At 65.0% G+C, this 107,356-nt stretch carries 96 protein-coding genes, 1 tRNA gene and 1 riboswitch; of the genes, 47 read left to right on the forward strand and 50 right to left on the reverse strand.

The window, feature by feature from the left end; translation table 11 throughout:
• Positions 1-107: 107 nt before the first annotated feature.
• From K408_RS0130565 to K408_RS42960, 3 genes are all read left to right on the forward strand, one after another.
• Positions 108-1,223 (forward strand): hypothetical protein, encoded by a 1,116-nt coding sequence (locus K408_RS0130565; protein WP_024342179.1) that lies wholly within the window; start codon positions 108-110, stop codon positions 1,221-1,223.
• A 436-nt stretch (positions 1,224-1,659) separates the two neighbouring features.
• Positions 1,660-1,833: an NERD domain-containing protein gene (locus K408_RS42955; RefSeq protein ID WP_162250064.1), complete on the forward strand. Its 174-nt coding sequence runs from the start codon at positions 1,660-1,662 to the stop codon at positions 1,831-1,833.
• Between the two features lie 58 nt (positions 1,834-1,891).
• Positions 1,892-2,137 carry an ATP-binding domain-containing protein gene (locus K408_RS42960; RefSeq protein ID WP_024342180.1) on the forward strand — a complete coding sequence of 82 codons (246 nt, stop codon included), beginning with the start codon at positions 1,892-1,894 and terminating at the stop codon, positions 2,135-2,137.
• A 24-nt stretch (positions 2,138-2,161) separates the two neighbouring features.
• Here K408_RS42960 and K408_RS0130580 read toward each other — a convergent pair whose 3' ends face one another.
• The 3 genes from K408_RS0130580 to K408_RS0130590 form a co-directional block, all read right to left on the reverse strand.
• Entirely contained in the window at positions 2,162-3,187 is a 1,026-nt protein-coding gene (locus K408_RS0130580) for an alpha/beta hydrolase (protein WP_024342181.1), read from the reverse strand.
• 193 nt (positions 3,188-3,380) lie between these two features.
• Positions 3,381-4,826 carry a PepSY domain-containing protein gene (locus tag K408_RS0130585; RefSeq protein WP_024342182.1) on the reverse strand — a complete coding sequence of 482 codons (1,446 nt, stop codon included), beginning with the start codon at positions 4,824-4,826 and terminating at the stop codon, positions 3,381-3,383.
• 2 nt (positions 4,827-4,828) lie between these two features.
• Positions 4,829-7,033 (reverse strand): TonB-dependent receptor, encoded by a 2,205-nt coding sequence (locus K408_RS0130590; RefSeq protein ID WP_230646676.1) that lies wholly within the window; start codon positions 7,031-7,033, stop codon positions 4,829-4,831.
• Between the two features lie 179 nt (positions 7,034-7,212).
• Positions 7,213-7,407, reverse strand: a riboswitch (cobalamin riboswitch).
• Positions 7,408-7,843: 436 nt separating this feature from the next.
• Here K408_RS0130590 and K408_RS0130595 point away from each other — a divergent pair.
• The 3 genes from K408_RS0130595 (at position 7,844) to K408_RS0130605 (ending at position 11,705) form a co-directional block, all read left to right on the forward strand.
• Entirely contained in the window at positions 7,844-9,052 is a 1,209-nt protein-coding gene (locus K408_RS0130595; RefSeq protein ID WP_024342184.1) for an alpha/beta hydrolase family protein, read from the forward strand.
• 232 nt (positions 9,053-9,284) lie between these two features.
• Positions 9,285-10,775, forward strand: coding sequence for an amidohydrolase family protein (locus tag K408_RS0130600; RefSeq protein WP_024342185.1), 1,491 nt, complete (start codon positions 9,285-9,287; stop codon positions 10,773-10,775).
• A gap of 3 nt (positions 10,776-10,778) precedes the next feature.
• Positions 10,779-11,705 carry a CobW family GTP-binding protein gene (locus K408_RS0130605; protein ID WP_024342186.1) on the forward strand — a complete coding sequence of 309 codons (927 nt, stop codon included), beginning with the start codon at positions 10,779-10,781 and terminating at the stop codon, positions 11,703-11,705.
• Between the two features lie 129 nt (positions 11,706-11,834).
• On the opposite strand, the gene K408_RS0130610 is transcribed toward K408_RS0130605, so the two are convergent.
• From K408_RS0130610 to K408_RS0130640, 7 genes are all read right to left on the reverse strand, one after another.
• Positions 11,835-12,302, reverse strand: coding sequence for a hypothetical protein (locus tag K408_RS0130610; RefSeq protein ID WP_155248704.1), 468 nt, complete (start codon positions 12,300-12,302; stop codon positions 11,835-11,837).
• A 15-nt stretch (positions 12,303-12,317) separates the two neighbouring features.
• The gene (locus K408_RS0130615) at positions 12,318-12,818 is read right to left on the reverse strand and encodes a hypothetical protein (RefSeq protein WP_024342188.1); all 501 of its coding nucleotides are present in this window, start codon (positions 12,816-12,818) and stop codon (positions 12,318-12,320) included.
• A 206-nt stretch (positions 12,819-13,024) separates the two neighbouring features.
• On the reverse strand, positions 13,025-13,924 hold the full coding sequence (locus tag K408_RS0130620; RefSeq protein WP_024342189.1) for a polysaccharide deacetylase family protein: 900 nt from the start codon (positions 13,922-13,924) through the stop codon (positions 13,025-13,027).
• Between the two features lie 2 nt (positions 13,925-13,926).
• Entirely contained in the window at positions 13,927-14,736 is an 810-nt protein-coding gene (locus tag K408_RS0130625) for an ABC transporter permease (RefSeq protein ID WP_024342190.1), read from the reverse strand.
• A complete protein-coding gene (locus K408_RS0130630) occupies positions 14,726-15,550 on the reverse strand; it encodes an ABC transporter permease (RefSeq protein ID WP_024342191.1) in 825 nt (274 codons plus the stop codon). Before K408_RS0130630 ends, K408_RS0130625 begins: the two co-directional genes overlap by 11 nt.
• 33 nt (positions 15,551-15,583) lie before the next feature.
• A complete protein-coding gene (locus tag K408_RS0130635; RefSeq protein ID WP_024342192.1) occupies positions 15,584-16,633 on the reverse strand; it encodes an extracellular solute-binding protein in 1,050 nt (349 codons plus the stop codon).
• Position 16,634: 1 nt separating this feature from the next.
• On the reverse strand, positions 16,635-17,756 hold the full coding sequence (locus K408_RS0130640) for an ABC transporter ATP-binding protein (RefSeq protein ID WP_024342193.1): 1,122 nt from the start codon (positions 17,754-17,756) through the stop codon (positions 16,635-16,637).
• 196 nt (positions 17,757-17,952) lie between these two features.
• On the opposite strand from K408_RS0130640, the gene K408_RS0130645 reads away from it, so the two are divergent.
• The 7 genes from K408_RS0130645 (at position 17,953) to K408_RS39290 (ending at position 29,163) form a co-directional block, all read left to right on the forward strand.
• Complete coding sequence (locus tag K408_RS0130645) at positions 17,953-18,723, forward strand: GntR family transcriptional regulator (protein WP_024342194.1); 771 nt, start codon at positions 17,953-17,955, stop codon at positions 18,721-18,723.
• Between the two features lies 1 nt (position 18,724).
• Complete coding sequence (locus tag K408_RS0130650; RefSeq protein WP_024342195.1) at positions 18,725-19,381, forward strand: aspartate/glutamate racemase family protein; 657 nt, start codon at positions 18,725-18,727, stop codon at positions 19,379-19,381.
• A 159-nt stretch (positions 19,382-19,540) separates the two neighbouring features.
• Positions 19,541-21,262: an AMP-binding protein gene (locus K408_RS0130655; protein ID WP_024342196.1), complete on the forward strand. Its 1,722-nt coding sequence runs from the start codon at positions 19,541-19,543 to the stop codon at positions 21,260-21,262.
• Between the two features lie 12 nt (positions 21,263-21,274).
• Positions 21,275-24,580 (forward strand): acetyl-CoA carboxylase family protein, encoded by a 3,306-nt coding sequence (locus tag K408_RS0130660; protein WP_024342197.1) that lies wholly within the window; start codon positions 21,275-21,277, stop codon positions 24,578-24,580.
• A 96-nt stretch (positions 24,581-24,676) separates the two neighbouring features.
• Positions 24,677-26,548, forward strand: a complete 1,872-nt coding sequence (locus tag K408_RS0130665) for a sigma-54-dependent Fis family transcriptional regulator (RefSeq protein WP_024342198.1) — start codon at positions 24,677-24,679, stop codon at positions 26,546-26,548.
• 121 nt (positions 26,549-26,669) lie between these two features.
• Complete coding sequence (locus tag K408_RS0130670; RefSeq protein ID WP_230646678.1) at positions 26,670-27,557, forward strand: LysR family transcriptional regulator; 888 nt, start codon at positions 26,670-26,672, stop codon at positions 27,555-27,557.
• Between the two features lie 175 nt (positions 27,558-27,732).
• Entirely contained in the window at positions 27,733-29,163 is a 1,431-nt protein-coding gene (locus K408_RS39290; protein WP_035698696.1) for an FAD-binding protein, read from the forward strand.
• Between the two features lie 32 nt (positions 29,164-29,195).
• Here the strand turns inward: K408_RS39290 and K408_RS0130680 are convergent, their stop codons facing one another.
• The gene (locus tag K408_RS0130680; protein ID WP_024342201.1) at positions 29,196-29,750 is read right to left on the reverse strand and encodes a flavin reductase family protein; all 555 of its coding nucleotides are present in this window, start codon (positions 29,748-29,750) and stop codon (positions 29,196-29,198) included.
• Between the two features lie 59 nt (positions 29,751-29,809).
• On the reverse strand, positions 29,810-30,907 hold the full coding sequence (locus K408_RS0130685; protein ID WP_024342202.1) for an LLM class flavin-dependent oxidoreductase: 1,098 nt from the start codon (positions 30,905-30,907) through the stop codon (positions 29,810-29,812).
• 216 nt (positions 30,908-31,123) lie between these two features.
• Between K408_RS0130685 and K408_RS0130690 the strand changes: the two genes are divergently transcribed.
• From K408_RS0130690 to poxB, 3 genes are all read left to right on the forward strand, one after another.
• Entirely contained in the window at positions 31,124-32,038 is a 915-nt protein-coding gene (locus K408_RS0130690; RefSeq protein ID WP_024342203.1) for a 2-dehydro-3-deoxygalactonokinase, read from the forward strand.
• 13 nt (positions 32,039-32,051) lie between these two features.
• Entirely contained in the window at positions 32,052-32,696 is a 645-nt protein-coding gene (locus K408_RS0130695) for a 2-dehydro-3-deoxy-6-phosphogalactonate aldolase (protein ID WP_024342204.1), read from the forward strand.
• A 96-nt stretch (positions 32,697-32,792) separates the two neighbouring features.
• Positions 32,793-34,529 carry a ubiquinone-dependent pyruvate dehydrogenase gene (gene poxB / locus K408_RS0130700; protein WP_024342205.1) on the forward strand — a complete coding sequence of 579 codons (1,737 nt, stop codon included), beginning with the start codon at positions 32,793-32,795 and terminating at the stop codon, positions 34,527-34,529.
• Positions 34,530-34,609: 80 nt separating this feature from the next.
• On the opposite strand, the gene K408_RS39295 is transcribed toward poxB, so the two are convergent.
• Together K408_RS39295 and K408_RS0130710 are read right to left on the reverse strand one after the other, a co-directional pair.
• Complete coding sequence (locus K408_RS39295; protein WP_024342206.1) at positions 34,610-35,002, reverse strand: hypothetical protein; 393 nt, start codon at positions 35,000-35,002, stop codon at positions 34,610-34,612.
• Positions 35,003-35,071: 69 nt separating this feature from the next.
• The gene (locus K408_RS0130710) at positions 35,072-35,980 is read right to left on the reverse strand and encodes a PaaI family thioesterase (RefSeq protein ID WP_024342207.1); all 909 of its coding nucleotides are present in this window, start codon (positions 35,978-35,980) and stop codon (positions 35,072-35,074) included.
• A gap of 135 nt (positions 35,981-36,115) precedes the next feature.
• Here K408_RS0130710 and K408_RS0130715 point away from each other — a divergent pair, with 135 nt between their 5' ends.
• Positions 36,116-36,433 (forward strand): hypothetical protein, encoded by a 318-nt coding sequence (locus tag K408_RS0130715; RefSeq protein ID WP_024342208.1) that lies wholly within the window; start codon positions 36,116-36,118, stop codon positions 36,431-36,433.
• Positions 36,434-36,472: 39 nt separating this feature from the next.
• Here K408_RS0130715 and K408_RS0130720 read toward each other — a convergent pair whose 3' ends face one another.
• A complete protein-coding gene (locus K408_RS0130720; protein ID WP_024342209.1) occupies positions 36,473-37,942 on the reverse strand; it encodes an amidase in 1,470 nt (489 codons plus the stop codon).
• Positions 37,943-38,523: 581 nt separating this feature from the next.
• Here K408_RS0130720 and K408_RS0130725 point away from each other — a divergent pair.
• Positions 38,524-40,860: a Tex family protein gene (locus tag K408_RS0130725; protein WP_024342210.1), complete on the forward strand. Its 2,337-nt coding sequence runs from the start codon at positions 38,524-38,526 to the stop codon at positions 40,858-40,860.
• Between the two features lie 175 nt (positions 40,861-41,035).
• Here the strand turns inward: K408_RS0130725 and K408_RS0130730 are convergent, their stop codons facing one another.
• Both K408_RS0130730 and K408_RS0130735 read right to left on the reverse strand, forming a co-directional pair.
• Positions 41,036-41,407 (reverse strand): response regulator transcription factor, encoded by a 372-nt coding sequence (locus K408_RS0130730; protein WP_024342211.1) that lies wholly within the window; start codon positions 41,405-41,407, stop codon positions 41,036-41,038.
• Positions 41,404-42,270, reverse strand: a complete 867-nt coding sequence (locus tag K408_RS0130735; protein ID WP_024342212.1) for a S1C family serine protease — start codon at positions 42,268-42,270, stop codon at positions 41,404-41,406. The genes K408_RS0130730 and K408_RS0130735 overlap by 4 nt, the downstream gene beginning before the upstream one ends.
• Before the next feature lie 192 nt (positions 42,271-42,462).
• Here K408_RS0130735 and K408_RS0130740 point away from each other — a divergent pair, with 192 nt between their 5' ends.
• Positions 42,463-43,428, forward strand: coding sequence for a VOC family protein (locus tag K408_RS0130740; RefSeq protein WP_024342213.1), 966 nt, complete (start codon positions 42,463-42,465; stop codon positions 43,426-43,428).
• On the opposite strand, the gene K408_RS0130745 is transcribed toward K408_RS0130740, so the two are convergent.
• Positions 43,418-44,578, reverse strand: a complete 1,161-nt coding sequence (locus K408_RS0130745) for a GGDEF domain-containing protein (RefSeq protein ID WP_024342214.1) — start codon at positions 44,576-44,578, stop codon at positions 43,418-43,420. The genes K408_RS0130740 and K408_RS0130745 overlap by 11 nt on opposite strands.
• Before the next feature lie 178 nt (positions 44,579-44,756).
• Between K408_RS0130745 and K408_RS0130750 the strand changes: the two genes are divergently transcribed.
• The 3 genes from K408_RS0130750 to K408_RS0130760 all read left to right on the forward strand — a co-directional run bounded on the left by K408_RS0130750 (position 44,757) and on the right by K408_RS0130760 (position 49,354).
• On the forward strand, positions 44,757-45,632 hold the full coding sequence (locus K408_RS0130750; RefSeq protein WP_024342215.1) for a dihydrodipicolinate synthase family protein: 876 nt from the start codon (positions 44,757-44,759) through the stop codon (positions 45,630-45,632).
• 166 nt (positions 45,633-45,798) lie between these two features.
• Positions 45,799-46,905 (forward strand): S1C family serine protease, encoded by a 1,107-nt coding sequence (locus K408_RS0130755; protein ID WP_024342216.1) that lies wholly within the window; start codon positions 45,799-45,801, stop codon positions 46,903-46,905.
• A 124-nt stretch (positions 46,906-47,029) separates the two neighbouring features.
• Positions 47,030-49,354, forward strand: a complete 2,325-nt coding sequence (locus K408_RS0130760) for a xanthine dehydrogenase family protein molybdopterin-binding subunit (RefSeq protein ID WP_024342217.1) — start codon at positions 47,030-47,032, stop codon at positions 49,352-49,354.
• Between the two features lie 88 nt (positions 49,355-49,442).
• Here K408_RS0130760 and K408_RS0130765 read toward each other — a convergent pair whose 3' ends face one another.
• Genes K408_RS0130765 through K408_RS0130775 form a run of 3 tightly spaced genes read right to left on the reverse strand, consistent with a single transcriptional unit; the run spans position 49,443 to position 52,662 of the window.
• On the reverse strand, positions 49,443-50,639 hold the full coding sequence (locus tag K408_RS0130765; protein WP_024342218.1) for an acyl-CoA dehydrogenase family protein: 1,197 nt from the start codon (positions 50,637-50,639) through the stop codon (positions 49,443-49,445).
• A gap of 15 nt (positions 50,640-50,654) precedes the next feature.
• On the reverse strand, positions 50,655-51,803 hold the full coding sequence (locus tag K408_RS0130770; RefSeq protein WP_024342219.1) for an acyl-CoA dehydrogenase family protein: 1,149 nt from the start codon (positions 51,801-51,803) through the stop codon (positions 50,655-50,657).
• Positions 51,804-51,807: 4 nt separating this feature from the next.
• Entirely contained in the window at positions 51,808-52,662 is an 855-nt protein-coding gene (locus tag K408_RS0130775) for an enoyl-CoA hydratase (RefSeq protein ID WP_024342220.1), read from the reverse strand.
• A gap of 260 nt (positions 52,663-52,922) precedes the next feature.
• Here K408_RS0130775 and K408_RS0130780 point away from each other — a divergent pair, with 260 nt between their 5' ends.
• From K408_RS0130780 to K408_RS42965, 6 genes are all read left to right on the forward strand, one after another.
• Positions 52,923-53,531 carry a LemA family protein gene (locus K408_RS0130780; protein WP_024342221.1) on the forward strand — a complete coding sequence of 203 codons (609 nt, stop codon included), beginning with the start codon at positions 52,923-52,925 and terminating at the stop codon, positions 53,529-53,531.
• Positions 53,532-53,663: 132 nt separating this feature from the next.
• Positions 53,664-54,581, forward strand: coding sequence for a TPM domain-containing protein (locus K408_RS0130785; RefSeq protein WP_024342222.1), 918 nt, complete (start codon positions 53,664-53,666; stop codon positions 54,579-54,581).
• A gap of 5 nt (positions 54,582-54,586) precedes the next feature.
• Positions 54,587-55,084 (forward strand): TPM domain-containing protein, encoded by a 498-nt coding sequence (locus tag K408_RS0130790; protein ID WP_024342223.1) that lies wholly within the window; start codon positions 54,587-54,589, stop codon positions 55,082-55,084.
• A gap of 310 nt (positions 55,085-55,394) precedes the next feature.
• Positions 55,395-56,381 carry a hypothetical protein gene (locus K408_RS0130795; protein WP_024342224.1) on the forward strand — a complete coding sequence of 329 codons (987 nt, stop codon included), beginning with the start codon at positions 55,395-55,397 and terminating at the stop codon, positions 56,379-56,381.
• A 93-nt stretch (positions 56,382-56,474) separates the two neighbouring features.
• Positions 56,475-58,025, forward strand: a complete 1,551-nt coding sequence (locus K408_RS0130800) for a hypothetical protein (RefSeq protein ID WP_024342225.1) — start codon at positions 56,475-56,477, stop codon at positions 58,023-58,025.
• Between the two features lie 23 nt (positions 58,026-58,048).
• Entirely contained in the window at positions 58,049-58,210 is a 162-nt protein-coding gene (locus K408_RS42965) for a hypothetical protein (protein WP_196232428.1), read from the forward strand.
• Positions 58,211-58,219: 9 nt separating this feature from the next.
• Here K408_RS42965 and K408_RS0130810 read toward each other — a convergent pair whose 3' ends face one another.
• Positions 58,220-58,867 (reverse strand): glutathione S-transferase family protein, encoded by a 648-nt coding sequence (locus K408_RS0130810; RefSeq protein WP_024342226.1) that lies wholly within the window; start codon positions 58,865-58,867, stop codon positions 58,220-58,222.
• 102 nt (positions 58,868-58,969) lie between these two features.
• Between K408_RS0130810 and K408_RS0130815 the strand changes: the two genes are divergently transcribed.
• Positions 58,970-59,566: a TetR/AcrR family transcriptional regulator gene (locus K408_RS0130815; RefSeq protein ID WP_028146077.1), complete on the forward strand. Its 597-nt coding sequence runs from the start codon at positions 58,970-58,972 to the stop codon at positions 59,564-59,566.
• A 15-nt stretch (positions 59,567-59,581) separates the two neighbouring features.
• On the opposite strand, the gene K408_RS0130820 is transcribed toward K408_RS0130815, so the two are convergent.
• A complete protein-coding gene (locus tag K408_RS0130820) occupies positions 59,582-60,787 on the reverse strand; it encodes a CaiB/BaiF CoA transferase family protein (RefSeq protein ID WP_024342228.1) in 1,206 nt (401 codons plus the stop codon).
• Between the two features lie 115 nt (positions 60,788-60,902).
• Positions 60,903-63,902: a bifunctional proline dehydrogenase/L-glutamate gamma-semialdehyde dehydrogenase PutA gene (gene putA / locus K408_RS0130825; protein WP_024342229.1), complete on the reverse strand. Its 3,000-nt coding sequence runs from the start codon at positions 63,900-63,902 to the stop codon at positions 60,903-60,905.
• Between the two features lie 114 nt (positions 63,903-64,016).
• Between putA and K408_RS0130830 the strand changes: the two genes are divergently transcribed.
• A complete protein-coding gene (locus K408_RS0130830; protein ID WP_024342230.1) occupies positions 64,017-64,478 on the forward strand; it encodes an Lrp/AsnC ligand binding domain-containing protein in 462 nt (153 codons plus the stop codon).
• Between the two features lie 173 nt (positions 64,479-64,651).
• On the opposite strand, the gene K408_RS0130835 is transcribed toward K408_RS0130830, so the two are convergent.
• The 4 genes from K408_RS0130835 to K408_RS0130850 form a co-directional block, all read right to left on the reverse strand.
• Positions 64,652-64,852, reverse strand: coding sequence for a cold-shock protein (locus K408_RS0130835; protein ID WP_008563500.1), 201 nt, complete (start codon positions 64,850-64,852; stop codon positions 64,652-64,654).
• A 207-nt stretch (positions 64,853-65,059) separates the two neighbouring features.
• Positions 65,060-65,368, reverse strand: coding sequence for a SorB family sulfite dehydrogenase c-type cytochrome subunit (sorB, locus tag K408_RS0130840; protein ID WP_024342231.1), 309 nt, complete (start codon positions 65,366-65,368; stop codon positions 65,060-65,062).
• 11 nt (positions 65,369-65,379) lie between these two features.
• Complete coding sequence (gene sorA, locus K408_RS0130845) at positions 65,380-66,579, reverse strand: SorA family sulfite dehydrogenase catalytic subunit (RefSeq protein WP_024342232.1); 1,200 nt, start codon at positions 66,577-66,579, stop codon at positions 65,380-65,382.
• A gap of 229 nt (positions 66,580-66,808) precedes the next feature.
• Positions 66,809-68,539 (reverse strand): adenylate/guanylate cyclase domain-containing protein, encoded by a 1,731-nt coding sequence (locus tag K408_RS0130850; RefSeq protein WP_024342233.1) that lies wholly within the window; start codon positions 68,537-68,539, stop codon positions 66,809-66,811.
• Positions 68,540-68,825: 286 nt separating this feature from the next.
• On the opposite strand from K408_RS0130850, the gene K408_RS39300 reads away from it, so the two are divergent.
• Positions 68,826-70,439, forward strand: coding sequence for a glycosyltransferase family 39 protein (locus K408_RS39300; protein WP_024342234.1), 1,614 nt, complete (start codon positions 68,826-68,828; stop codon positions 70,437-70,439).
• A 10-nt stretch (positions 70,440-70,449) separates the two neighbouring features.
• Here K408_RS39300 and K408_RS0130860 read toward each other — a convergent pair whose 3' ends face one another.
• Positions 70,450-71,478, reverse strand: a complete 1,029-nt coding sequence (locus tag K408_RS0130860) for a YcjF family protein (RefSeq protein WP_024342235.1) — start codon at positions 71,476-71,478, stop codon at positions 70,450-70,452.
• Positions 71,475-72,944 carry a YcjX family GTP-binding protein gene (locus K408_RS0130865; protein ID WP_024342236.1) on the reverse strand — a complete coding sequence of 490 codons (1,470 nt, stop codon included), beginning with the start codon at positions 72,942-72,944 and terminating at the stop codon, positions 71,475-71,477. The genes K408_RS0130860 and K408_RS0130865 overlap by 4 nt, the downstream gene beginning before the upstream one ends.
• Before the next feature lie 177 nt (positions 72,945-73,121).
• Here K408_RS0130865 and trhA point away from each other — a divergent pair, with 177 nt between their 5' ends.
• Both trhA and K408_RS0130875 read left to right on the forward strand, forming a co-directional pair.
• Positions 73,122-73,817, forward strand: coding sequence for a PAQR family membrane homeostasis protein TrhA (trhA, locus tag K408_RS0130870; RefSeq protein ID WP_024342237.1), 696 nt, complete (start codon positions 73,122-73,124; stop codon positions 73,815-73,817).
• Positions 73,818-73,875: 58 nt separating this feature from the next.
• Positions 73,876-74,670 (forward strand): SDR family oxidoreductase, encoded by a 795-nt coding sequence (locus K408_RS0130875; protein ID WP_024342238.1) that lies wholly within the window; start codon positions 73,876-73,878, stop codon positions 74,668-74,670.
• Positions 74,671-74,754: 84 nt separating this feature from the next.
• On the opposite strand, the gene K408_RS39305 is transcribed toward K408_RS0130875, so the two are convergent.
• Positions 74,755-75,210 carry a MarR family winged helix-turn-helix transcriptional regulator gene (locus K408_RS39305; protein WP_029674498.1) on the reverse strand — a complete coding sequence of 152 codons (456 nt, stop codon included), beginning with the start codon at positions 75,208-75,210 and terminating at the stop codon, positions 74,755-74,757.
• A 75-nt stretch (positions 75,211-75,285) separates the two neighbouring features.
• Here K408_RS39305 and K408_RS0130885 point away from each other — a divergent pair, with 75 nt between their 5' ends.
• Positions 75,286-76,062, forward strand: coding sequence for an SDR family NAD(P)-dependent oxidoreductase (locus K408_RS0130885; RefSeq protein WP_024342239.1), 777 nt, complete (start codon positions 75,286-75,288; stop codon positions 76,060-76,062).
• A gap of 106 nt (positions 76,063-76,168) precedes the next feature.
• Here the strand turns inward: K408_RS0130885 and mdlC are convergent, their stop codons facing one another.
• From mdlC to K408_RS0130905, 4 genes are all read right to left on the reverse strand, one after another.
• Positions 76,169-77,791 carry a benzoylformate decarboxylase gene (mdlC, locus tag K408_RS0130890; RefSeq protein ID WP_024342240.1) on the reverse strand — a complete coding sequence of 541 codons (1,623 nt, stop codon included), beginning with the start codon at positions 77,789-77,791 and terminating at the stop codon, positions 76,169-76,171.
• 138 nt (positions 77,792-77,929) lie between these two features.
• Entirely contained in the window at positions 77,930-78,781 is an 852-nt protein-coding gene (locus tag K408_RS0130895) for an HTD2 family dehydratase (protein ID WP_024342241.1), read from the reverse strand.
• A 15-nt stretch (positions 78,782-78,796) separates the two neighbouring features.
• Positions 78,797-79,900: a CaiB/BaiF CoA transferase family protein gene (locus K408_RS0130900; RefSeq protein ID WP_024342242.1), complete on the reverse strand. Its 1,104-nt coding sequence runs from the start codon at positions 79,898-79,900 to the stop codon at positions 78,797-78,799.
• A 9-nt stretch (positions 79,901-79,909) separates the two neighbouring features.
• Positions 79,910-81,079, reverse strand: a complete 1,170-nt coding sequence (locus tag K408_RS0130905) for an acyl-CoA dehydrogenase family protein (protein ID WP_024342243.1) — start codon at positions 81,077-81,079, stop codon at positions 79,910-79,912.
• A gap of 125 nt (positions 81,080-81,204) precedes the next feature.
• Here K408_RS0130905 and K408_RS0130910 point away from each other — a divergent pair, with 125 nt between their 5' ends.
• Complete coding sequence (locus K408_RS0130910; RefSeq protein ID WP_024342244.1) at positions 81,205-82,125, forward strand: LysR substrate-binding domain-containing protein; 921 nt, start codon at positions 81,205-81,207, stop codon at positions 82,123-82,125.
• A gap of 223 nt (positions 82,126-82,348) precedes the next feature.
• On the opposite strand, the gene K408_RS0130915 is transcribed toward K408_RS0130910, so the two are convergent.
• Both K408_RS0130915 and K408_RS0130920 read right to left on the reverse strand, forming a co-directional pair.
• Positions 82,349-83,623 (reverse strand): cytochrome P450, encoded by a 1,275-nt coding sequence (locus K408_RS0130915; RefSeq protein ID WP_024342245.1) that lies wholly within the window; start codon positions 83,621-83,623, stop codon positions 82,349-82,351.
• A 125-nt stretch (positions 83,624-83,748) separates the two neighbouring features.
• Positions 83,749-85,014, reverse strand: coding sequence for a cytochrome P450 (locus tag K408_RS0130920; protein ID WP_024342246.1), 1,266 nt, complete (start codon positions 85,012-85,014; stop codon positions 83,749-83,751).
• 383 nt (positions 85,015-85,397) lie between these two features.
• Here K408_RS0130920 and K408_RS0130925 point away from each other — a divergent pair, with 383 nt between their 5' ends.
• The 3 genes from K408_RS0130925 (at position 85,398) to K408_RS0130935 (ending at position 88,232) form a co-directional block, all read left to right on the forward strand.
• Entirely contained in the window at positions 85,398-86,543 is a 1,146-nt protein-coding gene (locus K408_RS0130925; RefSeq protein WP_024342247.1) for a DUF898 family protein, read from the forward strand.
• Positions 86,544-86,546: 3 nt separating this feature from the next.
• Positions 86,547-87,656, forward strand: coding sequence for a M48 family metallopeptidase (locus K408_RS0130930; protein ID WP_024342248.1), 1,110 nt, complete (start codon positions 86,547-86,549; stop codon positions 87,654-87,656).
• Between the two features lie 84 nt (positions 87,657-87,740).
• Positions 87,741-88,232 carry a DUF305 domain-containing protein gene (locus K408_RS0130935; RefSeq protein WP_024342249.1) on the forward strand — a complete coding sequence of 164 codons (492 nt, stop codon included), beginning with the start codon at positions 87,741-87,743 and terminating at the stop codon, positions 88,230-88,232.
• A 15-nt stretch (positions 88,233-88,247) separates the two neighbouring features.
• Here the strand turns inward: K408_RS0130935 and K408_RS0130940 are convergent, their stop codons facing one another.
• The 4 genes from K408_RS0130940 to K408_RS0130955 all read right to left on the reverse strand — a co-directional run bounded on the left by K408_RS0130940 (position 88,248) and on the right by K408_RS0130955 (position 91,823).
• Positions 88,248-88,460 carry a hypothetical protein gene (locus K408_RS0130940; protein ID WP_024342250.1) on the reverse strand — a complete coding sequence of 71 codons (213 nt, stop codon included), beginning with the start codon at positions 88,458-88,460 and terminating at the stop codon, positions 88,248-88,250.
• Positions 88,461-88,559: 99 nt separating this feature from the next.
• Entirely contained in the window at positions 88,560-89,189 is a 630-nt protein-coding gene (gene upp, locus K408_RS0130945) for a uracil phosphoribosyltransferase (protein WP_024342251.1), read from the reverse strand.
• Positions 89,190-89,323: 134 nt separating this feature from the next.
• Positions 89,324-90,559: a URC4/urg3 family protein gene (locus tag K408_RS0130950; protein WP_024342252.1), complete on the reverse strand. Its 1,236-nt coding sequence runs from the start codon at positions 90,557-90,559 to the stop codon at positions 89,324-89,326.
• A 7-nt stretch (positions 90,560-90,566) separates the two neighbouring features.
• Complete coding sequence (locus tag K408_RS0130955; protein ID WP_024342253.1) at positions 90,567-91,823, reverse strand: GTP cyclohydrolase II; 1,257 nt, start codon at positions 91,821-91,823, stop codon at positions 90,567-90,569.
• A gap of 308 nt (positions 91,824-92,131) precedes the next feature.
• Between K408_RS0130955 and K408_RS0130960 the strand changes: the two genes are divergently transcribed.
• A complete protein-coding gene (locus K408_RS0130960) occupies positions 92,132-93,259 on the forward strand; it encodes a threonine synthase (protein WP_024342254.1) in 1,128 nt (375 codons plus the stop codon).
• Positions 93,260-93,288: 29 nt separating this feature from the next.
• Here the strand turns inward: K408_RS0130960 and K408_RS0130965 are convergent, their stop codons facing one another.
• On the reverse strand, positions 93,289-94,095 hold the full coding sequence (locus K408_RS0130965; protein WP_433994156.1) for a DUF2927 domain-containing protein: 807 nt from the start codon (positions 94,093-94,095) through the stop codon (positions 93,289-93,291).
• A gap of 97 nt (positions 94,096-94,192) precedes the next feature.
• Entirely contained in the window at positions 94,193-94,771 is a 579-nt protein-coding gene (locus tag K408_RS0130970) for a L,D-transpeptidase (RefSeq protein WP_024342256.1), read from the reverse strand.
• A gap of 258 nt (positions 94,772-95,029) precedes the next feature.
• On the opposite strand from K408_RS0130970, the gene K408_RS0130975 reads away from it, so the two are divergent.
• Both K408_RS0130975 and K408_RS0130980 read left to right on the forward strand, forming a co-directional pair.
• On the forward strand, positions 95,030-96,577 hold the full coding sequence (locus K408_RS0130975; RefSeq protein WP_024342257.1) for an acetolactate synthase large subunit: 1,548 nt from the start codon (positions 95,030-95,032) through the stop codon (positions 96,575-96,577).
• A 189-nt stretch (positions 96,578-96,766) separates the two neighbouring features.
• A complete protein-coding gene (locus tag K408_RS0130980) occupies positions 96,767-97,285 on the forward strand; it encodes a hypothetical protein (RefSeq protein WP_024342258.1) in 519 nt (172 codons plus the stop codon).
• Between the two features lie 59 nt (positions 97,286-97,344).
• On the opposite strand, the gene K408_RS39310 is transcribed toward K408_RS0130980, so the two are convergent.
• Together K408_RS39310 and K408_RS0130990 are read right to left on the reverse strand one after the other, a co-directional pair.
• The gene (locus tag K408_RS39310) at positions 97,345-98,289 is read right to left on the reverse strand and encodes a hypothetical protein (protein ID WP_155248711.1); all 945 of its coding nucleotides are present in this window, start codon (positions 98,287-98,289) and stop codon (positions 97,345-97,347) included.
• Between the two features lie 279 nt (positions 98,290-98,568).
• On the reverse strand, positions 98,569-98,802 hold the full coding sequence (locus K408_RS0130990; protein ID WP_024342260.1) for a DUF3551 domain-containing protein: 234 nt from the start codon (positions 98,800-98,802) through the stop codon (positions 98,569-98,571).
• A 260-nt stretch (positions 98,803-99,062) separates the two neighbouring features.
• Between K408_RS0130990 and K408_RS0130995 the strand changes: the two genes are divergently transcribed.
• The 4 genes from K408_RS0130995 to K408_RS0131010 all read left to right on the forward strand — a co-directional run bounded on the left by K408_RS0130995 (position 99,063) and on the right by K408_RS0131010 (position 101,395).
• Positions 99,063-99,401, forward strand: coding sequence for a hypothetical protein (locus K408_RS0130995; protein ID WP_024342261.1), 339 nt, complete (start codon positions 99,063-99,065; stop codon positions 99,399-99,401).
• Between the two features lie 160 nt (positions 99,402-99,561).
• Entirely contained in the window at positions 99,562-100,044 is a 483-nt protein-coding gene (locus tag K408_RS0131000; RefSeq protein ID WP_024342262.1) for a hypothetical protein, read from the forward strand.
• A gap of 56 nt (positions 100,045-100,100) precedes the next feature.
• Complete coding sequence (gene greA, locus K408_RS0131005) at positions 100,101-100,583, forward strand: transcription elongation factor GreA (RefSeq protein WP_024342263.1); 483 nt, start codon at positions 100,101-100,103, stop codon at positions 100,581-100,583.
• A 134-nt stretch (positions 100,584-100,717) separates the two neighbouring features.
• A complete protein-coding gene (locus K408_RS0131010) occupies positions 100,718-101,395 on the forward strand; it encodes a membrane protein (RefSeq protein ID WP_024342264.1) in 678 nt (225 codons plus the stop codon).
• A gap of 38 nt (positions 101,396-101,433) precedes the next feature.
• Here the strand turns inward: K408_RS0131010 and K408_RS0131015 are convergent, their stop codons facing one another.
• The 4 genes from K408_RS0131015 to K408_RS0131030 all read right to left on the reverse strand — a co-directional run bounded on the left by K408_RS0131015 (position 101,434) and on the right by K408_RS0131030 (position 104,768).
• Complete coding sequence (locus tag K408_RS0131015) at positions 101,434-102,207, reverse strand: SDR family NAD(P)-dependent oxidoreductase (RefSeq protein WP_024342265.1); 774 nt, start codon at positions 102,205-102,207, stop codon at positions 101,434-101,436.
• Between the two features lie 303 nt (positions 102,208-102,510).
• Positions 102,511-102,585, reverse strand: a tRNA-Val gene (locus K408_RS0131020).
• Positions 102,586-102,744: 159 nt separating this feature from the next.
• The gene (locus K408_RS0131025) at positions 102,745-104,043 is read right to left on the reverse strand and encodes a coiled-coil domain-containing protein (RefSeq protein ID WP_024342266.1); all 1,299 of its coding nucleotides are present in this window, start codon (positions 104,041-104,043) and stop codon (positions 102,745-102,747) included.
• A 119-nt stretch (positions 104,044-104,162) separates the two neighbouring features.
• Entirely contained in the window at positions 104,163-104,768 is a 606-nt protein-coding gene (locus K408_RS0131030; RefSeq protein WP_024342267.1) for a DUF1134 domain-containing protein, read from the reverse strand.
• A gap of 138 nt (positions 104,769-104,906) precedes the next feature.
• Between K408_RS0131030 and K408_RS0131035 the strand changes: the two genes are divergently transcribed.
• Positions 104,907-105,392 carry a YHS domain-containing (seleno)protein gene (locus tag K408_RS0131035; protein WP_024342268.1) on the forward strand — a complete coding sequence of 162 codons (486 nt, stop codon included), beginning with the start codon at positions 104,907-104,909 and terminating at the stop codon, positions 105,390-105,392.
• Here K408_RS0131035 and K408_RS0131040 read toward each other — a convergent pair.
• Positions 105,386-106,216: a 3'(2'),5'-bisphosphate nucleotidase CysQ family protein gene (locus K408_RS0131040; protein ID WP_028146079.1), complete on the reverse strand. Its 831-nt coding sequence runs from the start codon at positions 106,214-106,216 to the stop codon at positions 105,386-105,388. The genes K408_RS0131035 and K408_RS0131040 overlap by 7 nt on opposite strands.
• Before the next feature lie 198 nt (positions 106,217-106,414).
• Here K408_RS0131040 and chpT point away from each other — a divergent pair, with 198 nt between their 5' ends.
• Entirely contained in the window at positions 106,415-107,068 is a 654-nt protein-coding gene (gene chpT, locus K408_RS0131045) for a histidine phosphotransferase ChpT (protein ID WP_024342270.1), read from the forward strand.
• Positions 107,069-107,356: the final 288 nt, after the last annotated feature.

Here is a 107,356-nt window from a genome sequence, read left to right on the forward strand (position 1 = left end):
TTCACAGGCCGAACATATGACCGCACCGTCATCCCTTGTTCAACCAGAGAAAGACCTTGCAGCCCGGGCCGTTCCACATATGAGTCAGAGCCAATATTGCAAGCCGAATGACAGCTGATGTGCTGAACGAAATCATTCCACATGTATTGCAGCGAGAATGGGATGTTGTCGCGCATCTGAGTCTGCAAATTAAAACACATCGCAGCTTGCGACGGCAGAACCAGGCCACTGATGCGTTAATCGCATTGTTACGCGAAACACGGCCGATTGATGAGCAGAAGGCGCTGAGCCTTTTTGCCGCCCGGTCACTTGAGTACCTCGTCGCTTCGGAAGCGCAGGTTAAGGCTCTTGTAGAAATCGTCTTCGCCGAGGCCACAACGAATGGAAGCGACGAGCAGTATATGAGGGCGATGCAATACTGTGCTCAGTGCTCAGCTGAACGCCGTTCGTTTGTACGGAAATTGCTCTTGGAGTTGATAGTGAAGACCTTTCGGAAGGTCGAGCAACCGGCTGCCGAGAACCTTTTTCGCGCGATGTCGGACTACTCGTATGGGCGGAGAGGGCCCTCATCGTTGCTCCCAGAAGACCTCCGCGCTGAGGCGCAGAGTGCGCTAAGAAAGATGGTCGTAGATGGCGCGCCGACGAATAGTTTTTTCGCAACCGTGGCTTGGTCTTGGTACGGTGTAATTTCAGAGGAGCTGATAAGGCGGCACGGAATAGCGACATACTTCAACGTCTCTCTGGAAGGCATGTATTTCGGAGTAGATGGTCTGACGAGCCTCGTGTTGCTTGCTAATGACGGATACTTGCGCCCGGAAGGGTTTAGTGAGGAGCAGGCAGTAAACGCGTTAGCAGCTGTCGGGCGCTATGGATTTACGAACGGCTCCCTCGCCAAGGTCGATTTCAACCCCTTATTCGCGGGAGAATCAGCGCCACTGCCAGTATGGAAGCGCTTACTCACCCAGCTGCGCAAAGCGCCAGAGGCTTGTGCAGGGGCGTTTTTTGCGTTCTTGCTTGTCAGGTCGCTAATTTCGAAAAAGCAGTCCGACAATGATCAATCGGGTGAGGGAGACCAGTTGGCTCTCCTAGATGAAGTGAAGCATCTCGTGCTACACATGCGGGCTATAAAGAAGCTGGAGTACTATCCTCGCATGGTGGAATTGGCTGCGGGATCGTTATTCGGAGAGCATAAGCGTGACCAAAATGGTGATCATGCAATTTGAGTAGGCTTGGGGCAAGGATGCAAGTACGGCAGGCGAGATAGAGCGCCGATCCATGGCGAAAAGTACCGTCTGGCGACACCTTGGCCCAATTTGATCTGGTTTCTAGCAAGGTCATCCCACATCCCGCGCCAGTGGGTGCCCGAATCAACCCGGTCCACTGCCCCATTTCCCCGTGGCGCGCGCGTGTCCATTGCTGCGGGAGAGGCACTGCGTTGCAGGTGGTAGTAGATGGTGGTAGCAATGCACACGCAGCCAAGCTGATTTGCGCTTGTTTTTCAGTGATTTTCTGAATTGCCCTTCGTCTCCCCTAGGGAGCGCCATTCAATCCTAAGCCATTGAAAAGCTGCACCCTCTGGGCAACCATGTGGGCCTGGAGAGGCCGCCCTGCTACACACGTAGCTCATTCGGCGGTCCACTGCGCGCTTGCGGTCGTCACATGGCAATCCTCATCCCAAGTCTGGGCTTCGCGCGCTTCGACAGCCGCGGAGAGTTACGACTCGCGGAGCGGCTCAAGGATTTTCTCGAAGAGGTTGTCGTCTGGCACAACCTTCCTGTTGGTCCGCTCGACCGGCATCCCGACTTCATCATGCTCCGCGTGTCTCTACCCTGAGCACTGGATCGGCGGGCGGGTCGCGCAGATCCTCGCCAGGCATGACGTGCCGATCGATATGGCCAAGGACAATCGCAACAGGGTTTCGATTAGGCGGGTGGCGGTGCGATTCTTGAGCATGCACAATCCGAAAGGGCTGGAGTTTCCCTGCGTCGCCATCGCCGGCTTGGGCTTGCTCGGCCGCCACGGCAAGACGATCGAGGAATGTGTCCGGCTGACGTATGCTGGAGTGACACGGGCAACTCACGAGGCGCTCCTGACCTACTCGAGTGAGTCCGCCTTGGTGCAACGCTTGATCGCCTAGACGGACGCCGCGCCGGGCGCTCTCTCACGCCATCGTGCCGTCGATCGAGCGGCGGATCACCTTCTGTACCTCCGAGTTAGACAGGAACAGATCGTGGTTGATGATGCCCCAGCCTTCCTGGGAGGCATCGACCACGCGCACGCCGAGCCGCGCGATCACGGCTTTCTCGGCCGCGCCGACCCGCGTCATTCCGCCTGCGAGCTGCCCCGACAATGCCAGGGCGCGATCGTTCGTCGAGGCGATCACGGTGATCTTGCCGGCCAGCGGCCCAATGCGCTGAACCGCAGACGAGAACACGTCCATGTCGATGTCCGGCGCGGCAAACACAACGGCGCCGATCTTGCTCGTGACCGTATCGCCGTATCGCCCATAAAGCTGACGCAGGCTCTCCAGCGTCAGCATGGTTCCCATGCTGTGAGCAACGATGTGCACGCGGCCGCCGCCTGGCGACGACACGAGCGACGAGAGCACGCGTTCGAAAGCATCGCGGGACCACATCGCGCTGTCGCGGTCATAAGCGTAGTCGAACAATCCTGCCCTTGAAGGCCAGGAAAACGCCATGGTCCGACCGCGGAACCTGATCCCGTCGGAGAGCTGGGCGGCATCCAGCACCGCAGTCTCGAATGTCTGCTTGAAGCCGTGCACATAGATCAGCACGTCCCCTCCGCCCGCCTGCGCGGCGAGATCGCCCACGTCCGCCGGCACCGGTTCGACCCGATCGAGACGCCAGGTGCCAAGTCCGACCGAGGCGAGAGAAAGGCGGCTCTCGTCCGGCGCCGACAGCTTCACCTGCGCGACAGTCATGCTGGTCGCGCGCTCCGGACCGAACCAGGGTTTCGTGCGACCGCCGTTGACGGGCTTGCGCGTGGTCGTGACGAGCAATGTGGGCTCAACGGAGAGCGATGAGGCGTCGAAGCGCGCACCGGTCGCCCCCAAGCCGGCACATCCGCCGAGCGCGAGGGCACTTCCGGCCGACAGAAATCCGCCGAGGAACGCGCGGCGCGAAACAGGATGATTGGAGTCGCGTTGCAGAAAATGTCGGACGATCAAACGGAACCCTCGGGAACTTTGCCCACCATAACGCCGCCCCGCCTAGCTCCCTGAATGACAATGGGGGCGAGAAGACGGCGGAGTTGCTTTGCGGTCGGTTTGCATGATCACGGCGCCGGCGTTCGCCTCCTGAACTGCGGCGAACGGTTAATCGGCCCGCGTCGCTCTCATACTCGTTCGAAGTGGGTTTGCTTCAACGGCGCAGATAGCGCCAGCCGACGACGACGCCGCTCACCGAGACGATGACGCCAAGGATCGACAGCAGCCACACCACGATGTCCCAGGCCGGGCGATGCATCAGCAGCAGGCAGAAATCGAAACTGTGCAGCGCGTTGAACAGCCATCGATAGGTGCGTCGGCTGCCGTCTACGTGGCCAAGGATGTCGCCGGTGACAGGGCTGATGTGAAACCATGTCTTCGCGTCATCATCGAACACAGCGCGCAGCACCGGCAACTCGCGGTCGTGATGATGCGCATACCAGTAGGAGTCGTATTCTTCGAGGACCATCCGTTCCGCCACGCGGGCTTGCGGCAGCAGCTTCTCTGCGGCAGTCCAAAGGCGATGTTGCGGGATTGCCGTAGTCCGGCCCGACGTCACATCCAGCGGCCTCTGCGTGCCATCACGCGATGCGACGACAATCATCGGGCTGCCATCAAGCCAGATAAAGCGCGCTTCGACCGCGCCGGATTGCGGCGCTGGCAGCTTCGTCGCAATCGTAGGCGCCTCATGGCCGGCGTAGCGCTGCAGCACCTCGCGCGTCGTGCTGCGGCTTGCGAAGTATTCGCCGGGATTGAGCGAAAGCCAACCGGAGAACGTCCACGTCAGCACGAAGATGCCCGCGATCAGGCCGGTGACGTGGTGCCACGCCATCCAGCCACGATACGGCGTGATCCTGCCGCTCGCATAGCGCCGCTTCAGCCGCACGCGAAGGATGCCGATCCAGATGCCGCTGGCGCCGACGATCAGGCAGATACCGGAGATCCAAAGCACGACGAGCCGCCACAACGGCCCGTCCTTGCGCAGCACGGTCGGGTAGATCCAGTGCGGGATCGAGCCGAGCCAGTTCCAGACGCGTTCGGTTTGATTGGTGTCGAGCGCGATCTCGCCGGAGCGCGAGGAGACATAGAGCCTGGTGCCGGCATTATCGCCGAGCCCGATGAGGTAAAGCGGTCGCAGCGGATCGTACCGGGCCGTTACGCTCCATTGATCGCGATCGATGATGGCTTCGAGTTGCGGTGATCTGCTCGCGGGATGATGTTGCGCGACCGCGAGCGCCTGCTGTTCGGAAACGCCCGCGATGACGCGGCCGTCGGCTGCGGAGATCGTCTGCCGCCTGCCATCCCAGCCGGTGATCCGATACACCGGCTCGTCGGCCAGCATGGAAAGGCGGAGATCGCGCGGATAGCGGGTGGCGCCTGCCGTCTTCATCACGTCGTCCGGCGACAGCGCCAGCTTCTCCCATTGAATGTCGGGAAGCGCTGCCAGCCTTTCCTTGTCGGAAAGGCCGGGAAAGGCGACATACATCATCACCACGCCGGAAATGAACCACATGGCGAAAAACAGGCAGGTGGTGATGCCGATCCACCGGTGGACGATATACAGCCACCGCCGGAGCGTGCGTTTCAGGGGCCGTGCCACGCTCAAAACTTCACGTTGACACCCAGTTGCGCCGTGCGGGGCATGCTGAGCAGCCACTGGGTCGTGCCGCCCGAGGTCGTGTACACCTCGTCGAAGAGATTGTAGATGCGGAACGACACGGTGGTGTGGAGATCGGGCTTCCACTGCACACCGGCATTGACGATGTTGTAGGCCGGGCGCGTCACCGTGTTGGCATTGTCCGCATAGGTCTTTCCGACGATCTGCACGCCCGCGTTGGCCGACCAGTTGGGTGCAAAGGCCCACGTCGCCCAGATATTGGATACGTTCTGCGGTATGTTGACCGGCACGTTGCCGGCATAGTTCACGGCTACGCCGCCAACCGACTGCACGAAGTCGTCATACTTCGCGCGCAGGAAAGCGGTGTTGGCATCGATTCGCCAGCCGTAGTCGAGCAGGAAACCGACCGATGCTTCGACGCCGCGCGATGATTGCCGACCGACCTGAACGGTCAGGGAAGGAATGTTCGGATCGCGCGCCAGCAGGTTGTTCTTGACGATCTCGTAGCCGGCCAGGGTCCATTCGCCGCGGCCTCCCCAGAACGATTGCTTGACGCCGATCTCGATCTGTCTGCCGGTGGCCAGATCGAAATTCTTGTTGGCCGAGGACAGCGAGATGATCCCTCCGACCGGATCGACGGCCGTGGCATACTGCCCATAGAAAGCGAGGTCCTTCACCGGAGTGTAGACCGCACCGGCGCGCCATGTCGTCGAGGAGAACGACTTCTCGAAGCTGTTTGCGGGCACGACATAGTCGGTGCGCGTGATGGTCGGTTGATCCTGGCGGACGCCGGCAATCAAGGAGAACTGCTCGGTCACCGACAGCCTGTTTTCGGCAAACAGCGCATATTGGTTCGTCACGCTGCCGTAACCGGGAATCGTGGCGTTCGGACTGCTGAACGAGCCTGGGCTAAAGACGTAGGGGTTGACGGACGAAGCGCCGCCATAAGGAGAGTTGTTGGTGTGCGTGAAATTGATGCTGTTGACGTCGAAGCCCGCCAGGAATTCGTTGGCCATGCCAAGCACATGCCCGCGGAATTTCGTATCCATGCGATTGCCGACCTGCTGCTGATCGTGAAAGATCTCGATATAGCTGGCTCGGTCGATCAGGCCGGTGGCAGGGTTGTAGGCGTAGCTTTCGACGTCCTTCCAGTGCCGCTTGGAGTTCAAGTAGTAGAGAGTGTTCTGGATCGAGATGCCGTCGGCGGCTTGCCAGTCGGTCTTCACCTGGTTCCAGCTATCCTGGTAGCGGATGTGGCTGTCGCTGACGTTGTAGTTCTTGAAGCGAAGCGCTTCTTCGAGCTTGCCGTTGATCAACGGCGTGCCGAAGTACCGCGATGGATGGCGATCACCGTAGTCCGTGGACAGCGTCCAGGTGACGTCTTCGTTCTGCCGGACCTGGACCGCGGCATGAAGTGCAACGTTTGATGTGTTGTCGCGATCGACCCAGCCGTCCGACATGTTGCCGATGGCGGTGATCCGATAGGCGACGTTCTTGCTCACGGGACCGCCGCTGTCCACGGCAATCCGCCGCGTCATGTTGCTGTCCAGCGAGACCTCCGCCTCGTTGCGAGGGACCCACAAGGGCAGTTTCGAAACGATGTTGATGGCGCCGCCGACCGCACCTGCGCCGTACATCACCGACGCAGGGCCGCGTAGCACCTCGATGCGCTCGGTCGACCATGTGTCGAACGGAAAGGTCACCGTTCCCGCGCCGATATAGAGCTGTGTGCCGTCATAGAGCGTCATGACGGAGCCAAGGCCCGTGAAGCCGCGGGTGTTGAAGGAGACGCCGCCATTGCCCGGTGCCGGGCTCGCAGTGAAGCCGGTGGCGTTCTGCGTCACCGCGTCGAGAACGTTCTGCTGGCCGCGTTCGGAAAGCGTCTCGGCCGAAATCACCTCCACGCTGGCCGGCGTCTGCAATCGCGTCAGGCCCAGCCGGCTGCCGGCCGTGCTCGCGCCGGTGAGATTGAGCGTCGGTGCGGCGAATGCCGATCCCGCCGGGCTGGCTGTCGGAGCACGCGTTTCGGCGGCAGCCAGGTTTCGCTGTTGTCGTGAGCGCGCGAGACGCGCAGCCTCGCTGCGTCGGGTACTCCTGACATTCGGTGGCTTCGCCGATGGTGCCACCACGACCGGATCGAGCGTCTGGGCCGGGCCTGCGGATTGTGCCCAGCCATCGGTCGAAACCATGAGGCAGGAGAAAGCCGCTAAACAGAGCAACGCCCGCCGATGTCGTGGCGCAAATATTGTGCGGGAGGTCATCAATGGACTCGCGATAACGTGGCACGTCACCGCGAACGCAGCTTGGCCGCTGCCTCAAGAGCAAGGCAGCTCAACACTCACCAGGACACCCCGCCCAATGTGCTCGCGTGTGACCACGACTGACGGCAGGTCTCCTGGCTCGCGGGTCGCTACCTTGCGCCGCCTTCCCAAGCTCGCGAGCTCAGTGGCGTTTGGCGAAGGCTCGCCGCTTACAGTTGCGGGGGCAGCCACGGCGTTGGGGAAATCCCGCACCGTATTCCCTATTGATCTCCCGAAGGAGAACCGTCGCAGTCACCCTAGTTTTATTTTCAAAGGGCTGTCAACTGGCTGTTCCCGACACGGTTCAGCGCGTCGCACCTTCATCGGCGACGCACGGATCGTCCACCGGGCGGTGTCGGGCGAAACACGAATCCGCTCTCAACTCTCCCCCCGAACATTATTCCATTCTACCTAATTCGGATCCAGCGTATTCGGCCAAGGGGGCGGTCGTACGTCGTCACGAGCGCTGGCTTGGTCGCGGTGGACGCGGCGGCATTGACGGCGGTTTGTTGCGTGCAAGGCGAGAGCGCGCTCGGATCGCGAGGGCGGACGGCGCCCATATCCGGCGAAGCCTCTTGGCGAAGCCGATAGCCTGCGTACGGCGAAACCGGCGGATTCCCAACGGCACAAGGCGTTGCGAAACACAATCTCAACGCAAATTGTCTAGGACCGGCCCATCCTCTCTCAATGGGTCCCTGCATGGCATTGCTCCCGCGCTTCTTCCTTCTCGTTCTGCTTCACGTCATCACCATTTGGCCGGCGGCGGCACAGGATGGTGAGCCCGTCAGATTGTCTGCTGCGATACAGTATCAGTTCATTGCGCGCTGGGATGTCGATCGGCTGAACAGGATTTTGCAAGCCGATACGCCCGCCTTCGCCGGTATCACCGTAACCTACAGTCCGGCGCGCAATCCCGTCCGGCTCTATCGCGTGACCTATTCGTCGGTGGTGCCCGAGCGCGGCAACAAGCCGACGGTCGCATCCGGACTGATTGCGATCCCGGAAGGACAGGCCACGTCGTTTCCGCTGTTGTCCTACGAGCACGGCACGGTCTACGGCAAGCAGCAGGTGCCTTCATTTCCCGACCAGTCACCCGAAACCCAGCTGATGATCGCGCAGTTCGCGGGGCAGGGATATGTCGTGATCGGAGCCGACTATTTCGGGATGGGCACGTCGGCAGAGACGGAAGGCTACATGGTGAAGGGAAGCCACCAGCAGGCGACCTACGACATGCTCGTGGCCAGCCGCGCCGTGTTGGATCATCTCAAACTCGCCACGACCAAGCTGTTTCTCGCCGGCTGGTCGCAGGGCGGATTCGTCACCATGGCGATGCTGGAGAAGCTCGAGCAAGCCGGCATCAAGGTTGACGCCGCGGCGACCGCCAGCGCGCCGGTCGACGTATTCGTGGCGCTGAACGGCTTTCTCAATTTTCCCCGCAAGAACGATGCGAGCTGGGTCAACTCGCTGTTCATCCTGTCGGCGTTCTCGTTCGAAAACTATTATGGCGTGCCCGGGCTGGCCCGCTCGCTGATCGCGGATGCCTATTACGACGTGGCACGCAAGGCTTATTTGCGTGAACCCTACGACGCCGCCGCCGTGCCGACGGACCTGCACAAGCTGCTCCGTCCCGACTATTTCGATCCGCAGTTCTTCGCAGCTTCGGCCTACGGCCGGCTCGTCGCGCAGACACAGGCCTATCGCTGGATCATCAAGAGCCCAGTGCGCAATTATTACGGCGAGACCGACGAGGCCATCAGTGTCGGCCTCGGCCGGCTCGCCATGACCTATCAGCAGGCGATCGGCAACGGCAATCCCGCGGTCGAAGCCGTCTCCACCGGTCCGACCACCCATCGCGGCACTTTTGCGACGGCTGTGCCGAAGTGGAAGGCATGGTTCGACGGGCTTTGATGCGGCCGTCATGGCCGGGCTCGCCCCGGGCATCCACGTTCTTCGCACTCAGCGGATGGCGGGGACGAGCCCGGCCGTGGCGCTGTGTATCCATTGCTCATATCCGAAGGGCATGCATCGCTCTGCATGCCGCCTTGGCGTCGCCGGAGGTGGTCGTTGCAGTGAAAATCTGTCTTGATGGGGGCCGGGATGAGGCCGGCAGATGCGACGGCCTTCGTGGTGGAGTGACGACATGAGCGGGTTGGTGATCTCTGGCGGCCGGGTGGTGGATCCCGCGAGCGGGATGGATGCCATCGGCGATGTAGCGGTGGTGGACGGCAGGATCGCCGCCGTCGGCACTGGCCTCGGCGGCGCCGAGCGGGTGATCGATGCGACCGGGCTCGTGGTCGCGCCGGGCTTCATCGACCTGCACGCGCATGGCCAGTCGATTCCGGCCGACCGCATGCAGGCGTTCGACGGCATTACGACCACCCTCGACCTCGAAGCCGGCGTGCTGCCCGTCGGGTCCTGGTATGAGAGCCAGGCCAGGAAGGGGCGCGTGCTGAACTACGGCGCTGCCACCAATTGGGCCTTTGCCCGCATCGGCGCGATGACCGGCTCAAACGCGGAGAGTTCGCTGGAGGCGTTCGGCAATGCCATGCGGGATCGCCGCTGGATCGACAATGTTGCAACGGATGCGGAGGTCTCAGGCATCCTGGAGCGTCTCGCACGCGGCCTGAACGAAGGCGGCATCGGCATCGGCATTCTGAACGCTTACGCGCCGGGAGCCGGCGTGCAGGAGCTGACCGCGGTGTGCCAGCTCGCAGCCGCGCAGAACGTGCCGACCTTCACGCACGTGGCCTTCATGTCGCGCATCGATCCCGAAAGCGCGGTGGAAGCCTATATCCGCCTGATCGGCTATGCCGGCGCTACCGGCGCCCACATGCACATCTGCCATTTCAATTCGTCGAGCAAGACCGACGTCGAACGCTGCCGCGTGCTGATCGCGAAAGCACAGGCGCAGGGGCTGCCGATCACCGTCGAGGCCTACCCCTACGGCACCGGCTCGACCGTGCTGGCGGCCGCCTTCTTCAGCGATCCCGAGTTCGTCGAGCGCAACGGCACCGGCTATGATTCCGTGCAGCGCGTCACCGATGGCTATCGCTTCCACGATCGCGAGGAGCTGCTCAAGGCGCAGGCCGAGGAGCCGTCCTCGCTGGTGCTCTGGCACATCCTCGACACCGAGAACAATGCGCATCACCGCGACCTGCTCGACATGTCGGTGCTGTATCCCGGCGGAGCGATTGCCTCCGACGCGATGCCCTGGACGCTCTCCGATGGCACCACCTACACCGGCGATGCCTGGCCGCTGCCCGACGACGCCACCTCGCATCCGCGCTCGGCCGGCTGCTTCACGAAGTTCATCCGCGAATGGGTGCGCGAGCGCAAGACCCTGTCGCTGCTGGAAGGCGTGCGCAAATGCGCGCTGATCCCGGCGGAAATCCTGTCGCAGAGCACGCCGGCGATGCGCGCCAAGGGCCGGCTCGCGAAAAACGCGGATGCCGACATCGTCGTGTTCGACTACGAGAAGCTCTCGGACCGCGCGACCTTCACCGCGATGAACCGTCCCTCGGAGGGCGTGCGGCATCTGGTCGTCAGCGGCCAGCCGCTGATCAGCGACGGCGTGCTGGATGTGAACGCGCGGCCTGGAAAACCGGTGCGCCGTCCCGTCATCGGGAGCTGACCCATGCCGGTCCCCATTCTCCTGGTGACGGGCTTTCTGGGGGCGGGCAAGACCACGGTCGTGAACCATCTGCTGGCGCATGCCGAGGGGCGGCGGATCGCCGCCGTGGTCAATGATTTCGGCGCGATCAACATCGATGCGGAACTGCTCGCGGGCGCCAGCGACGGCGTCGTCAGCCTCGCCAATGGCTGCATCTGCTGCTCGCTGGAGGGCGATCTGCTCCGCACGCTCTCGGCGCTGCTGCGGCGCGATCCCAAGCCCGAGTACATCGTCATCGAAACCAGCGGCGTCGCCGATCCCGCCGACATCGTGCGCAATCTGATGGACCCGGTGATTCTGCGCGAGGCGCCGCTGGAGACGGTGGTCTGCGTGCTGGATGCCACGGCGCCGCCCGCGGCCTTCGAGGACGCGCTCCAGCGGTCGCAGTTGCGCGTCGCCGATATCGTGGCGCTCAGCAAGCTGGATCTGGCGGACGAGGGGGCAGGCGTGCGAATTCGCGACGCTCTTCGCGCACTACGCCTGCCTGCCCTGGTGGTGGATGCTAACCGCGGCGAGATACCCGCGGCACTGTTATTCCCCGCGAACCTCGATCGCGCGCCGGCACGTGATCCGGGTCCGCGCCGGCCGACCGAGGAGCGCTTCGAAACGCTGAGCTGGACTTCGGACAAGCCGGTGTCGCTGCCCCGTTTGCAGCAGGCCATCAACCGGCTGGCACCGAAGCTCGCGCGCGCCAAAGGCCTGATCGAGAGCATCGAGCAGCCCGGACGTCCGATGGTGCTTCAGTTCGCCGCCGGCCGCGCCACGCTCGCACCGGGCGTTGCATCGGCACCCGGCGTGCCGCGGACGCGGATCGTCTTCATCGCGGAGCTTGGGGTGCTCTCCAAGGCGGAGCTCGATGAAATCATGGAAGCCTGCGCTGCAGCCGTGTGAGGTCCACGTTTCGTCTCCATCCGAGGCGTGACCGGCCGATCAGCTCTTTTGGCGGGCATCGAGCGCAGTCGCGCCGGATCGCCGCGCACATGTTCACTCTCGTGCTCGGCGGCACAAGAAAGTTGGGCGTCAGCACAACGCAAGCGCGTTGACCGCCCGTGTCGCCGCATCCTCCTTGTCCGAGCCGACGAATTGGCAAATCATGGATTCGAGCTCGCCCGGTTGCTTGCGGCGTGCGACGGCCAGCAGGCGCATCAGCTCCGCCTCGTCCTTGGAGAGGCGCCGGCAGGACGGCGGCATGAAGCACAGCTCGCATGGCCGGCCGCCGCGGAGGATCCTGACAAGGGCCGCCCGCGCAACCAGCAGCGGACTGTCGGCAATGCCGGGCGCCTCGTCGGCAAAGCGATAAGCAGCTTCCCAGCAATCCGAGGCGCCGGTCGCATAGGCCGCTCCGATGAAGCGGAACAGCGACAGTGCGACGCGGCAGAACTCGTCGTAGCTTTCGACGCATGGCGGCGCCGCAAGCGCGGCCCGGAGCGGACAAAGCTGCGACTGGCCGGCGTCCGCGACCGCCACGCAATCGCGTGCATCCTGCATGATGAAACGTCCTCGTCAGTGCAGCGTGGGGGTTCCGACCAGCCAGCTCTTCATCGCCATGATCCGGTCATGGCCGACAGACCGCACATGCCGGTCGGGAAGGATGAGACCGGCCCTACGGAAGATCGTTGCAAGCCCCTCGACCGGCGCGAGCGCCCAATCGGCGCCGACCGGCGGCAGCCAGCGCTCGAATTGTTCGCGGGCGATGTCGACGCGATCCTGCTGTGCTGCGGCGATGGCGCGCAGAATTCCGCGCTCGCTGTCCGACATGCGCGGGCAGGTCGGGCAGTGCACTTCGATGGCCGTGTGGGCCGTACAGGCGAAGATCTCGATGATGGAGTCCAGCGAGGGCACGGCGTCGCCTACGCGGAAGTGATCATACACCTCCTTGATATCAGCGGCGGTCGGAACGGCGCCTCCGCTGCGGGCCTTCGCCCTGAAGCCCCAAATGAAGAGCCGCTCCGCTGCGCTCAGCGCCGGAAGATCGACGGGTCTGGTATGTGTCGAATGATGCATGAGCCTCTGGCCTTTGGCTGCTCTCGCACCATGGCTGGCGCGGATGATCCGCGCCGATCGTTCTGCCAGAGACCTCTTCAAGTCAACGCTCGGAGGGGCGTTGTCGAGATGTTCTAGATTGGAAGAGTTCGTATCTCGCCAGGTGCGTGCAGGCAGCTCTCCCGCGGAATTGCGGGGCAAACATCTCCCGTGTCGTGCGGGCGGCCCTAGCGCGTGACTTTACGAAAATGCGCCGCAATGTCGGCGCGTGTTGCGACCCAGACCCGGCCCTCCAGCCGCGCCAGCTCGGCCAGAATGGTCTTCACCGCTCGGAAACGCGCGGGCCGGCCGCAAATGCGCAGATGAAATCCGACCGACAGCATCGCGGAGCGGCCGCGCTCTGCCTCCTCGACCAGCGTCGTGAGTGCGGCGCTGACGTAGTTCGAAAAGTCCTCCGGCTGCACAAAGCCGTTCGGATGGAAGAACTTCATGTCGTTTGTATCGAAGCCATAGGGCAGGACCAGCATCGCTCCCTGGGACGACGGGCTCCAATAGGGCAGATCGTCATCGAGTGCGTTGGAATCGTAGGCGAAGCCGAGCCCGATCAGGATATCGCGCGTCCACGCGCTCTGGCTCCCGCGTGACATGAAGCCGACGGGGGTGAGACCCGTCGCGCCGGCGATGGCGTCGCGCGTCCTTTCGATGTCACGACGTTCCGTCTCGGGACGGCCATAGAGTGCATGCGGCAGCCAGCGCCAACCATGCACCGCCGGTTCGTGGCCGGCTTCGACCACGGCACGCGCAAGGTCCGGCACGCGCTCGACGGCGCGGCCGCACATCATGAAGGTGGAACGGATTTTGGCCTCGTTAAAGGCGTCCAGGAATCGCCACAGGCCCGCGCGCATGCCATAGTCGAACACCTGCTCCTGCACGAAATCCCGTACGCCCGGCGGCGCTGTCGAGGCGACCTCGCCATAGTGTTCCGTCTCCGCATCGCCTTGCTCGATCGCGAGCTCGGCGCCCTCCTCGAAATTCACCACCAATGACACCGCGACGCGGGCGCCGTTGGGCCAAACGATATCGGGCCGGGTCCTTCCATATCCGCGAAGATCGCGTTCGATCGGCATGATCAGCGGCTCCCGATCTGGCGACTGAAGCCGCCGAAGATTTCAGCGCAGACGAGGCCGGCCAAAGTCAGCAGCACGATCACGCCGGAGACGGCTGCGACACGCACGTCGAGGCTGCCTTCCAGGATTGCCCAGAGCTTGATCGGCAGGACCTCGGTGCGCGCGTCGGCGAGGAACAGCGATACGGGAACATTGTCGAAGGAGGTGAGGAACGCGACGAAGCAGCTCGCAACGATGCCGCGGCGGATCAGCGGCAGCGTGACGCGCCGGAAGGTGTACCAGCGGCCGGCACCCAGACTGAGCGAGCAAGTGATCAGCACCGGATCGAGTTGCTGCACCGAGGCGCCGACCATCCGGATCACGAAGGGCACGCAGATGATCGTGTGGCCGAGCACCAGCGTTGCCGCCGACAGGCGGATGCCGAGCAGGTTAAAGACCAGCAGCAGCGACAGGCCGAACGCCATCGCCGGCAGCACCATCGGCGACATGAACAGAGCGTCAAGGACGCGCGCGATCTTCAACCGGCTCCGTGCCAGTCCGAGTGCCGCCGCGCCGCCCAGCACTGCGGAGAGAATCGTCGCCGCCGTTGCGACCTTGAGACTCGTTAACGCGGGCTCCACGATTTCCTGGGATTGCAGCAGATCGACATACCAGCGCAGTGACCAGCTCGGCGGCGGGAATTTCAGCGTGACGCCGCCGGTGAAGGAAATGATCAGCACGACCAGCGTCGGTGCCAACAGCAGCAGCAACCCGAAGCCGGTGATGGCACCAATGATGCCCGAGTAGACGCGATCAATGAGGCTACGCTGCATCGACGCCTCGCACGTAGCGGCGCGACAGGGCGCCGGTGGCAAAGACGATGCCGGTCACGGCCAGCGTGAAGATCAGCGAAAGCGCTGCCGAGAACGGCCAGTCCTGCACGCCGACGGCCTGTTGGTAAATATGGGATGCCATCAGGATGATGCGGCCGCCGCCGACCAGTGTCTGGGTGATGAAGGCGGTCGCAGCGGCTGCGAAGACGAGCAGCCAGCCGGCAATGGCGCCCGGCAGCGTCAGCGGCAGGATGACGGTGACGAAGATGCGGGCGCGGCTTGCACCCAGCCCTTCTGCCGCGCGCGTCAGATTGCCGTCGAGCCGCAGCAGGCTGTTGATGACAGGCAGTGCCATCAGAGGAAGCTGGATCTGGATTAGCGCCAGTACCATGCCCTCCCAGGTGTAAAGCAGGCGAGCCGGGGCCTGCCACAGCCCGAGCGACAGCATCGCCGTGTTGATGATGCCGTCGCGGCCAAGGAGCACGATCCAGGCGAAGGTGCGCACCACCGTGCTGGTCAGGAGCGGCAGCATGATCAGAAACGTGATCAAGGTGCGCATGAGCTGACCGCTCGCGACGTAAACAAGTGCGATCGGATAGGCGATGATCAGCGTCACCAGTGCGACCTCCGCCCCCAGCCAGATGGTGTCCGTCAGCACCTTGATGCTGAACGGGTCCGAGAAGAAGCGCACGTATTGCGCCAGCGACAGTTCTTCGAACTGTGACGTGCGGAACAGGCTGATCGCGACAAGGGCAATCAGTGGCAGCACGAAGGCGGCGAGGAACAACGCCGCCAGCGGGACCGCCGGCAGCATTTGTCGTGATGCAACCGTGCTTGACCGCGGCACTTAGATCCTCACTTCTTTGTTGAAGCGGGTGATCCACTCGCCGCGCAGCGGCTGGAACTTGGTCCAGTCAAGCAGCACATTGTTGGAAACGAGGTCGTCGAGGCTCTTGGCGACGGTGAGATTGGCGCCGGTCAGCTTCACCTTGCTGTTGGTCGGCATCATCATCCATGGCGCCGCCTCCAGGCCTTTCTGCGTTTCGGCCGACATCACGGTGTCGAGATAATCCAGCACCGCCTTCGGATCCTGGTTGTTCCTGACGATCTGTGCGCTGGTGCGGATCACGACGGCGCCGGATTTCGGCTTGGCGAAGGCGATGTCGACGCCCTTGGCGGCGAGCAGCGCCACGTTGTTCCAGAAGTTGAAGGCGATATCGATCTCGCCCTGCTGGAACAGCGCAGCCAGCGCGCCGGGCGAGGCCGCGATCGCACCGACGTTCGGCAGCAGCTTCTTGATGGCCTCGAACGCCGGTTCGATATTGGTCTCGGAGCCGCCGTTTAGCTTGGCGATCTCGACCATGAAGGCGGTGCCGAGGCTGGAGCCGAGCCCGGTGATGCCGACGCGCCCCTTGTGTTCCGGCTTCCAGAGATCCTCCCATGAGGTCGGCGGCTTGGTGATCTTCTTCGGATTGTAGGCGATGCCGATCAATTGCACGGTGATGACAGGGGCGTAGCCGTCGGGATGCCGGAATACGCTTGGGATGTCGGCATATGACTTCGAGTGATCGACCGGAAACTTCTCCAGCACGCCGCTCGCGATCGCCGGGATCAGCGGTCCCTCGTCGAACAGCACGACGTCGAAGGGTGGCGTGTTGCGCGAGGCCTGGATCTTGCCGATCTGGTCGACACCGAGCAGGGGCGTAAAGGTGACGCTGCCGTCGCTGGACTTCTTGAAGGCCGGCCCGACCACCGAGCGGAAGGCTTCGTCGAAGCTGCCGGGATAGGTCGTTGCCACGATCGAGGGAGCGGCGCGTGATGACGTCGGCCACCCGAGACCAGCCGCGGCAAGCGCGGCCGAACCTGAGGTGAGCAGCGATCTCCGGGATAGGCTCATGTCAAATACTCCTTGGGTGATGCAGGGAAAGCTCGTCGACCGGCGTGCTGAAGATGCTGACGCGCGAGACGTCGGAGATCGTGAGCCAAGCCGTCTCCCCGGCCTGCGTCTTCGCGCTGCCGGCAGCGCGGGCCTGGCTGACCTTCACGGCTTCGCCGCTCGCGGTGACGCCCTCCGTCACGCTGACGGCACCGAGCGGCAGGGTGGCGCGGATCGTGACGGGGATGGCGCCGGGCCGTTCTGCGCCGAACAAGATGTTTTCAGGCCGGACAGAGATCGTCACCGGCGTGCCGCGCCTGCGCTGGGCCGAACGGCCGAGATCGAGCTCAGGCCCGGCGTCCAGCTGCACGCGGTCCGCGTCGGTGACGGTGCCGCGCAGGAGGTTGGTGTGGCCGATAAAGTTCGAGATGAACAGGCTGGCCGGCCGGTCGTAAAGCGCGTCCGGGCTGTCGATCTGCTCGATGCGTCCCTTGTTCAGCACGACGATGCGGTCGGCCATCGACAGTGCCTCCTCTTGATCATGCGTGACGATGATGGAGGTGACGCCAAAGGTCTTCAGCAGGCTTTTGATCTCGATCTGCATGTCGAGCCGCAGGTTCTTGTCGAGCGCCGAGAACGGCTCGTCGAGCAGGACGAGGCCAGGATCGATCGCGAGCGCCCGCGCCAGCGCGACGCGCTGCTGCTGCCCGCCGGAGAGTTCTCCGGGCAGCCTTCGCGCAAACGGCGCCATCTGGGCGAGGCCGAGCATCTGTTCGACTTTCGCGGCCACAACATTCTTCGCGGTTTTGCGCGCCCGCAGGCCGTAGGCGACGTTTTCGAACACAGTCAGGTGCGGAAACAGCGCATAGTTCTGAAACACCATGCCGATGCGGCGGCGATTGGCCGGAACATGCTCGACCCGCGCGCCGTCGAAGCGCACCTCGCCGCGGGAGGGACGCAGGAAGCCCGCGATGATCTGGAGCATCGTGGTCTTGCCGCAGCCGGACGGGCCGAGGAGGGCGATCAACTCACCGGCTGCAACGGAGAGATCGATCTCGTCGAGCGCAACCGTCGCGCCGAACGCGTGACCGATGCCCTTCAGATCCAGCGAAAGTCCGCGTACATCGCTCAACGCCAGCTCCATCCTTCGCGTTGTCCTGCGCGAGAGATAGCAATCGTCGTGCCAGCGCGGCTCGTCCGCTAAGGTCCTGCGAGCATTACGACAATTTTAGGCGCCATATATTGGCGCCAATTTATTGTACATATTGTAGACATAAATGCCATGGGTTTGTCTAAAAAATGGGCTCCGGCAGCATTCCAGAATCCTGTAAAAGCGATGCATGAAGCGAACCCGTCCCTTCAAGCGCAAGCCGAAACGCTCCGAGCCGAAGCACAGGGAGCCGGAGGTCGTCGATCCGCGCAACATTGACGACGATCCGGTGGTCCAGGGCATCCTGACCGCGATTAGCCAGAAGCGGCTCAAGCCAGGCGCCAAGCTCGGCGAGGACAAGCTTGCCGCAGCTTTCGGTACCACGCGGATTCACATCCGCCAGGCCTTGTCCCATCTCGCCTCGCGCAAGGCGGTTATGCAGATCCCCAACCGGGGCGCCTTCGTGTACCGGCCGAGTTGGGAGGAGGCGCAGGACATCTTTGCCGCGCGTCGGATCATCGAGACCGCAGCTGTGAGCGCCGCGGTCGACCGGCTGGACAAGGCCGGCAAGGCGGAGCTGAAGGCGCATATGGAGCGCGAGGCGCGTCACGATCGCAATGACCGCTGGGCCTCGCTGTCGCTGACGGCCGAGTTCCACATCCTGGTGGCCAAGCTTGCCGGCAACCGCGTGTTGCTGGAAATATCGCGCGAGCTGATGCTGCGGACGTCGCTGGCGATCGCGACCTTCGAGCAGCCAGGCGAGCCGGATTGCTCGCCCGACGCCCACCCCGACATCGGCGCATTGATCCTTGCCCGCAACAAGGCTGGTGCGATCCATGCCATGCATCATCACATCGAGGAGATGGAGCAGCGGATCCGGCCGAAGAAAGGCGAGGACGAGGTCGACGAGCTGACCGCGATCTTCCAGGAGATTGGCGCGCGGGCGCGGGCGGGCGGATAGCATGGCGGGCCGCCGCATCCTCCTGATCAATCCGAACAGCCTCGAGGCGACCACTACGATGATGGTGGCGATTGCCAAGTCTGCAGCCGCGGATGGCTTCGACATTGCCGGCGTCACGGCAGCGCGTGCGCCCACAATGATCGTCTCGGCGGATGCGCTGGAGGCAGCGGCGCCTGAGGTCGAGGAGATCGCGCGTGCCCGCTCTGGCGATTGCGACGGCATCATCGTCGCGGCATTTGGCGATCCCGGTCTCGCAAGGATCAAGCTGACCATGAGATTGCCTGCCGTCGGCATTGGTGAGTCCTCGATGCTGGAAGCCGCGGAGAACGGCCGACGCTTCGGCGTGGCGACCACGACGCCGCTGCTGAAAGCGAAGATCGACGCACTGCCGGATGTGCTGGGATTGCGATCGCACTACACCGGTACACGCTTCACCGTAGGCGATCCGCATGAGTTGATGCGTGATCCATCGCTTTTGCGCACTGCGCTTGCGGGCGCGGTCGAGGCCTGCATTGCGCAGGACGGAGCGGAAGCGGTGATCGTCGGCGGCGGCCCGCTGGGTGAAGCGGCACGCGAGCTTGAGGCGATCTTTACCGTGCCGGTCATCGCGCCGGTCCCGTCAGCCGTGCGGCGGATCATTCGTCTCGTCGCGGTGTAACAAAGAACCGGGGCGACCAGCAATTTCCGCGGCGCGGCATCGGCCGTGATGCGGAAACTGTTTTCCTTGACATGAGGTCTGCCGTGCTCGACGTGTAACGACGTCGCGTGATTGTGAGTGCGTGCCCTCGCGACGAGAAGAACCGCACGGGAGGACGTCGTGAGCGTAAGCCTCAACGAACAGGATTACCTCGCCACCTTGCACGAGCTATGGAACAAGGCTTGGCCGAAAGGGACGCCGCGCTCGCCGAACTATCTGCACGGCGAAGTTCCCCTGACGGAATATCTGCGCGCCTGGGCGAAGCGAAGTCCGGAGAGGCCCGCGGTGATCTTCTATGGCCACGTCACGACATACGCGGACCTCGACCGGCAGAGCGACCGGTTTGCCGCGCTGTTGCAGGCCAAGGGCATAAGCAAAGGCGACCGCGTCGCCGTCTTTCTGCCGAACTGCCCGCAGTTCCACATTGTGTTCTTCGGCATCCTGAAGCTCGGCGCGGTCCATGTTCCCGTCAGCCCGTTGTCGCGCGCGTTCGAGCTGTCCTACGAGTTGAACGACACCCAGGCCGAGGTGATCGTCGCGCTGGACCAGCTCATGCCGGTTGTCGAGCAGGTCAGGGACGAGGTGCGGCTGCGCGAGATCATCGTCACGAGTTTTGCCGATGTCGTACCGGCAAAGCCGGCAATTCCGGCGCCAGACTCGATCCGTGTGCCGCGCGCCGCAGTCACCGGCGCGACCGATCTGTTGCCGGCGCTTGCTGCGATGCCGATTCCTGTGCCGCTGCCGCCTGCCGGCCTCGATGACGTCGCCGCGCTCAATTACACCGGCGGCACGACCGGCATGCCCAAGGGCTGCGTCCACACCCATCGCGACATGGTCTACACGGCCGCCGCCAATTACGGCATCTCGGTGCTGTCCGACGAGAGCAGCGTCTTCCTGTCGTTCTTTCCTGAGTTCTGGATCGCGGGCGAGAACTTTGGCCTGATCTTCCCGCTGTTCTCGGGCGCGACGCTGGTCCTGCTCGCGCGCTGGGATGCCGTCGGCGCGATGGCCGCGATCGACAAATACAAGGTCACAATCACGGCGATGCCGGTGGACGGTGCGGTCGAGCTGATGGATCATCCGCGCTGGAACGAGTTCGACCTGTCGTCGCTGCAGCAGGTGCGCGTGGTCTCCTTCGTCAAGAAGCTCAACGCCGACTATCGCAAGCGCTGGAAGGATCTCACCGGCACGATCCTGATGGAAGCGGCCTGGGGCATGACGGAGACCCACACCTCCAACACCTTCACGGCTGGCTTTCAGGACGACGATTTCGATCTCAACAACCAGCCGATCTTCGTCGGGCTGCCGGTCCCCGGTGCCGAGTTCAAGATCACCGATTTCGAAACCGGCGCACTCTTGCCGCTGGGTGCCGAAGGCGAGATCCGCGTGCGCACGCCGTCACTGCTCAAGAGCTACTGGAACAAGCCGGAGGCGACCGCGGAGTCCCTGATCGACGGCTGGCTTCGCACCGGCGACATCGGCGCCATCGACAAGGATGGCTTCCTGCACTTCCTCGGCCGCCGCAAGGAGATGCTGAAGGTCAAAGGCATGAGCGTGTTTCCGCCGGAGATCGAGGCGTTGCTGGGGCAACATCCAAAGGTGCTGGGTTCGGGCGTGGTCGGGCGCGAGGACCCCGAGAGGGGGCAGGTGCCGGTGGCCTTCATCCAGCTCAAGCCGGAGGCGGTCGGCAGCGTCTCTGCGGAGGATCTGCGTGCCTGGTGCGCCGAGCGCATGGCCGTCTACAAGGTCCCCGAGATACGCATCATCGAAGCCCTGCCCCTGACCGCAACGGGCAAAGTGAAGAAGCAGGACCTCAATCCAATTCTGCCTGCTGCTGTCTGAGTGAGAGAGATCATGCCGTTCAAGAAGCTCCTGATCGCCAACCGCGGCGAGATCGCCATCCGCATTGCCCGCGCGGCCGCCGACGCCGGCATCGCGACGGTCGCGATTCATCCTGCGGATGATGCGCTGTCGCTGCATGTGCGCGTTGCGGACGAAGCGATCGAAATTCCTGGCCGCGGCGCGCGGGCCTATCTCGACATTGACGCCGTGGTGAAGGCGGCCAAGGCGATGGGCTGTGACGCCGTGCATCCCGGCTATGGCTTTCTCAGCGAGAACGCGACCTTCGCCAAAGCCTGCTCCGACGCAAATATCACCTTCGTCGGTCCTCAGGCGACAGCGCTCGAGCTGTTCGGTGACAAGGTCGCGGCGCGTCAGCTGGCAAAACGCTGCGGCGTGCCGATCATCGCCGGCACCACCGGGCCATCGAGTCTTGAGGAGATCACGGCCTTTTTCGCATCACTCGGCAGCAACGCAGCCATCGTCATCAAAGCAATGGCGGGCGGCGGCGGCCGCGGCATGCGTGTCGTCGAGAACGCGTCCGATCTTTCGGAAGCCTATGCGCGCTGCCAGTCCGAGGCCAGGGCGGCGTTTGGATTCGACGGCGTCTATGCCGAGCGGCTGATCCGGCAGGCGCGCCACATCGAGGTGCAGATCATCGGCGACCGCCACGGTGCGATCTCCCATCTCTGGGAACGCGAATGCACCATCCAGCGCCGCCACCAGAAGCTGATCGAGGTGGCACCGAGCCCCTCGCTAAGCGATGCGTTGCGCGGCCGCATCATCGAGGCGGCGAAGCAACTGGCGGCGGCTGCATCCTACGACAATCTCGGCACGTTCGAGTTCCTCGTCGATGGCGGCGCCGAGGACAGCTTTGCCTTCATCGAGGCCAACCCGCGGCTCCAGGTCGAGCACACCGTCACGGAAGAGGTGCTTGGTGTCGACCTGGTGCGCGCCCAGCTCGCGGTGGCCGGGGGCAGCCCGCTAGCCGCTCTGGGTCTTGCGCAGGAATCGATCCCGAAGCCGCGCGGCTATGCCATGCAGCTCCGCGTCAACATGGAAACGCTCGACGAGACGGGCGCAACCCATCCGACTGGCGGCGTGCTCGCGGTGTTTGAGCCGCCATCGGGCCCCGGCGTCCGCGTCGACAGCTTTGGCTATGCCGGCTACAAGACCAGTGCTGCGTTCGATTCGCTGCTCGCCAAGGTCATCGTGCATACGCCGGGCGAATCCTGGCATGACGTGGTCGCCAAGGCTTCGCGTGCCTTGCGCGAATTCCGCATCGACGGCGTCGTCACCAATATCGCCTTCCTCCAGGCGGTGCTCGCGCATTCCGATTTCAGGATCAACCGCATCGCGACCGACTTCATCGATCGCAATATCGGCAAGCTGGTCGAGGCGGCCGATGGCGCGGCCAAGCCGCTCTACTTTGCCGCGGCCGAGCGTGGCGGTGTCCAAGGCGCTGAAGCTCTCGTTGCGCAAACGGTGCCCGAAGGTGCGGTGATGGTCGCGGCGCCCTTGCAGGGCACCATCGTCACCATCCAGGTGAAGGAAGGCGAGATCGTGCGCCCCGGCCAGCAGCTCGCCGTGATCGAGTCGATGAAGATGGAGCATCTGGTCATGACCGAGCAGGGTGGCCGGGTCATGAAGCTCGTCGCCGGCGATGGCGTTACGCTGATGCATGGCGAGCCGATCCTCTATCTCGAGCCGCTCGACGTCGCGGCCGACAGCACGGCGGCGGAAGCCGAGATCGATCTCGATCACATTCGCCCAGATCTCGCTGAACTGATCGCGCGCCAGGCCAATACGCTGGACGAGAACCGCCCCGCCGCGCTCGAGCGCCGCCGCAACACCAACCAGCGCACCGCGCGCGAGAATGTCGCGCAGCTCGTCGACGACGGCTCGTTCATGGAGTACGGCAGCCTTGCGATCGCGGCGCAGCGGCGGCGGCGCAAGCTCGACGACCTCATCAAGAACACGCCGGCAGACGGCCTCGTCATGGGCGTCGCCACGGTGAACGCCGAGCAATTCGGCCCCGAGGGCGCGCGCTGCATCGTCGTGGCCTATGACTACACCGTGCTCGCGGGCACGCAGGGTCACATGAACCACAAGAAGATCGACCGCATGCTGACGCTGGCGGAAGACTGGCGCGTGCCGCTGGTGTTCTATGCCGAAGGCGGCGGCGGCCGGCCGGGCGACACCGACCGGCTCGGCATGACCGGGCTCGACGGACCGTCCTTCGTGCAGTTCGCTCGGCTCTCCGGGCTCGTGCCGGTCGTCGGCGTCGTCTCCGGCTATTGCTTCGCCGGCAACGCCGCGATGCTCGGCTGCTGCGACGTCATCATTGCCACCAAGAATGCCTCGATCGGCATGGGTGGCCCGGCCATGATCGAGGGCGGCGGGCTCGGCGTCTATCATCCTGCCGAGGTCGGCCCTGTGACGTTCCAGGCGCCGAACGGCGTCATCGACATCCTCGTCGAGGACGAGGAAGAGGCGACGCGCGTCGCGCAAAAATATCTGTCGTACTTCCAGGGCGCGGTGACGGAATGGGAAACCGCGGACCAGCGCCTCTTGCGCCGTGCCATCCCCGAGAACCGCCTGCGCGTCTACGACATCCGCAGCGTGATCAACCTCATCGCCGACAAGGATTCCGTGCTGGAGCTGCGTCGCGATTACGGCGTCGGCATGATCACCGCACTGATCCGCATCGAAGGCAAACCGTTCGGCCTGATCGCCAACAATCCGCGCCATCTCGGCGGCGCGATCGATGCCGATGCCGGCGACAAGGCCGCGCGCTTCCTCCAGCTCTGCGACGCCTTCGATCTGCCGATCGTCTCGCTCTGCGACACGCCTGGCTTCATGGTCGGGCCGGAAGCCGAGAAGACCGCGATCGTGCGCCACGTCTCGCGGATGTTCGTCACCGGCGCGAGCCTCACCGTGCCCTTGTTCGGCATCGTGCTGCGCAAGGGTTATGGGCTCGGCGCGCAGTCGATGATCGGCGGCGGCTTCCATGCCTCATTCTTCACCGCGGCCTGGCCGACCGGCGAGTTCGGGGGCATGGGTCTCGAAGGCTACGTCCGCCTCGGCTTCCGGAAGGAGATGGAGGCGATCGCGGATCCCGAGGAGCGCGAGACCTATTACCGCAACAAGGTTGCCGAGCTCTACGCCAACGGCAAGGCCGTCTCGATCGCCTCGGTGTTCGAGATTGACAACGTCATCGATCCCGCCGAGACGCGGCGCTGGATCATGGCGGGCCTGCGCTCCGTGCCGAAACCGCCGGCGCGGACGGCGAAGAAACGACCATGCATCGATACGTGGTGAGGGCAGTGCAGCAATAGCCTGCGTCCCGGTTCCCGATTGACATCCCCGCCTGTGGTGCCAGACTTTGCACAATAATACAGGGTGGAGACGTCTGCGATGGCCAGCCTTTCGGCCTCGAACCATGTCGCCCGTGTCATGTCGGTGGCCAACCACGTGGCCGACGTCGACGCCTCTTCGCGGATTGCCAATTCGTGGCGGCGCTGCCTGATCAGCCACAAGCTCGATCCCGCCCGACAGGGCCCGCCGCAGACGCTGACCGAGGCCGAGATCCGGCACGTCGTCGCGCCGATGGAAGAGACGATCAGGCTTGTAACGCCCGAACTCGACGACCTTGCCCGCGTGCTGCGCGACGCCGGCTATTGCGTCAATCTCGCTGACACAAATGCGATCATGCTGTTCAGCCGCCTGCCGGGCGAAGCCGATGCGAGGATGTTTCTGGACTGGAAGATCTACACCGGCTCCAATTTCGCCGAGACGTTCGAGGGCACCAATGGGCTCGGCACCGCGCTGGCCGATCAGAAGCCGATCCTGGTGCATCGCGACGAGCATTTTCGCGCGCAATGGCACATGTTCTCCTGCGCCGTGGCGCCGCTGTTCGACCACGCCGGGCGGCTTGCCGGTGCCGTCAACATCACCTCCTGCCGCGCGGATCTCGAGCGTACCGCGCATCAGCTCGCGCTGGCGGTCACGTTGGAAGCGACGCGGCGGATGGAGGGAGCGATCTTCCGCGGTCATTTCCGCGACGCCTGGATCGCGACCGTACCGGGCGACGGCGGCAGCGGCCTGCTCGCCTACAACGACGACCGCCGCATCGTCGGCGCCTGCCGTTCGGCGCGCGCCCTGCTGGGCCTCACCGACGGCATGATCGCATCCGGCATCGATCTGTCGCGCTACGTCAGATTCGACCAGCACGCCGCGCGTGGCTCCGAGGAGATCGTCGAGCTGCGTCGCGCCGATGGCGCGGCATTGGGCCGGGGCCATGTCGCGCCGCCGCTGCGCGCGAGATCCTCCGCGCGCCCGCTTGCGCCGCGCCGTGACGTGCCTGTCGATCGCTTCAATGCGCTGCATCGGCTCGCCGGTCGCGATCCCGGGTTGATCAAGAGCGTGAAGCGGCTCGGCAGCGTCAGTGATCATGATCTACCGGTGCTGCTGCAGGGCGAGACCGGCGTCGGCAAGGATTTGTTCGCGCGCGCCATTCACGCGGCGAGCAAGCGGGCGCTCAACAATTATGTCGCGCTGAATTGCGCGGCGATGCCGGAAAGCCTGATCGACGCCGAGCTGTTCGGCTACGAGGCCGGCGCCTTCACCGGCGCGCGCCGCGACGGCTCGAAGGGCCTGATCGTGCAGGCCGACGGCGGCACGCTGTTCCTCGACGAGATCGGCGACATGCCGATCGCGCTGCAGACGCGCCTCTTGCGCGTGCTGGAAAACCGCGAGGTCTGGCCGCTCGGCGCGCTCAAACCTGTCGCCGTCGACATCCGCCTGATCAGCGCCAGCCATCGCGATCTCGGCCGCATGGCCGAGCAGGGCGCCTTCCGCGCCGATCTCTATTTTCGCCTGCGCGGCATGGAGGTGCGGCTGCCGGCGTTGCGCGAGCGTACGGACAGGGACGATATCATCCGCCAGATTGCGCGCGAGGAAGCGCCCAACTGCAGGCTTTCGGACGAGGCATGGTCGCAGCTTGCAGCCTATCCGTTCCCCGGCAACATGCGCCAGCTCCGCCACGTGCTCCGGCTCGCCGGCTGCACGGCGGAAAACGGCGTCATCACCGACGCGGATCTCGATCTGCCACCGTTCGGCGGACGGGCGGCGGAGCCGGATCTTGGAGCGGCCGAACGCGCCACGATCGTCGAGGCGCTACGCAGGCACGGCGGCCGCGTCACCGAAGCGGCGCGTGCCTTGAAACTCAGCCGCGCCACGCTGTATCGGAAGATCAAGCAACTGAAGATCGACCCGGGTTCATACTAGACCGGCTCGACGTCCCGCCTCTGCCGAAAGAAGTCGGAATTCTGGCGCAGCTTGGGTCTTCGCGCGGCTGGCACGCCGTCGTGAACGTGCATCTCCAGGAATTATGAGAGGAGAGGATTCGATGGAGGAGATCGAAGTCTTTCTGGCTGTCGTCGAGGCCGGCAGCCAGACCGCGGCTGCGCGGCGGTTGGGGCGGTCGCTGCAATCGGTCAACCGGGCACTGGCGGCGCTGGAACGCGGCATCGGTGTCGAACTGGTGCGGCGAACCACGCGGCAGTCGCTGGCGACGGAAGCGGGGCTGGCGTTCTATCGTCGTGTCAAGCCCGCCTTTGCCGAAATCAGCGAGGCGCGCCTGGAAGCGGCCAATCGCCGCGTCGAGCCGTCGGGCCTGCTCCGCCTCGCCGCGCCCGTGCTGTTCGGGTCGACCCACGTCGTGCCGGCGATCGCTGATTTCATGGCGCGCTTTCCGCGGATCGAGACCGATCTCAATGTCACCGATCGGCCCGTCGACGTCGTCGGCGACGGTTTCGATCTGGCCGTGCGGATCAGGGAGTTGCCGGATTCGTCGCTGAAGGCGCGGCGCCTCGGTGAACTGCGTACGGTCGTGTACGGCGCACCGGCCTATTTCGCGCGCCACGGTCGTCCGCGTCATCCCGACGATCTTGCGGATCATCAATGCATCCTGCGCAAGACCGGCCCGGGTGACACGGAGGTGTGGCGGTTTCAGATCGGCGGCAAGGCGAAGCTGCTGCAGGTGTACGGCCGCTTCCGGACCGACAATACCAATGCCGCGCAGGCGGCCGCCTGCCACGGCGTCGGAATCGGCTATGCGCCGTTCTGGCAGATACGCGATCGCGTCGATCAGGGGGCGCTGGAGATCGTGCTGGCGGATTTCGAGGCGCCGCGCATGCCGGTGTATGCCGTGGTTCCGCCGAGCTCGGCACCGCCAGCCAAGACGCGCCTGTTTCTCGATCTGCTGGCGGAGCGGCTGAAGCGCGAGCGGCTCTGAGATTTCCGGTGTTCCCACGCATTGGCCATGCCGCGCCGGCGAGGCGTTTCGTCCGCATTCTACCGGTTTGCGGCAATGTCTATCCCGCGACGCGCCGGTTGTTCGCCGGCTCGGGCGACCGCAGCTTGAGGGCCACGGGCACATACCCGCCCGGCTCGGCGTGAAGGACCGCACCATGACCCCCAATCGACGCACGCTCTTGAATGCAAGTGTCAGCGCCACCGCGATGCTGGCTTCCACCGCTCTTGCCGGACAATCGCACGGTCCGTCCAGCGGATCGCCGGCCGGCGCCGAATTGAACTGCAGCCCGGAAGCTTGCGCGGCCGCGAGCGAGGATTTCGGTCACATCATTCACAAGCGGCCACGTGCGGTGTTCAGGCCGACGACGTCTGCCGGAATCGCGGAGATTCTGCGATGGGCCGGGCAGCAAGGGCTGACGGTTGCCGCGCGCGGACAGGGCCACGGCATCTATGGTCGGTCCATGACCGAGGGCGGCATCGTGATCGACCTCGGCGCGCTGGCCACGATCCATCGGGTAGAGCCGGACCGTGTCGTGGTCGATGCAGGTGCGACCTGGCACGCAGTGCTGGAAGCGACCCTGGCCAAGGGGCTCGTTCCGCCGGTCCTGACCAACTATCTCGGCCTGTCCGTGGGTGGCACTCTCGCCGTCGGCGGAATCGGCGGATCGTCGTCGCGACACGGCCTGCAGACGGACCAGGTTCTCGAACTCGATGTGGTGACGGGCGAGGGCCGGCAATTGACCTGCTCGCCAACCTCCAGCGCCGGGCTCTACGATGCCGTTCGGGCGGGGCTCGCCCAATGCGCGATCATCGCGAGGGCGACGCTCCGCCTGGTGCGTGCGCCGGAACGGGTCCGCCGCTTTCAGCTCTCATATCCGGATCTCCCGTCGCTGACGGCCGATCAGCGGCGCGTTCTGGACGCGGCGCGCTTCGATCAGTTGCAAGGAGCCGTCGTGCCCGACGGAGCCGGTGGCTGGCGATACCTGCTGGAGGCAGGCGTATTCCATGACGGTCAGTCTCCTGTCGATGACGAGGCGCTGCTTGCCGGCTTATCGGATCGCCGCGAGAGCGCCGTCATCACCGACCTCACCTTCCGCGACGACGCCAATGCATTTGCGAAGCTCGAAACGCTCCTGAGGTCGAACGGCCAGTGGTTCAATCCGCATCCCTGGCTCCTCACCTTCTTGCCCGGCAGCAACGCGATGGAGATCGCGAGCGAGGTCATTGCCGGGATCAACAGTGAGGATATCGGTCCGTTCGGGCGGATTACCTACTATCCCATGGTCACGGATGAATGCCGCACGCCGCTGGTCCGGTTGCCCGGCGAGCGGATCGTGTTCCCGTTCAATCTCATCCGTATCCCCGCATCGGCGGACAAGGCGAATGCGGAGCGGCTGATCGCGCGAAATCGCGAATTGTATGATCGCATTCGCGGCGCGGGCGGCGTGCTGTACCCGGTGAGCGCATTTCCGATGTCGTCCCGGGATTGGGCAGATCATTTCGGCGCGCAATGGCCGCTGTTGCGTGAAGCCAAGGCGCAGCATGATCGCGGCAGCCATCTCACTCCGGGCTATAAGCTGTTCTAGATTGCCGGATCCGGCATCGGGCGGCGGGCTCGTCAGGAAAAATCCGTCCAGCTCAGATGCCGCGAATCGAGGTCGCCGACTGAAACCGTTTCACGGATTTCCTCCGGTATGTGGAAGCTGCTGCGCAGGTATACGAGTGGCGTCGCCGTGGCTGAATGCGTCGCGCCGCGGACCTCCCCGACGAAGATCGAATGCGTCCTGGTCTCGAACTCCTGCGCCAGCACACAGTCGAACGCGGCGACCGCGTCCGCCAGCACCGGTGCGCCCGTCACACCGCGCCTCCATTGCCCGAACGCAAAGCGATCGTCGCCGTTGACGCCCTTCTGGCCGCTGAAGGTGAGCGCGAGCAGCGCGTGATCCTCGTGCAGGAAGTTGATCGCGAAGGCGCCTTCCTCGCGGATGCGCGCGTGGGCGCTGGCGTTACGGTTGACGCAGACGATGAGCGATGGAGGATTATCGGAGAGCGAGCAAGCTGACGTTACGGTCAGTCCGGTGCGCCTGCCGTGCTCGGCACCGACTGTCACCAGGGCAACCGCGCCGGCGCATTGGCGCATCGCCTGCTTGAAATCCTTGGCATCGACGGTCACGCGGGAAAGCTCCGAAAGCAAAGGTGGGTGCGGCACGTTCGCGCCGCACCCGCGTTTGGTCAAGCCGCCTTCTTCGCGGAGCCGAGATGCTTCAGGCGCGGCATGACCTCGTTCTTGAGCAGCGCGAGCGAGTGGTGCCAGGCTTCCGGCTTGTGCTTGTAGTCGAAGCCGAACACACAGAGCACGCCGAAGCCGCCGACCTCGTCGTAGATCTTCTCAATCTTTTCGGCGACCGTCGAGGGTGAGCCGACGATCCAGTTCCGCTTGGCGCAATATTCGACCGTCACATCGCTATCGGGCACGTCGGGCGCGTGTTTGAGATAGTCCTTGAAGCCGAAATGACCAAGGAGCGGCAGGAAGTACTCGCTCATCATCCGGCCCATCATGTCGCCGGTCGAGAGCTTCCAGGCCTCTTCGTCGGTGTCGGCCACGAACACCTCACGCACCAGTCGCCAGTCCTGCCGGTTCGGCTTCCGCCCTGTCTTTGCGGCACCGATCTCGACCGAATCCCAATGGCTGGAGACATAGGCCGGGTTGAGGTTGAGGCTCATCGGAATGAAGCCGCGTTCGCCTGCGAGCTTCAGCGTGTCCGAGTTCTTGGAGAGACCGGCGACGCCGATCGGCGGATGCGGCGCCTGCAGCGGCTTGATGTGGGGCTTGAGGAAGTCGAACATCGTGTCCGGCTTGGTCACCGTCCAGAACTTGCCCTTGTGGGTGAAGGGCGCCGGCTCTGTCCACAGCTTCAGGATGATCTCCAGCGCCTCGCGCGTCATGTCGCGGTTCTGTCCGCTCATGCCGTCGACGTTGAACATCGCCCAGTCGCTTGGCAGGCCCGAGGCCGCGACGCCGAAATTGAGCCGGCCCTCGGAAAGATGGTCCAGCATCGCGACGCGGTTGGCGAGCTCGGCCGGATGGTGATAGGGCAGCAGGAAACCACCGGGACCGATGCGCAGACGTTTGGTCTGCAGCAGGGCTTGCGCGATCAAGAGATCCGGGGTGGGATTTGGTTCCCAAGGCGCGGTGTGGTGCTCACCGATCCAGGCCTCTTGGTAGCCGAGCTCGTCGAGCCAGCGCAGGACCTGCAGGTCCCAGTCATGCCCCTCCTTCAGCCCGCACTCCGGCGGATGCGAAGGCATCGTGAAATAGCCGATCTCCATGGGTTTCCTCATCTGATGTTGACGCGTCTTGTCGCGCGTTGACGGAGTTGAGTGGCGAAGCTCGAGCAAGCGCTGTGCCAGCCCAACGAAGCCGCGAATTCATTAGAAGGGGCTGGTTTGCACGCGCAATAGCCGGTATCTCGGCGGAAGCCTCAGAGGCATCGTCTCATTGTCGCGAGACGGCGTCTTGGCCATGAGACGATGACGAGGCCTGATATGATCGAACCCGCTTATGTCGCGGTGGATTGGGGCACCAGCAGCTTCCGGCTCTGGCTGGTCGACCGCACTGGCGACGTCCTGGCCGAGCGCCGCAGCGGCGAAGGCATGCTGGCCGCGGCGAAGGCCGGCTTCCCGGCGGTGCTGCGATCGCATCTTGCGGCTGTCGAGGCGCCGGATCATTTGCCGGTGCTCGTCTGCGGCATGGCCGGGGCGCGCACCGGATGGGTCGAGGCCGGCTATGTCGATACGCCGGCGCCGCTCTCTGCCGTTCTGAAACAGGCCGTGCGCGTGCCGAGCGAGGTGCGAGACGTCCGGATCCTGCCGGGAATCGCGCAGCGCGACGCCGGCGCGCCGGACGTCATGCGCGGCGAGGAGACGCAATTGCTCGGCGCGCTCGGCGTCGATGCCGCAGGCGAGGCGCTGGTCTGCATGCCCGGCACGCATTCGAAATGGGTTTGCGTGAAGAACGGCATTGTCGAACGGTTTGCCACGTTCATGACCGGCGAGCTCTTCAGCGCGATCTCGCGCGAGACGATCCTGTCGCTCGCCGTCGCCGGCGCAGACGACGCCGAGGATGTCGCGAGCTTCAAGGCGGCCGTGAAAGCAGCGTACGAGGCGCCGGCCTTCGCGGCCAATCTCCTGTTCGGCGCACGGTCGCGACAGCTTCTGTTCGGTGGCGCGCCGGCCGCGGCGCGCGAGACGATGTCGGGCACGTTGATCGGTATCGAGGTGGCCGCAGGGCTCTCCGGATCTGTGCCGCAAGCGGGCGTCAAGCTGATCGCCTCCGGCCGGCTTGCGATGCTGTACCGGCTGGCCTTCGATACACTGTCGGTTGCAGTGCAGCCGGTCGATGCGGACGAGGCCGTCCGCCACGGCCTCTCGATGGCGGCCGCCGCGATCTGGACGAAGTAGAAGGAAACTCGAGATGAGCGTTGCCTTTCCGCCGATGAAGCGACCGCTGGTCGCGATCTTGCGCGGCGTCAAGCCCGAGGAGACCGAGGCCATCGTCGAGGTGCTGATCGATGCCGGCATGACCGCGATCGAGATTCCCCTGAACTCGCCCGATCCGTTCCGGTCCATCGCCATCGCGGTGAAGCGGGCGCCGGCCGGCGTGTTGATCGGCGCCGGCACGGTGCTGACCGTCGCCGACGTCGATCGTCTCCATGACGTTGGCGGCAGGCTGATGGTCTCCCCGAATGTGGATACCGGGGTATTGGCGCAGGCGCATCGGCACGGCATGGTGACGATGCCCGGGGTCTTCTCGCCGACCGAGGCGCTGCTCGCCGCGCGCTCGGGGGCATCGAGTCTGAAGTTCTTTCCGGCCAGCGTGCTCGGCGCCTCCGGCATCGCCGCGATCGCCGCCGTGCTGCCGCCGGGCGTGATGATTGCCGCGGTCGGCGGCGTCTCCGACCAGAATTTTGCGGAGTACGTCAAGGGCGGTGTAACCGCCTTCGGGCTCGGCTCCAGCCTCTACAAGCCCGGCATGACGGCGGCCGATGTCGCCGCGCGCGCGAAAGCGACGATTACGGCTTACGATCGGGCAACTGTGAAAGAAATGAAGGCGCATTGAACGAGCGGTGATCGCGTCAATCGATTGTGTTCATGGTACATCCGTGGCGACGTTCGTCCATCGCGCGCATGTGACCGGCTGAAGCAGGAGACCGATATGGCGATCAACAACGTGGCCGATCTGTTCGTGGCAACGCTCGAACAGGCCGGCGTCAAGCGCATCTACGGCATCGTTGGAGACAGCCTGAATGCGCTGACCGAAGCGCTGCGCCGACGCGGCACCATCGAGTGGGTCCATGTCCGGCACGAGGAGGTCGCGGCGTTCGCCGCGGCCGGCGAAGCCGAAATGACGGGTAGTCTTGCGGTTTGCGCCGGCTCTTGCGGCCCTGGCAATCTGCATCTGATCAACGGCCTGTTCGACGCGCATCGCAGCCGCGTTCCGGTGCTGGCGATTGCCGCGCAGATCCCCTCGGCCGAGATAGGCGGCGGCTATTTCCAGGAGACGCATCCGCAGAACCTTTTCCGCGAATGCAGCCACTATTGCGAGCTGGTGTCGGATCCGAGCCAGCTGCCTTATGTGCTGGAGAATGCCATTCGCGCCGCGGTCGGCCTGCGCGGCGTCGCCGTCGTCGCCATGCCCGGCGACGTCGCGTTCCGCAGTCCCCCGAAACGCGCGCTGTCGACGACGCGCGGCCTGACGCTGGCTGCCCCAAAGGTGGTGCCGCAGGCGGATGAGCTGAAGGCCCTCGCGGATCTCCTCAACGGCGCCGGGCGCATCACCCTGTTTTGCGGCCGCGGCTGCGCCGGTGCGCATGCGCCGCTGATGCAGCTCGCCGAGGCCCTGAAGAGCCCGATCGTGCATGCGCTCGGCGGCAAGGAGCATGTCGAGTACGATAACCCTTACGACGTCGGCATGACCGGCTTCATCGGCTTCTCCTCGGGCTATGCCGCGATGCATGCCTGCGACGCGCTGGTGATGCTCGGCACCGATTTTCCCTACAAGCAGTTTTTTCCGACTGACTGCCAGGTCGCGCAGATCGACATCCGCCCGGAAAACCTCGGCCGCCGCTGCAAGATCGATCTCGGCCTCGTCGGCGATGTCAAGCTCACCATCGAGGCGCTGCTGCCGCTGCTCGAGACAAAGACGCAACGCAAGCATCTGGACGACGCCATCGCGCACTACAAGAGAGCACGCGAGGGCCTCGACTCGCTCGCCAAGGGCACGCCGGGAAGTAAGCCGATTCATCCGCAATACCTCGCCAAGGTGATCAGCGATCATGCATCGGACGATGCCGTGTTCACCGCCGATGTCGGCACGCCGACGGTGTGGGCCGCGCGCTATCTCGACATGAACGGTCGCCGCCGGCTGATCGGGTCCTTCGTGCACGGCTCGATGGCCAATGCTATGCCGCAGGCGATCGGCGCGCAGGCCACCCAGCCTGGCCGTCAGGTGATCTCGCTGTCGGGCGACGGCGGCTTCACCATGCTGATGGGCGATCTGATCACACTGACGCAGATGAAGCTGCCGGTGAAGGTGGTCGTCTTCAATAATGGCGTGCTCGGCTTCGTCGCGCTGGAGATGAAGGCGGCCGGCTTCGTCGATACCAATGTCGACCTGGAGAATCCCGATTTCGCCGCGATGGCCCGTGCGATGGGGATCTTCGCGAAGCGCGTCGAGGACCCCGGCGACCTACCCGGCGCGGTCAAGCAGATGCTGGCGCATGACGGGCCGGCGCTGCTCGACGTCGTCACCGCCAAGCAGGAGCTGTCGATGCCGCCGACCATCACGGCCGAGCAGGTCAAGGGGTTCAGCCTCTGGGTTCTGCGTGCGGTGATGAACGGTCGCGGCGACGAGGTGCTCGATCTTGCGAAAACGAACTTGCTGTCGCGCTGATTTCGACTGAGGCGGGTTCGGTTCACCCCTCCCGAAGGGAGAGATCGGGTCGCATCGAAAGATGCGATCCGGGTGAGGGGTCACGGTCTCGCAGAGGGCTGCGGCCCCTCACCGGGATTGCTGCGCAATCCGACCTCTCCACGCCGGGGAGAGGTGAAGGTCCGCCAATGCAGCACGGCCCCAATCAGTAGCGCCGGCAAGAAGCCGAGCGCGATCAGGAAATGCGGCAGCGCCTTCGGCGAGGCGAAAGCGATGGCGATGTCGGAGATCAGCCAGAGTGCCGCAAACATCACCGCAAAATCCGCGCGCGGAGAGCGCAGATGGTAGAACACTGCAGTGATGATGATGGCGGGACCGATCGCGACGGCAATCGTGATCGCCGTCAGCTCCTTCGGCGTCAGCGCGTCGAGCACCATCGAGGCCAGCAGCCAGAGCGCGGCGAACATGGCGACGATGTCGAGCGGATGCCGCAATCCAATACCTCCTGCAGGGAGCGTTATCGTTGTGGCCGGAACTCCATCCGTCAAGTTAAAACCCGCTAATCATTCCTCGTCACTCCCCGGCGTCGGGCGCAGCATGAAATGACCGAAAGCGGTGGCGATGGGCTTCTCCGCATCGTCCTGCCAGGCCCGCGCCTCGAATGCGACGATGCGCCGGCCCTGTTTCACAATCGAGACATTGGCGAACGTGTCGAGGGCGCGGCCGGAGCGCAGATAGTTGATGGTGAGGCCGATCGGCTTCGGCGGCGCCGCAGCGCCGAGCTCGCGCGCGACGCCGATGATGGCGGTGGTCTCCAGGAAGGCGCCGGTCATGCCGCCGTGGATCGCCGGCAGGATCGGGTTGCCGACAATCTGCGGCGAGAACGGCATGGTCAGCGTGCCGTCGTCGTTGACGCGGATGCCAAGCGCGCGCGCGAACGGGCTGTTCGCGAACGGGCCATCCGGATTCTCCGGCGCCTCCAGCGTCGGAATGTTGCGTGCATCCATGCGGCGGTCGGCAAGCATGTTGGTGCGGTTGGCGCCGATCATGAAGCAGGCGGTCGCGGTTGCGACCGGATCGTCCTCGGATTCCTGATAGGCGGTTGAGCGCACGAAGGCGATCGAGCGCGTGGTGCGATAGCAGACCGAGTGCGCCTTGATGTCGAGGCCCGGCGTCGCCGGCTTCTGGTAATCGATCCGCAGGTCGAGCGTGGCGATGGCGCGTGTGCCGTCCAGCGCGAGCTGCACCGCCATGCCGCAGCTCTCGTCCAGCATCGCAGTGACGACACCGCCATGAATAACGCCGGTCTCGGTATCGCCGACGAAAACGGGACGGTAGGGCAGGCTGGACCAGGCTTCGGCGGGCGCGAAGCGGTCGAGCTGAAGCCCGCTGATATGGCCATAATCGGAGCGGCGGCCCTTGATCGCCTCGGCGAGTTCCTCGAATGGGAGGGTGGTCGGTGAAGTGGACATGGCGATGTTCTAGACCAGTGTGGCGCCCTGCAAAACCCCGAATGGGCGTTACTGGCGGGCCCCGAGTGGTTTGGCCTCGACAGGGCCGGCGGAAGCGACGATGGTGGGGCTTCGTTCGACCAGCAAGGAGCGCCCATGGCCGACCCCGAAACGCCCTCGACCGCCCAGGGGCCCGTCACTATTTCGACGTCCAGCGCCGAGCGCGCGCCGATCATCTATTTCGACGGCGCCTCCTGCTTTGGCCATCACAACGGCGCGATCCAGATCGAGCTCGCCGCCAACCTCCTGATGCCTGTCGGCGCCGCCGTCAGGGTGGACGTGGTTCAGACAGCGCACTTGCGCTGTAGCGTGGCCGCGGCGCTGGCGCTGCGTGAAGCGCTCGACAAGGCGCTGGCGATGTACAAGCAAGGTCAGCAGCAGCCGAACGAGGAAATTCCAGCGGTGAAGAACTAAGGCTGGAGTGCGATTGCCTGTCAGCGCAATCGCAGGTTCTCAGGCTACATGCACCTTCGGCTTCTTGCCGCCGTTCCACTTGCCGTCGAGCGCGCGTTCGATCTGGGCGGCGAGTTGCAGCAAGAGGCCGTCATTGGCCTGCTTGGCAATGGCCTGGATGCCGAGCGGCAGGCCGTGGTTCTGAGATGCCATCGGCATCGAGATCGCCGGTATGCCGCAGAGATTGGCGAGCGGCGTAAAGGCGAAATTGCGCCAGAGATTGCCGAACCAGTCGAGCACGTCGGGATTGTCGGAGATGGTGAGGTATTCCCTGGTACCGACCTTCGGCGTCGGCAGCGCGGTGATCGGCGTCAGAATCACGTCCCACTGCTCGAAGAAGGTGCCGAAGCCGCGCGAGGTCGTGTTGAACACGGCCTGCATCTTCGCCCGCTCCGCGAAGCTGGTGTGCCGGCCAGCTTCCCAGATGCGAATATTCATGGGTTCGATCAGATCTTCCGGCGGTTTTTCCAACCCGCGCGCAGCGAGCATGTTGGAGATCACGACTGCGAAGTTCGAAATGTAGCAGGTGGTCTGCGCCGCGAACGCGGCGCGGAAGTCGATCTCGGGCAGGGCGTAGTCGACGTGATGGCCGAGGCCTTCGAGGAAGCGGCCCGCCTTCTCCAACTCGGCGGCGATCTCGGGCGTCGCGGTGTAATCGCCCCAGGTGTGCGAGAGCGCGATGCGAAGCTTGGCCGGGTCGCGCTTGATCATCTCGGAATAGGGCTGCGCCGTGTTCCAGAAGGGCATGAACTCGCCGGGGGCCGGCCCGCGGGCATGGTCGAGGAAGGCCGCCGTGTCGCGCACCGAGCGCGACTGGCAGCCCTGGATCGAGACGAGGCCGGTGAGATCCGACATGTGCGGCGCGAGCGAGAACACGCCGCGCGAGACCTTCAGTCCGATATTGCCGTTGACGCCGGCGGGAATACGAATCGAGCCGCCCCCATCGGTGGCATGCGCGATCGGCACCACACCGGCGGCGACCATCGCCGCGCTGCCGGCGGACGAGCCGCACGTGGTGTAGTCGGTGTTCCAGGGATTGCGTGTGACGTAAACGGCGGGATTGTCCGCGGAGCTGCACACGCCGAATTCCGGCGTCGTCGTCCGTCCGATGAGATTGAGCCCGGCTTGGCGGAATTTGCCGGTCAGGAACGTGTCTGCGCTCGCACGGTTGCCGCGCATCAGCAGCGAGCCCATTTCCTGCAGCCGTCCCTTCATGGTCGGCCCCAGATCCTTCATCAGGAAGGGCAGGCCGGCGAAGGGGCCGGCGAGGTTGGCGCCATCCTTGGCCGGGTCCGCGATCACGTCCTCGAACAGCTCGACCACGCCCGACAGCGCGGGGTCGACCTTGGCGACCCCGGCAGCGGCCTGCCGCGCCAATTCCTTCGCCGTCAGCTCGCCCTTGCGGACGCGCCCCGCCAGCGCGATGCCATCGTGCTGCGCCCATTCATTCCAGCTCATCGGCAAAGTCATGACGTCCATACTCCTCAGGTGCAGCGAAACCTTTTTCGCAAGGGACCGCGTGAATCAACCGAGCCGGCGCGGGGGGCAGGGTTGCGCGGGACGGAGGGGTCGCAGGGCGGAAGGATCAAGGGCGTCGCATCCATTAGTCGTGGGATCGCCGCAACTGAGGGCTGCCTGGCCTTTGACCTTGTCCGCAGGCCGCGTGGAGACCGCCTCCTGTTCCCCACTGCGAGCGAAGCAAAGCGATCCAGAGTCTCTTCGAGGAGGGATCCTGGATTGCTTCGTCGCAAGCGCTGGCAATGACAACGTGGCGATAGTGGGGACCACAAACCGCGCGCATATCCCGGGGCGCGGTGCAGCGCTCCCGGCGATACGAAGAGCCGTTCGGTCCGATGCGACCCGGCCACAAGCGCCTAGCGCGCTCGCGTTCGCATCGCACGATTGTGGCCAGATCGCATCGATCCAGCAAAAAATCCTCTGTCGACGGCCCTCCGCCGCACCTTGATGAATCAACCCCGGTTGGTCCATAAGCGGCGTCCCGCGGCCGGTGGTTCGCCCTGCGCAGCGTGCTTTGATAGAGGGAATCTCGCGTGGCCAGCATCAACCAGAAAATTGCGCAGGAGCTTGGGGTTCGCGCCGAACAGGTCGAGGCGGCAGTGACGCTGCTCGACGGCGGTGCCACCGTTCCCTTCATCGCCAGGTACCGCAAGGAAGCCACCGGTGCGCTCGACGACGCGCAATTGCGTACCCTGGAGGAGCGCTTGGTGTACCTGCGCGAGCTTGAGGACCGCCGCAAGGCCATCCTCGAATCGGTTCGCGAGCAGGGCAAGCTCGATGCCGCCCTCGAAGCGACGATCATGGCCGCCGACAGCAAGGCCCGCCTCGAAGATATTTATCTGCCGTTCAAGCCGAAGCGCCGCACCAAGGCGGAGATCGCCAAGGAGGCCGGCCTCGAGCCGCTCGCCAATCAGCTGCTGGCGGAACCCGCGAACGATCCCAAGGTCGTGGCCGAAGGCTTCGTCAATGCCGAGAAGGGCGTTGCGGATGCGGCCGCCGCGCTGGACGGCGCCCGCGCCATTCTGGTCGAGCGCTTCGACGAGGACGCCGACCTGATCGGCGCCCTTCGCGAGGAGATGTGGACCAACGCGCGTATGGCCTCCAAGGTACGCGACGGCAAGAAGACCGAAGGCGAGAAGTTCGCCGACTATTTCGATTTCTCCGAGCCGCTGACCAAGCTGCCCTCGCATCGCATCCTCGCCATGTTCCGCGGCGAGAAGGAGGAAATCCTCGATCTGCAAATTCAGGCCGAGGCCGAGGCGCCGCCGCCGGGCGTGCCAAGCGCTTATGAGCTGAAGATCATGAAGAGGTTCGGCATCGCCGATCTCAAGCGGCCCGGCGACCGCTGGCTGATCGACACCGTGCGCTGGGCCTGGCGTACCAAGATCCAGGTGCATCTCAACATCGACCTGCGCATGCGGTTGTGGAATTCGGCCGAGACCGAGGCCGTGCGGGTGTTCGCCTCCAATCTGCGCGACCTGCTGCTGGCGGCGCCGGCGGGCACCCGTGTCACCATGGGGCTCGATCCCGGCTACCGCACCGGTGTGAAGGTCGCGGTCGTGGACGCCACCGGCAAGGTGGTCGACACCACTGCGATCTATCCGCACGAGCCGCAGAGGCAGTGGAACGAGTCGCTGGCGACGCTCGGCAGGCTCGCGCTGAAGCATCGCGTCGAGCTGATCGCGATCGGCAATGGCACGGCTTCGCGCGAGACCGATAAGCTCGCGACCGAGCTGGTCAAGGGTCTCCCCGAGCTGAAGATGAACAAGATCGTGGTGTCGGAAGCCGGTGCGTCGGTCTATTCGGCCTCGGCCTTCGCCTCGGAAGAGCTGCCGGGACTCGATGTCACCCTGCGCGGCGCGGTGTCGATCGCGCGTCGTCTCCAGGATCCGCTCGCCGAGCTCGTCAAGATCGAGCCCAAGGCGATCGGCGTCGGCCAGTACCAGCACGATCTCGGCCAGGCCAAGCTCGCAAAATCGCTCGACGCCGTAGTCGAAGACTGCGTGAACGCGGTCGGCGTCGACGTCAACACCGCCTCGGCATCGCTGCTGGCGCGCGTGTCGGGCGTCGGCGCGGGTCTTGCGCAGAGCATCGTGGCGCACCGCGACGCCAACGGTCCGTTCAAGTCGCGCAAGGCGCTCAAGGACGTGCCGCGGCTCGGGCCAAAGGCGTTCGAGCAGTGCGCGGGCTTTTTGCGTATCCTGGGTGGCGAGGATCCGCTCGACGCCTCCGGGGTGCATCCGGAGGCCTATCCGGTGGTGCGCCGGATACTGGCGGCGACCAAGAGCGACATCAAGGCTCTGATCGGCAACAGCGAGATCGTGCGCACCTTGAAGCCGAAGGATTTCGTCGACGAGACTTTTGGTCTGCCGACCGTCACCGACATCCTGCGCGAGCTCGAAAAGCCCGGTCGCGACCCGCGCCCGGCGTTCAAGGCCGCGGTGTTCAAGGAAGGCGTCGAGGAGATCAAGGATCTCAAGAAGGGCATGATCCTCGAGGGTACCGTGACCAACGTCGCCGCGTTCGGCGCCTTCGTCGACATCGGCGTGCATCAGGACGGCCTCGTGCACATCTCGGCGATGTCCAAGAACTACATCAAGGATCCGCGCGAGGTGGTGAAGCCCGGCGACATCGTCAGGGTGAAGGTGCTGGACTTCGAGGTCGCGCGCAAGCGCATCTCGCTCACGCTGCGGCTCGACGACGAGGTCGGTGCCAAGAAGGAGGCACCCGGCATGCAGCGCGACAACAATTCACGCAATCCCGCCCGCATGACCTCCTCGCCACCCCGCAAGCAGGAGCCGGCCGGCGGCGGCGCCCTTGCAGAGGCGCTGCGCCGCGCGGCCGAGAAGAGCGGCGGCAAGCGGGCGTGAGCTCCCCCATCTCTCTGTCCGCTCTCGCGGGGAGAGGTGACTGTTGGGCCTATGGAGAGCTCTCTCCACATCGTCATGCGAGCGCAGCGATGCATATCCAGAATGCTTCGCCCGAAAGACTCTGGATTGCTATGTCGCAAGAGCTCCTTGCAATGACGGGAGAGAGGAGCTTCGCTTACAGCTCGATCACGCCGCGGCGCGCCGCGTGCGTGACCGCATCGGTGCGGCCGGTGGCATCGAGCTTGTCGAGCAGCGAGGCGACGTGGAATTTCACCGTGTGCACGGAGATGCCGAGCTGGCGGGCGATCATCTTGTTGGAGGCTCCTTCCGCCATCAGCGCCAGCACGTCGAGCTCGCGCTGCGTCAGCGCGATGTCCTCAGGCATGATGCGAGGGTCGCGGCCGACGATCGCCGCGGCCGCCTGCTCGCCCGGCGCGGCGAGGCGAAGTCCGGCGATATTACCGAGCAGGGCGGCCAGGCGGTCGGCCAAAGCTGGATCGTCTATCTCCAGGGACAGCACGATCTCAGGCGACGTGTCCTCGCTCACGCCTCCGGCCTCTCGCCGACCGTGACCTTGAAGCCGACCGGCTCGCCGCCGCGGAGCGCGGCGACATCGACCACGGCGCCGACGCTTGAAGGTCCAAGCGTGCCGGCTAGCGCGCGCACGCCGGAGAGCTTCTGGTCGTTGACCGCCACGATCACGTCACCCTGGCGGATGCCGGCCGCAGCCGAAGGTCCGGCCGTGTCGACATTCATCACCATGGCGCCGATGCCGTCCTCGAGCCGCACCGGCTGGAGCCCAAGGCCGAGATAACCCCGCGCGATGCGACCCCGGGTTTCGAGCTGCGTTGCGACCCGCTCAATCGTCGCGGTCGGGATCACCAGAACCCGACGCGGCCCGAGCACGACCATGCCGTAGGCTTCACCCGTTGCATCGAGCGCGAGCCCGCCCTGCTGGCTCTCGCGCAGGCGCACGTCGAGCTCGATCCGCGCATCGATGTCGCCGCCGCGCAGGGAGCGCCAGCTCTTGCCAGACGCCGAGACCATCCCGAGCGCGGCGCTCGGCGTGTCGCGATTGGTGGCCACCACAACCGACAGGGCGCCCAGCGGCGGCACAGTCGCCGTCAGCCTGACCGGCGCGGTGGCGGCATCGACGCGCAGCAGCGCGATATCGGTCGTATGGTCGCGGCCGGCAATCGTGGCGGTCGCTCGGCCGCCGTCGGCAAGGCCGATCCCCACCTCCCCCTCGTCGGCCAGCGTCTCGTCGGCCGTAACGATGAGGCCGGGCTTCCAGGCGAAGCCGGTGGCGTAGGAGCGATGGGAGTGCACGGAGACGACGGACGGCGCGGTGCGCCCCACAATATCCGCGAGCGCGGACGACAGCGAAGTCAGAGCGGTTGGGTCGGTCATGGCAGGCTCCTGTAGCTGTTCTCAATCTGGGGTGCCGCGATCGTTTGCGAAACTGGCCGGGTGGCCAGGACGCAGGCAGCGCCTGCGCAGGACGCGGCCGACGAACATGTGATTGGGAGCCGCTCACGGCAACGTGTAGCAATCGCCCGACATTGCGCCGCACCGCTTCAACCTTTTCAGCGAGCCCTGACGATGACCGTCGACCTCACCCGCCGCACCCTGTTGCAGCTTGCCGGCGCGACCTCGCTTGCGATGGCAGCCGCAGCTGCGGCGCGCGCCGAGGGTGATCGGCAAGGCGGCGGGCCGACCTATGCCAGTCGCACGCCGATGCGGATCGGCATGGTGACGCTACGGGTGAAGAATCTCGACGAGGTCACAGACTACTACCGCGACGTGATCGGTCTCAGCGTCATGGAGCGCTCGGGCACCGCCGCGAAGCTCGGAACGGCTGGCATCACGCTGCTGGTGCTGGAGGCCCGCCCCAGTGCTGCAATCGAGCCTCGCAATGCCGCCGGCCTCTACCACACTGCCTTCCTGATGCCGACACGCAAGGACCTCGCTCGCTGGCTGGTCGCGGCCGCCACGCACCGCGTGCCGCTGACGGGCTTTGCCGATCATCTCGTCTCCGAATCCGTCTATCTCGACGACCCCGAAGGCAACGGCATCGAGATCTATGCCGATCGCGATCCCTCCCTATGGCAGTGGAGCGAGGGCAGCGTGAAGATGGCGACGGACGAGCTCGACATCCCCGATTTGCTGTCGCTGACCAACACGCGGGTGCCCGACTATGCCAAGGCGCCGGACGGTCTGCGCATCGGCCACATGCATCTGCGCGTCGGCGATCTCGCCGAGGCCCAGAGATTCTATCATGGTGTGATCGGGCTCGATCCGACCCGCAGCCGCGCCGGCGCCGCATTCCTGTCGTCGGGCCGCTATCACCATCATCTGGGCCTGAACGTCTGGCAGAGCCAGGGTGCCGGCCGGCGCGACCATCAGGCGACGGGCCTCGCCTGGTTCTCGCTGGTGATGGCAAGGCAGGAACTGCTCGCCGCGCAGGAAGAGCGGTTGCGCCAGAGTGGTGCGCAGGTCACGGGGCTCGCGGATGGCTTTGAGGCGGTCGATCCCTGGGGCACGCGGGTCCGGTTGCTCAGGACGTGACAAGTGCGGCCGTTTCAGCTTGCCGCACGTTTGAGGCGGTTTCCTCTTCGGACCAATTCCATCGTCCGCCGCCGGCGCGCTTGGCCGTGTAAAGGGCACGATCGACCTGCTCCAGAAGCTGAGAGGTTTTGCCTGCGGCCGCCGTCCCGGTGCTGACCAGGATGCCGGCGCTTGCGCCGATGCGGACTGGAATATCTGTCAGCAGGAACGGCATCGATAGGTCGCGGATGGCTTGGCGCGCCAGTGCGAGCGCTTCGTCGCGGCCGCCAGCCCCTGCGGCAACGGGCTTCAGCATCATGAACTCGTCTCCGCCGAACCGTGCCGCGAGGCCGCCTTCTCCGACGCACGACGACAATCGCTCCGCCACCTGGCGGAGCAGATCGTCGCCGGCGTGATGACCATGACGGTCGTTGACCGGTTTGAAGCCGTCGAGATCGATGGCGATGATGGCGAAGTCGCCCTGTGTCTCCGCCAACGCCTGGAGAAACGCGGCGCGGTTCGGCAGGCCGGTGAGGAAGTCGTGGGTCGCCTGCCGGGCCAAACGATGCTTGGCCTCCAGTCGTTCGACGAAGGCGGCGCTGAGATGCTTTGAGGCCTCCCGCAAGGTCAGCCAGAAGAACACCAGCATGACTGCGCCGAGCTTGTAGGCGAGCTCGGGGCGGAGCAGGCCGGCCAAGATGGTCGGCGTCAGCAGGACCGCCGCGGTGGTGAGGATGATCCAGGGACGGATCGCAGCTCGCGAGACCATACCGACGCAGAAGGACATCGAGAGCCCGAACGCGATCCAGGCGCCGGGCGCGTCGTCGAGCTGGAGCGCCCGATACGACAGCATGCCGAGCGAGAGGCCGAAGGCAGATGCGCCCGCACCGTAAAGCCGCTCCCAGCGGATCACGTCGGCATCGGTGAATTGCGCGGCGCGCGACTTGTAGCGGAACAGCGAGATGATGCGGGCTGTGGCCGTGATGAATATGAAGATCGAGATCACGGCGTAGCCGGTGTCCCCGCTCATGACGGCCAACGCCACGGCCCCCGTCACCGAAGTCACGCCGATCGCGAACACCTGCGGCAACGACGTGTACAGGAGGTCGACGAGCTCGCGCCTGATGCGCGGATCGGGATGCAGGAACCTGGACAGCATTGTCAGCGGCATGCCGGCACCATCACTGCATCTTCCTAACAAGGGGTTGGATGCGAGGCGCGGCACGACGGCTCGATGTGCAACGTCCTTAAGAAGTGGTCAACGCGGAATGCTTGCTGGCGGATTTTCGGCGTGTTAGCAGCGGCTAATGGCGCCGTGCGCGCCTCGATGCGTGGGAATATTGCCTGCCATGTCCGATTTTCGCGGTGTCTTCCCCTACCTCGTTTCGCCTCTCGATGCCGACGGCACGGTGCGTACCGAAGTCCTCGGCAGGCTCTGCGACGATCTGGTCGGCGCCGGCGTTCACGGCCTGACGCCGCTTGGTTCGACCGGCGAGTTTGCCTATCTCAATGCCGCGCAACGCACCGCAATCGTGCAGACCACGATCGAGGCCGCGCAGGGCCGCGTGCCGGTGATCGCAGGCGTTGCCTCCACCTCGACGGCAGACGCGGTCGCGCAAGCCAAGGCCTACCAGACGCTCGGTGCCGACGGCATCCTGGCGATCCTGGAAGCGTATTTTCCGCTTCCCGATGCCCAGGTCGAGTCCTATTTCCGCGCCATTGCGGATGCCGTGGACATCCCCGTCGTCATCTACACCAACCCGCAATTCCAGCGCTCCGACCTGACGCTCGACGTCATCGCGCGGCTCGCCGAGCATCCGCGCATCGGCTATATCAAGGACGCCTCGACCAACACCGGCCGGCTGCTCTCGATCATGAACCGCTGCGGCGATTCTTTGCGCGTGTTTTCGGCCTCGGCTCATATTCCCGCCGCAGTGATGCTGATCGGCGGCCGCGGCTGGATGGCGGGGCCCGCCTGCATCATCCCGCGTCAGAGCGTTGCGCTCTACGAGCTCTGCAAGGCTGGCCGCTGGGACGAGGCCATGGCATTGCAGCGCGGTCTGTGGCGCATCAACGAAGCCTTCGCGCGTTTCAATCTGGCCGCCTGCATCAAGGCCGGCCTTTCGGTCCAGGGCTACGACGTCGGCGATCCCGTCCCGCCGCAGGTACCGCTGACGGCCGACGCACGCAAGATCGTGGAGGCGGCGTTGCGCGAGCTGGCCTAGCTGGTTGGCACGCGGCAATTTGCCCCGGCACCCCTGTCGGACGCAAAATGGCCCTTACCTGAGTGAGAAACTTCCGTTCGTCTACGACGTTGCTGCGTGAGCGAGTTCTATCGCCCCATGCATGTGCCTCAAGCGTCGTATTCAGCACAAGAGACGGTGATCCCTAATGAATCGTCGCTATGCGATCGCCGCGGCAGTCTTCGCCGCCCTGCTGCTCGCCGTCACGAGCTCGAAGATCCTGCATGTCCCGATCTCGTATGTCCCATGGGCGGCTCCAACCGCGCGCGCCGTCGAGCAACGCGGGCCGCTATCCGATGGCGAAAAGGCTACCATCGATATCTTCGAGCGCGTGTCGCCCTCGGTCGTCCAGGTTGCGGTCCGGTCGGCGGCCAATCCTCTCATGGGCGAGGAAGGGCAGAGCGGCGCCGGCGCTTCCGGCACGGGGTTCGTCTGGGACCGGGACGGGCACCTCGTGACGAACAACCACGTCGTGGCCAATAGCAACGAGATTGCGGTGCGCTTCGCGTCGGGAGAGGTGGCCGAGGTCGACCTGGTCGGCAGGGCGCCCAACTACGATCTCGCGGTGCTGCGGATCCGCAGCGTCCGCCAGCTTCCGGCTCCGATTGCACTCGGCAGTTCGAACGACCTGAAGGTTGGGCAGTCGGCCTTCGCGATCGGCAATCCCTTTGGGCTGGATCAGTCGATGACCAGCGGCATCATCAGTGCGCTCAAGCGCAGGCTTCCGACCCATGGCGGTCGGGAGATCGCCAACGTCATCCAGACCGATGCTGCGATCAATCCGGGCAATTCTGGCGGGCCATTGCTGGATTCTGCCGGCCGGCTGATCGGCGTGACCACCGCGATCATCTCGCCCTCCGGTTCGAACGCCGGCATCGGGTTCGCGGTCCCGGTTGACGTCGTGAACCGGATTGTCCCCGAACTGATCCGCAACGGCCGGGTGCCGACTCCCGGCATCGGCATCGTGGCCGCCGGCGAGGATGTTTCGACCCGGCTTGGTGTCGAGGGGGTGATCGTGGTGCGGACGGCCCCCGGAAGTCCTGCCGAGCGGGCGGGCATTCGCGGCGTCAACTTTTCGACTGGAGCGGTCGGAGACGTCATTACCGCCGTCGAAGGCAAGCCGGTGCGGCGCCTCGCCGATCTGACCGATGCGCTGGAGCAGGCCGGGGCCGGGAAGACCGTCCGCCTCACCCTCAAGCGGGGCTCCGACACCCGCGACGTGAATGTGGGCATCATCGACATCGAGCGTTCCTGACGGGGCGATCTGCGTGGCCTAGGGGCGTGGCACGCAGTGCAGATGTGCCGCGGCTCGGTTGTCTGGCCCGTAAAATCGGCTAAAACCGCCGCGGTCGTTTTCCGGATTTCGAGGACAGAACGGAATGAACATTCTTCCCGGCAATTTGCGTTTCGGGGCGGGGCAGCCCGTCAAGCGTTTGGAAGATCAGCGGCTGCTCACCGGGAAGGGGCAATTCATCGACGACAAGCCGGAGGACGGCGCGCTGTGGTTGCACGTGCTGCGCTCGCCGCACGCCCACGCGAAGATCGTCTCGATCGACACCAGCGCCGCGGCATCGATGCCCGGCGTCACCGCAATCTACACCGGGGCCGACCTGGTCAAGGACGACATCGGTACCATCCCGACGCTGAACATCTTCAAGCGCCCGGACGGCAAGCCGATGACGGTGCCGCCGCGCCGGCTGCTCGCCCATGAGGTCGTGCGCTATGCTGGCGAGGCTGTGGCCGCCGTGGTGGCGTCGTCGCGCGTGGAGGCGCAGAGCGCGGCCGAGGCGATCGTGGTCGAGTACGACGTGCAGCCCGCGGTGGTCGATCCCGTCGAAGCGGTCAAGCCCGGCGCGCCCGTGGTGTGGCCGGAGGCGCCCGACAACATCGTCGGCGCCATGAGCTATGGCGATGCCGCCAAGGTCGACGAGGCCTTCGCCAAGGCGGCGCACACGGTCGAGCTCGACATCGTCAGCCAGCGCCTCGTTCCCTCCGCGATGGAGCCGCGCTCGACGATCGCAGAGATCGACAAGAAGACCGGACGCCTCCTCCTGCACGTGCAGTCCCAGACGCCGGCCTCGACCCGGGACGTGCTGGCGGAAGCCGTGCTCAAACGCCCGAAGGACAGCGTACGCGTGCTCGTCGGAGACATCGGCGGCGGCTTCGGCCAGAAGACCAACCTTTATCCCGAGGACGGCATCGTCGCCTATGCCGCGACCAAGCTGAACAAGAAGATCCGCTGGCGCGGCGACCGCACCGACGAGTTCGTCGGCGGCACCCACGGCCGCGATCTCACCTCGACCGCGTCCTTCGCGCTGGATGAAAAAGGCAAGGTGCTGGCCTATCGCGTCAAGTCGATCGGATGCACCGGCGCCTATTCTTCCGGAGCGGCCAACATCATCCCGCTCGTGCTCGGGCCCTTCGTGCAGACCGGCGTCTACGATCTGCCGCTGGTGCATTTCGAGGTCAAGTCGGTGATGACCCATACCGCGCCGGTCGGTGCCTATCGCGGCGCCGGCCGCCCCGAGGCGGTGTTCATCGTGGAGCGCCTGTTCGACGCTGCCGCGCGAAAGATCGGCATGGACCCGCGTGCGATCCGCAAGGCCAATTACATCAAGCCGGCACAGCTGCCCTACACCAATGCCGCCGGCCAGGTCTACGATTCCGGCGCCTTCGCCCACATGCTCGACCGCGCCGTGAAGCTCGCCGACTGGGACGGCTTTGCCGCGCGCAAGAAGGCGGCGAAAAAGAAGGGCCTGCTCTACGGTCGCGGCCTGACTTCCTATATCGAGTGGACCGGCGGCCGCGCGCACACCGAGAAGGTCAGCCTGCACGCGACCTCGCAAGGGCGCGTCGTGCTGCATTCCGGCACCATGGCAATGGGGCAGGGCCTGCAGACCACCTACACCCAGATGATCTCCGATACACTCGGCATCCCCATGGATAAGATCGACGTCGTCCAGGGCGACACCGATTTGGCCATGGGCTTCGGCAGCGTCGGCTCGCGTTCGCTGTTCGTCGGCGGCACGGCCGTCGCGGTCTCCTCGAACGACTTGGTCCAGAAGGCGCGCGAGAAGGCGGCGAACGTGCTCGAGACCTCGGTCGAGGACATCGAATATCAGGGCGGCATGCTCACCGTGGTCGGCACCGACCGCCGCATCAGCCTGTTCGATCTCGCCGAGAAGGAAAGCGGCGCAAAGCTCAGTGTCGATTCCGAAGGCGAGGTCGACGGTCCGAGCTGGCCGAACGGCACGCACATCTGCGAGGTCGAGATCGATCCCGAGACCGGTGTCTCCCGCGTCGTTCGCTACACCACCGTCGACGATGTCGGCGTCGCCGTGAATCCGATGCTGGTCACCGGCCAGATCCACGGCGGCGTGGCGCAGGGCATCGGCCAGGCCCTGTATGAGGGCGTGTCTTACGATGCCGACGGCCAGCTCCTCACCGCGAGCTACCAGGATTACTGTATCCCGCGCGCCGACGACATCCCGCCGATCGTGGTGACGCTGGATGATTCCGCACCATGCCGCACCAATCCACTCGGCGCCAAAGGCTGCGGCGAATCCGGCGCCATCGGCGGCCCGCCTTGCGTCACCAACGGTGTGATGGACGCGCTCGCCGAGCTCGGCATCACCCAGCTCAACACGCCCCTGACGCCGCAGAAGGTCTGGCAGGCGATCCGGGACGCAAAGGCGGCGGGTTAACTCTCCTCGTCGTTCCGATCTCCGCCGTCGTCCCGGATCGGCGCTCCGCTTATCCGGGACGACGGCGGAGGGTGGAGCGCCAGCCCGGCTAAATCCCCAGCATCATCTTCGCAATGATGTCGCGCTGGATCTCCGACGTGCCGCCGAAGATCGTGTAGGCGCGGCCGTTGAGATATTCCGGCATCACGGTCAGCATCTCCTCAGGCGTCGCCGGCTCGTGATTGAGCTTGTAGAGCGGGCGCATCGGTTCGACGGCGAGGGCGTCATGGCCAATCACGTCGGCGCCCAGCCGCGTCACGGCCTGGCGGATCTCGCTGTTGCGCAATTTCAGGATCGACGACACCGCGCCCGGATTTTGTCCGGTCTGGAGCGCCGAAAGCACCCTAAGCTCGGTCATCTCCAGCGCGTCGATATCGACTTCGACCTCGGAGATACGTGTTGCGATATCGGGGCTATCGATGGCCCGGCCCGTGAGGTCCGACTCGGCGAGATCCGCGATCGCCCTCAGCCCCTCGCGCAGCTTGGCCGAGGCGATGCCGGCGCCGCGTTCGAACTCGAGCAAATATTTGCCGTAGGTCCACCCCTTGCCTTCCTCGCCGACGCGGTTGGCGACCGGCACGCGCACGTCGTCGAAGAACACCTGATTGACCTCGTGGTCGCCGCCGATGGTCAGGATCGGGCGGGTGGTGATGCCCGGCGTCTTCATGTCGATCAGGATGAAGCTGATGCCATCCTGCTGCCGCGGCCCGTCGCTGGTGCGCACCAGCGCGAACATGCGGTTGGCGTGATGGGCGTGCGTGGTCCAGATCTTGGTGCCGTTGATGATGTAATCATCACCATCGCGCACCGCGCGCGTCTTCAACGAAGAGAGATCGGAGCCGGAGCCCGGCTCGGAATAGCCCTGGCACCAATAGTCCTCGCCGGAGAGAATCCGCGGCAGGTAGAAGTTCTTCTGTTCAGGGCTGCCGAAGCCGATGATGACGGGCCCGACCATCTTCACGCCCATCACGTTGACGTTGGGTACGCCCGCGCGTGCACATTCCGTCTCGAAGATCCAGCGCTGCGCCGGCGTCCAGTCGGGTCCGCCATGTTCCACCGGCCAGCCCGGTGCGCCCCAGCCCTGCTTGTGCAGCGCGCGCTGCCAGGCCATGCCGACGTCGGGATCGGAGAACACCGACGGCGTCAGCGCGGTCGCGCGCTTCATCTCGTCGGTGAGGTTCTTCGCAATGAAGTTGCGCACCTCGTCCTGGAAGGCACGCTCTTCGGCATTGAACGACAGATCCATGATGCGCTCCTCCTGTCAGGCCGAGGCGGCCCGGCGGCTCAGCTCGGCGTGGCGGCCATAATGATGCGCGCTGCCGCCGAACAGCGTGTCGAAGGCGACGAGCCGCTTGAAATAGGCGCCGACCTCGAGTTCCTCGGTGACGCCCATGCCGCCATGCAGCTGGATCGACTGTTCGCCGACGAAGCGCGCGCATCTGCCGATCTTCGCCTTCGCCCCCGAGGCGGCCCGCGCGCGCTCGACCGGCGGGCTGTCGGCCTTCAACGCAGCCCGCAGCGCCATCGAGCGGGATTCATCGACCTGCATCGCCATGTCGGCCAGACGGTGGCGGATCACCTGGTTGGCGGACAGCGTCCGGCCGAACTGCTTGCGGATCTTGGTGTATTCGAGCGTCGTGTCGAGCAACGTCTGCATGATGCCGACGGCCTCCGCGCCGAGCGCGGCCATAGCGCGGTCGACCGCCCATTCGATCGCGGGCAGCGAGTCGCTGCCGTCTCCAAGCAAGGCGTCCTGGGGCAGATTGACGTCAGACAGCTCGATATTGCAGGCGCGCCCCCCGCCGAGGCGCGCATAGTCGGAGATCGCAAGGCCCGGCGCCGTTGCCGGGACGGCGAACAGGCCGATTCGCCCCGAAGGGCCGTGATGGTCGTGCATCAGTGCGGAGACGATGATCTCGTCGGCGGCGTGGCCATCAAGCACGGCGATCTTGCTGCCGGCGAGGCGCCAGCCCTGCGCCGTCTTGTTGGCACTGGTCGCGACCTTGGCAAGATCGAACCGGGCTGCGCGCTCGGAATGGGCAAGGGCGAGCTTCAGCGACCCGTCCGCAACCTTGGGCAGGCTCGCCTGCTTCTGCTCCGTGGTGCCGCATCTGTCGATCAGCGCGGCTCCCAGCACGACCGTTGCGACATAGGGCTCGGATACCAGGCCGCGGCCGAAGGCTTCCATCAGGATGCCGACATCGACCGCGCCGCCGCCGAGCCCGCCAAACTCTTCGGGCAACGGCAGCGCCAGCCAGCCGAGCTCGGCGAACTGCTTCCAGACGGCAGGACTGAAGCCGAGCGGGTCGTTCGCCATCTTGCGGCGGTGAGCGGCATCGTAGCTCTCGGCCACGAAGCGTTCCGCGCTTTCTCGCAGCAGCTTTTGTTCGTCGCTGAGATTGAGGTCCATATCGCTACTCCGCGGCCGCCGGCGGCTTGCGCACGGAGGGATGCAGGCCGGAAGGATCGACGATCATGCCGAATTCCTGGAGATTGTGGGCGTGGCAGAGCTGATGCAGAGCAAAGGCCTGATCGATCGCGGCGGGCTGGCCCATCACGTCGACCGAGCGGTTGACGGCTTCCTTGGTCAGCTTCAGTGCGAAGGACGGTTTTGTCGCGATCCGGCGCGCCAGCTCGAGCACGCGCGAGGACAGCTCGGCGCGCGGCACGACTTGATTGACCATGCCGAGCTGGTGAGCCTCCTGCGCGCTCCAGCTGTCGGCCGTGAACAGGAACTCCTTGGCCTTGCGCGGACCGAGTTCCCAGGGATGCACGAACCATTCGACGCCGCAGACGCCCATGGTGACGACGGGATCGCAGAACTGCGCATCGTCGCTGGCGACGATGAGGTCGCAGGCCCAGGCCAGCATCAGTCCGCCGGCGATGCACTTGCCGTGGACCTCGGCAATGGTCGGCTTGGCAAGGTTGCGCCAGCGTCGCGTGATCTGGAGATATATCTCCTGCTCGCGCGCAAAGCGGCCGTGCGCATTGGGTTCGGCAAAGCCGCCCCAATTTCCTACCGGCGGAAAATCGGTGCCTGCTTCGTTCTTGCCGCCCGCACGCAGGTCATGGCCCGACGAAAAGTGCGGACCGGCTCCGGCGAGGATGATCACCTTGACCGCATCGTCCTGCACCGCCGCGTCGAAGGCGGCGTTGAGGTCGTAGGTCATTTGCAGGTTCTGCGCATTGCGCGCCTCGGGCCGGTTCATCACGATCCGTGCGATCGCCGGGTCCGGCCGTTCCACGAGGATGGTCTCGAACGAACTCATTGCGTTCCCCCTGGCGTTTCCGCTTTTGTTTTGTCGGAGTTGACTATGTCGGCCCGCGATAGGCAAGAGGCTTGCGTCAGCCGGCTGGCGTGTGGTCATCGGCGCAGCCATTCCCGGATGGTCCGAGGACCAGACCCGAAATCTCGAGATTCTCAGGTGCGCAAATGCGCACCATAGTTCGCTTTGGAATGACATCGGCAAGCTGGCGTCTTGCGCGCGCAATCTGATAGTTTGCGAGAGATTCCACCGGGAGAAATTTGATGCGCAAGATCCTGACCGTGCTGGCGGCGCTGGCCTCGCTGAGCCTGACCAATTGCGGCTACAATGCGATCCAGAGCGAGGACGAGCAGATCAAGGCCGCCTGGTCCGAGGTCGTGAACCAATATCAGCGCCGCGCCGATCTCGTGCCCAACCTCGTCAATTCGGTGAAGGGTTTTGCCCAGCAGGAGAAGGACGTGCTGCTCGGCGTCACCAATGCCCGGGCCAAGGTCGGCAGCATCCAGGCGACGCCCGAGGTGTTGAACGATCCCGCCGCGTTCCAGAAATTCCAGGCCGCCCAGGGCGAACTCTCCAGCGCCCTGTCGCGGCTGCTGGTCGTCACCGAGAACTATCCGCAGCTGAAGTCGGATGCCTTGTTCAAGGACCTGATGTCGCAGCTCGAGGGGACCGAGAACCGGATCACTGTGGCGCGTAACCGCTACATCAAGTCGGTGCAGGACTATAATGTCACCATCCGCTCGTTCCCGAGCAACCTCACCGCAATGATGTTCGGCTACAAGGAGAAGCCGAACTTTTCGGTCGAGAACGAGAAGGCAATCTCGACCGCGCCGAAGGTGGACTTCAACCCTGCACCAGCGCCGTCGAAGTAAGCGCGTTCGGCTCCCATGCGCGCCCCACACTTCGCCGTCATTCCCCGCGAAAGTAGGGAAGCCAGTACGCCGCAGCCTCTCCGTTCAAGCACTGCTGCCTCTGGAATACTGCATCGGCTGCCTTCGCGGGCGATGACAGCGGGTGTGTGGCGGGCATATTCGGTGGCCGCCTCGTGCGTGCTCGCCCTTGTGCTGCTCCTCACGCTCGGCCTCGCTTTCTCGGCCTCCGCCGACGTTGCCGTCCCCCAACTCACCGGCCGCGTCGTCGATCAGACCGGCACGCTTTCCAGCGCCGACATCGCCGCGCTGTCGCAAAAGCTGCAAGATTTCGAGAATCGCAAGGGCACCCAGATCGCCGTGCTGATCGTGCCGACCACCCAGCCGGAGACGATCGAGCAGTTCTCGATCCGCGTGGCCGAGGCCTGGAAGATCGGGCGCAAGAAGGTCGACGACGGCGCGATCCTTGTGGTCGCCAAGAACGACCGGCGCTTGCGCATCGAGGTCGGCTATGGCCTCGAAGGCGCGCTGACCGACGTGACCTCACGGCGCATCATCGACGAAGATATCACGCCCAAGTTCAGGAGCGGCGACTTCGCCGCGGGCATCGGCGCAGGCGTCGACCGCATGATGCGGGTGATAGATGGCGAGCCGCTGCCGTCTCCTTCGCGCAGCGCGAACTTCGCCCACAATCTGGAGGACCTCGCGCCGGTATTTGCCGCGGCGCTGTTTGCCTCCATCGGCGTCGGCGGATTCTTTCGTGCGGTCTTGGGACGGCTGCTCGGATCGTTGGTGACCGGGGGCATCATCGCGGCGGTGACCTGGCTGATTCTCGGCTCCGCCGCGCTCGCCATGGCCGTGGGCGTCCTCGGCTTCATCATCGGATTTGTCGCGGATCTGTTTTCGGCGATACCGCCGGGCACCGGCCGCTCGCGCGGCGGCGGGTGGTCGAGCGGCTCCTCGGGCGGCTGGAGCAGCGGATCGTCGGGCAGCGGCGGCTTCAGCGGCGGCGGAGGCAGCTTCGGCGGCGGCGGCGCCTCGGGGAACTGGTAGCGGTCATGAGCATCAAGCGTATCGCCCGGCATCTCGTGCAGCATCATTGGCGAGCCAAGCAGATCTTTCCGCCAGCCGTGCTCGATCGCATCGAGCAGGCGATCAAGCGCGGCGAAGCCACCCATTCCGGCCAGGTCCGCTTCGTGGTCGAAGGCGCGCTCGACGGCGGGCCACTGTTCCGCAACCAGCCGGCGCGCGAGCGCGCGCTCGACGTGTTCGCGCACTTGCGCATCTGGGATACCGCGCACAACAACGGCGTGCTGATCTATCTCCTGCTCGCCGATCGAGACGTCGAGATCGTCGCCGATCGCGGCATCGACTCGAAGGTCGGCGCCGCAGGCTGGGAGACCATCTGCCGCGCGATGGAGGCCGAGTTCAGATCGGGCCGTTTCGAGCGCGGCGTGATCGCCGGCATCGAGGCGGTGTCGCGCGAGCTGGCGCGGCATTTCCCTCCGCACGGTCCGCATGCGAACGAACTGCCGGATGCGCCGGTGGTGATGTGACGGACAGTGATGTGGATGAAGCCGCATCGGCAATGACGATGCAGGAGCTGCGGGCGATTGACGCGTCCTCTCGCCGTCACGCGCGCGCGTAGCGAATGGAAAGGGCGACGGCCCATTTCGTCGCCATTCATCTTCGTCCGGTTACGAATTGTTTCACGCCCGCCACACCGGTTCCATTTTCCCGGCTCAATTCGGCCCCGGATAACTTCCTAAAATTTCGGTTAGCGGGTCCCGAGGTAAGGATTTCGCAAGCAATGAAAGTTACCAAAAAGTCAACCGAGACTGGAGTATTTGAGCCGTGAGCGAACCACTGTCCGAGCAGGATGCCCGGGAAACCGGTGTTGTCGACGCCGCAGCACCGCAGGCCGTCGCGGCTGCCCCCGGCATTGACGCCCCCTCGATCGCCCCTGATCACGAGGCGCCGCCGAAGCCGGATCCGGTCAAGGCGGAAGCCCCGAAGGTGGAGCCGCCTCGGCTCGAGGTGTCGAAGTTCGACGCAAAGGCGGAGGCCCGAACCGAGTCCAAGGCTGAAGCCAAGCCCGAGCCGAAGCTAGGCAAGCTCATCGTCATGTCGCCTTCCGACCGCGGCTGGGAGCGCGAGGAGTTCGCCCCGCATGTGAAGGCGGACGAGCCGCGCGAAACCGGCAGCAAACGCCGCCTGTCGGCGATGGCCGCGGTGGTGGCTATTGCCGCCGGCGTCGGCGCGATCAGCGGTGCGCTCGCGACCGCGGGCATGATGCGTTTCGCCGCGCCGGCCCAGGCTCCGGTGCAGGTCGCCGACACAAGCGCGTTGGATGCGTCCGTGGCGCGGATCGATGCCGACCTCGCCGCACTGAAGGCCAATGTCGAGCACGGCTCGAAGACCGGCCTCAGCCAGTTCAACCGGACCAACGATCGCCTCGACAAGCTCGAGAAGGCGCAGGCCGAGCCGCTGGCCAAGATCGCAAAATTGTCGGAGACCCTGGACAAGCTCCGCGCCGCGCCTGCCCAGGCCGCGGCCGCCGCGCCCGCCAGGGAGACCACCGGCTCGATCGCGCCGACCCAGGTTGCGACCGCCGCAGCTGCTCCGGCTCCGGTAGCTGCCGCGCCCAAGACCGAGGTCGGCCGGTTGCCGACGATCGAAGGCTGGAGGCTGCGCAACGCCGGCAATGGCGGTGCGCTGATCGAAGGTCGCGACGGCCTCTACGAGGTCTATCCCGGCGACCCCATCCCCGGCGTCGGCCGCGTCGATGCGATCCGCCGTCAGGACGGCCGCTGGGTGGTCGTTACCAGCAGGGGCCTGATCGTCGGTCGCTGAGCGGCCCAGACACGACTTTTCGAAAGGCGCTTCACCAGGGTGTGAAGCGCCTTTTTGCTTGATCAGGCGTTTCCGGGCGGTGTTAGCTCAGGCATGAGCCGGATATTGCGAATTCTCGTTGCTGCTGCCGCATTGCTGGGCGGTGGCGTTTCGCTTCCAGCGGCCGAGACCCCGCAATTGACGCGCGGCACCGCGATCACCGACCCCGCTCTGCTGCGTCAGCTGGATCAGGGCGACACGTTGACGATCTCGCGCCTCTTGTCGCCGGAACGGAATTCGGACGTCCCGCTCTCGACCGAGCTGATGTTCGCGTCGCTGCCGCAGCTGAGAGACATTCCGCCCGCGATCGATGCGGAATTTGACCGCTACATCGCCTGGTACAAGGCGACTTATCCGGGCGAGACCATCGGTGCCGGCGAAGGCTTTGACGTCCAGCTGTTCGATCGGGCCAGCCTGAAATCCCGCGACACGCGGTTTGTGCTGGCCGGCATCGTCAATCGCATGGACCGCGCTTTTGTCTCGGAGGAGTCCTGCGGCGAGATCCGGCTGATCTATCGTCTGGCGCGTTTCGACAGCAGCCCGGAAGGCGGCAAGACCACAACGCGCCTGCCGATGACGTTGAACCTCGCGATGAAGGCACGCGATCCGCGCCAGACCGATGCGAGCGGCAAACCAATCACCTGCGCCGAGCTCGCGCGGCGCTGGCTCGACAATGGCGACTGGCAAGGCTTGATCGGCAGTCGCGCCCCGCCTTACGACGCCATGCTCGACCGCATCGAGACCAACATCCAGATCTCGGTCGCGCCGAAATCGGCCCTGCACGATTTCCGCTCCGACTATCTGCTCAAGGTGTTCAAGTACGACGGCGCCACGAAGACGTTCTGGGAATCGACGCTGGAGAACCAGATCGACCGCGACCGCATTCTTGCCGACGATGCGCTCCGGCGTGAGTTCAAGGATTGGCTGCTCGCGCCCGATCATCTGCGCGAATTCGATCGCGGCACGGTGATGATCCCGGAGAAGTTCCTGGCCAAGGGCGCGGTGGTGCCGACCCCCGCCGGCCTCGATGCCTCAGCGTTGCAGCCGGAGTTCGGAATGATGCAGGGGGAAGGAAACCGGGAAGCTAAAGGCGATCCCGTCTTTACCGACAATGACGTGGTCAGCGCACTGAAGCAGGTGGCGGCACGCGGCGTCGACATGCAGAACGTCCGCTCGGTCGCAGGCTTCCAGCGCCGCCTCAATGACGTCACCTGCGCCGGCTGCCACCAGACCCGCGGCATCGGCGGCTTCCATTTCCCGGGCGTCGACTGGCTCGCCGACAAGCCGTCGCATTCCACGATCGTCCCGGCCTCGCCGCATTTCTTCGGCGACCAGCTCCGCCGGCGCGACATCCTGGCCGCCTTTGCCGCAGGGAAACGCCCTGATTTTTCACGCGGATTCGCCAGTAGGCCACAGACCCGCGGCAGCCGCGAGCTTGCCGGCACCCAATATCAGGACGGCTGGGGCGCGCATTGTTCCCTCCAAAATCAGGGACCGGGAGCGCCGGACAAGAGTTTTACGTCGTGGAGCTGTGCTAAAGGTCTCACCTGTCAGGCTGCCTCGGCCTCCGGCCGTATCGGCATGTGCTTCATCAAGACGCGCTAAACCTCAAGCGATTTGGATGATCCATGAATACCAGCGAGGCCAATAAGGAGCGTAATCGCAAGATCGCGCGCAATGAGGAAGCCAAGCAGGTCATCGGCAGCGCGCGCGTCAGCATCTGGGCGATCGCGATGGCCGCCATCGTATGCGGGATCTTGTTTGCGCTGGGCTGGCTCGCATTGCGCTAGCGGTGCACTTCACCTCGCGTAATTCGTCATCCGCTTTCCCGGCAGCAGCTCATAGGCCGGCTTCCAGCCGGACAGCGCCGCCATGCGGCCGAGCCAGGCATGGATGGCCGGATGGCTCACCGCGAAATCGAAGCCGTGCTCGTCGCTCGGATAGTGCAGATAGGCCATCATCGAGATGTCGGCGATTGTCGGCCGTGGTCCGATCGCGAAAGCATTGTGCTGGAGATGGCCGTCGAGAATGCCGAGGAAATCCTCCAGCCGCCGGCGGAAATGTTTCAGCACCTGCGGGTCGTTCTTCTCGGTGAACGCGCGCATGAAGCGGTAGGTCGCCATGTAGCCGGTGAGCTTGTGGTTGTCCCAGAACAGCCACCGCAGCAGCTCGAACTTCTCGTTCTCCGTCTCGGCGCCGAAACGCCCGTACTGTTCGGCGAGCTTGAGCAGAAGAGGCGCGGTCTGGGTCATCTTCACCCCGTCGACCTCGAGCACCGGGATCTCGCCCATCTCGTTCACGGCTTTGCGCCATTCCGCACTACGCGTGACGCCGCCGGCAAAATCAGTCCACAGCGGCTCGAATGTCTCGCCGCACATCGTCAGCATCAGCGCCAGCTTGTAGCTGTTGCCTGACTCGGGGAAATAGTGGAGGCGGTAGCTGGGCATTGAACGCTCCTTGCCTTCGGCGGCCTGGACGACGATATTACATATGATCCGCATAACAGAACATTTGTTCTGTCGTTGGTCAAGAGCTGGATGCTGGACCGGATGAGCAGGGATTCAAAGACGGAGTCGGGCGAGCGCGAGCGGTCCCTGATGCAGGCGACGCTGCGCATCATCGGGCGACATGGGCTGGACGGCGTGACCCACCGGGCGGTCGCGGCCGAAGCCGGGGTTTCACTCGGTGCGGTCACGCATCATTTCGGACCCCGTGATGCGCTGGTAGAGGCGGCGCTGCAGTTCGCTCTGGCGCGCGAGGTCGGCCGGCTGCGTGCGTTGGCCCTCGGCCTTCAGGATAAGGCATTCGAGGTCGAGGCCTGGATCGATGCGCTGGTCGACTTCTATGTCCGGGAACTCGGCACAGAAGCCGAGACGCATATCGCCTGCTATGAGGCTTTCCTGGCTGCCGCGAGGCAACCCTGCTATCGGCCCGTGGTCGCCGAGTGGTTTGACACGTGGCGGCAGAGTGCGGAGCTTGCGCTGAAGGCCGCGAAGTCGCCAAACCCACGCCCTCACGCCGAGTTGTTCGTCTCGGCGTTGATCGGCTTGCTGTTTCGTCAACTCGCCACGCCCAGGGCCGGCTTCCGCCGTGAGGCGAAGGCGGAGCTGTTGGAGCTGGTGGGCGGCTTGATCGCGCGGAAGTAACGCCCGCGCGCCGGCCTATCCCACCGCTCCGTTCGACCGAAGCTGCCTGATCGCCGCCTCGTCGTATCCCGCAGCGCGCAAGATCTCGTCACTGTGCTCGCCGACAGCGGGCGGCTTGCGCGGCTGCACCTTCTTCGCGCCATCGATCCAGATCGGGCTGTTGATGGTGAGCATGGTGTCATTCTCGAACGGCACCAGCACCTCGTTGTCGAGCATCTGCTTGTCGTTGGGGATGTCGTCCAGAATGGCGACGACCCCGAACACCAGGCCACTACCATCGAGGATTTTTCGCCATTCGGCGAGATCTTTCGTAGCGAAGGTTTCGTCCAGGATCTTGATCAGCTCGACCGAGCGGGCGTGACGGTCGGCCTTGGTGACGAAACGGGGATCATTGATCAGATCCTCGCGCCCCAGGCATTTGGCCAGCGTCGGAAACTGCTTCTCCTCGTTCAGCAGCGACAGGATCAGCCAGCGGCCGTCCTTGCACTGGTAGTGATTGGCGACCGCGTTCAGCGCGCGTTCGCGCGGGCGCCGCTCGCCGAACTTGGCGCCGCACAGCTTTGCCTGCGCCAGCACGCTCGCCGCCCACACCCCGTTCGCCATCAGATTGGAGGCGACATGCGAGCCCTTGCCGGTCTTCTCGCGCTGATAGAGCGCGGTGACGATGGCGCCGTAGAACGCCATGGCGCAGGGGTGGTCGCCCATGCCGGCGACCGAGCGCGCCGGCGTCGTGTCGGTGTCGGCACGGACGAGGTCCATCAGGCCGGAGCGCGCCCAATAGGCGTTGCTGTCGAAGCCGGGCTTGTTGGCTTCCTCGCCCTTTTCGCCATAGCCGGTGAAGGAGGCGTAGATCAGCCGGTCGTTGAGATGGGCGAGGTGGTCATAGGTGATGCCGAGCTTGGCGCGCACGGGCGGCGGCATGTTGGTGATGAAGACGTCGGCCTCTTCCACCAGCTTGTACAGCACGGCCTGCGCTTCAGGCTTGGATAGATCGAGCGCGATGCTCTTCTTGTTGCGGGCCTCCAGCAGCCAGGCGAAATTATGCTCGCCGGTGGGATAGCCGGGCAGGTTCGGCAGGTTGCGGTAGGGGTCGCCGGCGCCGGGCGGCTCGATCTTGATGACGTCGGCACCGAAATCCGACAGCACGGTCGCGGCCGCCGGCGCTGCTATGAAGCTCGCGCAGTCCAGAACCTTCAGCCCCGCAAAAATGCCCTTGTCCATCGCGGCGTTGCTCCCTCGCTCTTGTCGTTTCCCGCGCGCTGGAATAGGCGCGGGTGAGTGATGGAAGCATTAGACCGATGTTTCCGCGGGATGCAACGGCGCCCGGCGCAGGGCCTCACTCCTCTCCCGCAAGCAACGCGGCATTGCCGCCGGCCGCCGCGGTATTGATGGTTACGGTCTGCTCGGTGGCAAAGCGTGCGAGGTAATGCGGGCCTCCCGCCTTCGGGCCGGTTCCGGACAGGCCGTGGCCCCCGAACGGCTGCACGCCGACCACCGCGCCGATCATGTTGCGGTTGACGTAGACGTTGCCGACCTGGACGCGGTCGATGATGCCCTCGATCGTGTCGTCGATGCGCGAATGGATGCCGAGCGTGAGCCCGTAGCCGGTGCGCTCGACCGCCTGCAAGGCACGGTCGAGGTTCTCGGCGCGATAGCGGACGACATGCAGGATCGGGCCGAAGACCTCCTCGGTGAGTTGGCCGGCGTCCTCCAGCTCGAAAATGTGCGGCGCGACGAAGCAGCCGTCCGGTGCCTCGCCTGCGAAGTGCAGCCGCGCCTCGCGCTTCATCCGCGCGATGTGCGCATCGAGGCGCTGCTTGGCGTCCTCGTCGATCACCGGGCCGACATGGGTTGCGACGTCGGAGGGATCGCCGATCTTCAACTCGCGCGCGGCGCCCGCGATCATCTCGATCATGCGATCGGCGACATCCTCCTGCACGAACAGGAGCCGCAGCGCCGAGCAGCGCTGGCCGGCGGAGCGGAAGGCGGACGTCACGACGTCGTCGGCGACCTGCTCCGGCAGTGCGGTCGCATCCGCGATCATGGCGTTGATGCCGCCGGTCTCGGCGATTAGCGGAACGATCGGCCCGTTCTTCGCGGCGAGCGTCCGGTTGATGCTGCGGGCCACCTCGGTCGAGCCGGTGAAGACGACACCGGCGACCTCGGGGTGTGCGGTGAGCAGGCCTCCGATGCGGCCGTCACCGGGGACGAGATGCAGTGCGCTCTCGGGAATGCCGGCCTCGTGCAGCAGCGCCACCGCCTCGCGCGCGATGCGCGGCGTCTGCTCGGCCGGTTTTGCCACGACGCTGTTGCCGGCCATCAGCGCCGCGCTGACCTGCCCCAGGAAAATCGCCAGCGGAAAATTCCACGGCGAGATTGCAACGAACACGCCGCGCCCACGCATTGCGAGCGTGTTGCTCTCGCCGGTCGGACCCGGCATGGCGATTTCGCCGCCGAACAGCTTGCGGCCCTGCGCAGCATAATAGCGGCAGAAGTCCACGGTTTCGCGCAGTTCCGAGAGCGCATCGTCGAGCGTCTTGCCGCCCTCGCATTGGAGCAACGCGATGAAATGACCGCCACGGCTTTCCAGCAGATGCGCGGCCCGCTGCAGCGCCGCCGCACGCGCGGCTGCCGGGGTTCGGCTCCAGGCGGCAAAGCCGGCGCGCGCTGCGGCCACCGCCGCATTGGCCTGGTCCGGCGTTGCGTCCACGACGGGCTCGAGGTCGGCGACCTCGGCCTTCACATCGGCCAGCAGCCGATCGAGGGCGGCGCGCTCACCAAATTCGACACCGCGCGAATTGCGCCGCTCCGGCGCGAAGAGATCGCCGGGCAGCGGAATCTTGGGATGGGCCGCCGCCTGCGGCCGGCCGATCGCGTCCGCCGGGCGCTGCAGCAGCACCGAGACCGGGACGCGATAATCGGCGGCCTGGGCCACAAAGGACGAGTTCGCGCCATTTTCCAGGAGACGCCGCACGAGATAAGCGAGCAGATCGCGATGGCTACCGACAGGCGCATAGGTGCGGTAGGCGATGTCAGGATAATCTGTTGCCAGTTGCTCGTAGAGGGCTTCGCCCATGCCGTGCAGGCGTTGGAACTCGAAGCCGCCGCTGCCCGCGGCGAGCTCGAGCACGGTCGCAACCGTCAGCGCGTTGTGGGTGGCGAATTGCGGGAAGATGCGCGGCCGCAGGGCCAGCAGCTTCGTCGCGCAGGCGACGTAGTTGAGATCGGTCATCGCCTTGCGCGTGAACACGGGATAGCCGTCGAGCCCGCGCTCCTGCGCGCGCTTGATCTCGGTGTCCCAATAGGCGCCCTTGACGAGCCGCACCATCAGCTTGCGGTCATGCGCGCGCGCGAGTTCGTCGACATAGTCGATCACCGCACCGGCGCGTTTCTGATAGGCTTGGATGGCGAGGCCAAATCCGTCCCAGCCGGCGAGCGACGGATCGGCGAGCGTCACCGCGATCACGTCGAGCGACAGCTCCAGCCGGTCGGCCTCCTCGGCATCGACGGTGAAGTTGAGGTCGTGCGCCTTGGCCCGCCGGGCGAGGTCCAGCAGCAGGGGCACCAGCTCGATCATCACGCGGTTCCGGCTGATCGCCTCGAAGCGCGGATGCAACGCCGAGAGCTTGACCGAGATGCCGGGCCGGTCGGGCAGGGGATGGTTGCCGGCGGCCTTGCCGATCGTGTCGATCGCGCTGGCGTAGGCATCGAAATAGCGCGTTGCGTCGGCAGCCGTGCGCGCGCCTTCGCCGAGCATGTCGAAGGAATAGCGCGGCTTCTGCCCGGAGCGCGGACGGCCCCGCTCCAGCGCCTGCTCGATGGTCTCGCCGAGCACGAAATGATTCCCCATCAGCCGCATCGCCTGCCGCGTGGCGGTGCGCACCGCGGGCGCACCGAGCCGCTTGACGAGGCGGCCGATGGTGCCGTCGGGCGTCTCGCCCGGCTGGATCACCCGCGCCGACAGTCCGAGCGCCCAGGCCGAGGCGTTGACCAGGAACGCCGTGGACTTGGTTTCGTGATGGATGAAATCGCCCTCGCCGAGCTTGTCCTCGATGAACTGGTCCGCGGTCTGCGCATCCGGCACGCGCAGCAGCGCTTCCGCCAGCACCATCAGCGCAAGCCCCTCCTTGGTCGAGAGCGCGAACTCCCGCAGCATGTCCTCCACCCCGCCGAGCCGATCGTCGCGCTTGCGGATCGCCTCGATCAGCCGCGTCGCGGTGCGGTCGATCCGCGCCTCCAGCGCGGGGGCTGGCTGCGAGGCCGGCAGGAGCTTTGCTGCGATCTCGGCGTCATCGGGGGCGTAGGGAGCGGAGAAGGGCGGGGGGGTATTCGGCATGACGTGTCCCGTGGCTGCAATCCAGGATAAGACGCCCGCTCCCGTAGTTCGATAGACAATTTTGAGGTATTGCCTTAGAAAATTGATTTGAAACGCGAAATGGCCTTATAAAATATGGGTCTAGACCGAATTGACCGGAGAATCCTCTCGATTTTGCAGGAGGATGGACGCATTGCCAATGTCGAGCTGGCCGAGCGCATCGGGCTGTCGCCGACGTCGATCGGCGAGCGGCTGAAGCGTTTGCAGCGCGAGGGCTTTGTCGAAGGCTATGGCGCCCGGCTGAACCCGCACCGGCTTGGCCTCGGTCTTCTGGTGTTCGTCGAGGTGCTGCTGGACAAGACCACGCCCGACAATTTCGAGCGGTTTGCCCGCGCCGTGAAGCTCGCACCTGAAGTTCTGGAGTGTCACATGGTTGCCGGCGGCTTCGACTATCTTGTGAAGGCGCGGCTGGCGGACATGGCCGCCTATCGACGCTTTCTTGGCGAGACCCTGCTGTCGATGCCGGGCGTGCGCGAGACGCGGACTTATGCGGTGATGGAGGAGATCAAGCGCGACGCACCGTTGCCGGTGGGCTGACGAAATGCCGTCGCGATTGTCATTGCTGGGCGTTGAACAAGCGGTCTTCGCAGGAAAAAATAACTATCCTCGTGCAATCGCAACGCCTGTCGTCGAATGCACTGGCCGTCTTCTGAAATCTTCTTGGCCCCGCTCCCGGACAAATCCGGGAGGCAGCAAAGGCTGGCGCGGGCTTATACTTTGAGGTTCTCTGCGGAGGTCTTGCCCCGGTTTGCGATTTCTTCGTATTCCACCGTCTGCCCTTCGTTAAGCGTGGACAAACCGGCCTTCTGCACTGCCGAGATATGCACGAACACATCCTTGCCACCCGACGCAGGCTGGATAAATCCATAACCCTTCGTCGGGTTGAACCACTTGACCGTACCTTTAGCCATCACGACTTCTCCGCGGGTCTTCCTCCGAGATCTCGAACCGCCAATCCCCGCCAACCGGCCGGTTCGGTCCTAACAGGATACGCGGAATGTGGCGGGCTTGGTAGCTCAAACCACATCCGCATTTCGCCGAATTCCGCTCAACTTCGCAGCGTTTTTGCCGGTTTTGCCCGTTTCGCGGTCGATTGACTGCGCGTGTCTTGGGCTCCGTCAATAGGTCGTGGCCAGGTAGTCGACGATCTTGCCGACGTCGGCATCGTCGATCGGCGCGCCGTAGATCTTGATCATCTTGGTCACCTCGGCCTGCCAGAAGGCCTTCTTGTCCTTCATCGGCGGTTGCGTGGCGATGTAGTCGGACGAATGGCAGGCGCTGCAATTGCCCTGCACGACTTCGAGACTGGGGCCGGGCTTGAAGGCCGCGACCTCGTCCGGGGTCTTGTAATTGATCGGCGCTGCAAGTGCCGCCCCCACCGCGAGGGCAAGCGCGAGGGGAATGGTCAGGAGAACGGCGGGCTGCATGATCATTCTCTTCAGGCTACGGTGACGCGGACGGTTTCGACGACGTTGCGCAGATAACCCGCCGGGTTCCATCGGGGCATATCCGGCTGGGTCTCGCCGCCAGTGCCGGTGGCGCGGACCTTGAACTCGTGGCTGCCGGCCGTGAGCTTCACCGGCAGCTTCCATTCGCGGAACGCGTATTTGCCGAGATCCTTGCCGAGCTTGGCGCCGGCCCAGGTCTTGCCGCCGTCGGTGGAGACCTGGACCTCCTTGATGCCCTTGCCGCCGTCGAAGGCGATGCCGCGCAGGGTCGTGCGGCCGGCCTTCAGCTTGGCACCGTCGGGGACGCTGGTGATGAAGGAGCGGATGGTGAAACGGTTGATCGGAATCGTCGCCTTCGGCGCGGTGCCGGGCTCGATCGCGTTGTTGGGCGTATCGGGAATGCGATAGGCCGACTTCATCCAGAAGCCGTCATAGATGTTGTCGATGACCGTGATCTCGTTGAGGTGCTTGACCCAGTAGGTGCCGTAATAGCCGGGCACGATCAGGCGCAGCGGGAAGCCGTTGAGGAACGGCAGATCCTCGCCGTTCATGCCATAGGCCAGCATCACCTCGCCGTCGGTGGCATGATCGAGATCGAGCGCCTTGACGAAGTCGGGCGTCTTGTCGCTGACCGGGCCGTCCATGCCGTTGAAGGTGACCTGCCTGGCACCGGCCTGCACGCCCGCCATTTCCAGCACCGCCTTCAACGGTACGCCGCGCCAGCGCGCACAGCCCATGGCGCCGTTGGCGAGTTGCCCACCAGCGACCCTCGGCTCGACGAAGCCGCGGCTGTTGCCGGAGCACTGATTGACGGCGACGATCTCGGTCGCCTTCATCTTCCTGATGTCTTTCAGCGACAATTTCAGCGGCTTGTTGACCTTGCCCTTGACCTCGAGCGTGAACTTGTCGGGATCGAGATTGTAGGGCAGGTCGGAGAGGTGATAGCGCACGAAGAACGCATTGTTGGGCGTGATCGGACCCTCGTTAAACACCGCAAACGGCGTCTCGAGCTGCGGCGGACGGCTGGTGAGGCCGATCATCGGCCGCTTCTGCGGATACTTCACCAGCGGCCGCTCGCCATTGGCGAAGGGCAGCGTGACGGTGTCGAGCGCCAACGCTTTGGTGGAATTCAGTGCGGCCGCCATCGCGGCAAGACCTGCTCCCTTGAGCAGGTCGCGTCGATCGAACATGCTTTTCTCCTCCCGGAGCTTTTCGTTGGGCCCATGGTCGTCACCACGATCCCTGCGCGCATCTGTCGCAACCATTTGCGTGAAGTCAATTCGCGCTTTCGCAGCGAGCCCATGCCGCTGCGTTACAGCAGGCCGGTGTTACGCCTGTAGCAGATTGAGCCGAGCTGCGTCAGCGGGCGTGCGTTTCACCTCTCCCGCGAGCGGGAGAGGAGCGCGTCGCCCGGTTGCCTTAAGCAGCAACGCGCTCGCTTCGATCGACCAGCGCGGCCAACTGTCTCGCATTCGCCACCACGCGCACGGCAAGCGGCTCGTCGCGGCCGCGGATCGCGACCTCCTGCTGTGGCAGGGCGTCTTCGGCAAGGCCGGCGTTGTCGCGCACTTCTTCCGAGACAACGGCCTCACAAGCCAGCCCCTTGGTCATCTCCTGCAGGCGGGCGGCGACGTTGACGGCATCGCCGAGCGCCGTGAAGACGACGTGATCGCGATACCCGATGTCTCCGATGATGACCTCGCCGCCGTGAATGCCGATGCCGAAGCGGATCGGCTCTCGCAGATCGTGGCTCAGGAGGTCGTTGAGCTCGTCGATATGCACTCCAATGCCGGACGCCGCCTTCAGCGCCTGTCGGCAGGCCGTTTGCGGATCGGCCGAGAGCCCGAACAGCGCCAGCATGCCGTCGCCGACGAACTGGTTCGGCTGGCCGCCGTTTTCGATCACGGCCTGCGACACCGCGCCGAGGAAGCGGTTGACGATGAAGACGGTGTCGAACGGCAGTCGCTTTTCCGCAAGCTGGGTCGAGCCGCGCATGTCCACGAACAGGCTGACGAGATAGCGCTCCTGGCCGATACTGGCTGATGTCGAGGCCTCGTCGGTCGAATGAGTGTGAGGTGCGAAGAGCTGGAAGAAGGAGAGGTCGGACGTCGGCCGCAACTGGCAGGCCAGCCTGATCGAGGGATCTGCCGTGCCGACGCGGGTGAGCACGAAGGCTTCGCGCTGTGACGGTGTAGGCAGGGCGTCGTGATCGCCGATGACGCGGATGCGGCAGGTCGAGCAGCGGGCGCGTCCGCCGCAGACGCTGGCATGCGGCACGTTGTGGCGCAGGCTTGCTTCCAGCACGGAGAGACCCTTGGGAACGCGCACTGTCTTGCCGTTGCCGTAGGACAACGCGATCATGCCGCCACGCCGTTCGCGCCAGGCGCGCACGCCGCGCGCCACCAGCACGAGTCCCAGCAGTCCGAAATAGCCTGCGTTGAGACCACCGGCGATACGGTCGAGCGCGTTGTTTTCCGCGACGGTGCCGACCTGACGGCGGCCGAGATTTTGCGCGCGCCAGTCTCGATCGTCGCTCTCGATCTCGATGCTGCGGCCACCCTGATAGATGCCGAGCAGCGACAGCGTCGGGATCAGCACGGCAGTCGCAAGAAGATAGGGCGCTGCGCGTGGGAAGAACGGCTTGAGGCGGAGCCAGAAATAGATTCCGATGCAGCCGTGCACCCAAGCGATGAGAAGCAGGATGGTCATCTGCCAGAGCCGGCCGGGCGCGGCAACGAAGAACAGATAAAGCTCCTGCGGATAGAGCTTCTGATGATCGTACAGCGTGTAGCCGAGCCGCACCCCGATCACATGCCCCATGACCAAAGCGGGGATGCTCAACCCCAGGACCAGCTGGAGCGGCTCGATCGTTCGCCAGCGAAACTGTCGACGCTGGTACAGCGCATAGATGCCGAGCCCCATATGGCTGAGTGCGGCCGTGTAAAAGATGATCGAGACGGGGAGGAACTGCCAAAAGAGCGTATGATAGTAGACCCCGGCCTCCATGGCTTCGACGGAGATGTTGCCGAGCGCATGGTTGAGGAAGTGGCTGACCACGTATGCGAACAGGATGACACCGCAGACGAGCCGCACCTGCCGCGCGCCGGTGGCGCGGACGAGTTCGGACATGGGTGCAGCAGCGGTGGCCATGACGTGTTTGTATCAGTTCACGAACGAGAACGGCCAGCCTGGCGCTCAATTTCCGATGTGGACAGGCTGTGAGGTCATACCCCCCAGGAGCCAACAAGGAGGAGCCATCAATCCACCGGCCCGGGCCAGCGCGCCCCCGGGCGCTCCGATCCGGGACTCAGAGCCACATTGAGATGTTTGTGGCGGGCCGGTAACTCGGACTGACCGCCGATCCCTCCCTGTGTGGGTCCTGGAGAGAGCTTGCTTCACATTGACTCCCCTTCCCAAGTCGGGGAAAAGCGCGGCCGTGACGATCGCGCCCGACATCTCTGAGAAGCCCGACGGCGCCGAACGCCGGCTTATCCTTGTTGCGACGTTCGTCATCGCCGCGATGACCGTGCTGCGCATCGTCTACGCCTCCGCGATCGAGCTGCGCACCGACGAGGCTTATTACTGGACCTGGTCCAAGGAGACGGCGCTCAGCTTCCTCGATCATCCACCCGGCATCGCCTGGCTCATTCGCTTCGGCACAGCAATCTTCGGCGACACCACGCTCGGCGTCCGCTTCGGCGGCATCGTCGCGATGCTGGTGACGCAGCTTCTGCTCGCCGACATCGTCCGCCGCCTCACGCATGATGCGCGCGCGATCATGTTCGCGGTGCTGATGCCGGAAGCTGCGCTCTATTATGGCCTGCTGATGGCCAAGGTCGCGCCCGATGTCGCGATGATCCCTTTTGCGGTCGCGATGATGTGGTCGCTGGTGCGGCTGACGCAAGGCGGCGACGGCCGCTGGTGGCTCGCCGCCGGGCTGTTTGCGGGCCTGGCGATGTTGTCGAAATTCACCGCGATCATGTTTGCGCCAGCGGTGGCCGCCTTTCTGCTGGTGCCGGAGTGGCGCTGGCGTTGGCTGCGCAGCCCTTACCCTTATCTTGCCGTGCTGGTCGCGATAGCGGTGTTCTCGCCGGTGCTGATCTGGAACGCGCAGCATGACTGGGCCTCGTTCCGGTTCCAGGGCGTGCGCGCCACCGCCAATTACGGCATCTCGCCGCGCACCATCGGCGATTACATCGGCCTGCAATTCGGCCTCGTCGGTTTCGTCATGCTGCCGGTGGTGCTGACGGGATTGGTCATGACGGCATGGCGCGGCTATCGCAAGCGCGAGCCTGTCGCCATCCTGCTCTCGACCGCGGTGCTGGTGCCGTTTCTTTATTTCTTCTTCAAGTCGCTGACGCTTCGTGTTGGCGACACCTGGCCGATGTTCATGTGGCCGGTCGGCTTTGCCGCGGCGGCCGTGAACCTTGTGCTGATGAGGAAGGAGGGATGGTCGGCCCGGATGCTCCACTCGTCGCTGTTCTGGGTCAAGACCGCAATCGTCTCGGGCATCGCCTTCGTCGTCATCGTGTTCCTCTATTATGTCGCCGCGCCCTGGAATCTCCTCGGCAAGATCGATCCGATCGGAGCGGAGGCCGGCTACGAGCAGGTCGCTGCACGCGCGCAGGCCGCACTCGACGAAACGGGTGCCCGCTGGATCGCCACCACGGACTACCGCACCTACGCCATGATGCGCTGGCTGTTCCGCGGTCGCGTGCCGGTGATCGAGCTCAACGAGCGCGGCCGTTTCCAGGATTTCCGCGATCCCGGCATGGACAAGATCAGAGGCGAGGCGGGAATTTACGTAGGGCGCGAGCCGGATGATCGATCGTCGGTGTGGGAACATATCCCGGCGAAGCGCCAGCTGCTCGGCAGGGTCGAACGCCGCTGGCGCGGCCTCGTGATGGATACCTATGTGATCGAAAAGCTGACCGGCTGGACCCCGGAGCTGTCCCCGCCGAAGGACTCGCCGTTGTTCCGGTGGAAGGTATTGGCAGGCAATTCGGCGCGAGATCTGCGCGGCTCTTCGTCCCCCTCCAGGGGAGCGTAAGGAGGAGCCACTACTCCTCCCCGTCCTTCTTGCGCAGCAGATCCGTCGCCAGATCCGACAGCTTCGGCGCCGGCAATGCCGCAAACGGCAGCGGCCTCGTGACGTCGATCGCGGCGAGGCCCAGCCGGGCCGTCAGCAGTCCGTTGAGCACGCCTTCTCCCAGCCGTTGCGACAGCTTTGCCGCGATGCCGTGGCCGAGCATCTGCTGCACCAGGCTGTCGCTCGCGGCCATGCCGCCGGTGATGGCGAGATGGGCGATGACGTGGCGGAGCAGGCGGATCATGCCGAGCGCGCCGGGGCGGCCGCCATAGAGGTAGGCGAGCTGGCGGATCAGGCGCAGCGCGGCGACGAACACGAACAGCACGTCGATCGCGGCGCGCGGGCTTACCGCAGTGACGATCGACACTTTCTGCGCGGCCGACGACACCAGCCGCCGTGCCTCGGCATCCAGCGGCGACATCAACTCGCGCTCGGCAAGGCGGATCATGTCGGCGCCATCGATGATCTCGCCGGCGTGGCTCTCCAGCGTGGCGCGGGCGCGCGCGAGTTGCGGATTCTGATGCGCGATCTGGAGCAGGTCCTGCACGATGACTCGGCTCTCCTTGCGGTCGTCGCTGGCGAGCACGGCCGCTGCGCGCTGATGCAACTTCTCGATCGTCGCAAGCCGTGCCAGCCCAAATGCCTCGCGTCCGATCACGACGGCAAGTGCAAGCGCGGTGACGAAAGCGAAGGCGAGGCCGACGAAGCCGAGCGTTTCGCTGCGCGCAAACAAATCCTCGATCAGATGGACCACGCCCAGCCCCACGCCAAGCAGCGTCAGCCCGGCGAGACCGGACCAGAACAGGGTTCCCCAGGGAAAACGGCGTCGCGCGGTCAGCGCGGCCTCGATCGGCACCGGTAGCATCGCCGGATCATGCTCCGGCGTGATCTGGATCGTGCCGCGACCGAGCCGTCCCGTCTCGTCGGCTTCGGCGACGACGACGGCGGGATCGTCGAGCCGGAATGTCGCCGGCCGCCGCTGCTGGGATCGATCATTCATGCGAGCTTGTCTCCGATCAGGAACTGCAAGGCACGGTCGAGGCGGATGTGTGGCAGCGTCGGCTCGCTAGTGCCTTCGCGTGCGAGCTTGGGCGGGCGGAAGCGCAGGAAGCGGAAGTCGCTCTTGCCGGCGGCCTGCGTCGAGAGGCCGCGGAACGCGTCCGTGCCGTTGAACAGCGGCTCGGGATCGACGGGCAGATCGCCGGGAAACGTCGCAACCTCGGTGTTGCCGTCGAAGAACTCGCCGCCCGCGCTCTCGCCCGCAGCCGGCGTTCCCAGGATCGACGGCAGTCTGTCGCGGCCATGCGCCACCTGCGCCTCGCGGGTGGCGCGGACGGCAGCGAGCGCGACGACGTCGATCTCCGCCCCGGTATCTTCCGCGCGCGCAACGGCGCGAGAGACGGCGCGGCGTAGCACGGCCTCGAGCCGGTCATGGCTTGAGTGATGGAGGTGGTCCGCCTTGGTTGCCGCGAACAGGATGCGGTCGATGCGCGGTCGGAACAGGCTGGTGAGCAAGGTGCTGCGGCCGATGTTGAAGCAATCGAGAATGCCGGCGAGTGCAGCTTCGAGATCGTGCAGCGCCTCGGGCCCGGAATTGAAGGCGGCGAGGGCATCGGCCAGCACGATCTGGCGATCGAGGCGCGCGAAATGGTCGCGGAAGAACGGCCGCACCACGACGTCCTTGTAGGCCTCGAAGCGCCGCACCATCATGGCCCACAGCGATCCGTCCAGTGCCTGTCCGCCAGCGGGCAAATCGAGCGGCGCAAAGGTCAGCGCGGGTGAGCCTGCGAGATTGCCGGGCATCAGGAAACGGCCGGGCGGCAACAGGCTCATCGCAAATCGCTCGTCGCGGCAGGCGCGCAGATAATCGGTGAAGAGCTTTGCGGCGGTCAGCGTCGCGTGTTCATCCTCGCGCGCTTCAGGCTTGAGCGTCGCGAGATGGGCGTGCCACTCGGTCGCGAGATGCGCGCGCGGTGCCTCGCGCGACAGCGCAAGACTCTCCGCCGACCATTGTTCGTAGCTCTTCTGCAGCAACGGCAGGTCGAGCAGCCATTCGCCGGGATAATCGACGATGTCCAGCGTCAGCGTGCGGTCGGCGCCGTTCGGACGCTGGTAGTCGATGACGAGCCTGAGCTCGCTGATATCCACCGTCGAGCTCGGCCAGCGCCGCTCCTCGATCAGCGCGTGCAGATGGCTCTCATAGGCGAAGCGCGGCACGGCATCATCAGGCTGCGGCGCCAGATGCACCCGCGCGATCCGGCCCGAGGCATAGGCCTCGAACACCGGAAACCGGCCGCCCCGCGTGAGACCGTTGATCAGGGCGGTGATGAACACGGTCTTGCCGGCCCGCGACAGGCCGGTAACGCCTAACCGCACCGTCGGGTTGAAGAAGTGCTCGCCATAGTCGATCAAGGCCCTCGCCGACAGCCGCGCTTCTTCGACGATATCCTGGAAACTGAATGCCATATGAACGTTAACGGATCTGAAGCGGGAGGAACGTGCGGCTGTTCACAAAAGTGGCAATTGCATGAGGAAAATCAAGCTTCATACTTCCACCGCCTTTGTCGGCAAGTCAGCCGCTTGAACGACGCGCCGATCCCGAAACACCCATAGAAGAGTGCTGCCTCACGTTAACGGATTGCCATGACCGTCTTCCAGCTGAAACAATTCGCATCCAGCTCCGTCCACGCCGCCGCGGACGTGATCGGCTGGAACTACGATCGCGCCGAACTCATTGCCGACGGAGTCATCCATGCGATCGGTGTCCTCGCCGGCATCATCGCCGCGACCGTGCTGGTCGTGCTGGCGGCAGTCTATGCCGATGCAGCCGACGTCGTCGGCGTATCGATCTACGTTGCCGGCCTGCTCTCGATGCTGGTGTTTTCGGCGACCTATAATCTCTGGCCGGTCTCGCCCGCCAAGTGGCTGCTACGGCGCTTCGACCATTCCGCGATCTATCTGCTGATCGCTGCGACCTATACCCCCTTCATCCTGGAGGTGAAGGACAGCGGGTTCGCGCTGGTGCTGCTCGCGGGTGTCTGGTGTGTCGCCATCCTCGGCATCGTGCTGAAGCTGTTCTATCCCGGCCGGTTCGATCGCGTCTCGGTCGGCATCTACCTCGCGATGGGCTGGAGCGGTGTCATGATCTACGGCCCGGTCGTCAAGGCGCTGCCGTCGCTGGTGCTTGGCTTCATCCTGGCGGGCGGCCTGCTCTACAGTTTCGGCGTGATCTTCCACGCCTGGCGCCGGCTGCGTTTCCAGAATGCAATCTGGCACGGCTTTGTCTTGGCCGGCGCGGCATGCCATTATACCGCGGTGCTCGACCTCGTGTTGAGCTGAGCAAGCCGCGAGACGGAATAAGAGACGCGGTCCGAAGCCGCAAAGGGGGAGACGTCGCATGCAGGTGACCGGCAAGGTCGTGGTCGTCACGGGTGGCGCAAACGGGATCGGCAAGGCGCTGTGCGAGGCCTTTCACAATGCGGGCGCCGCCAAGGTCGTCGTCGCGGACTTGGACGCCGCCAATGCGAGAGCCGTCGCGGCCATGGTCGATGGCGCTGCCTTCAAATGCGACGTCTCGCAGGAGAATGATATCGTCCACGTCATCGAGGAGACGGAACGGCAGTTCGGCCCCATCGACCTGTTCTGCTCCAATGCCGGCATCGGCGGCGGCTTCGACCCGATGTCGGAGAATGCCGGCGGCGCCTCGGACGAGCCCTGGCAGCGCAGCTGGGCGATCCACGTCATGGCCCATGTCTACGCGGCGCGGCATCTCATCCCCCGCATGAGGGCGCGCGGCGGCGGCTATTTTCTCAACACCATCTCGGCCGCCGGTCTGCTGTCCCAGGTTGGCAGCCCCGCTTATTCCACCACCAAGCACGCCGCGGTCGGCTTTGCCGAAAATCTCGCAATCTCGCACAAGGCCCACAACATCAAGGTCTCGATCCTGTGTCCGCAGGGCGTCGACACCAACATGCTGCGCTCGATCCCCAAGGGACCGCAATCCGGCGACGGCGACCTGACGCCGGAACAGGTGGCGAAAGACGTGCTCGCCGGCCTCGAGCAGGAAACCTTCCTGATCCTGCCGCACCCGCAGGTGCTCGGCTACATGCGCAAGAAGACCGAGAATTATGACCGCTGGATCGGCGGCATGGCCAAGATCCAGGCCAAGATGCGGGAGGAGTTCGGGAAGTGACCGTTAGGTCATCCCGGGGCGATTGAAGCACATTTGCGCCAAACACTCGCTGTCGTCCCCGCGAAGGCGGAACGACAGCGGTGGTCAAGCAGCCGACTCGCTCTCCACCCGACTCGCCCGCAGTGCCCGCGCATAGAGCATCATGCCCTCGCGCACCGTGCGCTGCTCGGCCGGCGTCAGCGCCGCCAGCGCGCCGCGCACCTGCTGGCGGCCGAACGCATGCAGCGCCTCGAGCGTGCGGCGGCCCTTTGCCGTCAGCGACAACTTCTTGCTGCGGGCATCCGTCTCATCCGGCGTCTCCCGCAATTCGCCGCAGTCGATCAGCTTGCGTACCAGACGGCTGACGCTGGATTTCTCCAGCCGCAGGAAATCGCCGAGCTCGCCCGATGTCATCGGACCGCGGATGCCGATCTCCAGGATCGTGTGGACCGCCGAGGGCGGATAATCCGACGCCGCGACCGTCGCATCCATGAAGCCGAGCTCGCGCACCATCAGGCGCGAGGCGGCACGGATGTCGTCGATCAAGGAAAGCTCGGCCATCTTGACTCCCGGCATATAGTTGTATCATACAACTATAGGCGTGCAACGGCGCGCGCAAGCGTCTTGGAGTGAGTCATGAGCGAAGCTTTGCCGACCGGGATGCGGATGAGAGGCAAGGTCTGCCTGATCACTGGCGGCGGAAGCGGCATCGGCCGTGCCACCGCGCTGCGGATGGCATCCGAAGGCGCCGAGGCGATCCTGGTCGCCGGCCGGCGCGCGGCCGAGATCGAGGCCACCGCGACTTCGTGCCGTGAGCTCGGCACGGACGCGATCGCGCTTCAGACCGACATCACGCGCGAGGACGAGGTCGCGCGACTCGTCGGCACAGCCATCGAGCGCTGCGGTCGGCTCGACGTCGCCTTCAACAATGCCGGCTTCCAGGAGCGCCGCGCGCCGCTGGAAGAGCAGGGCACCGAGATTTACGATAACGTGTTCGACACCAATGTCCGCGCGCTGTTCCTGTGCCTGCGTCACCAGCTGCCCGCGATGCTGGCGCAGGGCCGCGGCAGCATCGTCGTCAACGCCTCCGTCAGCGGCATGCGCAATCCCAATCCCGGCTTCTCGCTCTACTCGGCCTCGAAGGCCGCCGCGATCTCGCTGACGCGCTCGGCCGCGCTGGAGAACGCCCCGCGCGGCATCCGCATCAACGCCATCGCGCCGGGCCGCGTCGTCACCGACATGATGCTGCGCGCCGGTGTCGGCGACATCGCGACCGTCAGCGCCGGCCTTCCGCTGCGGCGGATGGGGAGCCCGGAGGAAGTTGCGGAGGCCGTGGTGTGGCTGTCGTCGGATGCGTCGTCGTACGTCGTCGGGCACGTGCTGGCGGCGGACGGGGGATTCTTGGCGTCGTAGTTCGCCGTGGCGTCGTAGCCCGGATGGAGCGGAGCGCAATCCGGGCCGACCCGCTTGTGGCGCGATTCCCGGATTGCGCTTTCGCGCCGTCCGGACTACGCGCGCCTCAATGCTTCTGCCCGTACAGCACAGGCACCGCCGAATCCACGACGACCTCGACAAGGCTCGTGCCCTCATGCGCCAAGCTGCGCTTCAGGGCTTCGCCCAGTTCCGCCGCCTTGGTCACCCGCACCGCGTGGCACCCCACGCCCTCCGCGAGCCGCACGAAGTCGATTCCCGGTAATTCCAGCCCGGGCACGTTGCGCACCTGCATCACCTGGCTGAAGGAGCGCATCGCGCCGTAGCCGGAATTGTTGATGACGACGACGGTCAGCGGCAGCTTGCGCTGCGCCGCGGTCCACAGTGCCTGGATCGAATACATCGCCGAGCCGTCGCCGATCAGGCACACCGTGCGTTGCTTCGGCTTGCCGAGCGCCATGCCGACCGCGGCGGGCAGGGAGTAGCCGAGGCCGCCGCTTGCCATGGTGTAGAAACTGTCCTGGCCGGGCATCGGCATGAATTTTTGCATCGCCGGCCGGTGCGAGGGCACTTCCTCGACGAGTGAAGCGCCATCCGGCATCGCATGCGATAGCGAATGCAGCAGGAATTCCACCGGCAGCGGATCGGCGGCCTGTGGCGCCGCAGGCAGCGCGCGGCCCTTCGGCATGGCGCGCTTGCTCTCCGGCAAAAGGTCGAGCAGCATCGAAAGCGCCGGCTTCATCGTCGCGATGATGCTGGTGCCGACGGGCGTCACCGCCGCGGCGTCGGAATCGTCGGTGATCTGGAAGATGGCTGCGCCGCCATCGAAGATCGCGGCATGGCCCTCGACATGGAAGGTGAACACCGGCGCGCCGATGACGACGACGAGATCGTGCTCGCGCAGCGCATCGGACAGCTGCGCGGGGGACGCGTGCAGGAAGCCCGCAAACTGCGGATGCCGCTCGGGGAACGAGCAGCGCGCCGAGAACGGGCTGACCCAGACGCTCGCCTTGGCCTTCTCAGCCACGCGCACCATCAGATCGACCGCGCCCGCGCGGTCGACGCCGGGGCCGACGACGAGGGCAGGATGCTTGCTTGACGTCAGTGCCTTCACCAGCGCCTGCATCGCCTCCGGCTCGGGCCCGATCTCGCGGCTGACCTTGCGCACCTCGACCGGTGCGCAGGCATGCGCCCAGTCGTCGACCGGGATCGACACGAAGGTCGGCCCGCACGGCGGCTGCATCGCGGTGTAATAGGCCCGCGCGATCGCGGCCGGCACGTCCTCGGGCCGCGCCGGTTCGACGCTGTATTTGACATAGGGCCGCGGAAACTCCGAGGCGCGCTCGGCATAGAGGAACGCCTGCAAAGGCAGGATCGAGCGCGCCTGCTGGCCCGCGGTGATCACGAGCGGCGTCTGGTTGCGGTGCGCGGTGTAGATGTTGCCGAGCGCATTGCCGACGCCGGCCGCCGAATGCAGGTTCACGAAGCCGGCATTGCGCGTCGCCTGCGCGTATCCGTCGGCCATGCCGACCGCGCTGGCCTCCTGCAGCGCCAGCACATAGTCGATGTCATCAGGCCAGTCGCTCAGGAACGGCAGTTCGGTCGAACCGGGATTGCCGAACACCTTGTCGATGCGGAAGGAGCGCAGCAGGTCGAGCGTCGCCTGCTTGACGGTGACGGACTTGCTGCCGCTCTTGCCGTTCTTGGCCATGGTTTCCGTCCCTGTCGTTTATTGCCGCGCTACCAGCCCCGCCCGTCATTGCGAGCGAAGCGAAGCAATCCAGAATCTCTCCGCAGAGGCAGTCTGATTGCTTCGTCGCTTCGCTCCTCGCAATGACGAGGAGAGACATCACCACACCGCCGTGCCCTTCATCGTCGGCTGCCCCTCCGCGTTGGCCGTCCACAGCTCCATGCCCGCCTCGATCTCGTTGGCGTTGACGGAGAACTCCGTGCCCTCGAACAGCGGCTGGAGTCCGCGGTAGGTGAACTTCTTCGGCGCCTTGCCGCCGTGAAGTTTGGCCGCCATCTCGATGATCAGCGCCGCCTGCAGCGGCCCGTGGAAGATCAGTCCCGGATAGCCTTCGACCTTGGTGACGTAGTCGCGGTCGTAATGGATGCGGTGGCCGTTGAACGTCAGCGCCGAGTAGCGGAACAGCAACACGGGGTCCGACACATGGGTCTCGCGGTGCTGCGCCTTCGGCGCCGGAGGCGGGGCCTTTGCGGGAGCCGCCTGCGTACCCGTCATTTCGCGGTAAACGATGTCCTGCCGTTCGCGGATCGCGGTGCCACGCGGCGAGGAGATGCTGTGCTCGACCGAGACGAAGCACAACGTGCCGGTCGAGCCTGATTTGACCTGCACATCGGCGATTCGCGAGGTCCGGGTCGATTCATCGCCGACGCAGAGCGGCTGCAGGAATTCGATCTCGCCGCCAGCCCACATCCGGCGCGGCAGCGGCACCGGCGGCAGGAAGCCGCCGCGGGTCGGGTGGCCGTCAGGACCGAGCATCGACATCGGAAACACCGGTTGCGCCAGGCACCAATGCACCGTGAACGGCGCGGCGTCGCCCGCCTTGGGCTCGCCGACCTCCTGGAACAACGTCGCGCGGAGACCCTTCACGAGCTGCGCGGTGACGATATCGGTCGCCTCCGTGCTGCGGCCGATCCATTGCCTGAGATGATCGATGTCGAGCTTCTCGGTCATGATGCCTCGCTCTTGTTACTTCTTGGACTTTGGATTTTCGCCGATGGCGGGTACCGGGCCATAGCTGCGCGTCTCGCCGACGATGATCGGTGCGGGCGCGGGATAGCTGACGCGCCCGTTCGGCGTATCGACCTCGATGCGGCGCAGATGCGGATGCTTGGTGAGGTCTTCCATGGTGTTGACCTCGGCAAAGGCGATGTCGGCGTCCGACAGCCGCTTCAGCAGCTCGTCGCGCGTCATCCTGGCGAAAGCGTCCGCAACCGTCTTGTCGGTGAAATCGCGGTTGCGCACGCGCTCGACCATGTTGGCGACGCGCGGATCGGCAGGCAGATCCGGCTGGTCCAGCACCTTCGCGCAGAGCGTCTTCCACTCGCGCTCGCTCTGGATCGATATCAAGATGTCCTTGCCGTCCTTGGAGGTGAACACGCCGTAGGGCGCGATCGAGGGATGGCGCAGGCCCATGCGCTTGGGCGGATTGCCGGCTTCCGAGTTGAGCAGCGGCACGGTGCACCAGTCCGCCATTACGTCGAACATGGAGATGCGGATGTCGGCGCCCTTGCCGGTGCGCCCGCGTGCGATCAGCGCCTCCAGGATCGCCGCGTGCGCGGTGGCGCCGGTCGCCACATCGACGATCGACATGCCGACCCGCGAGGCGCCGTCGGGGTTGCCGGTGATCGAGGCGAGGCCGCTCTCGGCCTGGATCAGCAGGTCATAGGCCTTGCGGTGCGCGTAGGGGCCCTCATCGCCATAACCGGTGATGGTGCACGAGATCAGCTTTGGATAATCCTTCAGCAACCGTTCGCGGGAGAAGCCGAGCTTGTCCATCGAGCCGGGCTTGAGGTTCTGGATCAGCACGTCCGCGCTTGAGATCAGCTTCTCCAGCTCGGCACGGCCTTCCTTCGTGGTGAGATCGACCACGGCGGATTGTTTGCCGCGGTTGAGCCACACGAAGTAGCTGCTCTGGCCCTTGGCCGCCGCGTCATAGCCGCGGGCGAAATCGCCCTCGGGCCGCTCGATCTTGATCACCTCCGCGCCGGCATCGGCCAGGCGTGAGGAGCAGAACGGCGCCGCCACCGCCTGCTCGACCGCGATCACCCTGATCCCGTCAAGTGCTCCCATGGCGTGACCTCAGTACGAGCGCGGCATGCCGAGCACGTGCTCGGCGACGAAGGAGAGCACGAGGTTGGTCGAGATCGGCGCTACCTGGTAGAGCCGCGTCTCGCGGAATTTGCGCTCGACGTCGTATTCCTCGGCGAATCCAAAGCCGCCATGGGTCTGGATGCAGGCATTGGCCGCTTCCCAGGAGGCATCGGCAGCCAGCATCTTGGCCATGTTGGCCTCGGCGCCGCAGTCGAGCCCGGCCTCGTATTTGCGCGTGGCTTCCTTCACCATCAGCTCGGCCGCCCGCATCGAAGCATAGGCCTTGGCAATCGGGAACTGAATGCCCTGGTTCTGTCCAATCGGCCGGCCGAAAACGCTGCGCTCCTTGGCATAGTTCGTCGCCTTGGCGATGAACCATTTGGCGTCGCCGACGCATTCGGCGGCGATAAGGATGCGTTCGGCATTCATGCCGGAGAGGATGTAGCGAAAGCCCTTGCCTTCCTCGCCGATCAGATTCTCCGCCGGCACCTTCATGTCCGTAAAGAACACTTCCGTCGTGGCGTGGTTCATCATGGTGCGGATCGGGCGGATCTCGAGGCCATTGTTCTTGGCCTCACGCATGTCGACGATGAACACCGACAGGCCGTCCGTGCGCTTCTTGACCTGCTCCTTGGGCGTGGTCCGCGCGAGCAGGATCATGAGGTCGGAATGCTCGGCGCGGCTGGTCCAGATCTTTTGGCCGTTGACGATGTAGCTGTCGTTGCCGTCCTTGCGCGCGAATGTCTTCAGCGAGGACGTGTCGGTGCCGCTGGTCGGCTCGGTCACGCCGAAGGCCTGCAGCCGCAGTTCGCCGCTCGCGATCTTCGGCAAGTATTTTGCCTTCTGCTCGGCATTGCCGTGCCGCAGCACCGTGCCCATCGTGTACATCTGGGCGTGGCAGCCGCCGCCGTTGCAGCCCGCGCGCTGGATCTCTTCCAGGATCGCCGCAGCTGCGGAAAGCTTCAGGCCCGCGCCGCCAAATTCCTCGGGGATCAACACCGAGAGATAGCCGGCTTCAGTCAACGCATCCACGAACGCCTTCGGATAGGCCATCTCGCGATCGAGCTTGCGCCAATATTCGCCGGGGAACTGCGCGCACAGCTTTGCGACGGCGTCGCGGATGTCGGCGTAGTCTTCGGTGTGGTGTTCTTGACTCATGGCGTTTCCAATCGATAGCGGCAGTTAAGATAGCGCCGGCCAATCCCCCGCCGTTGTGAAAACAACGCCAGCCCCCTATGCTCATTTGCTATAGCGTATGGAGTAGCCTTCCAGGATTGGCAAGCATGGATTTCCGGCAGCTCAGGACGTTCAGTTGCGTGGCGGAGCTCGGCAGCCTCTCCAAGGCGTCGGACACGTTGCGCGTGGCGCAGCCGGCGCTGAGCCGGCAGATCAAGCTTCTCGAGCATGAGCTGCGCACCGAGCTGTTCACCCGCAACGGCCGCGGCATGGTGCTGACCGAGGCCGGCCGGCTCCTGCTGGCGCGCACCTCCGGCATCGTGCGGCAGATCGATCAGATCCGCGACGACATCCAGTCGGCCAAGGGCCCGCCCTCGGGCCAGGTCGTGCTGGGCCTTGTTCCGACGGTGAGCTGCGTGCTCTCGGCGCGCTTTGCGCGGCGCTGCGTCGAGAAATTTCCAGGCATTTCGCTGCGTATCGTCGAGAGCTACAGCGGCCACCTCGTCGAGTGGCTGCACCGCGGCGAGATGGATCTCGCCATCCTCTACGGCCGCTCGGCCGATCTGCATCTCAATGTGCAGAGCCTGGGGCGCGACAACATCGTTGCGGTTGGCCCGCGCGGCTGTGGGCTGGCGCGCAAGAGCAGCGTCGACATCGGCTGGCTGTTGCGCCAGCGCCTGGTGTTGCCCTCTCATTCCCACGGCCTCCGCGCACTGATCGAGCACGCGGCCGCCCAGCGCAAGATCAAGCTCAACGTCCAGCTCGAGGCGGATTCGTTCCGCGTGCTGACCAGCCTGGTCGAGGAGGGCCTCGGCTTCGCGCTGCTGCCGCCGTCGTCGGTTCATGGCGAGGTCGCCGACGGGCGGCTGGAGACGACGGCAGTGTCGAAGCCGATGTCGCGCGAGCTCATTTTCGCTTCTCCGATCGACCGGCCGGTCTCGACGGCCTCTCTCGCGATCACCGCGCTCCTGCGCGAAGAGGTCGCCGCCTGCCGCAAGGAAGGCGTGTGGGACATCAAACTGAGTTAGATGTCGTGTCGTAGAACAGTCGGGCGCCGCATTGCCTTCGCATCTGGCGCGACCTGTCATGCCGGAATTTTATAGCTGGGGGCTGCGGCGTCTGCGGCAGCCAAGGTGACGTACAGGTGGGCCCCGTCATTGCCAACGCAGCGAAGCAATCCAGGAATCTCTCCGCGGAGGAAGTCTGGATTGCTTCGTCGCAAGAGCTCCTCGCAATGACGGAGGAGAGAGCCTACCCCGCAATCCGCACCGGGAGCGATTCATATCCCTTGATGAAGCTGGAATAGATCCGCTTCGGTTCGCCGACCACCTCGATGCGGTCGAACCGCTGCAGCATCTCCTCCCAGACGATGCGGAGCTGCAGCTCGGCGAGGCGCATGCCCACGCAGCGGTGGATGCCGAAGCCGAAGGAGAGGTGCGTGCGCGGCCGCGGGCGGTCGATGATGAATTCGTTCGGCTTCTCGAACATCTCCTCGTCCCGGTTGCCGGAGACGTACCACATCACGACCCGGTCGCCCTTCCTGATGTGCTTGCCCCCGATTTCCGTGTCCTGCAACGCGGTGCGCCGCATATGTGCCAGCGGCGTCTGCCATCGGATCACCTCGGGCACCATGGAATCGATCAGCGCCGGGTTGGCGCGCAGTTTGTCGTATTGCTCAGGGTTCTCGTTCAGCGCCAGCACCGAACCGGTCATGGTGTTGCGCGTGGTGTCGTTGCCGCCGACGATGAGCAGGATGATGTTGCCCATGAGATTGTCGGGATCCATGTGGCGCGTCGCCTCGTTGTGCGCCATCAGCGACAAGAGATCGTTGCGCGGCGCGGAATTGACGCGCTCGTTCCAGAGCTTGGACATGTAGGCGTAGCACTCGTCCATCTCGCGGCGGCGCTCTTCGGCGCTGGCGACGATGCCGCTTTTTGGCAGCGCGGTCGAGACATCCGACCAGCGCGTCAGCTTGCGCCGCTCTTCCCATGGGAAGTCGAACAGGGTCGCCAGCATCTGCGTCGTCAGCTCGATCGAGACGCGCTCGACGAAATTGAAGGTCTCGTTGCGCGGCAGATTGTCGAGCACTGTCTGCGAGCGCTGCCGGATCAGCTTGGCGAGTTCGTCGAGATGCTGCGGGGTGAACATCGGCGAGACGGTCTTGCGCTGTGCCGAATGCTTGGGCTGGTCCATCGCGATGAAGCTAGGATAGTCGTAGCCTTCCGGCACGTCGCGGATCGAGATGCCGCCGAGCTTCGAATCCGAGGAGAAGATGCCGTGGTTGGTGTCGACATGCATGATGTCGTTGTATTTCACCACGGACCAGTAGGGCTCGATGGGCGCGTTCGTGCAGTAATGCACCGGCTCTTCCTTGCGCAGCCGCTCGAACCACGGCCACAGCGTGTCGTCCTGGAACAGCCGGGGCGCGCCGGGGTGGAATTGCGACAACGGCGTCGCATAGGCTTCCTCGCGCGCCCTGCGCAGGCGTTCGGCCTTGTGCACTTTGATCGGCGCTTGGATGTTCATGCTCATGGCTCCAGTTGGTTCTCTTCTTCGCCAGGCGAGGGGGCTCTCCGCGACCGTGTCTCAGCGGTTTCGCGGAGAGAGCCCTTACCCCGACCCTCTCCCTGCAAGAACGGGAGGGGAGATTGCTATGCCGCGATCTTCACCGGCAGCGTCTCGATACCTTTTACGAAACTCGAATAGACCCGCGCGGGTTCGCCGACCACATCAATATGGTCGAAACGCTTGAGAATCTCTTCCCAAATAATCTTGAGCTGGAGCTCGGCAAGCCTGAGGCCCACGCAGCGGTGGATGCCGAAGCCGAAGGAGAGGTGCGTGCGCGGGCGAGCGCGGTCGATGATGAAATCGTAGGGCCTTTCGATCACCTCCTCGTCGCGATTTCCCGAGACGTACCACATCACGACCTTGTCACCCTTCTTGATTTGCTTGCCGCGGAACTCGAAATCGGACAGCGCAGTGCGCCGCATATGCGCCAGCGGCGTCTGCCAGCGGATCACCTCGGGCACGAAGCTGTCGAGCAGATCCGGGTTGTCGCGCAGCTTGCGATATTGCTCCGGATGCTGGCTCAGGGCGAGAAGCGACCCCGACATGGTGTTGCGGGTGGTGTCGTTGCCGCCGACGATCAAGAGGATCAGATTGCCGAGGAAGTTCTTCGCGTCCATGTCGCGCGTCGCGGCGCCATGCGCCATCATCGACAACAGGTCGCTCTTCGGCGGCTGCTCGGCGCGCTCCTTCCAGAGCCGCGAGAAATAAGCCGCGCATTCCGTCAGCTCGGCCATCCGCTCGTCCTCGGTGGCCACAAGGCCGCCGGGCCCGGGTATGGTGGTGGCGACGTCCGACCAGCGCGTCAGCTTGCGGCGGTCCTCCCAGGGGAAGTCGAACAGTACCGCCAGCATCTGCGTGGTCAGCTCGATCGAGACGCGATCGACCCAGTCGAACACCTCGCCGCGGGGCAGGTTGTCCAGGCACTCGGCCGAGCGCTTGCGGATGTTGATCGCGAGATTGTCCAGATGCGTCGGGGTGAACATCGGGGCCACGGTCTTGCGCTGGGCCGCGTGGCGCGGCGGATCCATCGAGATGAAGCTCTCGCGGCGCAGGTCCGGATCGATGTCGCGGATGGTGATGCCGCCGAGCGCGGAGGCCGAGGAGAAGACCGCATGGTTGGTCTCGATCTCCATGATGTCGTTGTAGCGCGTCACCGACCAATACGGCCCGAACATCGAGTCCTTGCAATAGTGCACGGGGTCTTCCCGGCGCAGGCGATCGAAATAGGGCCAGAACGTATCGGTCCTGAACAGTTCAGGATCGCCCGGATCGAACTGCTCCAGCGGCAGTGACGTGGCGCGCGCGCGAAGCACGTCAAGCTTGGCCGCGCTCTCGATGGTCCCATGCATGACCACTCTCTCCCTGCGTGAACCGCGCGTCGTTGAATTCTGCGCGACGGTATTTGATTTGCAATTACAGCCGGTTGTCGGCGCCGGGGCAAGGGAGAGTTTTGCCACATCCAGCTGAGTGGGCAGGGCGCGTCGCCCGGATGAAGCGAGAGCGTAGTCCGGGATTGCGGCCGCAATCGACACTGTCCCGGATTGCGCTCCGCTCGATCCGGGCTACGGGACACGACGAGCGTGATCCCCCGCACACCGTTTGTCTTGGAATCGTGCCAGAAACCTCCTGGAATCGAGCGAAATCGAACCCGCCCCTGTTGGGGATCGACTAACCTCTGACCTATAGTTTGACCGCAAGGTACCCGCATCCCGAGGTTGCTGCCGTGAACGATATGCAATGGGCCCCCGTCGGTTCCGAACCCCTGCCCCCGCCGCTGCCGCCGGCGCGGGTCGATTTCACCGGCAACCGCTCCGAGTTCCGCAAACTGGTCACCAAGGGTGCCCTGCTCGAGCTCGTCACCTTCGGCTTCTACCGGTTCTGGCTCGTCACCGACATCCGCCGACATCTGTGGGCGCACACAGCGCTCGACGGCGATTCCGCTGAATATACCGGTCGCGCCAGGGAGCTCCTGGTCGGCTTCCTGGTGGCGCTCGCGATCCTGGTGCCGATCTATCTTGCCTATTTCCTTGTTGGCATCGAGTTCGAGCGCTGGCAGGCCTTCGCCTCGGTGCCGTTGTTCCTAGCCTTTTACGCTTTCGGCCAGTTCGCGATCTTTCGCGCGCGACGCTATCGCCTGACGCGCACGATCTGGCGCGGTGTCCGCTTCTGGATGGACGGCTCGGGCTGGGCCTACTCCCTCCGCGCCATGCTGTGGGGCCTGCTGGTGCTCCTGACGCTCGGCCTGGCATTGCCTTGGCGGGATGCCGCGCTCGAGCGCTACAAGATGCAGCATACCCATTACGGCAATCTCACCGGTGATTTCGAAGGCGACGGCTGGACGTTCTTCAAGCGCGCCTGGTGGCTGTGGCTGCTGAGCCCGATTGCACTCGTCGTCTTTCCGCTCGCGCCGTTCTTCTTCGCCGAGTTCAAGGCGCGGCAATGGCGCTGGTGGCTCGACGGCATTCGCATCGGCGACGTCAGCCTGTCCTCGCGATTGCCGCACGATGCGTTCTACGGCCTGTACTGGAAGGTGGTGGGGTGGTGGACGCTGCTCACGATCGCCTTCATCGCTTATATTGCGGGTGGCGCCTTTCTGCTCGTCGCGCTGAGCGGCGTTCCGGCCGAGGAGGTCTTTGGGGGCGACAATGCTGCCAAGAGCATCCCGATGGTGGTGATAATGGTGCTTGGCTATTTTGCGCTCGCCCTTGCCATCAACATCGTCATGCGCGTCTATCTCCAGCGCGATCTCTGGGCCAAGGTGCTGGAGACGATCGAGGTGCACAACATCGCGGCCGCCGCGGATGTGCGTGGCAGCGCCCAGCTCGCGGGCGCGCTCGGCGAGGGCTTTGCCGATGGACTGGATGTTGCAGGGTTCTAAGCCGTGAGTGATTTGTTGACCGAGGCTCCGGCGCAGCCGGTCAGGCCGACCATCTTCTTCGACGGCACCTCGAGCCGCAGGCGCGAGGTGACGCTGACGCTCGGTGATGCGCTCGAAATCCTCGAGGATGGCGCAGCGCCCGTCCGTTGGGCCTATGCGGATATCCGCCGCGCCGACAGTCCGGCCGGGGTCTTGCGCCTGGCTTCGACCTCCGCGCCGTCCTTGGCGCGGCTGGAGATTAGAGATGCCGCGCTGGCCGCGGATCTGACCACGCGATGCTTGCGGCTCGACGAACACCGGACGACGCGCGGCGGTGTCGCCAAGATCGTGGGCTGGTCGGTGGCCGCCGCCGTCTCCATCGTGTGCGTCGTCCTGTTCGGCGTGCCGCTCGCCGCCGACCGGCTCGCCCCGCTGGTGCCCAAGCCGGTCGAACGGCGCATCGGCGATGCGGCCGAGGTTCAGATGAAGGCGCTTTTCGGCCGCAAGGTGTGCGAGGATCCCGCGGGCAAGGCGGCGTTCACGAAGCTCGTCAACCGGTTGCGCGATGCTGCCGGCCTCGACGACAGCATGACGGCGGGCGTGCTGCCAACCTCGGTGCCGAATGCGTTTGCGCTGCCCGGCGGCAAGGTGTTCGTGCTGAAGGGCCTGCTAGACAAGGCCGAGACTCCCGACGAGCTCGCCGGCATCCTCGCCCACGAGCTCGGCCATCTCAAGCATCACGACAACATGCGCGGCCTGATCTACAACGGCGGCACCTCGTTCCTGATCGGGCTCTTGTTCGGCGACGTCACCGGCTCCTCCGCCGTGATCTTCGCCTCGCGCAGCCTGGTCGAGGCTTCCTATTCGCGCGAAGCCGAGACCGGTGCCGACACGTTTGCGATCGAGATCATGCATGCGCTCGGCCGCTCGCCCAAGCCCGCAGCCGAATTGATGTTCCGCATCACGGGCAAGGAAGGCGGCTCTGGTCTGACAAATATCCTTGCCAGCCACCCGCTCACCGAGGATCGCCTCGCGCGGATGACCAAGGAAGATCGTCCCGCCAGCGGCGCGCCGCTCTTGACCGACAAGGAATGGCAGGCCCTGAAGGGGATCTGCGGCAGCGGCAAGGTGTGACGGTCCACAGACTGGTTGTCCGCGGCGAGGAACGATCTCTCCGAGCAAAGTTATCCTTTCGACGCGGAGATTGGGAAGTTCCACATGAGCTATGGTCGCTTCGCCGCGATGATCGCGACTTCTACGGTCATCATGTTCGGCCTGATGTACCTCAACACGTTTGCCCTGGATCACGTCTGGTACAGCCAGACCCGAACCTGGATGGCGCTGCTGATGGGCGCCGTCATGGCCGCACTGATGCTGGGCTTCATGTGGAGCATGTACAGGAACCGGACCGCGAACATCGCCATTCTCGCGGGCAGCGCCGCGGTGTTCCTGACGTCGCTCTGGCTGGTCCGCAGCCAACAGACGGTGACCGATGTCGCCTATATGGAGGCAATGATCCCGCATCACTCGATCGCGGTGCTCACGAGCGAGCGTGCGCGCATCAGGGATCCCCGCGTTCGCAAGCTGGCTGACGATATCATCGAGGCGCAGGTGCGGGAGATCGACGAAATGAAACGCCTGATCGCCGATCTCAAAGAGAAGCCGCCGTCGGCCGACGCAAAGGACCTGCCTCCGAGGCCGCCGACATGACGCGCCGCGATTGCATCATTTCGCAGGCGCAGCGGGCGGATTCGATCCGGTGGTGACGTTCGGCGCCGTATTCGGGTTCGAGGTCGTGGTCTGCGGACCGATCTCGCGCCCATTGTAGAAGAAGACGACGGCGACCACGGCCATCACGAAGATGGCGCCGACTGCCCAGCCCACCGGGCTGTTGCGGCGCGCACGGTCAGTCCTGGGGTCGTCATTCTGATGAGTCATCATGCTCTCCATTGCACAGGGGGAGAACCTCGCGCACTGCAAGCTGTTCCACGAGCGCACTGCGACAGAACGAATTAGCCGCGGCTGCGCCGGGAAGCGCTACCGTGTTCCGTAGGCGCGGTCGCCCGCATCGCCCAGGCCCGGCAGGATGAACCCGGTCTCGTCGAGGCCTTCGTCCACCGCAGCTGTCCAGATCGGCACGTCCGGGTGGAAACCGCGCAGCCGTTCAAGGCCTTCCGGCGCGGCGATCAGGCAGGCGAGACGGATGTCCCTGGCGCCGCGCTCCTTCAGGCGGTCGATGGCGGCGACGGCGGTGTTGGCGGTGGCCACGACCGGCGTCACCACGATCGCCAGCCGCTCGCCGAGATCGGACGGCGATTTGAAGAAATACTCCACCGCGGCAAAGCTGTGCGGCTCGCGGTAGAGCCCGATATGCGCCACCCGCGCGGTCGGCACCAGGTCCATCATGCCGTCGACGAAGGTGGTGCCGGCCCGCAGCATGGGCACGAACACCAGCTTCTTGCCGGCGATCTTGGCCGAGTGCATCGTCGCCAGCGGCGTCTCGATCACGGTGTCGGTGAGTGGCAGGTCGCGCGTCACCTCGTAGCACAGGAGCATGCCGATCTCCTTGATGAGCTCGCGGAACGACTTGGTCGAGATGGATTTGTCCCGCACCAGCGTCAGCTTGTGCTGCACCAGGGGATGATCGACGATCGTGACGCCTTCCATGGTCGGATGCTCCTCAAATTCACCGAGTCGTCATTGCGAGCCCAGCGAAGCAATCCAGGCTGTCACCGCGGAAAGATTCTGGATCGCTTCGCTGCGCTCGCAATGACGCGCGTGGTCGCAAATCGCAGACCATTCTAGAACACCGTGCCGTCGCTGATCACCCTCAGCGGCGGCGAACCATCGGGGCGTCGCAAAAAGGCAATCGTGCGGCCGGCGGCCCAGGTGCCGCCTTCGAGGATGCTGGCGAGCGGCAACCTCTCGGGCGTGCGGCCGAGCTTGGCGCGAATGAGTTCGGCAAGACGATCCAGCAGCGCGACCGTCAGCGCGCGCCACTCCACGACGAGCAGCGAATCCACCGCATGCGCGCGCTGGGCGTCGGCGGCATCGCGCAGGCGCAGCACCTCATGATCGACGAACAGGCCGCCATTGCGGTATTCGGCAAGTCCGGTCAAGCCGTCGATGTCGGTCACATCGAAGCCGGCGCGCTGGAGGGGCTCGATCAGCGAGTAGCTCAGCCATTGCGACAGCTTGTGCAGCGGCACGAGACCTGCGGTCGCGTCATCCGCCGTGATCGCTGGATGCCGCCAGCAATCGCCGAGCGGAATGCCTGCGATTTCGAGCCGCGAGGGCCAGATCGGACCGAGCTGGTTCAGCACCGCCGACAGGATGGCGGGCGCCGTGATGACCCCGCCTGAGGCCTGCGCGGCGATGTAATCGAACAGCCCGCCCGGCCGCGGCGTATCGCGCAGACCGAAGACCTCTGGACGATCCGCGGCCAGCTTTCCAAGGCGCCGCAACAGATCGGTACGTCCTTCGAGCCCGAGCAGCGGATTGGCATCGCTCGCCTGAAAGGCGGATGCGAGTGCCGCGGCCTGCAGCATTGCGAGCACATCCGCATCGGCCCTGAACGGAGAGCCGGCATCATGCGAGAAGAGCCCGCCTGCGAACATGTCGAGACTTGCGATCGCGAGCCCCTCGGAGCGGCCAATGGCTTGTCCCGTCACCGCATCGCGGTAGCGCCACGCAGCGCCCGCGCCGGCATCGAGCAGGACGCTGACGATGGCAAGATCGAATTCTGAGCGCGCCCGCGCCGCGCGATCCGGCCAGGACGCAGCGTCGGCCAGCCGCGCCCAGCGATCGGCGCCGCCAAGCACGAAGTGCCGCCAGCGCGCATGAAAGGGAACGTCCAGCGTCGGATAGGCTTTTCGGGTGACCGTGAGCACGGCCTCCGCGACGCCGTCCATACGGTCGAGATCGATCGCGAAATGTGTGAGCCTGCCGGCGAGGCCGAGTTCGAGCATCTGGCCCGCCCGCGCGCGCACCGCGTGTGCGGTGAGCAGCGAGCGTGCCTGCATTTCCAAAGCGTCCATCGCGCGATCAGTACTTTTCCAGCGAACGCCCGACCACGCCATTCACGTCCTTCTCCGGCGCGATGTCGGTCGAGTAATAGCCGGCGGCCTTTTTCGCGGCGATCTCGACATGGGCGTCGGCGGGAATGAGCTCCAGCGGGATCGGCACGCGCTCGACGATGTCGATGCCCTGCGAGGTCATTGCGTCGTATTTCATGTCGCTCATCGACAGGAAGCGGTCGATCCGCTTGAGCCCCAGCCAGTGGATCGTATCCGGCATCAGTTGCTGGAAGCGTGCATCCTGCACGCCGGCGACGCATTCGGTGCGCTCGAAGTACGCCGCGGCCGCATCGCCATCCTCCTGGCGCTTGCGCGCATTGTAGACCAGGAACTTGGTGACCTCGCCGAGCGCGCGGCCCTCTTTCCGGTTGTAGACGACGAGCCCGAGCCCGCCCTCCTGCGCGCCGCGCGCGGATTCTTCGATGCCGTGGATGAGATAGGGACGGCAGGTGCAGATATCGGAGCCGAACACGTCGGAGCCGTTGCACTCGTCATGCACGCGGCAGGTGATCTTGGTGCGATGATCGGGCAGTTTCGTCACGTCGCCGAACAGATAGACCGTGGTGCCGCCGATCGGCGGCAGGAACACCTTCATGTCCGGCCGTGTCACGAGTTCGGGAAACATGCCGGCGGTTTGTTCGAACAGCGTGCGACGCAGCTCGGTCTCGCCGGTGCCGAAGCGCGCCGCAAGCCCCGGCAGATGCCAGACCGGATCGATCGCGATCTTCACAACGGAGACGCTGCCATTGGCGTGCACGACGTCGCCGTCGGCACGCAGCCGCTTTGCGGCGAGCGCCTCGCGGATCTCCGGCAGGTCCAGCCGCGCCCGCGTCACCGCGATGCTTGGCCGGATGTCGGCGCCCTCGGTGATCTCCGGGCGAAAGTTTTCCGCGACCAGATGCCCCCAGGGATCGAGCGCGACGATCTTTGCGGGATCGCGCCATTGCTCGAAAGGCCCGATGGTCGCGGCCGGAAAGGTGTTGGTGAGGTCGGGCCTGCGAATCGGATCGAGAGCGCCGGCGGAGACCGCGAGCGCGCGGTACATCGCATAGGAGCCGCCATGGCTGCCGATCACGTTGCGATCCCCGGTGCGCGACACCGTGCCGACAATCGGCCCGCGGGCGCGGGCATCGGCGGCGCCCCAGTGGATCGGAAAGGCGGCCTTCCGGCCCGGCTCCGGATGTGAGGTCAGGCGGATGTGGTCGGTACGGTTCGCGCGGCTCATGTCCAGGCTCCCAAAAAGCCACGGCCCGCCGCTCGGACGGGCCTGGCTCGCTTGCGTTGCGGGACTGGAAGCGCCGGCGACGCAAGCTCAATCCAACATAGTGTAGCGGGCTGCGACGACAGACAAGTTAATCGTGCCGGGCGGACAGGGCGGCCTGCGGCCGGTTCCCTGACGCCTGCCGATCTCGCGGCGGCGCACGCGCAGTCACTTCAAGAGATTGAAATATTGTCAGTTTTCGTGTTTTCAAGGAACTGAATGGTTTGGCTGTGCGGGCGGGTCCGTACGGGCCGCCTGCGTTGGAGACTGCCATGCCCGCCGCCAGCTATGTCGATCCCCGCAACGGACGGCTCTATCGCCTCGACCAGCCGCGCTGGTGCTCGGACGAGCGCACGCCGCTGCTGGTGACGCCGGGCGCCGGAATTTCGCGCGAGGACATCGAGCGCCGCACGCGCTCATTGTGGCGCTACCGGGCGGCGCTGCCGGTCGAGATCAAGAGCCCGGTCTCGCTCGGCGAAGGCTGCACGCCGCTGCTGCAGCAGGCCTGGGGCGATCTGCGCCCGTTGTTCAAGCTCGAATGGTTCAACCCGACCGGCAGCTTCAAGGATCGCGGCTCGGCGGTGATGCTGTCCTTCCTGCGCCAGATCGGCATCTCGGCCATTCTCGAGGATTCTTCCGGCAATGGCGGCTCGTCGATGGCTGGGCTGGGCGCCGCCGGCGGCATGCGCGTGAAGATCCTCGCGCCCGCCTCGACCTCGCCCGCCAAGATCGCACAGGTGCGTGCCTACGGGGCGGAGGTGCAACTCGTCGAAGGACCGCGCGAGGAATCGGAAGCCGAGGCCATCCGCCAGTCCAGCCAGACATTTTACGCCAGCCACAATTGGCAGCCCTTCTTCCTCGAAGGCACGAAGTCGCTGGCCTATGAAATGTGGGAAGATCTCGGCTTCCGTTCGCCCGACAACGTCATCGTCCCGGTAGGCGCCGGCAGCAGCCTCTTGGGGTGCGCCTTCGGCTTCCGCGAGCTGCTGAAGGCTGGCCAGATCGCAAAGCTGCCGCGCCTGTTCGCGGCGCAGCCGCTCAATTGTTCGCCGATCGATGCGAGCTTCAAGGCCGGTGTCGATACGCCCGTCGCGCGCGAGGTGCACAAGACCATCGCCGAGGGCACGGCGATCAAGAATCCGCTGCGCCTGCGCGAGATCATCGGCGCCTTGCGCGAGAGCGGCGGTGGCACCATTGCGCTCACCGAGGACGAGATCGTCGCCGCCTTGCGCCGTCTCGCCCGCCAGGGCCTGTTCGCCGAGCCGACCAGCGCCAGCGCGGCGGCCGCGCTGGACAAGCTCGCTGCCGCAGGTGCGATCAAGCCGACCGAGACCACGGTGGCGGTCCTCACCGGCACTGGGCTGAAGGCTGCAACGACCGTCGCCGATCTCGTGCAATAGGGCCGTGCGGTTTGCAATGACGACCGACTTCACTCCTTCAGATCATTTACCCGCTTCACCCAGGCGCGCACGTCCTTGAGCACCGCGGGCAGCACCGCCTTGACCTCCGCGACCGTCATGCCCGCCTTGACGCGGGGATCGTAGAGCAGATTGAGGATGTACTGGTCGTAGACGTCGAAATAGCCCATCGAGACGTTGTCGTTGAACATGGTCCAGGGCACGCTCGCGGTGTCGTTGATGGGCCCGAGCGATTGCAGCAGCTCCTCATAAGCGCAGTCGAGGAAGACGAAGTCGCCGTTGTCGACGGTGAGGATGACATCGGAATGCTCGATCTCGAAGCTGTCGTTCTTGCGGAAGCCGGACAGGCATTGCGGATCGAGCGAGGAGCGGATCTCACGCGCCTTTTCGGCGCCGTAGAAGCTGGTGAGGGTGCGGAAGAGGTCGCGGTCGCGCACCAGCTTCACCCGCACATTCGCAGCCTCCCTGGTCTCGGTCATGGCGATGTCGAGATGCTGCACGCGTGTGCCGATGTCAGACACGACTTTGGCGAGCTGCGTCTTGCGATCGGCGCGGTCACTCTCGGCGAACACGCGCACCGGCCCGTCGAACTTGCGAATGCGGTCGACACGGCCGGCGAGGTGATATTCGGCGCCGAACGCCGTCTTCAGGAAGCCCTCGACGATCTCGCGGTCGGTGAAAGTCTTCTTCTCGGTTCGCTGGCGCGAGGAGATCGCGGGCAATTCGCCCGCGGCGGCCCTGGGTGCGGTGTCAGGCACCAATGTGAACGCGGCGAGCGCGAGGAAGGCGATGCGAAGGCGAGGCGAGGGCGGATTCATTGCGCTCATCGTATCGCGACGCTGCCGCATTCCCCCCGCGCGCACAAGTCCGCAAATTCACGCGCCGTACGGGTTGCGCCCCAGTCGCGTGCCGCGCCTAGTTGTTCAGCACCACGACGGTGGTGCCGACGGCGACGCGGCTATAGAGGTCGGTCACATCGTCATTGGTCATGCGGAAGCAGCCCGAGGACACGGCCTGACCGATCGTCTCGGGCTCGTTGGAGCCGTGGATGCGGTAGAGGGTCGAGCCAAGATACATGGCGCGCGCCCCGAGCGGATTGTCGACACCACCCTTCATGTGGCGCGGCAGGTCGGGGCGCCGCGCCAGCATCTGCGCCGGCGGGGTCCAGTCCGGCCATTCCCTCTTGGCGGTGATCTTGTGCACCCCGCCCCAGCGGAAGCCGTCGCGGCCGACGCCGATGCCGTAACGCAGCGCCTGCCCGTTGGGGAGCACCAGGTAGAGCCGGCGCTCGCTCGTGTTCACCACGATCGTGCCGGGGGCGTAGTTGCCATTGTACATGACGGTCGTGCGGGGAACGGGATTGGCGCCGGAACGGAAGAAGTTCGGGCCGCCGCCCATGATGTCGCGCGTGTCGAACTCCTCGGCGAGCGCGCCGGCTGCCGTGGCCGACAGAAGTGCGATGGCGGCAATCGGCGCGGCAAAAAACCGGATCATTGTCTCCCCCGGAAAGAAATCGATTCAATGAATGCCACAGGCCACATTTGCAGGCATTCCGCAAGCCACGGGCCCGTGAGCCATGCTTAACCTTTGGCGTTACCGAATCGGCAACCACAATTTGCCGGAAACCATTAGCCAAACCGGCGCACCGTCGCGCGGGGCAGGGCCGCGATGGCGGCTATTGCTTTGACGGAACGCGCGAACAATGATTGATCCCGACGGATATCTGGTTATGGCCGGTTGCAGGAGCTTGGGATGAACGGTGCGGAAAGCCTGGTGCGAACGATGGTCAAGGGTGGGGTGGACGTCTGCTTCACCAACCCAGGCACCTCCGAGATGCATTTTGTCGCAGCGCTCGACCGCGTGCCCGGTATGCGCTGCGTGCTCGGCCTGTTCGAAGGCGTGGTGACGGGGGCCGCCGACGGCTACTTCCGCATGAAGGGAACGCCGGCCTCGACGCTGCTGCATCTCGGTCCGGGCCTCGCCAACGGCCTCGCCAATCTGCACAACGCCAAGAAGGCCAATTCCGGCATCGTCAACATCGTCGGCCAGCACGCCACCTATCACATCGGCTACAATGCGCCGCTGACCTCCGACATCGAGGGCCTGGCCCGGCCGATGTCGTCCTGGGTCCGCACCTCGCCGGATGCCAAATCGGTCGCCGCTGACGGCGCCGCCGCGATTGCCGCCGCCAAGAGCGCGCCGCCGCAGATTGCGACCCTGATCCTGCCCGCCGACACCGCCTGGAACGAGGCCGACGGCATCGCCGAGGTTCCGGCCGAGCAGCAGCGCGCCAGCTATTCGCCGCAGGCGGTCGAGCAGGCCGCCAAGATCCTGCATGGCGACGGCGAAGGCACGCTCCTGCTGATGACCGGCAGCGCGCTCAGCGAGCAAGGCCTGGCACTCGCCGAGCGCATCGCCGGCAAGACCGGCTGCACCGTGATGGGGCCGACCTTCCGCCCGAAGATGGCGCGCGGCCGCGGGCGCTTCTCGATCGACCGCATCCACTATGTCATCGACCAGGCGCTGCCGATGCTGGCGAAGTTCCGCCATATCGTGCTGGTCGAGTCCGACGATCCCGTGGCGTTCTTTGCGTATCCGAACAAGCCGAGCGTGCTGCGGCCCGAAGGCTGCGACGTGCATCGCATGACCTCGTGGGGCGAGAACTCGGTCGCCGCGCTCGAGGCCCTCGCCGACGCCGTGAAGGCCAGCGCCAAGGATGTCAAGCCGCAGGCTTTGCAGGAGTTGCTCAAGCCGACCGGCGCGCTGACCCACGCCTCGATTGCGCAGTCGATTGCCTACGCGATTCCGGAGAATGCGATCCTGGTCGACGAATCCCTCACCACCGGCCGCGCCTTCTTCCCGCCGACGGCGGCCGCCGCGCCGCACGACTGGCTGCAGAACATGGGCGGTTCGATCGGCTTCTCGACGCCGCTGTCGATCGGTGCCGCGATCGCCTGTCCGGATCGCAAGGTGATCACCATGGTCGGCGACGGCAGCGCGATGTACACCATCCAGTCGCTGTGGACGCAGGCGCGCGAGAACCTCGACGTCGTCACCATCGTGTTCGCCAACCGCATCTATCAGATCCTGCGTGGCGAGTTCGACAATGTCGGCGCCGGCGAGCCCGGCCAGCGCGCCAACGACATGCTCAGGCTCGACCGCCCGACGCTGGATTTCGTGGCAATGGCGAAGGGCATGGGCGTGCCGGGCCGCGCCGTCACCAATGCCGACGAGTTCAACAAGGCGCTGGCCGAAGCCGTCGCCGAACCCGGGCCGCGCCTGATCGAAGTCCAGATATAGGCCTGGCCGGTTGCGCCGCCAATTCCGGCCTCATGTAGTCCGGATGGAGCCAACGGGTCGGCGCAAGCGCCGCCCGATGACAGGCTCCGCGTAACCCGGGGCTGGTGTGTTTTTGCGAGAATCCCGGATTGCGCTACGCTTCATCCGGGCTACCGACTCTTGCGTGCGCGTGATGGGCCCGGAGGCACGATGCAGACCGAGCTGAACAAGGTGATCGCAGCGCTCCGGGACTTCTATGCCCACGAGGGCTTTCTGTTCGAGAAGGACGTCGGCGAGCGCGCGATCACACACCGCTTTGCCGTGCATCTGGAGAAGCATTTTTCAGGCTGGTCGGTCGACTGCAATTACGACCGTCTCGGCGAGCGCACGCTGCACCTGCCGCACGGCAGCATCATCTCGACCGACGACCATCTCGGCAAGTCGATCTACCCCGACGTCGTCGTGCATCAGCGCGAGATCCCGAACAATCTGCTCGCGATCGAGATCCGCAAGGCAAGCAATCATACGCCGCTGGAGCACGACGAGCACAAGCTGAGGGCGCTCACCGACCCGCATGTCTGGTTCGCCTACACGATCGGCGTGCTGCTGGTGCTGGATAAACCCGGCGTCACGCTGTCGGACGTCTATTTCGGCGGGGCCCCCGACCCGGCATTGGCGGTGTGGTTCGCCAAGCAGCTGGGCGAGGCGGACCTTGCCGGGGCCACGTGAGGGCGCTGGCGAACAGCACGTCCCGCGGTCCTGTTGGCGAGGACCCCGAGCCTCCTCGCTCAGAACTTGAAGCTGCTCTGGATGAATGTGCCGTATCGGTCGACCTGATAGGTCTGCGCCTGCCCCGCTCCGCCCGGGGGCTCGGTGAAGTCGTTGATCCCCGTGTGCCAGTACCGGGCGCCGATTCCCACATTCGCGTTGGGCGTAACGGCATAGGACATCACCGTCTCGAGCTGGAAGCCGTGGCCGTAGCCGCGAGAGGGCTCGGTCCCGAAGGTAAAGTAGTGCGTGTCGAAAGCTCTCACGTCGGAATAGGTGTAGGCGGCATCGACGGTCAGCTTGAGCGCCGGCGTAAACCAGAGATCGGCCACGGCGCCGGCGCGTACGGTGTGCAGGATATCGCGCTCTGTGATGACCTTGACGCTGCCGGCGAGGGCGTCGGCTCCTTCGCAGATTTGACCGCCGGACACAGTCTGCCGACACCCCCATGCGTCGGCCAGTTCGCCGCGGTAATGGTAGCCGACGAAGGCACCCAGACGCAGGCGCGGCTCCGCGTTGACGGGGTGCGATTCGTAGAAGGAATAGCCGATATCGAGGCTGGCGTAGCTCAGAAAGCCGCGTGTCTGGCTCTGCGTCTTCGTGTACGGCCCGTTGAAGAACGGCGGGAAATCCTCGTCGTTCATGGTGCCGCCCGTGATACCTCCATATCCGCCGTAGCCCTTGACGAAGAACTTCATGGGGCTGTCGACCCGGAAGAAGACCTCTCCCGAATGCGTGCTCATGTTGTGATAGTCGAGCCGCGAGATGACCGGAGAAGACCGCGAGCCGGTGGTGTGCAGGTCGTAAGCGGTGCGGCCGATGCTGTACCAGTACCGTGCGCCGACCTCGATCTGCCAGAGATTGGGCGGCTCGGGAGTCCTGACGTCCTTGACCGGCAGATCGGCGGCGATTGCCGGAGCGATGAGCATGAACAGGCCGGATGCGAAGAATGCTGCCCTGTGCACGACGCCCTCAGCCTGCCTGTTCCGATGTCTGCGAATCGGAATGAGAATCTCGAGGCGGATTGTCGGGGCTTGCTGCAAGCGAGGCAATCCGTAATCTCGCCTGCGCAGGAGATTGACGGCCGGTTGTGGCAACTTGGCACCTCGCGCGAACAGCGCGCTGGCGATGTAGCTGCTCGCGATGGAGTTTGAGTGAAAGTGTAGAGCGCCGCGTGAGCGGATCCGCCCAAGGCGCGCGGCGTGCGCCTTCACGCACGCCGCTATGCTTCAGCCGCCCTTTCGTCAGTAGTAGTAAGGCTGCGAATAGGCGTAGCGCGGGTTGATGCCGCAAAAGGCCGACGTGCCGGAAGCCGTGGCGGCACATTGCTGGTATGTGGCGAACTGGCAGTTCCCGGGATAGCCCCAGCTGCGGCCTTGCAGGCAGTATCTGTCGTTCGCGGCCTGGGCCGGTGCCGCCGACAATGACGCGGCGATCAAGGTTGCAAACGATGCAAGCGTGAGGATGGTGCGACGCATTTCAATCTCCTTCGATTGGGGTGGAACGGCCGTGCCGTGGCGTTCCCAGTGGACTGTCTGATGCACGGTCATGCCAGTGTTGGTGTCCGCGACGCCGGATGCGTTCGAGGTGAGGTACATCGTGACGCAGCCCGCGACAGACAATGTGATCTCCACCACAGTTGGGCCCCATGTTCCGACCTATTCTCGGCCAACTTGCACGCCTCGATCCCGCGGGACTAGGCTTGCCTCATTCGGACAGGGCAATTTTGGAGGTTCTGATGCAGAAGTCATACTTGCTGGCTGCGACGGCAGCGCTGGTGCTCGTGATGCAAACGCCGCTTGCCCTGGCGCAGGGCGCACCGGCCGCCGGTGGAACCTCCACGCCTGCGGCGACAACCGCTCCGCCGGCCGGGGCGACGACGGCGCCAACCGCGACCACCGACAGCGCCAGCCAGCCCACCGACACCAAGAAGAGCGCGTCGAAGAAGCCGGCGAAGAAGAAGATGACGCGGCAGCAGGAGATCGATCATTCGGTCGAGACCGGCACCGTGCCTGCGCGCTACCGCAGCTCGGTCCCGAAGCAGTACCATCAGTATATTCCGTTCGATAAGCGGTAGCGGATCGCGCGGCGGCGCGACGCCATGAGCGTTTGCGCCGCTGATGTGGTCGAGGGGGCCTATGGAATAGGGGCCTTGGCCAGGCGTGTCCGAGGCTCGATTGTGGCGATCGGCAAGTCCGGTGCTACAATAGGCCGATGTCTTGGGGGAAGCTTGGGGAATGACGAGCGACGACGGGAAGGATGCTGGCCTGGTCGCCATGATCAGCAGCATCCTGGGAGGCAACAAGCGCGCAGACAATATCACTCCGCCGCTGCTCACCGAGGTTCCACCGACAGCACCGGCGGACGAGGCGGTCGAGCCATCCCCAGCCGATCCTGCGCCCGCCAGCTCCGAGCCTGCGCCCGATGCCGCGCCGGCTGCAACGAATGCGGTCGAAGCGCCATCGAAAATTGCGACCACGCGTGACGGCAAGCAATTGCTGCCGGCCGAAGCGATCGCCGATCTCGTGCTTGGCGAACTGCGCAAGCTGGAGGATTTTCCGGCCTCCGGCGTGTCGGTCACGGTCTATGGCTACCGGAATTGGAACGCGATGCTCACCTTCGCGCCGTTCTCGACCACTTTCCAGAACGCGACCCGGTTCCGCCAGGCCCTGCCGGACGTGGTTTTCAAGCTCCGCCGTTTCGTCGAACTTGAGATATAATCTCGGGCAATCGGCGGCGTTTGGGTCGTCGTCAGACAGCTCGACAGGATCTTCAATTGAGCGTTGCCTTCACCAAGGAAGAGAGCGCCGAAACCGCGTCCGAGACGCTGTTGCCGGACCGTCCGATCTCGCCGCATCCAAACCTCGTGACGGAGGCAGGCTTCAAGGCGCTGCAGGCGCAGCTTGCCGACGCGCGCGCGGCCTATGAAGCCGCGCAAGCCATCGAGGACGTCAACGAAAAACGCCGGCAGTCGGCGGTGCCATTGCGTGACGCCCGCTATCTTGCCGAACGCTTACGCACCGCGCAGGTTGTTCCCACCTCAGTCTCGACCGACGTCGTCGCGTTCGGCAGCACCGTGACCTTCAGCCGCGCTGACGGTCGCGTGCAGACCTATCGCATCGTCGGCGAGGATGAGGCCGATCCGAAAGCGGGATCGATCTCGTTCGTCTCGCCGGTCGCGAGGTCGCTGATGGGAAGGGCGGTTGGCGATGTCGTGGGCGCGGGTGCGCAGGAGATCGAGATTCTGTCGATCGCGTAGGCGCGGTCAGACGGATCGCGAGGATTGCTATCGACAGGAGCGATCTCATTCGCCTAAAGCATCCGCCACGGGTTTCCTTCTCTTGTCCTGATCTCGATGGTCTCCGCCTTGTCCGCGAAACAAAGCTCGGTCGAATGAGACGGTTTCTGTCGGGAGCGTTGCCGTTCTACGCGCTGGCTGGGCTGGCCGTATGCATGTACCTCGTCCTGTACAAGACGAACCTCTTCGACTTGAACGCCATCGTCCAGGGGGCGAACGGTTCGTGGTGGTTTCCGGCCTTCATGTTCGTCTGCGTGCTCCTGGAGTCGGTCTTCCCGTATTTCGGCTATTTTCCCGGCACGGCCCTCATCCTGATGTCCGTGGCGCTCAATCCGAAGTCCGCGGATGTCTCCGTCTTTGCCGTGGCGTGGCTCGCCATCATCCTGGGTGCCGTCTTGAGCTACGGACAGGCGCGTTTCTTCAGGCCGCTCTTGCAGCGGGTTGCCTCGAAAGCGGCGCTGCGCCGATGTGAGTCACTCCTCCACGCCTACGGTCCTTACGCGCGCATTGCCCTGTTCGTTCACCCCAACGCCTGCGCGATGTATTTCACCGCGCTCGGACTTCTCGGCGGCAACCTGATGCGAGAGCTCGTCTATCTCTGCGTAGGTGCTACGGCAGCCGTGGGAGTTCTGTTCGTCATCGTGACGCGACTCGTGTCGGCGGTGGGCCCCACCGATGATGGGCAGTTGCAGCTGCTGCTGGCAGCAGCGCTGGTCGCGATCGGGACGCTCGTCGGTCTCTATGCGGCCTTGCGAGCGCAGCGGGTTGCCTGAGAGAGGCGACAATCGGATCGTCGGTATTCGGTGCCCGCTCAGACCGCCGGCAGCTCAACGCCCGTCAGCTTGCTCAATTTCTCGATCAGCCGGTCCTGAAATTCTTCATCGGTTGCCTCGCCGGCCGGCTGCTGCTGCTCGAGATGATGCCAGTAGCGGCCGCTCACCTTGGCACGGGAGTCCTCACTCACTGCGAGCCAGGCCTGAGTCCGCTGTCCGGTGTCGATATCGACCGGCGCGCCCGCACCGCCCATCTTCGTGCGCACCCAACCCGGATCGACCGCGTTGCTCAGGACGTCGGGCCAGCGTCGCGCCAGCGCGAAGGCAAGTGCGACGACGTGCAGCTTGCTCTCGGCATAGGCTTTGGCCGGGTCCCAGGCCCGCTTCGTCCAATCGAGGTCGTCGAGCGAGCCTTCGCCACCGCGGTGCAATCCGCTGCTGAGATACACCAATCGGCCGGGCCGCTCGATCAGCGCCGTCAGCATGTACGGCGCAAGCGTGTTGATGGCCAGGGTTTCGGCATGACCTTCCGGCGTCGAGCCGCGACTTGGCCGCGTATAGACGCCGGCATTGTGGATGACCGCGTCCATCCGTCCGATCGCGTTGACCTGATCCGCGATGCTCTTCGTCTCTGCTGCGCTTCCGAGATCTCCGGCTACCAGCCCCGCGGCACGCGAGGCGAGCCCGCCGAGTGCTGCGGCACGATCAGCCGAACGCGCGTGCAATACGACGCGGTGACCTTGATCGAGGAGCGATTGTGCCGCCGCGCGGCCGAGACCGTCCGTGCTGCCGGTGATGAATACGATCGCCATGCGCTGCTCCTTCAAGTGTTCCTGGACGCGCTCTACGCCGCCCGCGCATTACTGCCGATCCTGATAGTGCCTCGCGTTCCAGCCGATCCACGTTGGCACTCCGACCATCGTGTCATTCTGCCGCTGCTTTGCCCGACGCGTCAAACGCATATTCGGGAAAAGAGAATGCATATCACCCATTGATCCGGCTGATGCCGCTACTGTGCATGGGGTTGTTTTCGCGCTTTTGCTTGGGGCGGTTCACCCGGCAGCCCGCATGCCCGTCGGCGGTCATCAACAGCCGGTCTGGTTCACGAAGATGAATGGTGGGCGCACAAGGGATCGAACCTTGGACCTCTCCCGTGTGAAGGGAACGCTCTCCCGCTGAGCTATGCGCCCGGGACCATCGTACAGCTGGCCGTGACTTTCGGCCGGCCGGCACATCGGAGCCCGCGATTTAGAAGTGCGGGCCGGAGGTGTCAAGTTTTCAGGCGGTGCAGCGGCGGAAAACCTGCGGCAGGACACGCCCTCGGCAAGCGAGGCCGGGGTTTCGGCCGGTTACGCGCCCTGCTGGCGGGCGCGGGAGGCGTGGGCCTGGAGCGCGCGGATGCGCTCGGCGAGCGTTCCGCCGCCTTCGGGCAGGCGGGCCGCGGGGGCGCCGTTGGTCGCGGCATCATTGGCCGGGCGCGGTGCCGGTTTCGCCGGCTGGCCGGCCTCGGCCGCGAGCAGCGCCTCGATCGGCGAGTTCGGGCCTTCGAGCTGCATCGCGAGCTTGGCGACTTCCGCCGCGATGTCGTTGATGCGCTCGCGCAGAAGCGCGTTCTCCATGCGCTCGGTCGCCCAGGAGCTCTCCGCCTGCTGCTGAATTGCGTTGATGTCGCGCTGGAGCTTGGCGCGCTCGTCGCGCGCGGTGCGTAGCTGCTCCTCCAGCGCGGACTTTTCCGCGCGTAGCTGTTCCATCGCAGCGGACGATCTGCCGCCGCTGAGCGCGGCGATCTCAACGCGCAGCTCCTTTATGGTGCGCTCGTTGCTGTCATTGGCCTGGCGCAGCTGGTTGTTCTCATAGTCGCGCTCGGCGAGCAGCTTGCCTTGCGTGGCAAGGCGCCCCTCGAGATCGGCGACACGCGCCGACAGCATCTCGGCTTCCTTGACCTGTATGATGAGCTGGCGATCGAGCTCGGTGACGCGCTGGCTCAGATTCTCGACGCGGCCGCGCGCCTCGCCGAGCTCGCGCGAGGCAGTCTCGGATTCAATCCGCTCCTGCGCGAGGCGTGCTTGCGTGGCGGCAAATTCCTTCTCGGCATCCCCGACGCGGCTCTTCAGTTCCTCGATCTGCGTGCGCACGGCGATCAGCTCGACCTGCCGGCTCTCCGCCATCATCGAGCGGTCGGACAGCTCGGTGTTGATCTTGGCAAGCTCGGCCTGCTTGTCGGCCAGCGCGATCTCGGCCTCGCGCAAGGCTGCGGTCTTGGCGTTGAACTCCTCTTCGGTGGCGCGAAGCTGCTCCTTGACCGCCTTCTCGCGCGCCTCCAGCGCGAAGATCGTGGCATTCTTCTCGCCGAGCTCGATCTTCATGCGGTTGATGGCGTCGCTCTTCTTGCCGAGCTCGGCGAGCTGGCTCGTTGTCTTGTTCTTGAGCTGCTCGACGCTCATCTCGAGGCGCCGGGCCGACATGGCGAATTCGGCGCGAAGCTGGTCCTTGTCGGCCTGGATCTCGGCCATCGACAGCGGCGTGGCGGCCTCGAGCCGGCGCGTGGTCAGGCGCACCGCGCGGTTATGCACCAGCGGCACGATCGCGAGCCCGCACAGCATCGAGAGCAGGAAACCGATCGCCAGGTACATGATCGGCTCGACCATGGGCCAGAACTCCCAGAGCTAAGGAAAAATTTACCAACGACAATGCATGCGGGGCCGGCAAAAAGCCAGCCCTGGACTGTCGTTAACCTTGATCCGTCACCGAATGGGAGGCGACGATCCTAGAATGGGTTCCAGGTCGCGCGCGGGGTGTACTTGAGATAGCCGATGTTGGCGCCCAGCCGCAGGCCGAGGCCGGAGCGGATCGGCACCAGCACGATGTCGTTGGCAGTGAGGGCCGTCATGCCGAAGCCGCCGATGATGTAAGCCGAGCCGTCGATGCCGGCAAAGCGCTGATAGATCGCATTGGTCGCAGGCAGATTATAGACGAGCGTCATGGTGCGCGCGCCATCGCCGCCCCAATCGAAGCCGAGCGAGGGCCCCTGCCAGTAGACTCTGAGGTCGCCGGCGTTCTTGGTGTAGAGCGTGCCTTCGCCGTAGCGAAGGCCGGCGACGAAGGCGCCGGAGCCTTCCTCGCCCAGGATGTAGCCGTTGGGGAGGCCCCATTGGCTGACTGCCTTCTCGATGATCGAGGCCAGCCCGCGCGAGACGTTGCCGAAGAAGCGGTGTCCGGCGCCGACGAGTTCGTCCGGGCCGTAGGTATTGGGCGTAGGGGTTCGCTGCGGCGGCGGAAGGTCAGGCGGCGGCGCATTCTGGGCCGAGGCCGGCACGATCCAGCCTACCATCGCGGCAAGCGCGAGCGCTGCAAGGCGTGATGCGAAAGTCATAAAGAACCCCTGGTACCGAATCCGGTCGCTTCCTTAACCTGACGCCAATAGGCACGGCTCTAGGTTGCGCCGGATGTCCCCTCGACTCGGATGTTATCCGCAGCAACTATGACGGCACAACGGCAGGAAGATAGCCCTTTGCGCCCCGGAATTGCCTTGATCGGCCGCCTCGTGTGTCTGCTGGCGGGCCTCTGGATCGCCGGCGCGGTGGTGCCGGCCAAGGCTGCCACCACCGAGCGGATCGTCGTCAATCGCTTCACCGGCACTGCCATCGAGGGGTTCGACCCCGTGGCCTATTTCGTCGATGGGGTGGCCATGCAGGGGACGGCGGAGTTCGAGGCGAACCTCTGGGGCGCGGTCTGGCGCTTTCGCAACGAGGGCAACCGGGCCTCGTTCCTGGCCCATCCCGAGATCTACGGGCCGCAATTCGGCGGCTATGATCCGGCCGATATCGCCCGCGGTGTCACCATTGCCGGCAATCCCTATTTCTTCGCGATCGTGGCGCAGCGGCTCTATCTGTTCAGCCGGGAAGCCAATCGCGACGCCTTCGTCGCCAATCCGGAGCGCTTCCTCTATGAGGTACGCAAGCGCTGGCCGGCGCTTCGGGAACAGCTCGGTCAGTAGCAGCCTACCGCCTGCGGATCGCCCCAGGCGATGAAGTCCGGAATGATGAAGCCTGTATCGCTGCGCTGACCGAAGCGGAGCTCGCCGCCCTTGCCATCGGTCACCCTGCCGCCCGCCGCGGCCACGACAGCAGCGCCGGCTCCGACGTCCCATTCCGAGGTCGGTCCGAAGCGGGGATAGACGTCGGCGCTGCCTTCCGCGATTCGGCCGAATTTCACGGCCGAGCCGACGGTCCGTCTGACCGCATTGGGTCTGCTGTCGATGAACGCCTCGCTCTTGGGGTCGCCATGCGAGCGGCTCACCGCCGCGATCCAGGGCTCACCGCGCGCCGGCAGCTTGCGGGTGTTGATGGGCTTGGCGGTACTGATGGTCGCGCCGTTGAAATCTACCCGCTCCGCGCCGCGGCCGACGATGCCGCGCCAGAGCAGTCCGAGAGCAGGCGCACTGACGATGCCGAGCAGCGGCACGCCTTCCGTCACCAGGGCAAGGTTGACGGTGAACTCGTCGCGACCGGCGACGAACTCCTTGGTGCCGTCGAGCGGATCGATCAGGAAGAAGCTGCCCTGAAACGGCGGCGAGGCGAGCTGGGTCCGCTCTTCCGACAGCGTCGGAAGGTCGCCCGCGAGCTGCTCGAGGCCGTCTGCGATGATGCGGTCAGCGGCAAGGTCGGCCTCCGTTACCGGCGAGCCATCCTGCTTGCCTTCGATCTGCATGGCGGCGCGGTTGACGGCAAGGATCGCCTCGCCCGCCTTCACCACCAGCGCCGTCAGCGGCTCCATCAGGCCAAAGGCGGCTGACTCGTCAACGATCCGATTCACTTGCATGCCTCATTCATCGGCGATCCGTCCCTCGTCACTGATTCGCCCCGATCGATTCGACTGGGGCATTATGGCCCGCTCGAACCGATCGCAAGCTAGCTGCCGCGGGCTTGCGAGTGTTAGAACCCGCAGCATCCGTCAAGCATGCGTGATTCGCGGCGCCCGGCGCCGTGCAATTCCAGGAACCCTCCAGGACCCCATTATATGTCTGACGCCTCGTCGCCCGCGACCGCTACTGCTCCCGATATGCTCGAACTCGCAGCGCTCTTGTGCTCACGGGTCTGCCACGATCTCATCAGCCCCGTCGGGGCCATCGTCAATGGGCTCGAAGTGCTCGACGACGATCCCAAGCCCGAGGACCGCGAGTTTGCCCTCGACCTGATCCGCAAGAGCGCCAAGACCGCCTCGGCCCGGCTCCAGTTCTGCCGCCTTGCATTCGGCGCGGCCGGCTCATCCGGCGCACAGATCGATCTCGGTGATGCCCAGACCATGGCGCGCGGCCATATCGAGGACGGCAAGTGCTCGATCACCTGGAATTTGCCGCGGCTCCTGCTGCCGAAGAATCGCGTCAAGCTGCTGCTCAACATGCTGGTCGTCGCTCAACATACGATCCCGCGCGGCGGCATGCTGACGGTCGACCCGATCGGCGAGGGTGAGACGATGAGCTTCCGGATCACTGCGAGCGGGCATAATGCGCGCCTGCCGCAGAACATCTCCGAGCTCCTGAGCGGCGAGCGCGGGCCTGCCGCGGATGCGCATGCGATCCAGCCTTATTATACGCGGTTGTTGGCAGAGGCTTGCGGACTCACCGTGAAGCTCGCGCCTGAAGGCGAAGCCATCACCGTTACCGCTTCGTGAAGCAACGTTGCGCTCGGCACGTTAATTGAATCTTTACGAGGCGCTTCGGCTTGTCCGCGGCGCCTTATATCTTTGTTGGTTCCGTTCTTTTGCACATACTCAACCAATATTAAACGCTTTGCGGTGAAGCTGGCCTCATTCCGAAATGGCGCATCACGCCTCGTGCGCGCCCTTCCTGTATGAAGGCCTGTTTTCATGGATGATCTGTTGCGGGAGTTTTTGACGGAGACCAGCGAGAGCCTGGACACCGTGGACAATCAGCTGGTGAAGTTCGAGCAGGAGCCGAAC

This window comes from Bradyrhizobium sp. in8p8, assembly GCF_000426845.1.
In the GTDB taxonomy this organism is placed as follows: domain Bacteria; phylum Pseudomonadota; class Alphaproteobacteria; order Rhizobiales; family Xanthobacteraceae; genus Bradyrhizobium; species Bradyrhizobium japonicum_C.

Excerpts from the sequence above, each read along its gene's own strand:
- K408_RS0130960 (WP_024342254.1), top strand. The coding sequence starts at position 92,132 with ATGCCCGCCGCCAGCTATGTCGATCCCCGCAACGGACGGCTCTATCGC.
- K408_RS0130940 (WP_024342250.1), bottom strand. The coding sequence starts at position 88,460 with ATGACTCATCAGAATGACGACCCCAGGACTGACCGTGCGCGCCGCAAC.
- K408_RS0131025 (WP_024342266.1), bottom strand. The coding sequence starts at position 104,043 with ATGGTCGAGCCGATCATGTACCTGGCGATCGGTTTCCTGCTCTCGATG.
- poxB (WP_024342205.1), top strand. The coding sequence starts at position 32,793 with ATGGCGATCAACAACGTGGCCGATCTGTTCGTGGCAACGCTCGAACAG.
- K408_RS0130915 (WP_024342245.1), bottom strand. The coding sequence starts at position 83,623 with ATGAACATCCAAGCGCCGATCAAAGTGCACAAGGCCGAACGCCTGCGC.
- K408_RS0130565 (WP_024342179.1), top strand. The coding sequence starts at position 108 with ATGACAGCTGATGTGCTGAACGAAATCATTCCACATGTATTGCAGCGA.
- K408_RS0130650 (WP_024342195.1), top strand. The coding sequence starts at position 18,725 with ATGGCGGGCCGCCGCATCCTCCTGATCAATCCGAACAGCCTCGAGGCG.
- K408_RS0130750 (WP_024342215.1), top strand. The coding sequence starts at position 44,757 with ATGTCCGATTTTCGCGGTGTCTTCCCCTACCTCGTTTCGCCTCTCGAT.
- K408_RS0130830 (WP_024342230.1), top strand. The coding sequence starts at position 64,017 with ATGGGTCTAGACCGAATTGACCGGAGAATCCTCTCGATTTTGCAGGAG.
- K408_RS0131030 (WP_024342267.1), bottom strand. The coding sequence starts at position 104,768 with ATGACTTTCGCATCACGCCTTGCAGCGCTCGCGCTTGCCGCGATGGTA.
- K408_RS0130780 (WP_024342221.1), top strand. The coding sequence starts at position 52,923 with ATGCGCAAGATCCTGACCGTGCTGGCGGCGCTGGCCTCGCTGAGCCTG.
- K408_RS0130685 (WP_024342202.1), bottom strand. The coding sequence starts at position 30,907 with ATGGAGATCGGCTATTTCACGATGCCTTCGCATCCGCCGGAGTGCGGG.
- K408_RS0130645 (WP_024342194.1), top strand. The coding sequence starts at position 17,953 with ATGAAGCGAACCCGTCCCTTCAAGCGCAAGCCGAAACGCTCCGAGCCG.
- sorA (WP_024342232.1), bottom strand. The coding sequence starts at position 66,579 with ATGTTCGATCGACGCGACCTGCTCAAGGGAGCAGGTCTTGCCGCGATG.
- K408_RS0130695 (WP_024342204.1), top strand. The coding sequence starts at position 32,052 with ATGAGCGTTGCCTTTCCGCCGATGAAGCGACCGCTGGTCGCGATCTTG.
- K408_RS0130920 (WP_024342246.1), bottom strand. The coding sequence starts at position 85,014 with ATGCATGGGACCATCGAGAGCGCGGCCAAGCTTGACGTGCTTCGCGCG.
- K408_RS0130620 (WP_024342189.1), bottom strand. The coding sequence starts at position 13,924 with ATGCCGATCGAACGCGATCTTCGCGGATATGGAAGGACCCGGCCCGAT.
- K408_RS0130610 (WP_155248704.1), bottom strand. The coding sequence starts at position 12,302 with ATGCAGGATGCACGCGATTGCGTGGCGGTCGCGGACGCCGGCCAGTCG.
- K408_RS0130905 (WP_024342243.1), bottom strand. The coding sequence starts at position 81,079 with ATGAGTCAAGAACACCACACCGAAGACTACGCCGACATCCGCGACGCC.
- K408_RS0130710 (WP_024342207.1), bottom strand. The coding sequence starts at position 35,980 with ATGTCCACTTCACCGACCACCCTCCCATTCGAGGAACTCGCCGAGGCG.
- K408_RS0130850 (WP_024342233.1), bottom strand. The coding sequence starts at position 68,539 with ATGGCCACCGCTGCTGCACCCATGTCCGAACTCGTCCGCGCCACCGGC.
- K408_RS42960 (WP_024342180.1), top strand. The coding sequence starts at position 1,892 with ATGGCCAAGGACAATCGCAACAGGGTTTCGATTAGGCGGGTGGCGGTG.
- K408_RS0130735 (WP_024342212.1), bottom strand. The coding sequence starts at position 42,270 with ATGACCGACCCAACCGCTCTGACTTCGCTGTCGTCCGCGCTCGCGGAT.
- K408_RS0130895 (WP_024342241.1), bottom strand. The coding sequence starts at position 78,781 with ATGACCGAGAAGCTCGACATCGATCATCTCAGGCAATGGATCGGCCGC.
- K408_RS0131010 (WP_024342264.1), top strand. The coding sequence starts at position 100,718 with ATGAGACGGTTTCTGTCGGGAGCGTTGCCGTTCTACGCGCTGGCTGGG.
- K408_RS0131040 (WP_028146079.1), bottom strand. The coding sequence starts at position 106,216 with ATGCAAGTGAATCGGATCGTTGACGAGTCAGCCGCCTTTGGCCTGATG.
- K408_RS0130595 (WP_024342184.1), top strand. The coding sequence starts at position 7,844 with ATGGCATTGCTCCCGCGCTTCTTCCTTCTCGTTCTGCTTCACGTCATC.
- K408_RS42965 (WP_196232428.1), top strand. The coding sequence starts at position 58,049 with ATGAATACCAGCGAGGCCAATAAGGAGCGTAATCGCAAGATCGCGCGC.
- K408_RS0130765 (WP_024342218.1), bottom strand. The coding sequence starts at position 50,639 with ATGGATCTGTCGTTCAATGCCGAAGAGCGTGCCTTCCAGGACGAGGTG.
- K408_RS0130740 (WP_024342213.1), top strand. The coding sequence starts at position 42,463 with ATGACCGTCGACCTCACCCGCCGCACCCTGTTGCAGCTTGCCGGCGCG.
- putA (WP_024342229.1), bottom strand. The coding sequence starts at position 63,902 with ATGCCGAATACCCCCCCGCCCTTCTCCGCTCCCTACGCCCCCGATGAC.
- K408_RS39305 (WP_029674498.1), bottom strand. The coding sequence starts at position 75,210 with ATGGCCGAGCTTTCCTTGATCGACGACATCCGTGCCGCCTCGCGCCTG.
- K408_RS0130745 (WP_024342214.1), bottom strand. The coding sequence starts at position 44,578 with ATGCCGCTGACAATGCTGTCCAGGTTCCTGCATCCCGATCCGCGCATC.
- K408_RS0130625 (WP_024342190.1), bottom strand. The coding sequence starts at position 14,736 with ATGCAGCGTAGCCTCATTGATCGCGTCTACTCGGGCATCATTGGTGCC.
- K408_RS0130885 (WP_024342239.1), top strand. The coding sequence starts at position 75,286 with ATGAGCGAAGCTTTGCCGACCGGGATGCGGATGAGAGGCAAGGTCTGC.
- K408_RS0130715 (WP_024342208.1), top strand. The coding sequence starts at position 36,116 with ATGGCCGACCCCGAAACGCCCTCGACCGCCCAGGGGCCCGTCACTATT.
- K408_RS0130835 (WP_008563500.1), bottom strand. The coding sequence starts at position 64,852 with ATGGCTAAAGGTACGGTCAAGTGGTTCAACCCGACGAAGGGTTATGGA.
- K408_RS0130820 (WP_024342228.1), bottom strand. The coding sequence starts at position 60,787 with ATGGACAAGGGCATTTTTGCGGGGCTGAAGGTTCTGGACTGCGCGAGC.
- K408_RS0130965 (WP_433994156.1), bottom strand. The coding sequence starts at position 94,095 with ATGAATCCGCCCTCGCCTCGCCTTCGCATCGCCTTCCTCGCGCTCGCC.
- trhA (WP_024342237.1), top strand. The coding sequence starts at position 73,122 with ATGACCGTCTTCCAGCTGAAACAATTCGCATCCAGCTCCGTCCACGCC.
- K408_RS0130980 (WP_024342258.1), top strand. The coding sequence starts at position 96,767 with ATGCAGACCGAGCTGAACAAGGTGATCGCAGCGCTCCGGGACTTCTAT.
- K408_RS0130640 (WP_024342193.1), bottom strand. The coding sequence starts at position 17,756 with ATGGAGCTGGCGTTGAGCGATGTACGCGGACTTTCGCTGGATCTGAAG.
- K408_RS0130720 (WP_024342209.1), bottom strand. The coding sequence starts at position 37,942 with ATGACTTTGCCGATGAGCTGGAATGAATGGGCGCAGCACGATGGCATC.
- K408_RS0130660 (WP_024342197.1), top strand. The coding sequence starts at position 21,275 with ATGCCGTTCAAGAAGCTCCTGATCGCCAACCGCGGCGAGATCGCCATC.
- K408_RS0130665 (WP_024342198.1), top strand. The coding sequence starts at position 24,677 with ATGGCCAGCCTTTCGGCCTCGAACCATGTCGCCCGTGTCATGTCGGTG.
- K408_RS0130990 (WP_024342260.1), bottom strand. The coding sequence starts at position 98,802 with ATGCGTCGCACCATCCTCACGCTTGCATCGTTTGCAACCTTGATCGCC.
- K408_RS0130670 (WP_230646678.1), top strand. The coding sequence starts at position 26,670 with ATGGAGGAGATCGAAGTCTTTCTGGCTGTCGTCGAGGCCGGCAGCCAG.
- K408_RS0130615 (WP_024342188.1), bottom strand. The coding sequence starts at position 12,818 with ATGCATCATTCGACACATACCAGACCCGTCGATCTTCCGGCGCTGAGC.
- K408_RS0130970 (WP_024342256.1), bottom strand. The coding sequence starts at position 94,771 with ATGATCCGGTTTTTTGCCGCGCCGATTGCCGCCATCGCACTTCTGTCG.
- K408_RS0130600 (WP_024342185.1), top strand. The coding sequence starts at position 9,285 with ATGAGCGGGTTGGTGATCTCTGGCGGCCGGGTGGTGGATCCCGCGAGC.
- K408_RS0130815 (WP_028146077.1), top strand. The coding sequence starts at position 58,970 with ATGAGCAGGGATTCAAAGACGGAGTCGGGCGAGCGCGAGCGGTCCCTG.
- K408_RS0130775 (WP_024342220.1), bottom strand. The coding sequence starts at position 52,662 with ATGAGTTCGTTCGAGACCATCCTCGTGGAACGGCCGGACCCGGCGATC.
- K408_RS0131015 (WP_024342265.1), bottom strand. The coding sequence starts at position 102,207 with ATGGCGATCGTATTCATCACCGGCAGCACGGACGGTCTCGGCCGCGCG.
- K408_RS0130860 (WP_024342235.1), bottom strand. The coding sequence starts at position 71,478 with ATGAATGATCGATCCCAGCAGCGGCGGCCGGCGACATTCCGGCTCGAC.
- K408_RS0130925 (WP_024342247.1), top strand. The coding sequence starts at position 85,398 with ATGCAATGGGCCCCCGTCGGTTCCGAACCCCTGCCCCCGCCGCTGCCG.
- K408_RS0130785 (WP_024342222.1), top strand. The coding sequence starts at position 53,664 with ATGACAGCGGGTGTGTGGCGGGCATATTCGGTGGCCGCCTCGTGCGTG.
- K408_RS0130635 (WP_024342192.1), bottom strand. The coding sequence starts at position 16,633 with ATGAGCCTATCCCGGAGATCGCTGCTCACCTCAGGTTCGGCCGCGCTT.
- K408_RS39290 (WP_035698696.1), top strand. The coding sequence starts at position 27,733 with ATGACCCCCAATCGACGCACGCTCTTGAATGCAAGTGTCAGCGCCACC.
- K408_RS0130630 (WP_024342191.1), bottom strand. The coding sequence starts at position 15,550 with ATGCTGCCGGCGGTCCCGCTGGCGGCGTTGTTCCTCGCCGCCTTCGTG.
- K408_RS0130800 (WP_024342225.1), top strand. The coding sequence starts at position 56,475 with ATGAGCCGGATATTGCGAATTCTCGTTGCTGCTGCCGCATTGCTGGGC.
- K408_RS0130955 (WP_024342253.1), bottom strand. The coding sequence starts at position 91,823 with ATGAGCCGCGCGAACCGTACCGACCACATCCGCCTGACCTCACATCCG.
- K408_RS0130875 (WP_024342238.1), top strand. The coding sequence starts at position 73,876 with ATGCAGGTGACCGGCAAGGTCGTGGTCGTCACGGGTGGCGCAAACGGG.
- K408_RS0131000 (WP_024342262.1), top strand. The coding sequence starts at position 99,562 with ATGACGAGCGACGACGGGAAGGATGCTGGCCTGGTCGCCATGATCAGC.
- chpT (WP_024342270.1), top strand. The coding sequence starts at position 106,415 with ATGTCTGACGCCTCGTCGCCCGCGACCGCTACTGCTCCCGATATGCTC.
- K408_RS0130605 (WP_024342186.1), top strand. The coding sequence starts at position 10,779 with ATGCCGGTCCCCATTCTCCTGGTGACGGGCTTTCTGGGGGCGGGCAAG.
- K408_RS0130950 (WP_024342252.1), bottom strand. The coding sequence starts at position 90,559 with ATGGACGCTTTGGAAATGCAGGCACGCTCGCTGCTCACCGCACACGCG.
- K408_RS0130865 (WP_024342236.1), bottom strand. The coding sequence starts at position 72,944 with ATGGCATTCAGTTTCCAGGATATCGTCGAAGAAGCGCGGCTGTCGGCG.
- upp (WP_024342251.1), bottom strand. The coding sequence starts at position 89,189 with ATGGAAGGCGTCACGATCGTCGATCATCCCCTGGTGCAGCACAAGCTG.
- sorB (WP_024342231.1), bottom strand. The coding sequence starts at position 65,368 with ATGCAGCCCGCCGTTCTCCTGACCATTCCCCTCGCGCTTGCCCTCGCG.
- mdlC (WP_024342240.1), bottom strand. The coding sequence starts at position 77,791 with ATGGCCAAGAACGGCAAGAGCGGCAGCAAGTCCGTCACCGTCAAGCAG.
- K408_RS0130790 (WP_024342223.1), top strand. The coding sequence starts at position 54,587 with ATGAGCATCAAGCGTATCGCCCGGCATCTCGTGCAGCATCATTGGCGA.
- K408_RS42955 (WP_162250064.1), top strand. The coding sequence starts at position 1,660 with ATGGCAATCCTCATCCCAAGTCTGGGCTTCGCGCGCTTCGACAGCCGC.
- K408_RS0130935 (WP_024342249.1), top strand. The coding sequence starts at position 87,741 with ATGAGCTATGGTCGCTTCGCCGCGATGATCGCGACTTCTACGGTCATC.
- K408_RS0130900 (WP_024342242.1), bottom strand. The coding sequence starts at position 79,900 with ATGGGAGCACTTGACGGGATCAGGGTGATCGCGGTCGAGCAGGCGGTG.
- K408_RS0130760 (WP_024342217.1), top strand. The coding sequence starts at position 47,030 with ATGAACATTCTTCCCGGCAATTTGCGTTTCGGGGCGGGGCAGCCCGTC.
- K408_RS0130975 (WP_024342257.1), top strand. The coding sequence starts at position 95,030 with ATGAACGGTGCGGAAAGCCTGGTGCGAACGATGGTCAAGGGTGGGGTG.
- K408_RS0130770 (WP_024342219.1), bottom strand. The coding sequence starts at position 51,803 with ATGGACCTCAATCTCAGCGACGAACAAAAGCTGCTGCGAGAAAGCGCG.
- K408_RS0130995 (WP_024342261.1), top strand. The coding sequence starts at position 99,063 with ATGCAGAAGTCATACTTGCTGGCTGCGACGGCAGCGCTGGTGCTCGTG.
- K408_RS0130755 (WP_024342216.1), top strand. The coding sequence starts at position 45,799 with ATGAATCGTCGCTATGCGATCGCCGCGGCAGTCTTCGCCGCCCTGCTG.
- K408_RS0130590 (WP_230646676.1), bottom strand. The coding sequence starts at position 7,033 with ATGGTTTCGACCGATGGCTGGGCACAATCCGCAGGCCCGGCCCAGACG.
- K408_RS0130910 (WP_024342244.1), top strand. The coding sequence starts at position 81,205 with ATGGATTTCCGGCAGCTCAGGACGTTCAGTTGCGTGGCGGAGCTCGGC.
- K408_RS0130810 (WP_024342226.1), bottom strand. The coding sequence starts at position 58,867 with ATGCCCAGCTACCGCCTCCACTATTTCCCCGAGTCAGGCAACAGCTAC.
- K408_RS0130690 (WP_024342203.1), top strand. The coding sequence starts at position 31,124 with ATGATCGAACCCGCTTATGTCGCGGTGGATTGGGGCACCAGCAGCTTC.